This is a genomic window from Ralstonia sp. 24A2 (assembly GCF_051783885.1).
Taxonomy (GTDB): Bacteria; Pseudomonadota; Gammaproteobacteria; order Burkholderiales; family Burkholderiaceae; genus Ralstonia.
In genome coordinates this window covers 794709-907228 of record NZ_JBPVZD010000001.1, presented here as the reverse complement: position 1 = coordinate 907228, position 112520 = coordinate 794709, and the positions used below count along the sequence as shown (strand labels likewise).

Sequence of the window (112520 nt, the reverse complement as noted above, 5' to 3'; positions counted from 1 at the left end):
ACGAACTTAACATCAACGAGTTAGCGCAGCAAGTTCACCCAAAAGGTGAAAAGCTGAAGCATCGAACCGCCGTCGATTTTTATCAAAACGACACAATTGACGAGATTCTGAAGCATTCGACGTACCCCCCGGAATGCGAATGCTTCGACGTGGCACCAACTCTTCCCCGTGCCTGTCCACCCCACGAATGGGTGGCCGGCTGTCTTGCCGCAATTCTGGCCGCTATTGTGTACCAACGTTACAGCCCGTGGGCATTCAGATGGCACAACGCCGCGCAGGCCGCGCGGCGTTGGTGGAAAAAGCGCACTTTCTGTTGTCAGGCCGCAACGACGATCGCCGTAGTCCAACTCGACAACGAATGCAAAGCCGGGGTCACTTGCCCAGCAGGATGCGCAGCGTACGACGTAGTGGCTCTGCGGCACCCCACAGGAGCTGGTCGCCGATCACGAAGGCGCTCACGTATTCCGGCCCCATGTTCAGCTTGCGCACGCGGCCCACACCGATTTCCAGACCGCCGGTAATGGACGCCGGCGTCAGCTCCTTCTCGGTGATACTGCGGTCGTTCGGGACCCACTTCACCCACGGGTTGCCCGAGCGGATGATCTGCTCGATCTCTTCGAGCGGCAGGTCGCGCTTGAGCTTGAGCGTCAAGCCCAGGCTGTGGCAGCGCATCGCGCCAATCCGCACGCACAGGCCGTCGACCGGAATGGTCTGTGCCGTGCCCAGGATTTTGTTGACCTCGGCCTGGCCCTTCCACTCTTCCTTCGACTGGCCGTTGTCGAGCTGCTTGTCGATCCAGGGAATCAGACCGCCAGCCAACGGCGCCGGGAAAAATTCGGTCGGCACGTCTTCGCGGATGGTCTTCGCGACCTTGCGATCGATGTCCAGAATGGCCGATGCCGGGTTGGCCAGCTCATCCGCCACCGCGCCGTGGATCACGCCCATGCCCTTGAGCAGCTCGCGCATGTGGTTCGCGCCGCCGCCCGAAGCCGCCTGGTAGGTCATCGAGCTGACCCATTCGACCAAGCCTTCGCGGAACAGGCCGCCCACGCCCATCAGTAAGATGGAGTTGGTGCAGTTGCCGCCGATGAAATTCTTGGTGCCGGCCGCCACCGCGTTCTTGATCAGGCCCAGGTTGACCGGGTCCAGCACGATCACGGCGTCGTCGTCCATGCGCAGGGTCGACGCAGCGTCGATCCAGTAGCCGTTCCAGCCGGCAGCACGCAGCTTCGGGAAGACTTCGGTGGTGTAGTCACCGCCCTGGCACGTGATGATCGTGTCGCATGCCTTCAGTGCTTCGATGTCGTTGGCGTCAGCCAGCGGCGCATCCGTCTTGGCGAATGCGGGCGCCTTGCCGCCAGCGTTGCTGGTGCTGAAGAACACCGTATCGATCAGGTCGAAATCCTTTTCTTCCTGCATGCGTTGCATCAGCACGCTGCCGACCATGCCGCGCCAACCGACGAGACCTACCTTCATGATGTGGAACCCTTAGTGATTTTCCCCGCCTCGTGCGCCCGGCGGTGACCGCGCGGGGAAGGCGAACGGACACGACCGGACGATCTACGAGATCGTTTTTTTGGTAATGGTTTTGGTGGTCGTGCGAATCTCGACAGTCGCAATGCGTGCGCGTGCGGCGGTGCCCGTAGCTGCGAGAGCCAGGGTACCCAGAATGCCGAAGAGGAGCGCGGTCGAGATCATTCGTAAAAATATACACGATTTGGCGGACGCACAATGCGCTGCAACATGCGTTCGCCGAAAAAAAACGTTGCGGCGCATCATGTGACGACACCGCAACGTGCGCGATGAATTACAGCGCGGCCAACACCGCTTCGCCCATCTCCACCGTGCCGACCTGCTTGCAGCCCGGCGTCAGGATGTCGCCCGTGCGATAGCCCTGGGCCAGCACCTTCTTGACGGCGCTCTCGATGCGATCTGCCTGCTCAGCCTTGCCCAGCGAGTAGCGCAGCATCATCGCCGCCGACAGGATCGTCGCCAGCGGGTTGGCGATGCCCTTGCCTGCGATGTCCGGCGCCGAACCATGCGACGGCTCGTACAGACCCTTGTTGTTCGCATCCAGCGACGCCGATGGCAGCATGCCGATCGAGCCCGTCAGCATGGCAGCCTCGTCCGACAGAATGTCGCCGAACATGTTGCCGGTGACGATCACGTCGAAGTTCTTCGGCGCCTTGACGAGCTGCATGGCCGCGTTGTCGACGTACATGTGCGAGAGCTCGACTTCCGGGTACTCCTTGTGCACGTCGGTGACGATGTCCTTCCAGAACTGGAACGTCTCCAGCACGTTGGCCTTGTCGACGCTGCACAGCTTCTTGCCCCGCTTGGCGGCCGCCTGGAAGGCGACATGCGCGATGCGGCGGATTTCCGGCTCGCTGTAGCGCATGGTGTCGAAGCCTTCGCGCGCACCGGCAAACAGGCCGTCCGGCGCAGCACGCACGCCGCGCGGCTGGCCGAAGTAGATGTCGCCGGTCAGTTCGCGCACGATCAGGATGTCGAGACCGCCCACGATTTCCGGCTTCAGGCTCGATGCGCCGGCCAGTTCCGGATAGCAGATCGCCGGGCGGAAGTTGGCGAACAGCTGCAGATGCTTGCGCAGGCCGAGGATCGCTTGCTCGGGGCGCAGCTCGCGCGCCAGCGTGTCGTACTTCCAGTCGCCCACGGCGCCGAACAGGATGGCGTCAGCCTCCTTGGCGAGCTTGAGCGTGTCTTCCGGCAGCGGATGGCCCTTGGCTTCGTAGCCGGCGCCACCCACGGGCGCGAATTCCATCTCGAACGACTCGCCCAGCGCGTTCAGCACCTTGACGGCCTCGGCCACGATTTCCTTGCCAATGCCGTCGCCCGGCAACACTGCAATCTTGGTCATGCGTATGTCCTTGTTGTTCTGTGGTCAGCTCAGCCGACGAGCTTGTGTGCGAGCCACGGCATCTTCGCCAGGCGCTGCGCTTCGTAGGCCTTGATCTGGTCTGCATAGCGCAGGGTCAGGCCGATGTCGTCGAAACCGTTGAGCAGGCAGTACTTGCGGAATGCCGTGATGTCGAACGGATACGCCGTGCCACCCGGCGTGACGACGACCTGCTTGTCCAGGTCCACCGTCAACTGATAGCCAGGGAATGCCAGCGTCTCGTTGAACAGGTGGTCGACTTGCGACTCCGTCAGCACGATCGGCAACAGGCCGTTCTTGAAGCAGTTGTTGAAGAAGATGTCGGCAAAGCTCGGCGCGATGATGGCGCGGAAGCCGTACTGTTGCAGCGCCCACGGTGCGTGCTCACGCGAGCTGCCGCAGCCAAAGTTCTTGCGCGCCAGCAGCACCGATGCACCCTGGTAGCGCGGCTGGTTCAGCACGAAGTCCGGGTTCAGCGGACGCTTGCTGTTGTCCTGGCCGGGTTCGCCGACGTCCTTGTAGCGCCATTCGTCGAACAGGTTCGGGCCGAAGCCCGTGCGCTTGATCGACTTGAGGAATTGCTTCGGAATGATGGCGTCGGTGTCGACGTTCTCGCGGTCGAGCGGGGCCACGAGGCCGGTGTGGATGGTGAATTGTTCCATGATTGCTCTCTCTATCCTGCCGCTCAAGCGAGCTTGCGCACGTCGACGAAGTGGCCTTCCAGCGCGGCCGCGGCGGCCATCGCCGGGCTCACCAGATGGGTGCGGCCACCCGCGCCCTGACGGCCTTCGAAGTTGCGGTTGGACGTGGATGCGCAACGCTCGCCCGGGTCGAGTCGATCTGCGTTCATTGCCAGGCACATCGAGCAACCCGGCTCGCGCCACTCAAAGCCCGCTGCCTTGAAGATCTTGTCGAGCCCTTCGCGCTCGGCCTGTTCCTTCACGAGGCCCGAGCCCGGCACAACCATCGCCAGCTTCACGTTGGAGGCGATCCGCTTACCTAGCTTCTGCACAACCCACGCCGCAGCACGCATGTCTTCGATACGGCTGTTGGTGCACGAGCCGATGAAGACCTTGTCGATGTTGATGTCGCTGATGGCAACGTTCGGTTGCAGGCCCATGTACTCAAGCGCGCGCTCCATGGCGTTGCGCTTGTTCGGGTCTTTCTCTTTGTCGGGGTCCGGCACGCGGTCTTCAATGCTGACCACCATTTCCGGCGACGTGCCCCAGCTCACTTGCGGGCGAATCTCCTCAGCACGCAGCTCGACCACGTGGTCAAAGTGGGCACCTTCATCCGAATGCAGCGTGCGCCAGTAGGTCACGGCCTGCTCCCACTCCACGCCCTGCGGCGCGAACGGACGGCCCTTGATGTACTCGAGCGTGACGTCATCCACGGCGACCATGCCGGCGCGCGCGCCGCCTTCGATCGCCATGTTGCACACCGTCATGCGGCCTTCCATCGACAGCGCGCGGATGGCCGAGCCGCCGAATTCCATGGCATAGCCCGTACCGCCTGCCGTACCGATCTTGCCGATGATGGCGAGCACGATGTCCTTGGCGGTACAGCCGCGCGGCAGCGTGCCTTCCACCTTCACGAGCATGTTCTTGCTCTTCTTGGCGAGCAGCGTTTGCGTAGCCAGCACGTGCTCGACTTCCGACGTGCCGATACCGTGCGCCAGCGCGCCGAATGCGCCGTGCGTGCTGGTGTGCGAGTCACCGCAGACCACCGTCATGCCCGGCAGCGTCGCGCCCTGCTCCGGCCCGATCACGTGCACGATGCCCTGACGCTTGTCGGTCATCTTGAATTGCGTGATGCCGTAGCTGTCGCAGTTGGCATCGAGCGTGTCGACTTGCAGCTTGGAGACCGGATCAGCAATGCCGTGCGAGCGGTCGGTAGTCGGCACGTTGTGGTCCGACACGGCCAGGTTGGCGCTGATGCGCCAGACCGGACGCTCGGCCATCTTCAGGCCTTCGAACGCCTGCGGGCTCGTCACCTCATGCAGCAGTTGACGATCGATGTAGAGCACGGTCGTGCCGTCGTCTTCGGTATGAACGACGTGGTCGTCCCAGAGTTTGTCGTAGAGCGTCTTGGCCATGATGCGATCCGTGCACAACGCGCCTCAATTTTTGGATTCGAGGCGGCTGTGCGAGCAGTTTCGTGGGGAGTGATCGATTATGCCACCCGGTACATTGCGCACCGGACGTGACTGACGAAAGGGGGTTTCGTCATTTCGCGAAAGCTCGCCCGGGCAATTTCCGGGCAACAAAAAACCCCGCCGGTTTCCCGGGCGGGGCTCTTGCAAAGCAGAAAGCCTGACTTCGGCGTGGCTTAGCGCTTGTCGATCGACGGCACTTCGCGGGTGGCGGCGCCGTTGAACAGTTGGCGCGGACGGCCGATCTTGTATTCCGGATCGGTGATCATCTCTTCCCACTGCGCGATCCAACCCACCGAGCGGGCCAGCGCGAAGATGCAGGTGAACATCGACGACGGGATGCCCAGTGCGCGCTGCACGATACCCGAGTAGAAGTCGACGTTCGGGTACAGCTTGCGGCTGACGAAGTACTCGTCTTCCAGCGCGATCTTTTCCAGCTCCATGGCCAGCTTGAACAGCGGGTCGTTGTGCAGACCCAGCTCTTCCAGCACTTCGTGGCAGGTTTCGCGCATCAGCTTGGCACGCGGGTCGTAGTTCTTGTACACGCGGTGGCCGAAGCCCATCAGGCGCACGCCGCTGTTCTTGTCCTTGACCTGCTTGATGAACTCGGGAACCTTGTCCACCGAGCCGATCTCTTCCAGCATGTTCAGTGCAGCTTCGTTCGCACCACCGTGCGCCGGGCCCCACAGGCAGGCGATACCGGCGGCGATGGCGGCGATCGGGTTGGTGCCCGACGAGCCAGCCAGACGCACCGTCGAGGTCGACGCGTTCTGCTCGTGATCCGCGTGCAGGATGAAGATGCGGTCCAGAGCACGCTCCAGCACCGGGTTCACCTTGTAGTCTTCACACGGGGTGGCAAACATCATGCGCATGAAGTTGCCGGTGTACGACAGGTTGTTCTGCGGGTAGATCAGCGGCTGGCCGATGTTGTACTTGTACGCCATGGCCACCAGCGTCGGCAGCTTGGCGATCAGGCGGATCTGCGAGATCTCGCGCTCACGTGGGTCGTTGATGTTGGCGGCGTCCGGGTAGAACGCGCTCATCGCACCGACCAGGCCCGTCAGCACGGCCATCGGATGGGCGTCGCGGCGGAAACCACGCAGGAAGAACTGCATCTGCTCGTGCACCATGGTGTGATTCGTCACCACATGGTTGAACTCTTCCTTCTGCTTAACGTTCGGCAGTTCGCCCTTCAGCAGCAGGTAGCAGATCTCCATGAAATCGCACTTGCTGGCCAGATCGTCGATGGCGTAGCCGCGGTACAGCAGCTCACCCTTGTCGCCATCGATGTAGGTGATCTTGGAATTGCACGACGCGGTCGACATGAAGCCGGGGTCGTACGTGAACTTGCCCGTCTGGCCGTACAGCTTGCGGATGTCGATCACGTCCGGGCCAACCGTGCCCTTATAGATCGGCAGCTCAACGCTGGGCGAGCCATCGGAAAACGATAGTGTGGCTTTCACATCGGACGGCGTCATGTCGGTTTCCTTCTCTGCTGTTTATAAAAATGAAGTCGGGAGACTCCCGCCAGACGGATCAAGGCATGCCGTGGGGGCGGCAGGTTCGATTCGTCTTGCGGCAACCTCTCGCGCGCCGGTGTTTAGGCCGAGCGCAGCAAGGTCAGGACGTGCTGGATGCGCGGCACGTCGAGTTCACCCTCCGGCTCCTTGCGTGCAAGCAGGAGATCCATCAGGTCGTTGTCGGGCAGCTCGAACAACTGTGAGAGTGCGGCAACGTCGTCATCCGACAGTTCCGTCTCGTAACGGTCAAAGAAGCGCTCGATGATGATGTCGTTCTCAAGCAGGCCGCGCCGGGCACGCCAGCGCAAACGGGCGCGCTTGTGCGGATCGGACTGGTGGGAGAACGTTGGGGTATTCACAGCAATCATGCTCTAAAAAACGCGTCGCCGGAAAAACCGCTCCGGCGACGCTTGTGGCTTGCGGCTTACACCGCGCGGCGCACCATCAATTCTTTGATCTTGCCGATGGCCTTGGTCGGGTTCAGACCCTTCGGGCACACATCGACGCAATTCATGATGGTGTGGCAGCGGAACAGGCGATACGGATCCTCGAGGTTGTCGAGGCGCTCGTTGGTCGCTTGGTCACGGCTGTCGGCGATGAAGCGGTAAGCCTGCAGCAGGCCAGCCGGGCCGACGAACTTGTCCGGGTTCCACCAGAACGACGGGCACGACGTCGAGCAGCTCGCACACAGAATGCACTCGTACAGTCCATCCAGCTCTTCACGCTCTTCCGGCGACTGCAGACGCTCCTTCTCGGGCGGCGGCTCGTCGTTGATCAGGAACGGCTTGATCGAGTGGTACTGGTTGAAGAAGTGCGTCATGTCGACGATCAGGTCGCGCACCACGGGCAGGCCCGGCAGCGGGCGCAGCACGATCTTCTCGGGCAGCTCGCGCATGTTGGTCAGGCAGGCCAGACCGTTCTTGCCATTGATGTTCATGGCGTCCGAGCCGCACACACCTTCACGGCACGAGCGACGGAACGCGATCGACTCGTCCAGCTTCTTCAGCTTGACCAGCGCGTCGAGCAGCATGCGCTCGTGACCGTCGAGTTCCACCTCGTAGGTCTGCATGCGGGGCGCTGCGTCCTTGTCCGGATCGTAGCGATAGACTTCAAAAATACGCTTCATTTTTGTGGGTCCTTCTTGTCCGTTAGAACGTACGCGCCTTGGGCGGCACGCTTTCCACCGTCAACGGCTTCATCGTCACGGGCTTGTACTCCAGGCGATTGCCTTCGCTGTAGTACAGCGTGTGCTTCATCCAGTTTTCGTCGTCGCGGTTCGGGAAATCGCTATGGGCGTGAGCGCCACGCGATTCCTTGCGAGCAGCAGCCGACACCATCGTCGCCTTGGCAACTTCCACCAGGTTGGCCACTTCCAGCGCTTCAACGCGCGCGGTGTTGAACACCTTGGACTTGTCCTTCAGGTGGATGTTGGCACCGCGCTCAGCCACTTCCATGATGCGCTGGACGCCTTCGTCCATCAGCGTCTGCGTGCGGAACACACCAGCATGCGACTGCATGTTGCGACGGATGTCGTTGGCGACGTCCTGTGCGTACTCACCCGAGCTCGACGAATCCAGCTTGGCCAGGCGCGACAGCGCGAGGTCAGCGGCATCAGCCGGCAGCGGCTTGTGTTCGCGGTTCTTCAGGTTCTGCGCAATGATGTGGTTACCCGCCGAACGGCCGAACACCACCAGGTCGAGCAGCGAGTTCGTGCCCAGGCGGTTGGCGCCGTGGACCGACACGCACGAGCATTCGCCGATCGCGTAGAAGCCATTGATGACTTCGTTCGGGTTGCCGTTCTTCGGCACCACGACCTGACCGTGATAGTTCGTCGGAATGCCGCCCATCTGGTAGTGGATGGTCGGCACAACCGGGATCGGTTCCTTGATCGCGTCGACGTTGGCGAATTTCAGGCCGATTTCGCGGATCGACGGCAGACGCTTCATGATGGTCTCGGCACCGACGTGGGTCAGGTCGAGCAGCACGTAGTCGCCGTTCGGGCCGCAGCCACGGCCTTCTTTGATTTCCTGGTCCATCGAGCGCGACACGAAGTCACGCGGTGCCAGATCCTTCAGCGTCGGAGCGTAGCGCTCCATGAAGCGCTCGCCATCCTTGTTACGCAGGATGCCGCCTTCGCCGCGCACGCCTTCCGTGATCAGCACGCCCGCGCCGGCCACGCCGGTCGGGTGAAACTGCCAGAACTCCATGTCTTCCAGCGGCACGCCAGCGCGTGCTGCCATGCCCAGGCCGTCACCGGTGTTGATGAAGGCGTTGGTGGAAGCGGCATAGATACGGCCTGCACCGCCCGTGGCGAACAGCGTCGTCTTGCCTTCGAGGATGTAGACCTCGCCGGTTTCCATTTCCAGCGCGGTCACGCCCAGCACGTCGCCTTCCTGATCGCGGATCAGGTCCAGCGCCATCCACTCGGTGAAGAAGTGGGTCTTGGCCTTGACGTTGCGTTGGTACAGCGTATGCAGCAGCGCGTGGCCAGTACGGTCAGCGGCAGCGCAAGCGCGTTGCACCGGCTTCTCGCCGTAGTTCGACGTGTGGCCACCGAACGGACGCTGATAGATCGTGCCGTCGGCGTTGCGGTCGAACGGCATGCCGAAGTGTTCCAGTTCATAGACCACGTTCGGCGCCTGACGGCACATGAACTCGATCGCATCCTGGTCACCGAGCCAGTCGGAACCCTTGATGGTGTCGTAGAAGTGATAGTGCCAGTTGTCTTCGCTCATATTGCCCAGCGAAGCACCGATACCACCCTGCGCCGCCACGGTGTGCGAGCGGGTGGGGAAAACCTTGGACAGCACGGCCACGGAGAGGCCGGCTTCAGCGAGCTGCAGCGATGCGCGCATGCCCGAACCGCCCGCACCGACGATCACGACGTCGAATTTGCGGCGCGGCAGCCCAGTCTTGACTGCGACCATGTCTTAAACCCTCCAGAGAATCTGAGCTGCGTAGCCCGCACAACCAACGAGCCACAGAATCGTCAACACTTGCAGCGTCAAACGCACTGCCACGGGCTTCACGTAGTCCATCCAGATGTCACGCACGCCAATCCATGCGTGATACGTGAGCGACACGAACGCCAGGAACGTCAACATCTTCATCCACTGGTTGGCGAACAGGCCAGCCCAGCTTTGGTACGACGTGTCTTTCGACAGCAGGAATGCAGCCAGCAGCACGACGGTGTAGACCGCCATGATCACGGCAGTGACGCGCTGCGCGAGGAAATCCTTCAAGCCGTAGTGCGCGCCAACGACGAGGCGCTTGGGACCGATATTGTTATTTGCCATCAGACGCTCCTCAGAACAGGCCGAACAGCTTCGCGCCGAACACGACGGTCAGCAACAGGCTGACGATCAGCACGCTCACAGCCGACTTGGAGGACGTTGCCTTGTCGATACCGACATGCAGGTCGAGGAGCAGATAGCGGATGCCGGCGCAGAAGTGGTGCAGGTACGCCCAGATCAGTGCGAGAACAACAATCTTGGCGAAACCACCGGACAGAAGCGCCGTGAACTTGGCGAAACTGATTTCCGACGTGAGACTTTGCTCGAGCAAGTACAGCACGAACGGAAGAAGAAGGAACATCAGTGCACCGCTGGCACGATGCAGGATGGACACCTTGCCGGCCCAGGGCAACCGATAGCGGGCGAGATCGCCCAAACCGATGTTCCTGAATTCCGGCCTGGCTTTCTTGGCGGCTTCTGCCATGTCAGACCCCATTGGCTAATCAACTAACAAAACTGCTTTGCACAAATCCGCACGATTCTATCGCGCTTTTGTTGCGCAGCGCACCAATAATTCCACGCGGCGCGCTCCACTTTTGTGCTTCCTGCCCTCGCCTGCCAGTGGCGTGATGCGCGGGCAATTATCTGTTCTACACCGCCTTCGTGACGCGCAATACGCTGTTGCACGCTCAACAAATCAAAACGCCACCGGCCCGCATGAACCGGGCTCGGCGGCGCGTCGTCAATTCAATTCGTTCTGATAGTAGTGCCGCGTCGTGACGTACAGGCCACGGCGTATTTCCACCGGCTTGTCGCCGAACGTATGCGACACGCGCTCCACCGACAGTAGCGGCGACCCCGCCTGCACCGACAGCAGCTCAGCCGTCGCCGCGTCCGCCGCCACAGCGCGAATACGCTCCGTAGCACGCAGCATGCGCACACCGAACTCCGCCTCGAAGAACGCGTACATCGGGCCCTTCCACTCGGTCAGCTTTTCAGCCGTCAAGCCTTTGAAACTGGCACCCGGCAGCCAGATCTCTTCAAACACCGTCGGTTCGCTGGAGAAAAACAGCACGCGGCGAATTTGCACAACGCTGTCGCCGGCTTTGAGCTCGAGCAGGCGGGAGATCTCAGCCGGTGCACGCATGCGCTTGCACTCCAGCACGCGACTGCTGGGGTAATGCTGCTCGCCTTGCTCCGGCATCAGGCGCAGGAAGCGAAACTGCACACCCTCTTCGTAATGTGTGGTGACGAATGTCCCCTTACCCTGGCGGCGCGCCACCAGGTTCTCGGCAGCCAGTTCGTCGATCGCCTTGCGCACGGTGCCCTGGCTGACCTTGTAGCGGGCCGCCAATTCCATCTCGCTGGGGATCATTTCGCCCGGTTTCCATTCACCGGTCTGCAGGCTCTGCAGAATCAGCTTCTTGATCTGCTGATACAGCGGGCTGAAGGTGGGTGACCCGCCCCCGGCACCCGCAGATGCGGGCTGCGCGCCGGCCTCACCACCGTTAGACGGCGGCACGACGGCGGGCTGAGGGCTGGATGTACTCGACATAACTGCCGATTTCACCACAAAAGCGACGAACGCGTCCAGCCCGTTTATAGAATGTCTTATGTCTTATATAAGACAGAAGATTGATTGACTTTCGAGCAAGGCCCGCCCTACACTCGCGCCTGTTCCGGACGACGGGCTCCGCACTTGCGCCGGCAGGCTTCAAGGTCAATCGCAAGGGTGTTTCCACTTCGTCATGCGGACGCATTAAACTGCGAGGCTCTTGCTGATTCCGAGCCGACCGCCCACGAGGCGCCGACCGTTGCCGGCAATGCCTGCGAGGCTGCACCGACATCCCGCCTGGATGCCCCGCCGCGCGCAGTGCGATCCGCTTTTCACTACCGTTTGGAGAGTTCTCATGGCAAAAGCACCCATGCGCGTCGCAGTGACCGGCGCTGCTGGTCAGATCGGTTACGCCCTGCTGTTCCGTATCGCCTCCGGCGAAATGCTGGGCAAGGACCAGCCCGTCATCCTGCAACTGCTGGAAATCCCCGATGAGAAGGCCCAGAAGGCACTCAAGGGCGTGATGATGGAGCTCGACGACTGCGCTTTCCCGCTGCTGGCCGGCATGGAAGCCCACTCCGACCCGATGACCGCATTCAAGGACGTGGACGTGGCCCTGCTGGTGGGCGCCCGCCCCCGCGGCCCGGGCATGGAGCGTGCAGACCTGCTGTCGGCCAACGCCCAGATCTTCACGGCACAGGGCAAGGCCCTGAACGCCGTTGCCTCGCGCAACGTCAAGGTGCTGGTGGTCGGCAACCCGGCCAACACCAACGCCTACATCGCCATGAAGTCGGCACCGGACCTGCCGCGCGAGAACTTCACTGCCATGCTGCGCCTGGACCACAACCGTGCCCTGTCGCAGATCGCCGCCAAGACCGGCAAGCCGGTGTCGAGCATCGAGAAGCTGTTCGTCTGGGGCAACCACAGCCCGACGATGTACGCCGACTACCGCTACGCCACGATCGACGGCAAGAGCGTCAAGGACATGATCAACGACCCGGTGTGGAACAACGACGTGTTCCTGCCGACCGTCGGCAAGCGCGGTGCGGCCATCATTGAAGCGCGCGGCCTGTCGTCGGCTGCCTCGGCTGCTGGCGCTGCCATCGACCACGTGCGTGACTGGCTGCTGGGCTCGAATGGCAAGATCGTCACGATGGGCATTCCGTCCAATGGCGATTACGGCATTCCGAAGGACGTGATGTTCGGCTTCCCGGTCACCACGGAAAACGGCAAGTACAAGATCGTCGAAGGCCTGGAGATCGACGAGTACAGCCAAGGCAAGATCAAGATCACGCTCGACGAGCTGGAAGGCGAGCGCGCTGGCGTGCAGCACCTGCTGGGCTGAAGCGCATGATCTGAGGAAAAACCGGAGCGGATCGGCAACGAACCCTCCGGTTTTTTCACATCCGGAACACCGGCGCCCGAGCAGCAAGCGCCACTCATACCGATACGACGCAGTGCATCCCACCGAGGTTTTGTTCCAGGACGACGGCGCTCCGGCCCAACTGCCGGTTTGCGACCACTATGCGGGCGCAGAAAAGCTGATGCGCAAGTCGCTCGCCCTGCAACAAGCCCTTGGCCCCGTCTTCGACATCACGTTCGACTGCGAGGACGGCGCCGCCGTCGGCCAGGAACGTGCGCATGCCGAACTGGCCGCCGCGCTCATCAACAGCGACGACAACCACTTCAACCGCGTCGGCGTACGCATCCACGACCCGAACCACGATGCGTGGACGCAGGACGTCGACATCCTTGTCGGCCAGGCCGGCAGTCGCCTTGCCTATGTGACCGTGCCCAAGGTGCGTGACGTGGTGGAAGTAGCCCGTGTGACGGATCGCGTCAACCAGGCCGCCAGAGCCGCCGGCATCGCGCGGCACCTGCCGATCCACGTGCTGATCGAAACGCACGGCGCGCTGGCGCAAGTGTTCGATATCGCCTCGCTGGTGCAAGTCGAATGCCTGAGCTTCGGGCTGATGGATTTTGTTTCGGCGCACAACGGCGCGATTCCGGGTGCGGCGATGGGCTCGCCGGAACAGTTCGAGCATCCGTTAATCCGCCGCGCGCTGACCGACATCTCCGCCGCGTGCCATGCCCACGGCAAGGTACCGTCGCACAACGTCAGCACCGACATCAAGCACCCGGGCCGCGCCGGCGACGACGCAGCGCGCGCCCGCAATGAATTCGGCTATCTGCGCAAGTGGAGCATCCACCCCGACCAGATCGCACCAATCGTTTCCGCGTTCCGCCCGTCGCACGAAGAAGTGACACAGGCAGCCGCCATTCTTGCGGCGGCGCAGGATGCGTCGTGGGGCCCGATCCAGCATGCTGGGCGCCTGCACGACCGCGCCAGCTACCGCTACTGGTGGGCCGTGCTGCAACGTGCGCACACCACCGGCGTGCCGATGCCGACCGAAGCCGCCTCGCGCTTCTTTGCGTGACGCGTGCCATTGCATTGAGAGGAGATTCGCCATGACCGACACCCCCAAAGCCAGCGCAGGCACCCGCTTCCGCCAGGCCCTGGTCGAAGAATCGCCGCTGCAGGTTGTCGGCACGATCAACGCCAACCATGCCCTGCTGGCCAAGCGTGCCGGCTACCGTGCAATCTATCTGTCGGGGGGCGGCGTGGCAGCAGGGTCGCTGGGCCTGCCTGACCTCGGCATCTCCGGCCTGGACGACGTGCTGACTGACGTGCGCCGCATCACCGATGTGTGCGACGTACCGCTGCTGGTGGACGTCGACACAGGTTTCGGCGCCTCCGCATTCAATGTGGCGCGCACGACCAAGTCGCTGATCAAATTCGGTGCAGCGGCCATGCATATCGAAGACCAGGTCGGCGCCAAGCGCTGCGGTCATCGCCCCAACAAGGAGATCGTCTCGAAGGACGAGATGGTCGACCGCATCAAGGCTGCTGTTGACGCGCGCACCGACGCCAACTTTGTCGTGATGGCCCGCACCGATGCGCTGGCCGTCGAAGGTTTCGAGCGCGCCCTTGAACGCGCCGTGGCCTGCGTGGAAGCCGGCGCGGACGCGATCTTTCCTGAGGCGATGACCGATCTGTCGATGTATCGCAAGTTCGTCGATGCGGTAAAGGTGCCTGTACTCGCCAACATCACTGAATTCGGCCAGACGCCGCTATTTACGCGCGATGAGCTGGCCTCGGTGGGCGTGTCGATGATCCTGTACCCGCTGTCGGCGTTCCGTGCGATGAACAAGTCGGCAGAGAACGTCTACGCCGCCATCCGCCGCGACGGCACACAGAAGAACGTGGTCGACACGATGCAAACGCGCATGGAACTGTATGACAGCATTGGTTATCACGATTACGAAGCCAAGCTGGACGCGCTATTCGCGCAGAACCGCGGCTGAGCATCACGCATCCGCCCCATCCACACCAACCCATCACCAAGGAGAGCGGCCGGGACGAAAAAGCGCGAGGTGACGTGCCCAAAACCGGGCCGTGCATGGCCGACACCCCCCATTTGGGCGAAGGCTTGCGTTGCCATGTCACAGAACGTTGGGCGCCGCGAGCAAATCGGTCAAAATACCGGCCGGTGCGCGCAAAGCCGTGGCATTCTCGCCCACGGCAACCGCCTCCCCACTCCGTCTTACCGAAGGAAATTCTATGAACAAGTTCATCGTGGGCGCCTGCGCCAGCGTTCTTGCCCTGGCTGCGTCGCAATACGCAACCGCACAGACCACTCCGGCCAAGCCGGCCGCCAAGAAGGCCGTGGCCAAGAAGAAGGCCGCCAAGAAGGCTGCCCCCGTGGCCGCGGTCAAGCCGGAAGGCGTGCAATGGAAGTGCGAACTCGGCAACGAGCTGTACATCGCCGGCGACATGACGCGCGACCAGATCATCAAGCTGCACTGGAAGGGCAAGAACTACGATCTGCCCCGCCAACTGACCCACACCGGCGCCGACCGCTACTTCGACCAGAAGACTGGTTTCGACCTAGTGGTGATCCCGGCCAAGGCCATGCTGTTCGACCGCAACGAAGGCCACCGCCTGGCCGACGAGTGCCAGACCGCCGAGATGGCTGCTGGCGGCTCGGCCCCGACCCAAGGCGGCGCCCTGCGTGCCCCGGCCGGCCTGCCGCTGATGCTGCAAGACAATGCTGCCCCGACATCGGCACCCGCAGCCCAGCCTGCCAAGCAATAAGGCGCACTGACGCAAGAGGCCCACAGGAGCCGCCCATGTCCGCACCGGTTGCGTACATCCGCCCGAAACCCGACAAGGTCATCGTCGATATCGTCGACTACGTGACCGAGTCCAAGCTCACCAGCAAGACGGCCTATGAAACGGCCCGTCATTGCCTGCTGGACACCTTGGGCTGCGGGTTGGAGGCGTTGTCGTATCCGGCGTGCACCAAGCTCCTGGGGCCCATCGTGCCGGGAACCGTCGTGCCGAACGGTGCGAAGGTCCCAGGCACACAATTCCAGCTCGATCCGGTACAGGCGGCGTTCAACATCGGCGCCATGATCCGCTGGCTGGATTTCAACGACACGTGGCTGGCTGCCGAATGGGGCCACCCGTCGGACAACCTCGGCGGCATTTTGGCCGTGGCGGATTGGTTGTCCCGCACGAACATCGCCAACGGCAAGAAGCCGTTCGTGATGCGCGACGTGTTGACCGCGATGATCCGCGCCCACGAGATCCAGGGCTGCATCGCGCTCGAAAACGCATTCAACAAGGTGGGTCTGGACCACGTTGTGCTGGTCAAGGTCGCCACCACGGCGGTGGTCGGGCAACTGCTCGGGCTGTCGCACGACGAGCTCATCAACGCCGTGTCGCTGGCGTGGGTCGACGGCCAGGCGCTGCGCGCCTACCGCCATGCACCGAATACCGGCAGCCGCAAATCATGGGCCGCAGGCGATGCGACCAGCCGCGGCGTACGCCTGGCGCTGATGGCCAAGACCGGCGAGATGGGCTACCCCTCCGCCCTCACCGCCAAGGGCTGGGGCTTCTACGATGTGTCCTTCAACGGACAGCCGTTCAAGTTCCAGCGCAAATACGGCACGTACGTGATGGAAAACGTGCTGTTCAAGATCAGCTTCCCGGCCGAGTTCCATGCGCAGACCGCCGCCGAAGCGGCCATGACACTGCACAAGGCGATTGCGAAGGTCGGCAAGACCATCGACGACATCGAAAAGATTACGATCCGCACGCACGAAGCCGCGCTGCGCATCATCGACAAGCAAGGCCCGCTGAACAACCCGGCAGACCGCGACCACTGCATCCAGTACATGGTTGCCGTGCCACTCATCTTCGGCCGGCTGACGGCGGAAGATTACGAAGACACTGTCGCCCGCGACCCGCGCATCGATGCATTGCGCAAGAAGATCGTCTGCGTGGAAGACAAGCAGTTCACCAAGGATTACCACGACCCCGAGAAGCGCTCGATCGCCAATGCGATCACCGTCCAATTCAAGGATGGCCGCGCGCTTAAGGAAGTCGTGGTGGAATACCCGCTTGGCCACAAGCGGCGGCGCAAGGAAGGGATGCCGCTGCTGGTCGAGAAGTTCAGGACCAACCTGGCCCGCCGTTTTCCGGCCAGGCAGCAGGACGCGATCCTGGCGGCATCGCTAGACCAGAAAACGCTGGAAGCGATGCCGGTCAATGCGTATGTCGATTTGTACGTGATTTGAATTTGTCGATTTGAAGTATCCGCAAGGGGTACACCGGTGCCCTGCGCAATCCTCAGCTTGGAGTCATGCCATGCCCCACAACCTGAAAAAAACACTCAAGGAATTCAAGATCAACGGCGGCCAGACCGGCAAGTTCCATTCCCTGCCGCAACTGGGCAAGGAACTGGGCGTGGCGATCGAGCGCCTGCCGGTGTCGATCCGTATCGTGCTGGAATCCGTGCTGCGCAACTGCGACGGCAAGAAGGTGACCGAAGAGCACGTCGAGCAACTGGCCAACTGGAAGCCGAACGCCGACCGCGTTGACGAGATCCCGTTCGTGGTCGCCCGCGTGGTGCTGCAGGATTTTACCGGCGTGCCGCTGCTGGCCGACCTTGCCGCCATGCGCAACGTGGCCGAGCGCATGGGCAAGAACCCCAAGAAGATCGAACCGCTGGTGCCGGTTGATCTGGTGGTGGACCACTCGGTGCAGGTCGACCACTTCCGCGAGAAGAAGGCGCTGGACCTGAACATGCAACTGGAGTTCTCGCGCAACAACGAGCGCTACCAGTTCATGAAGTGGGGCATGCAGGCATTCGACACGTTTGGCGTGGTGCAGCCGGGCTTCGGCATCGTCCACCAGGTCAACCTGGAATACCTGGCACGCGGCGTCCATAAGAAGGACGGCGTGTACTACCCCGACACCCTGGTCGGCACCGACAGCCACACCACCATGATCAACGGGATCGGCGTGGTGGGCTGGGGCGTGGGCGGCATCGAGGCGGAAGCTGGCATGCTGGGCCAGCCGGTGTACTTCCTGACGCCGGACGTGGTGGGCGTGGAGCTGAAGGGCCGCCTGCGCGAAGGCTGCACGGCCACCGACCTAGTGCTCACCATCACCGAGCTGCTGCGCAAGGAAAAGGTGGTCGGCAAGTTCGTCGAGTTCTTCGGCGAAGGCACGGCCAGCCTGTCGCTGCCGGACCGCGCGACCATCGGCAACATGGCGCCGGAATACGGCGCCACGATGGGCTTCTTCCCGGTGGATGGGAAGACCATCGACTACTTCAAGGGCACGGGCCGCACGAAGGAAGAAATCAACGCGTTCGAAGCCTACTTCAAGGCACAGAAGCTGTTTGGCGTGCCGAAGGCCGGCGAGATCGACTACACCAAGACGCTGACGCTGGATCTGGGCACGGTGGCCCCGTCGCTGGCTGGCCCGAAGCGCCCGCAAGACCGTATCGAAATCGGCAACGTGAAGTCGACCTTCTCGTCGCTGTTCTCCAAGCCGGTGGCCGAAAACGGCTTCAACAAGAACGCCGACGATCTCGACAAGGGCTATACGACGGCCGACGGTATCGAAGTGAAGAGCGGCGACGTGCTGATCGCTGCCATCACCTCGTGCACGAACACCTCGAACCCGAGCGTGCTGCTGGCCGCCGGCCTGCTGGCCAAGAAAGCGGTGGAAGCCGGCCTGCAAGTCGCTCCGCACATCAAGACCTCGCTTGCCCCGGGAAGCCGCGTGGTGACCAAGTACCTGGAAGCGGCTGGCCTGCTGCCGTACCTGGAAAAGCTGGGCTTTGGCGTGACGGCGTACGGCTGCACGACGTGTATCGGCAACGCCGGCGACCTCACGCCGGAGCTGAACGAAGCCATCGTCAAGAACGACATCGTTGCTGCCGCTGTGCTGTCGGGCAACCGCAACTTTGAAGCGCGTATCCACCCGAACATCCGCGCCAACTTCCTGGCCTCGCCGCCGCTGGTCGTCGCTTACGCGATTGCCGGCAATGTGACCCGCGACCTGATGACTCAGCCGGTTGGCCAAGGCAACGACGGCCGCGACATCTACCTGGGCGACATCTGGCCGACCTCGGAAGAGATCGCCAAGCTGATGAAGTTCGCCATGAACGCCGACACGTTCCGCACGAACTACGAACAGGTCAAGAAGCCGTCCAAGCTGTGGGCCAACGTCAAGGGCACGAAGGGTCAGGTCTACGACTGGCCGAAGTCGACGTACATTGCCGAGCCTCCGTTCTTCGAAGGCTTCGGCATGACGCCGGCCGCGACTTCGGCATCGGTGTCGGGCGCCCGTGCGCTGGGCGTGTTTGGCGATTCCGTGACGACCGACCACATCTCCCCGGCTGGTTCGATCAAGGAAACGTCGCCGGCAGGTAAGTACCTGCTGGCCAACGGCGTGCTCAAGGCCGACTTCAACAGCTACGGCTCGCGCCGCGGCAACCATGAGGTGATGATGCGCGGCACGTTCGCCAACGTGCGCATCAAGAACCTGATGATCCCGCCGAAGGCCGACGGCTCGCGCGTAGAAGGCGGCGAAACGCTGTTCCAGCCGAGCGGCGAGCAGATGTCGATCTACGACGCCGCCATGAAGTACATCGCCGAAGGCACGCCGACGGTCGTGTTTGGTGGCGAAGAGTACGGCACGGGCAGCTCGCGTGACTGGGCCGCCAAGGGGACGCAGCTGCTGGGCGTGAAGGCCGTGATCGCGCGCAGCTTCGAGCGCATCCACCGCTCGAACCTGGTCGGCATGGGCGTGCTGCCGCTGCAGTTCAAGGGCAACGACTCGGTGCAGTCGCTGGGCATCGTGGGCGACGAGACCTTCGACATCGAAGGCCTGGACGGCGAAATCAAGCCGCAACAGGACGTCACCCTGGTGATCAAGCGCGCCAACGGCGAGACCACGCGTGCGCAAGTGCTGCTGCGCATCGACACGCCGATCGAAGTCGACTACTACAAGCACGGCGGTATCCTGCCGTTCGTGCTGCGTCAGTTGCTGGCCGCCTAAGCCAACGACTGCGTTGTAGCAGATCGGAAGCCGGCTCTTCGGAGCCGGCTTTTTTATTGCCTGCCAAATCAAACAAGGTGACGATGTACCAATCCGTGCGCGGGCTTTGGTAGAGTGTGCCGAATAGGCCGCGTGACGAAATCCCTTCTCTGCCCGGCTATCGCCCGATCGTTTCATCCGCAGGAGCTTCGCACTCATGGCCAAAGTGGTCCTCGCCCTACTCGTCGTGGCGGCCGCCGTGTTCTACATCCTGTTCAAGGCACCGCAGATCGATGCCCAGGCACCGATTGCCGCCGCAGCAACGTCACCTGCCGTGACAGCTGCCCCCGTGCCGCCGCCTCCGCCGATGGAGGCACCCGCCTCAGCTGTGGCGCCCGCCGCCGTGAGTGCGCCTGCAGCATCGGAACCGGTCGCCGCATCCGCCCCGGCTGCTGCCCATGATGTGGCTACCGAAGCATCGGCACCCACCGCCAAGCCTTAGGGGTTTCGCGGACAAAGCATCACGGAGCAGCGACCAAGGGTAAAATAACGCCCCTTCTTTCCAATCGACCGGTACGGCACAGCATGGCAGGATTCCGCTCCAAGGCCCCCCAACGTCTTTCCCCCGATGCCGAACGGCTCGTCGCCGATGCGCTGGCGCTCGATGCGTCAGGTAGTCGCATCGAAGACGTCTACTGGGAACAACGGCTGTCCGAACGCCTTTCCCGGCTGCTCAAGAACGGCAGCCAGACCGCACTCGACGCCGCGCTCGACCATCTGTTCAAGCACAACGAAGAAGCCTCAGACGTGCTGGCCGAGCAGGCCGAGACACTGGCCGAATCGGCGGTGCTCACGTCGGGTGGCGTTGAATACGATGCGCTGCTGATTGCGGCGCCCATCCTCGCGCACACACGCTACATGATTCCGTCGGGCACCATCAAGCCGGAACTCGCGCAGACGCTGCAGGTGCACCTGCAAGCGCACGTGCTGGCCTCCAGCGCCCGCGTAGCGCTCGCGCCGTACCTGTACAGCATCGATCAGCTCCCGCGCACACATTCCGACACCTTTGCGCTCACGCACAAGCTGGCGGCGTATGCATTGTCGGGCCAGCCCCCCAAGGTGGACCTGCGCGACATGCCCGAAACGGCGCCCATCCTGGCCGATCCACGCTACTTGGTGGCCATCGTCGTGGCCCAGCACGGCCAAGCGCTGTTCCGCTGGCAGGAAGACGCCAAGGAGCACCACGCCGAGCGCTCCACTTGCCTGGAGCAATGGCGCGGGCAGGTCACGCCGACCATCTCCACACTGATGCCGGGCTGTGAGTTCGACCTGCTGTTGCCGGATGCCTTCTTCCTGTCCTGCCGCGAGTCCGACAAGCAGATTCGCCCGCTGACCGTGCGTGCCGCTGTCAACTATCTGCAAGGCGCACTGGATCTGCCGGCCAACCGCTTCGGCGCGATCATCGGCGCATTTGGTGAAGAGCAGATCGAGGAATACCGCGTGGCCTTCACCGTGCGCGGCGAGAAAGAACTGATCTACGGCATCGTCTGGCCAGTCTATGGCCGCGACGGCGGCGCTACGGACGTCACCGCCGAAGGTGAACCCGGCAGCCCGCTGGAGCAGATCTGCGACGAGCTGCGCGCCTGCGGCATTGAAGACATCTTCCGCCACGGCCAGCTCTTTGAGCCGGAGTACTGCGAAGACTGCGGTGCCCCGCTCTACGCGGATCGCTCGGCCGAGATCGTCCACGCCGAGATGCCGGAAGACGCACCGACGCAGCAGCCGCTGTTCCACTGACGCACTGACCGGCCGCATAGATCACCAAAGCCACCTTCGGGTGGCTTTTTTTATTGCTGCACCATCGGTCATATTGATTGTCAGTTTGCGTCGCACGCGGTTCGGCAGCCTGCGGCACAATGACGATCTCTCGCCACTTGGCATCACCGCCCGAACTCCAGGAGCCCTCGATGACAACCCGTCCCCTGCTTCGCGCCTTGATCCGCAACCTCGCCGCCTGCGCGCTGGCTGCGGCTGCCGCGGTGCCGCTGGCCGCGCAAGCCGACGACCTGCGTATCGGCCTGTCTGCCGACGTCACGTCGATGGACCCGCAATGGAACAACGCCGGCCCCAACAACGCCATGGCGCTGCACGTCTTCGAGTCGCTGGTCTTCCTCGACAAGAATGGCCGCTACACGCCGGGCCTGGCCACCTCGTGGAAAGCCATCGACGCCAACACGTGGGAAATCAAGCTGCGCCCCAACGTGAAGTGGAGCGATGGCACCCCATTCACCGGCGAAGACGTGAAGGCGTCCATCGAGCGTCCTGCGCGCCTGACCAACAGCCCAGGCCCGTTCACCAGCTACACCAAGTCGATCACCGAGGTGCAGATCGTCGATCCGCTCACGGTACGGCTGAAGGTGTCGATCCCGAACTACGCCAGCATCCCGAACGACCTGAACAGCCTGCCGATCATCCCCAAGAAGGTGGCGGATGCATCGCAGGCAGATTTCGATGCCGGCCGCGCCATGGTCGGCACGGGGCCATTCCTGTTCGACCACTTCACACGCGGGCAGGAAATCGTGCTGAAGAAGAACCCGAACTACTGGGGCCGTGTGCCGCAGTGGGACAAGGTCACCTTCAAGATCATCACCGACAACGCCGCGCGTACGGCCGCCCTGCTCTCCGGCGATGTGGATATCGTGGAGGCGGTGCCCGCCGCCGATGTACCGCGCATCAAGCAGAACCCGAAATTCCACCTGGAGCAGCAGGTATCGTGGCGCACGATCTTCTGGCAGATGGACCAGAGCCGCGATGTGTCGCCGTTCATCACGGACAAGGCCGGCAAGCCGCTCGCCAAGAACCCGTTCAAGGACCACCGCGTTCGTGAAGCTGTCGCACTCGCCATCAATCGTGATGCGATCGTCTCGCGCGTGCTCGAGGGCCAGGGCGTCGTGGCATCGAGCATCGTGTCGCCACAGATCTTCGGGCATCCGGGCGGCAAGCCGATTCCGTACGACGCGGAGCGCGCGAAGAAATTGCTGGCCGAAGCAGGTTACCCGAATGGTTTCGGGCTCACGCTGCACGCCACCAACAACCGCTATCTGAACGACGCGCAGGTTGCGCAAACCACCGCACAACTGCTCACGCGCGTCGGCATCCAGACCAAGGTAGAGACGCTGCCGGTGGCGGCATACTTCACGCGCGCGCGCCAGGGCGAGTTCTCGTTCATGATGCTGGGCTGGGGCTCGGTGGCGGCAGACGTGGCGCTGCGCAGCATCCTCGGCACACCGAATGCACAAACCGGCTATGGCACCTGGAACTGGGGCCGCTACAGCAACCCCGAACTGGACCAGCTGGTGCAAGCTTCGCTCTCGACGGTATCGAGCGAACAAGCCCACGAGCAGGCCGCCAAGACCGCAGCCCGCTTTGCGCAGAACGACTACGCGATCATCCCGTCGCACCATCAGCTCGCCACATGGGCCATGCGCAAGGGCATCCGCTACGAGGCACGCACCGACGAATGGTCGCTCGCCTGGTTGTTCACCAAGCAATGATGATCACTTGGTAACCAACACCGTGCCGTAACGCGCTGTTACAGCAAAATCGCTTGATGTACCGCATTGGGGACGCATTGGGGTAACTAGCAGGAACTTTCAGCGCGAGCTTTCCTCTATCATGGCGATTTCCACGCCGACACCCTGTAACACTCGTGATGTTGCGACCCAAACTACTCTGTCTCGGCGTCGTCGCTTTGCTGGCCGCCTGCTCCAACTTGCAGACTGAACCGACCAACACGTCGGCTCTGTCGGCCCAGGCCACCAACGCCACGCCAAGCACGCAAGCCGCGCAAACCAAGCCGGCCACGCAGCCCGTACCGACCACGCCGCCCATCGTCTTCGGCTCGACCGACGCTAGCGGCACCACCACGGTCAACCTGCCATCCAAGGACAAGATGAGCTTGTCCGAATACCGCGCGCAAACCCGTGACCGCCTGATCCAATCGGAAGGTGCCCGCCCCGACGTGGCCGATTGCGCTGCGCACGCGAGCTGGATCATCCCGCGCTCGACCAACTTCGATCAGTTCCGCCTGCCAACCGGCGCGCTGTCCAATGACCAGGCCAAGGTCGAGCCGTGGGACTCGCGCTTCTCGTCCAGCAAGCAAGGCGCGGTCAAGGTTTCGAGCGTCATCAGTTTCAATGCCGCTGTGCACAAGCGCGGCACGGGCAACGACCAGTGGGAGCCGGTGCGCGTGCGCTGCGGCTATGACGAAGGGATGATGCTCGCGTACGAACTGCTCGACGCCAACGGCCAGCCGTTTGCCGCACCGGCAGCTGCACCATCGTCAACAGCAACCCGCACGCACTGCCGCCGCGGCCATCGCTGCACGACGACCAGCGCTGTGCACGGCAAGAGCACCACCAAGGGCAAGGCCGCGACGAAATCTACGGCCAAGTCTACGAAGAGCAGTGGCACGGCCAAGACCAAGTCGACCTCGACTGGCAAATCCACCGCCAAGTCGACGGCCAAGAAGACGACGAAGAAGTCGACCGGCCAGTAAAGACAAACGCGCCGCCAGATCTCTGGCGGCGCGTTGTCGTTAGGGCTTCGGTCGACGGCTTCGCCGCCGGTCTCTCAATCAGCCGAGATACTCCAGGATCGCCTGCAGCATGGCCGCACCCAATGCGGCGCTGCGGGCGCCGTCCCAGCCCACGCGTGCGTCGGGCAGGTCGGCGTTGTCCTTGAACGGCATTTCCAGCGTCAACGACAGGCATCCGTACGTGTGACCGATGTACTTCGAGGCGAGCTTGAGCGCGTCTTCATTGTACTTGCTGGCCTCGTAGCCGTATTGCGTCTGGAAATCCGGTGAGGCGCGCAGGAAGGCCGCAACAAAGCGGTCCTGATCGGCACGCTGCGCATCGGTAAAACCCGGCAGCATCTCGCTGCCTGCCACGAACACGTAGGGCAGTGCCTCGTCGCCGTGGATATCGAAAAACAGGTCGACGCCGGTCTGCTCGATGGCCTCGCGCACGCACAGCACTTCGGGGCTGCGCTGGGCGTCGGGCTCCATCCATTCACGGTTCAGGTTGGCGCCTGCGGCGTTGGTGCGCAGGTTGCCCAACGACGAGCCATCCGGGTTCATGTTCGGCACGATGTGGAAGACGGCACGCTCGGCCAGCACACGGCCGACCGGATCACCGCTCCACACGCCCTGACGTGTCAGGCGTGCGAGCAGGCCTTCCACAAACCATTCGGCCATCGTTTCGCCCGGATGCTGACGCGCGATGATCCATACGTTCTTCTTGCCGGGACCGGGCTCGCCGACGGTGATGCTCGTCATGTCGCGGCCCTGCACCGTGCTGCCGATGCGCTGCGTGCGCACGCCGGGCCGCGTCTGCACGGCGGCCACCAGCGACAGGTGGCGCTCGTCCGAGTACGGCTCGAAATACGCAAACCAGATGCTGTCGTGCTCGGGCGTGATTTCGATCGTCATCGTCTTGCCGTCATAGCGCGTCGGCACGCGAAACCAGTGCTCACGGTCGTATGAGGCGACGGCATGATAGTCCTTCCAGCCGGCGGCGTACGTGCATTCACCGGCGTTTTCCAGCGCAAGTTTGCACGCCTGGCCTTGCACGCCCTGGAGGCGGAAGTGGAACCACTGCATGAAATCGGCGTGGGAATCGCGGCGGATGCGCAGGCGAATGGCATCCGCGCGTGCAGCATCGACGATCTCGATGGCGCCGCTGTCGAATGTGCTGGAGATATGCAGTTGGGTAGCAGTCATGTCGAATCCTGTCATCAGGTGAGCTTGCGGCGGAAGACCCAGCGCTCGTCGTCGGAATCGGCTGCAGCAAACGCATAGCCATCGACATCGAACGCCTTGAGCTTGCGCGGATCGGTGATGCGGTGCTCGATCGCGTAGCGCGCCATCAGGCCGCGCGCGCGTTTGGCGTAGAACGAGATGATCTTGTACTGGCCGTTCTTCCAGTCTTCAAAGACCGGCGTGACGATGCACGCCTTGAGCACCTTGGGCCGTACCACCTTGAAATACTCTTCCGACGCGAGATTGACGAGGACGGGATCATCGTCCGCCTTCAGTAGCTTGTTAAGCGCCAACGTCACATCGTCGCCCCAGAAGCTGTAGAGGTCTTTGCCATGCGGGTTGGCCAGGCGCGTGCCCATTTCCAGGCGATACGGCTGCATCCAGTCGAGCGGGCGCAGCACGCCATACAGGCCCGACAGAATGCGCAGATGTTTTTGCGCGAATTGCAGATCATCAGCGGCGAGCGAATTGGCATCGAGCCCGCCGTAGACATCGCCGTCGAAGGCCAGTACGGCCTGCTTGCTGTTGTCGGCGGTGAATTCGGTGGACCAATCCCCATAACGCGTGGCATTGAGCACCGCCAACGGGTCGGAGATCTTCATCAGCGTGCCGATCTGGGCCGGCGACAGCTTGCGAAGCACTTCGATGAGTTCTGCGGAACGCGCGATGAAATCGGGCAGCGTATGGGTTTTGGTGCGCGGCGGCGTGTCGTAGTCGAGCGACTTGGCCGGCGAGAGGACGATGATCATGTCAGAATCGCGGTTCACAAGTCTGGAATTGTATCGAATGGCAGACGCTGCTGCCCTCGCCGACCTAACCGCCAGCCCCGCACCGCGTGTGGTGCTGGACTCCAACATCTGGGTCGACATCCTCATCTTCGACGATGCGGTTGCACGCCCGATCCGCGCCGCGCTGGAAGCCGGCCGGCTGGACGCCATCATCAGCCCCGCTTGCCGTGAAGAGCTGCGCCGCGTGCTCGACTATCCGCAGTTCACGCACTACGCCGTCGATGCGCAAGCGGCGCTGGCCTGGGTGGATCGTGTGACCCGCTCGGTGGCCGATCCAGAAGACGCGGCCCGCGTGCAGGGCGAAGCGTTCGTCCCGCGCTGCAAGGACCGCGACGACCAGAAATTCCTGGTATTGGCCGATGCCGCCAACGCCACGTACCTCGTCTCCAAAGACAAGGCCGTGCTCAAGCTGAGACGCCGCATGGCCAAGTACTGCGACGTGACGGTGCTGCCGCCCAAGCAGTTCGTCGCGCAGGTCCAGTTGGAAACCGTTCCCCTCGCAGAAGTCCCAAATTAAGCTTGAAGCTGCCTTGTTATGACCACTGTTGAATCGCTCGCGCCTATCGCTCCGCCGCCCTCGCGGCTGCCGAATGTCGGCACCACCATCTTCACCGTGATGTCGGCGCTGGCCGTGGAGAAGCAAGCCGTCAACCTGGGCCAGGGCTTTCCGGATTTCGACTGCGACCCGCGCATCGTCGATGCGGTGTCCGATGCCATGCGCGCGGGCCTGAACCAATACCCGCCGATGACTGGCGTGCCTGCGTTACGTCAGGCCATCGCAGCGAAAGTCGCCAACCTGTACGGCCACACCTACGACGCCGACCGCGAGATCACCATTACCGCCGGCGCCACACAGGCGCTGCTGACCACGGTGCTGTGCTGCGTGCATCCGGGCGACGAAGTCATCGTCTTCGAGCCGACGTACGACAGCTATATTCCGTCGATCGAACTGGCCGGTGGCAAGGTCGTGCCGATCACGCTGAACGCGCCGGACTTCCGCATCCCGTTCGACACACTGGCCGCCGCCATCACGCCGCGCACGCGCCTGATCATGCTCAACACGCCGCACAACCCGACCGGCACGGTCTGGCACGCAGACGACATGCAGAAGCTGGCCGAGATCCTGGCGCCGACCAACGTGCTGCTACTCTCCGACGAGGTGTACGAGCACATGGTGTATGACGGCGTGCCGCATGCATCAGTCGCACGCATTCCGGAACTGGCTCGCCGCGCCTTCGTGGTGTCGAGCTTCGGCAAGACGTATCACGTGACGGGCTGGAAGGTCGGCTACGTGGCCGCGCCCGCTGCGCTGACGGCGGAGTTCCGCAAGGTACACCAGTTCAATGTGTTCACGGTCAACACGCCGGTGCAGCATGGGCTGGCCAACTACATGGCCGATCCGCGCCCGTATCTGGACCTCTCGGCGTTCTACCAGCGCAAGCGCGATCTGTTCCGCGCGGGGCTGGAGAAGACGCGCTTCAAGCTGCTGCCCTGCCAGGGCACGTACTTCCAGTGCGTGGACTACAGCGCCATCTCCGACCTGCCCGAGGCCGAGTTCGCCAAGTGGCTGACGAGCGAGATCGGCGTGGCGGCGATCCCGGTGTCGGCGTTCTACTCGCAGCCGCACGAATCGGGCGTGGTGCGTTTTTGCTTCGCCAAGAAAGATGAAACGCTCCAGCTGGCGCTGGAGCGTTTGTCGAAGGTGTAAGACCGGAGGCGATCAGCGCTTGCTGGCGTAATGCGCCAGCATCGCCTCCAGGTTCGCCTTGCTGTCCGCTCTCATCTTCTGCACGTTGGGGTTCTCGGCCATCGCGGCCAGGTAAGGCTTCACGCCCTCCACCTGCGCCAGCAGGTCTTCCCCATAGATGATCTTGGTGGCCTGGCTCACCAGCGGGAAGTGCACGATGGCCGCGCAATCCGCAATCGTGAACGTGTCGCCCGCCACATACGGCGCGAACTTGAACAGTTTGGCCGCCGCCGGGATGTTCTTCTGCAACTGCTCGCGCGTCTTCGCCTTCAGGTTGTCACTGATCTTGCCGCCGAAAAACGCTTCGGGAAACAGCTGGCGCGCGACCAGCTCCAGGTGCAGCTCTAGGAAGGTCACGACCTCGCGCACCTTGGCCGCCTGGAACGGGTCGGCCGGAACCAGCGGATGTTCCGGATAGCGCGCCTCCAGATAGTCGACAATGACCTGCGATTCGCACATGCCGCGATCGCCATCCTTCAGATACGGTACCTTGTGCAGCGGCGAGATCTCGCCGTCGGTCTGGTCGGGCCAGCGCAGCGACTCCTCGAACGCAATGCCCTTCTCCATCAGCGCGAGCTTGACCTTGTTGTAGTAGTTGCTCGCGGCAAAACCGTATAGCGTCAGCATGAACCAGTCTCCTTGGGTTGGGCGGCTGCCTGTTATGGTCGGTGCGGATGCCAGAAATCGCACGCTCGTGCTATTTTAGCCAGACTTCTTTCGATCGAAGCGGATTTCATATGCAGATTATCGGGATTGTGGGCACCGGCGCCATGGGGCGCGGCATTGCGCAGATCGCGGCCCAGGCCGGCCTGCGCGTCAAGCTGTTCGATGCCAACCCGCCCGCCGTGGAAGCGGCGCGTACGGCACTGGCCGACACGTTGGCCAAGCTGGCCGCCAAGGGCAAGCTCACGGCGGAGGAAGCCGACGCCACTGTGGCGCGCCTGATCCCTGCCGGCGCCCTCACCGATTTGGCCGACTGCGATCTCGTGGTCGAGGCCATCGTCGAGAAGCTTGAGGTCAAGCGCGACCTCTTCCGCCAGCTCGAAGACATCGTCCGCGCCGATGCGATTCTGGCGTCGAATACGTCGTCGCTGTCGATTACGGCGATTGCCACGGCATGCAAGCACCCCGAGCGCGTGGCCGGCTTCCACTTCTTCAACCCCGTGCCGCTGATGAAGGTGGTCGAGGTGATCGACGGCCTGCGCAGCGCACCGGCCACCGGCGACGCGCTGGCCGCACTCGCCAAGCGCATGGGCCACACGGCCGTGCGCTGCATCGACATGCCGGGCTTCATCGTCAACCACGCCGGACGCGGCATGAACACCGAAGGCTTGCGCGTCGCCCAGGAAAGCGTGGCCGCCTTTGCCGACATCGACGCCATCATGCGCGAGCAGGCGGGCTTCCGCATGGGCCCGTTTGAGTTAATGGATCTGACGGGGCTGGATGTCTCGCACCCGGTGATGGAGTCGGTCTACCGCCAGTTCTATGAGGAGCCGCGCTATCGCCCCTCGCAGATCACCGCCGTGCGCTTTGCCGGCGGCATCCTGGGGCGCAAGACGGGCGAAGGCTTCTATCGCTATCCGGAAGGACAGAAGCAGGTGCCGGCCGAAGCGCCTGTGCCGACTGCGCGCCCATCATCTGTTTGGATCAGCCGCGCACAAGAAGCCGGTCATGCCGCCGCGCAACGCCTGATGCTCGACCTTGGCATCACGCCGGAAGCGGGCTCCAGGCCGTCTGCCGATGCGCTGATCGTCGTCACGCCGCGCGGGCTGGATGCCACCGCTTGCGTGGCCGCCGAAGGGCTCGATGCACGCCGCACCGTGGCACTCGACACGCTCTATCCGTTTGACGCCACCAAGCGCCGCACGCTGATGACCACGCCCGCCACCGACCCCGCCTATCGCGATGCCGCGCATGGCCTGCTCGCTTCCGATGGCGTACCGGTGACGGTGATCCGCGATTCGGGCGGCTTTGTCGCGCAGCGCATCGTCGCGTGCATCGTCAACATCGCATGCGATATCGCACAGCAGCGCATCGCCTCGCCGACGGACATCGACCTGGCCGTCACGCTGGGGCTCGGCTATCCGCAAGGGCCGCTGGCACTGGGTGACACGCTGGGCACCAACGCCGTGCTTGAAGTGCTGCAAAACCTCTACACGCTCTACGGGGACCCGCGTTATCGCCCGAGCCCGTGGCTGCTGCGTCGTGCCCGCCTGGGCATGTCGTTGCTGACACTCGATGCCTGACCCTGATGTCTGACCGCCGCCACTCACTCTGACGAGGCCGCCATGACCGCGCAACTGCTCTCCCAACGCATCGGCTCGACGCTGGTGCTCACGCTGTCCAACCCCGATGCCCGCAACGCGCTGGACCCGGTGATGTACACCGCGTCGATGGAAGCGATGGACCGCGCCGCCAACGACAATGAGATCCGCACCATCATCTTCACCGGCGCTGGCAAGGCGTTCTGTGCCGGTGGCAATCTGAACCGGCTGCTGGAGAACCGCAGCAAACCCAAGAGCGTGCAGGAAGAAGGCATCGACGCGCTCAATCATTGGATCGAGACGATCCGCACCTTCCCCAAACCGGTGATCGCGGCGGTGGAAGGCCCGGCGGCGGGCGCAGGTTTCTCGCTGGTGCTGGCGTGCGACTTTGCGATTGCCGCATCGGATGCGAAGTTCGTGATGGCGTATGTGAACGTTGCGCTCACACCCGACGGCGGCGGCTCGTGGCATATCGCGCGCTTCCTGCCGCGTCCGCTGGCCAGCGAGATCATCATGCTCGGCAAGCCCGTCGGCGCGGAACGGCTTGCGCATTTCGGCCTCATCAACGAAGTCGTCAAACCCGGTGAGGCGCTGGACCACGCGCTGGCACTGGCGGAAAAGCTGGCAGCGCAATCGCCGCATGCGGTGAGCCGCATCAAGGGTCTGATCACCAACGCGGAAGATGCCTCGCTGCACGATCACCTAAGGGCCGAGCAGCACAGCTTTGTCGAAGCGCTGCACCACGCCGATGGCAACGAAGGCATCTCTGCCTTCCTGCAGAAACGCAAACCCCAGTACCGCTGATCCCGCGCTCGCATGATCCCTTTCACACCCCCCAACCGCCGGCGCGTCTACCTGATGCGTCATGGCGCCGTGACGTACTTCGACGAAACCGGCCGCCCCGTCGCCATGCCCGAGGCCGTGCCGCTCAATGAGCTGGGCCGTAGTCAAGCCACCGCTGCCGGCAAGACCTTCGCCGCCGAAAACATTGCCTTCGACCGCGTCATCGTCAGCGGCCTGCCGCGCACGGTGGAAACTGCGCAGCGTGTCCTGGCCGAAATGCCGGCAATGCAGAAACGCGGCATCACGCTTGAACAATGGCCAGAGCTGCAGGAGATTCGCGGCGGCCAGCTGACGGAGATTCCCGAGCAGGACGTCGCGCAAGCCTTCATCGGTGCATTTGAAGGCACGGTGCGGGAAGACCAGCGCTTTCTCAACGGCGAGAGCGTCGGCGAGTTTCTCGACCGTGTCGTTCCGGCCATTGCACGCCTGCGCGCCCTGCCCGACTGGGATACCGTGCTGCTGGTGCTGCACGGCGGCACCAACCGCGCGATCCTCTCGCACGCCATCACCGGTGGCGAGCGCGTGTTCTACGGCAGCCTCGCGCAGACCGCTGGTTGCATCAACGTGCTCGATGTGGGGGATGCGCCGACCGACTGGGTGCTGCGCATGAGCAATTTCTCACCGCCCTCGCCCACGCATCTTGGCTTGCGGCTAACGACGATGGAGGTGCTGCTGCAACAGTACCTCCGGTATCGGCAACCAGCGCACCAGCCTGCCGTCTGACCTTTTCCCACTCAGAACAAGACTCGGAGACACACCCATGGCACAGATGGAGCAGCAGGATTTCTCGGCCTTCGAGGGCACACGCCCGGTAGCAGACCAGCAGAAGTTCGACGTCGGCGCGCTGGAAGCGTGGATGCGCGAACATGTGGCAGGCTTTGCCGGCCCGCTCACCATTGAGCAGTTCAAGGGCGGCCAATCGAACCCGACCTTCAAGCTGATCACGCCGTCGCGCACCTACGTGATGCGTGCCAAGCCGGGCCCGAAGGCGAAACTGCTGCCGTCCGCACACGCCATCGAGCGCGAGTACCGCGTGATGGACGCGCTGGCCAACACCGACGTGCCAGCGCCGAAGATGTTCGCGCTGTGCGAAGACGAAGCCGTGATCGGCCGCGCCTTCTACATCATGGAGTTCGTGCAGGGCCGCGTGCTGTGGGACCAGGCGCTGCCCGGCATGGCACCTGCCGAGCGCACCGCCATCTACGACGAAATGAACCGCGTCATCTCCGCGCTGCATCGCGTGGATTACGCCGCCATCGGCCTCGCGGATTACGGCAAACCCGGCAACTACTTCGCGCGCCAGATCGAGCGCTGGAGCAAGCAATACAAGCTGTCGGAAACCGAGTCGATTCCGGCGATGGACAACCTGATCGAATGGCTGCCCAAACACGTGCCGCAAGAGGCCGAAGAAATCACCAGCATCGTCCACGGCGATTACCGGCTCGACAACCTGATCTTCCACCCGACCGAGCCGCGCGTGCTGGCCATCCTCGATTGGGAGCTGTCGACGCTGGGCCATCCGCTGGCCGACTTCAGCTACCACTGCATGAGCTGGCACATCGAGCCGGGGCAGTTCCGCGGTGTGGCCGGGCTGGACTTTGCGGCGCTGGGCATTCCGTCCGAAGCCGAGTACATCCGCCAATATGAAGAACGTACTGGCCGCCGCATCACCGGCGACTGGAACTTCTACCTCGCCTACAACATGTTCCGCATTGCCGGCATCCTGCAGGGGATCATGAAGCGCGTGGTGGACGGCACGGCATCGTCTGCGCAGGCGCTGGAAGCCGGCAAGCGTGCACGGCCGATGGCCGAACTGGGCTGGAAGTACGCCCAGCAGGCCGGCGCATAAGACCGCGCATCACACGTAGTCGCGCGCCGCTTCCAACGGACCGGACAGCGGCGCCTCCAGCTCCAGCACCACCCCGGGCAACTGCACGAAGATCTGCGCAGCCGGCCGATCGGGGTGCTTGCGCACCTGGTGCGGCATTCCGCTTTCGCGCACCGAGGTCAGTACGTCAGCCGCATCCCGCTGGGTGCGAAAGGCGACGTGCGAGAACACCAACTCCGGAGTTTCCCCCTCCTTTGTTACCAGGTGCACCAGCGCATCGTTGTTCTGATACAGCCATGTGCCGGGAAACGGAAACGCCGGGCGCAGCCCCGGTTTCCAGCCGAGCACATCCGCAAAAAACTCGAGGATGGGCGCGTCACCTGCCACGTGAAAGTTCACGTGGTCGAATGTCCAGTCACTGTCAGGTGTCATAGCAAACCGCCGCCTTCGATGTCGATGATGGTGCCGGTCATGAAGCCGTTGGTCATGGCCAGCAGGTAGCCTTGGGCGAGGTCGTCCGGTGTGCCGACGCGGCCGACCGGCAAGCTGCTGCCAATGCGCGCGAGCATGGCCTCGCGATCCGCCGGCGCGCCCCACACTTCCGTATCCACCACGCCGGGGCTGACCACGTTGACGCGGCGTGGAGCAAGTTCCTTCGCAAGGTTCTTGGCCGCCGCTTCCACCGCTGCGTTGATGGACCCGCGCAGCAGCCCGGTCGCCGTGGCTTTGCGTGAGAGCAGGCCGGAGGTGAGCGTAATCGACGCCCGCTCGGCCAAATGCGGCAGCGCGGCCTGCACCGCCATCAGCGCGGCAAACAGCTTGGTGCCGAAGCCCTGTTCCAGATCGGCGCGTTGCAGCGAGGCAAACGGTGGCGGGCTCGTGCGCGAGCCGATGGTAATGACAAGGTGGTCGATCGTGCCACCAACCGCAGCCCGCGCCAACGCACTGCCCAGCGAAGCCGTGTCATTCGCGTCGACAGCAACCCCATGGATGCCGCCGTCTGTCTTGGCCGAGCGGCCCAGCACCGTCACGCGAGCGCCAGCGGCCGCCGCGGCACGTGCTACCGCCTGCCCGATGCCAGCCGTACCGCCCAACACCACCACCGCCTGGTCCTGCAAGGTCTTCGAAGTCATGCCAACGCTCCTTTGAGAAGAAAGAAAAAACCGTCAATCGACTGAGGCCATTCTTCCATCAAACAAAAGCAAGATAATCCGTCTATGCTTTGATGTTTCTCCAAACACGCTTTGACAATGATCGCCCTCGACGACCTCCGCCTGCTGGTGCGCATTGCTGATGCCGGCAACCTCTCTGCCGCTGCCCGGCAGCTCGGCTGGCTGCCCGCCACCGCCAGCGCAGCACTCAAGCGCGTGGAAACCGAACTGGGCGCCCGCCTGTTCGAGCGCACGACACGCAGCATGCGGCCCACCGAAGCCGGCCAGCGTTATCTAGGGTATGCCAGACAAGCCCTGGAAGCATTGGATGAAGGCGCGGAAAGCCTCGGCCAGGACCGCACCGAACTGGCGGGCACCATCCGCATGGCCGCCACCTCAGACCTGGGGCGGCACATCCTGCGCCCATGGCTCGATGCCTTCTGCGATGAGCACCCCGGTGTGCGCATCACGCTGGTACTGGGCGACCGGCTGGCCGACCTGATGCGCGAGGACCTCGACTTCGCGCTGCGCTATGGGCACCTGCAGGATTCGGCCTTGGTGCGACGGCCGCTGGCATCACATCCGCGCGTGATCGTGGGCGCGCCGTCGTACTTCAAGCAGCACGGTCGCCCCGCCCACCCAAGCGATCTGACCGAGCACCGCTGCCTGATCCTGCTGCGCAACGGCGAGCCCGTCACGCGCTGGCAGCTCACGCATTCCAGCGGCCCCGCCCCGCTGGACGTCCGCGGCGATTTCCAGTGCGATGACGGTGCCGTCGTGCGCGACTGGGCCATCGCCGGGCGTGGACTGGCATTCAAGTCGTGGCTGGATGTCGCGCAGGATGTGTACGCCGGGCGGTTGGAAGTTGCACTGCCGGCGTGGAGCCATGCCCCGACACCGCTGCAGCTCGTGAGCCTCGCGCGCCGTCATCGCCCGGCACGGCTGACGGCCTGCGCAGATTTTCTTGCTGCGCGCTTTGCGGAATTCAGTGCGCGCTATCCGTTCCCCTCCGCAAAGGCTGCCGCAACGTCGTCCAAGGTCGTCGCCGCGAAGCGGTGATCACTCGGCCTGCGGTCACTGGTTGTTGCGGCGACGAATCACCCACCAGGCGATCAGCGCAGTAAATCCCGCGACCAGCCCCACCATCATCCAGAAACCGTGGTGGTTCTCGGCCAGTGGCACACCACCGACGTTCATGCCGAACAGGCCTGCCACGATGTTGATCGGCAGCGCGAGCACGGTCACGAGCGTCAGCGTAAACAGCGTGCGGTTGTTCTGTTCGTCCAGGCGCGCGATCACCTCTTCCTGCAGCAGTTTGATGCGCTCGATCAACCCGCTCATGTCGCGCAGCACGACGGAGAACTCCTCGGTCGATTCACGCAACTGCTGCACATCTTCCGGATGAAGCCACACCGGCGGACGGGAGAGCAGGCGGAACACCGAACCCGGCTCGGGCGCCAGCATGCGCTGCAGGCGCACCAGCACCCGGCGCGTGCCGGCAAGCTCCTGCCGCCCTGACGTGATTTTCGAAGCGAGAAAACGGTCTTCGATGCGGTCGATGTCGATACCGGTGGTGCGTACGATCTGCGTCATCAGGTCCGCTTGATCGCACATCAGGTGGCCCAGCAGGTTGGCCGGCGAGCGAAACGTCTCGCCATTGCGCACGCATTCACGCAGCCTGTCGACCGAATGCAGCGGCTTGCGGCGCAAGGTCACCAGCAGGCGCCGATGCGCATACACCCACTGCGTTGCAACCTGCGTGGGCGTGCGCTCGAAATCGAAGATCACGTCGTTGAAGACTGCAACGAGTGCCCCATCCTGCTGCTCGATGCGCGTGGAATGCGCCTCCTCGCCCAGCATCTCCAGAAACGGTTGCGGCAAGTCGAGATGGCTTTGCAGCCACCGCATGCACCCCGCGCGCGACAGGTTGAAGTGCAGCCAGATGAATGCGTCATCGGCGCTATCCGCGTTGTCGTGCCCGGCACGCTCCAGCACGTCGCCGATCTCCGAAGCGTCCAGTGCAATGCCGGGCTGGCCGGGCTCGAAACGGAAGCCACAAATGAGACCAGTGTTGTCGGATTGAAAACTGATCGCGGACGCTGTCGCAGTCATACACCAGGAAGGAAGACGGTTTGCCGGAAGGCGCGGGCGCTCGACGGTTGAATGCCATCAATCTGTCATAAACCGGCGTGGCTAGGCCATCCGCGCTGCGCAGCCCCGATGATTGCGTCCGGCTTCGGGTTCGTCAACGTCCGTCGGCAAAGGCGGCAGCGGCTTCATCCAGGGCCACCTCGGCCATCGCCGCGAAGATGTGATCGCGCAGCCAGCGGCCGGCGGCATCCTGGTCGCTGTTGGCGTGCCAGTACAGGTACAGCTCCAGCGCCGGCACGTTGAACGGCAATGTCAGCATGACGTTGCCGTACGGCTCGTTGGCGATGCGCGCGTAGCGTATCGGCAGCGTGGCGAGCAAATCCGTGCAGCTCACCACGCGGCAGGCTGCCGGGTAATGCTGGCAGCGCAGCCGCACACGCCGCTCGTGCCCGAGCCGGCGCAACTCCACATCTTCCAGCCCCGCCCCGCGACGCCGTGATGACACATGCACGTGCTCACACGCCAGATAGCGCTCGAGCGTCAGCGGCTCGTGTGCGATGGGGTGGCCGGGGCGCGCCAGCACCACCATCGGGTCGGACAGGATCGGCGCATGGCGGATGGCGGCGGACGCCGGCAGCAGGATGTCCGCCACCGCGTCGATGGTGCCGGCCAGCAGTTCGGCTTCGAGCTGGCGGCGGTCGCCCCGCACCGTGGTCACGTCGATGCGCGGCGCTTCCTTGGCAATCGCCGCCATCAGGGGCGGCAGCAACGTTGCCTCCAATGCATCGCGCATCGAGATCGTGAAGCGGCGTTCGCTCGTGGCCGGATCAAAGCGCGTGCCTTCGCGCAACGTGCGCTCAAAGCCCTGCAACGACGTGCGCACCTCGGCGATCAGCGTGCGCGCCAGCGGCGTCGGCACCATACCCTGCCCGCGCCGTTCGAACAGCGGGTCGTCAAACAGCTCGCGCAGCCGCCCCAGCGCATGGCTGACGGCCGGTTGCGTCAGGTTGAGCGTGCGCGCCGCCGCCGTGATCCCTCCCTCTGTATAGATGGCGTCGAAGACGACGAACAGGTTCAGGTCGACTCGCGATATATGCATAATTTTGATGGACGGCAATCTACGAAATTCATTTCTCTTATTGTAGGCGAAGGCTTAAGCTGCGGGCATTGATGTGCGTGAGGCCATGCGCCATGACCACAGCCACCGACCCGACCGTACTGAGTGTGCCTGCGGGCTTTGACCTGCTGAACAAGCCAAGCCCCTTCCTGACGATGCTGGGGCCGGTGTACGCCCGCGGCATGGGGCCGTCGATGGTGATGGGCTTTCACGTGGGGCATCACCACCTGAACCGGCGCGGCATCCTGCACGGCGGCGTGGTGGCCTCGCTGGCCGATGCGGCGCTCGGCTACTGCCTGGCTGACCCCGCCAGCGGTGACAGCAAGGAAGGCGTACTCGCCATGTCCACCGCCAGCCTGACGGTCGACTTCATCGCTTCCGCCGGTGAAGGCGACTGGATCGAGATCAGCCCAGAAGGTTTGCGCACCGGCAGCAAGCTGGCCTTTGCGCAGGCCTTGTTCCATCGCGGCGACCGGCTCGTCGCGCGCGCCAGTGCCGTGTTTGCGGTGCTGGGCGGGCGAATCAACGCGCCTGTCTAGTTGCTGATTGCCTGTTCGATATGCCTGTTCGATGTATTTGAGGAGACACCATGAATTTCGATTACACGCCCAAGGTCAAGGAGATGCAGGAACGCCTGCTCGCCTTCTTCGACCAGCACATCTACCCGAACGAGCAGCGCTTCTATGAAGAGATTGAAGCCAACCGCCGCGCGGGCAATGCCTGGATTCCGACCAAGGTGATCGAAGAGCTCAAGCCGCTGGCACGCAAGGCCGGGCTGTGGAACCTGTTCCTGCCGCGTTCGCCGCGCGCACCGGAAGGCCTGTCGAACCTGGAATACGCACCGCTGTGCGAAATCATGGGCCGCGTACCCTGGGCGCCGGAAGTATTCAACTGCTCCGCGCCGGACACCGGCAACATGGAGACGCTGGAGCGCTACGCATCTGAAGAGTTGAAGGACCGCTGGCTCGAACCGCTGCTGCGCGGCGAGATCCGCTCCGCCTTCCTGATGACCGAGCCCGCCGTGGCCTCGTCGGATGCCACCAACATCGAATGCCGCATCGAGCGCCAAGGCGACGAGTACGTCATCAACGGCCGCAAGTGGTGGTCGTCGGGTGCCGGCGACCCGCGCTGCGCCGTGTACATCGTCATGGGCAAGACCAATCCGGATGCCGGCCGCCACGAGCAGCAATCGATGATCGTGGTGCCCGCCAACGCACCGGGCATCACCGTCATGCGCCCGCTGACGGTGTTCGGCTACGACGACGCGCCGCACGGCCACATGGAAGTCGACCTCAAGAACGTGCGCGTGCCGGTGGGCAACATCCTGCTGGGCGAAGGCCGTGGCTTCGAGATCGCGCAAGGCCGCCTGGGCCCGGGCCGCATCCACCACTGCATGCGCAGCATCGGCGTGGCCGAGCGCGCGCTGGAACTGATGTGCAAGCGCCTGTCGTCGCGCATCGCGTTCGGCAAGGCCATCGCCCAGCACAGCGTGTGGCACGAGCGCATTGCGGAGGCACGCTGCATGATCGAACAGGCCCGCCTGCTCACGCTCAAGGCCGCGTACATGATGGACACCGTCGGCAACAAGGTCGCCAAGGCCGAGATTGCGATGATCAAGGTCGTGGCCCCGAACATCGCCTGCCAGATCGTCGACTGGGCGATCCAGGCGCATGGCGGCGGCGGCGTGTCGGGCGACTTCCCGCTCGCCTCGGCCTACGCGCACCAGCGCACGCTGCGCCTGGCCGATGGTCCGGACGAAGTGCACCGCGCGGCCATCGCCAAGCTGGAACTGGCCAAGCATCTGCACCTGAAAGACGTTGTCGACATGCCGATCACGCGCGGCGCCTGACCTGCCGCACGGCTGTACCGTTCACTCCTTAACCCCGCCTTGAGCGGGGATTTTTTTTGCCCGTACCCGCCGTCTGCGCGTTTTTCCGTTCTGTGCTGGAATGGAACACTTTGCGGGCTGCTGAAGGCTCGTACGTCTCTTCCCTCCCAGGAGCCAACTCGATGATCGACGTCTATAGCTGGGCCACGCCCAACGGGCACAAAGTGCACATCATGCTGGAGGAATGCGGGCTGCCTTACCGCGTTCACGGCATCAACATCGGCGCCGGCGACCAGTTCAAGCCCGACTTCCTGAAGATCAGCCCGAACAACAAGATCCCGGCCATCGTTGACCAGGAGGGCCCGGACGGCCAGCCCATCTCGCTGTTCGAGTCGGGCGCGATCCTGCTGTACCTCGCCGGCAAGACCGGCAAGTTCATCCCCGAAGACGTGCGTGGCAAGTACGAAGTGCTGCAGTGGCTGATGTTCCAGATGGGCGGCGTTGGCCCGATGCTCGGCCAGGCGCACCACTTCCGCATCTATGCGCCGGAGAAGATCGAGTACGCGGTCAACCGCTACAGCAACGAAGCCAAGCGCCTGTACGGCGTGATCGACAAGCGCTTGTCGGAATCCAAATACCTGGGCGGCGCGGACTACTCCATCGCCGACATCGCCACGTGGCCATGGCTGCGCAGTTGGAAGAACCAGGGGATCGAGCTGTCGGATTACCCCAAGCTGCAGCGCTGGTTTGAAGCCATTGAAGAACGCCCCGCCGTGCAACGCGCGGTGAAGGTGCTGGCCAAGGATCGCCCGGCGCTGCAAGACGACAAGGCGAAGGAGATTCTCTTCGGCGCAACGCAATATCAGCGCCGTTGATTGCCCGTCTTTGCTTCAGGAAACTGGCCGCGCGATGTGTTCTGGCGCGGCCTTTTCTTTTGGGCGCTATCAATGCAACCCACGGGCGCGAGGCCTACACTGGGCGCATTCGGATTCTCTTGAGGCAGTCATGGCGGCATCGGCCAGGCTTGGCTTTGGAGCGGTGATCTCGGTACTCGGCTATCTCGCACTGGCGGCGTGGGGCTGGGGCGGTGTCGGTGCGCTGCTTGCGCACCCGGCACGCGTGGCGCTGGTGGTGGTGGTGGTGACCATCGCGTTGACCATTGCCGCGCTGTTCGCTGGCGGCAACCTCAGTTCCGGCGAACGCGAAGATCGATCCAACCGCTGGGTGCTGCCAGTGTTCGGCCTGATCGGCATCGTCAGTGCCTGGCTGCCGGCCTACACCGATCGACACGACCTGTGGTGCATCGACGGTGATGCCATCCGGTGGCTAGGCGTCGTGCTCTACGCCGCAGGCGGTGCGTTGCGCCTGTGGCCGGTGCACGTACTGGGCAACCGGTTCAGCGGGCTGGTGGCAATCCAGCCGGGCCATACGCTGGTCACCGGCGGGATCTACCACTACGTGCGCAACCCGAGCTACCTCGGGTTGCTGGTGAGCACGCTGGGCTGGGGGCTGGGGTTCCGGGCATTGGCCGGCGTCATACTGACGCTGCTGTTGCTTCCCCCGCTGGTGGCACGCATGCGCGCGGAAGAAGCGCTGCTGCAATCGCAGTTCGGCGCGCAGTACGACGCGTACCGTGCCCGAACCTGGCGCCTGATTCCCGGGTTGTATTGACGATGCGCCAGCATCAGCTCGGCAACGCAAAACACTGCACGTCGGGCGCCGTGTACACCGTCGGATACGGCGACCGCGGCCCTGTCTGCATCCTCAGTGGTTGCGTTGCCAGCACTTCGGCTTCGTTGCGCTCACGGGTGCTCAACGGCGCGGGCTTCGGATCAGGCAGGTGTACCGGCTGATTCACAGCACAGCGCACCGGCTTCCCGTCGGCCAGCCGCACATCCATCGTGTAGTACGGCCCGACGATGGCTGGCGCGCATGCGGCAACGCCCAGCACTGCCAGCATCACCATCACCCCATGCAGCGTCTTCATCACTCACCTCCACGGCGCACATCTCTGCCGGTTTGACCTGCGACGCTGCAAGCGAGTGCCCGCCACATCAGGCCGAGGTTGTTGCAGTCAGCATGCCCTGCCTTTCGATGAATCGGATGACCTCGTCCAGCCCGCCCTGCGCCTTCAGATTGCACATCACAAACGGGCGATCGCCGCGCATCTTGCGCGTGTCGCTTTCCATCACCTCCAAATTGGCCCCGACGTACGGCGCCAGGTCCGTCTTGTTAATGATGAGCAGATCCGACTTGGTGATGCCTGGCCCGCCCTTGCGTGGAATCTTCTCCCCGCCCGCCACGTCGATCACGTAGATCGTCAGGTCCGACAGCTCCGGGCTGAACGTCGCCGCAAGGTTGTCGCCGCCTGACTCGATGAAGACGACATCCGCATCCGGAAACTTGTTCAGCATGCGATCCACCGCTTCCAGGTTGATCGACGCATCTTCGCGGATGGCGGTGTGCGGGCAGCCACCCGTCTCCACGCCCATGATGCGCTCGGCCGGCAACGCACCGGAGATCGTCAGCAAGCGCTGGTCTTCCTTGGTGTAGATATCGTTGGTGATCGCCACGAGGTCGTAGCGCTCGCGCATAGCCTTGCAGAGCATTTCGAGCAGCGTGGTCTTGCCGGAGCCCACCGGGCCGCCCACGCCAACGCGCAGGGCTGGAAGTTTCTTGGTACGCATGATGATCAGGAACGAAAGAGTCTTGAATACTGGGTTTCATGCCGGGCAGACAGCACGCCCAGCCCAGGCGAAAACGTCGACAGTTCTGGTGGATGACAGGTCGCGCGGCGTGTGGCTTCTTCCACCGCGCGAGCCACTGCCGGATGCAGGCCAAAGAGAATGCGTTGCCCCGCTGCTTGCCCCAGCGGTACCGCCTTCACCGCGGCGGCCATCTGGTTCTCCACCCACGCAAAGCAGTACGCCGTCACGCCGTCGTGCGGGTCAACATTCAGTGCAGCAGCTGCTGCCGCAAATGCCGTCGGAAACGTCACCGACGCACGCGCCGACAGCGCTGCGCGCAATGCATCATCGCCCCACCCCATCTGCTGAATCAGGCGGTTGAGCGACCAGCCCATCTGCGAGGTTTCCAGCCGCAGCTCACGCGTTTCGCGCGTGGCAAGGAACCACGCATCGCGCTCGGCCACGGCATCGAAGCGGCCGGCCTGCCAGTCGGCGAATTGCAGCAGCCACAGCGGCGCCTCGCACGCGGCAAGCACGTCGAGCCCTTCTGCAATCCACCTCGCGGCGGAAGCCTCATCGCTCACGTGCCGCACGTCCACCGCCGCCTCCAGCCCCTGCGAATAGCTGAACGCACCCACCGGCAATGCAGGGGACGCGAGATGCAGCAAAGCGGTCAGTTGAGCAACGCTAGTCATGGTGATGGTGGTGATGGCCGCAACCGGGGCCATGCACATGACCATGGTCGTGATTGTGACTGTGGTCATGACCATGCGCATGATCGTGACCATGGTCGTGCGAGTGACTGTGGTCGTGCCCGTGATGCTCGTTGTACAGCGCCTGCGCTGCGGCGTAGTCCTCTTCGAACGTCGCATCGTGACCATGACGATGGCCGCCGCCGTAAGCACCGGCTTCGGGCTCGAACGGCGCTTCCACGTGCGCGACGGTCACGCCCAGGCGCACGAGCATGTCTTCGAGCACGGGATCGGCTTCGAGCTGCAATGCATCCGCACTTACCTGCACCGGCGTGTGGCGATTGCCGAGGTGATACGCGGCGCGCATCAGCGCGAGACGGTTGTCGCTGGTCACGCGCAGCACCTGCTCCGGCGCGGCCTGCACCTCCACCAGCGTGCCGTCTTCAGCGACGAGCACATCGCCGCCTCGCATGACGGTACCGCGCGTCAGCACGACGGCCACCTCACGGCCGTCGTCGAGCGTGGCGCGCAGGCGGCTGCGGCTGCGTTCCAGAAACGGCAGCACCAGCTTGGGTGCGCGCTTGACCAGCACTGAGGCCAGGCCATGCGGCACGGGAAGATGTTTATTGATGGAAAGCATTGTCAGTATCCAGTTGCAACCCGGCTATCGAGCCTGAAAGACCGGGCGTTGAGCCTCGGACGGTCATCATTGGTGCTCAAACACTCACCGTTGGGCCTCAAACTGTCATCGTTGGACCTCAGACACTCAACGTTGAGCCTCAGACTGCCATCGTTGGACCTCAGACACTCAACGTTGGGCCTCAGACCGTCATCGTTGGACCTCAGACACTCAACGTTGGGCCTCAGACCGTCATCGTTGGACCTCAGACACTCAACGTTGGGCCTCAGACTGCCATCGTTGGACCTCAAACACTCAACGTTGAGCCTCAAACTGTCATCGTTGGACCTCAAACACTCAACGTTGAGCCTCAAACTGTCATCGTTGGACCTCAGACACTCAACGTTGAGCCTCAAACTGTCATCGTTGGACCTCAGACACTCGGCGTTGGGCCTCTGTGGCTCGGCGCTCGGCGTGGTGGTCCAACCCTCGTTTCATCCCCTGCCGGGGCTGACTCACTTTCTTTGTCTTGCCAAAGAAAGTAAGCAAAGAAAGGCGCGCCCGAGATGGCGAAACACTCCTTGAATTTATGTCGCAGGGAGGGGAAGGGAAAAACTCGCTGCGCTCAAACAGTTTCCCTTCCTTTTTCCTCCCTGCAACAGAAATTCAAGGCGCCGTCTAGGGCAAGGGTAAAGCACACCATCTCTTGCCCCTGCACCACTCCGTCCGACATCCTGCGTCTTCGCCGCACACCACACACCACACACCACACACAGCGCATCACGCATCACGCATCACGCATCACGCATCACGCATCACGCATCACGCATCACGCATCACGCATCACGCATCACGCATCACGCATCACGCATCACGCATCACGCATCACGCATCACGCATCACGCATCACGCATCACGCAATCAACCGAGCCTTGGCGCTCACTCTTGTTCCCCGTCGGTGTGGCCTTTGACGTTCCTGCCCTTGATGGCGCCTTGAATTTTTGTAAGCGGGCGGAAAAAAGATGGGGAACTGTTTGAGCGCAGCGAGTTTTCCCCATCTCCGCCCGGTTATGAAAATTCAAGGAGGGTGTCGCCATCTCGGGCGCGCCTTTCTTTGCTTACTTTCTTTGGCAAGACAAAGAAAGTGAGTCGGCCCCGGCAGGGGGCGAAAGGGAGGCAAACCACCAACACCCAAACCCAACCAAAAAACCAAAACCTAAAACAAGAAATACCGCTGCGCCATCGGCAACACCTCAGCCGGCTCGCAAGTCAGCACCATCCCATCCGCCACCACCTGATAAGTCTCCGGATCCACGCTGATATCAGGCTGCCAGTCGTTATGAATCATGTCCGCCTTGGTAACGCTGCGCGTGCCCTTGACCACCGCCGTGGTCTTGGCAAGGCCATAGCTTTCCGCCACACCGGCAGCAGCCGCCGATTGCGACAGGAAGCTCAGTGACGTACGCCCCAGCGCCCCACCCGCCGCCCCAAACATCGGCCGATAGTGGACAGGCTGTGGCGTGGGGATCGACGCATTGGCATCGCCCATCGCCGCCGAGGCAATCATGCCGCCCTTCAAGATCAAGCTGGGCTTCACGCCAAAGAACGCGGGCTTCCACAGCACCAAGTCCGCCCACTTGCCAACTTCAACGGAGCCGACTTCATGCGCAATGCCATGCGTAAGCGCCGGGTTGATCGTGTACTTGGCCACGTAGCGCTTCACGCGGAAGTTATCGTGCCCACCACGCGCATCGTTCGGATCCCCTGCCAGCTTGCCGCGCTGCACTTTCATCTTGTGCGCGGTCTGCCAGGTACGCAGCACGACTTCGCCGACGCGGCCCATGGCCTGCGAGTCGCTGGAGATCATCGAGAACGCGCCCAGGTCGTGCAGGATGTCTTCTGCAGCAATGGTCTCGCGGCGGATGCGGCTCTCGGCAAAGGCGATGTCCTCGGCGATGGACGCATCGAGGTGATGGCACACCATCAGCATGTCGAGGTGCTCGTCCAGCGTGTTGACGGTGAACGGCCGCGTCGGATTGGTCGACGACGGCAGCACGTTCGACTCCCCGCACACGCGGATGATGTCGGGCGCATGCCCACCGCCCGCCCCTTCGGTGTGATACGTGTGGATCGTGCGGCCCTTGAACGCTGCGACGGTCGCTTCGACAAAGCCCGATTCGTTCAACGTATCGGTGTGGATGGCGACCTGCGTGTCGGTGTCGTCGGCCACGCCCAGGCAGCAGTCGATGGCGGCGGGCGTGGAGCCCCAGTCCTCGTGCAGCTTCAAGCCGATGGCGCCCGCGTCGATCTGCTCACGTAGGGCGCCCGGCAGGCTGCCGTTGCCCTTGCCCAGGAAGCCGATGTTCATGGGGTAGGCATCGGCCGCCTGCAGCATGCGCTGCATGTACCACGGGCCGGACGTGCAGGTCGTGGCATACGTGCCGGTGGCTGGCCCCGTGCCGCCGCCGATCATCGTCGTCACGCCGCTGTTGAGCGCTTCGTCTATCTGCTGCGGGCAGATGAAGTGGATGTGCGTGTCGACGCCGCCAGCCGTGACGATCATGCCCTCGCCGGCAATGATCTCGGTTCCCGGGCCGATGACAATGGTCACGCCGGGCTGGATGTCCGGGTTCCCCGCCTTACCGATCGCCGCAATGCGGCCGTTCTTCAAGCCGATGTCGGCCTTGACGATGCCCCAGTGGTCGATGATCAGCGCATTGGTGATGACGGTGTCGGCGCAGTCCTTCGACTCGCGCTGGCTCTGGCCCATGCCGTCGCGAATGACCTTGCCGCCGCCGAATTTCACTTCCTCGCCGTAGATGGTGAAGTCGCGCTCGACTTCGATGATGAGGTCGGTGTCGGCCAGTCGCAGGCGGTCACCCGTGGTGGGGCCAAACATTTCCGCATAGGCGCGGCGGGAAATTTTCAGTGTCATGTCCGTGCCTCGCTCAGAGCTTGCCCATCACACGGCCTGCAAAGCCGTAGACCACGCGGTCGCCGGCCAGCGCCACGAGTTCGACCGTGCGTTCCTGCCCCGGCTCAAAGCGCACGGCAGTGCCTGCAGCGATGTTGAGCCGGTAGCCACGCGTGGCGTCGCGGTCAAAGCGCAGCGCGTCGTTGACTTCATAGAAGTGGTAGTGCGAGCCGATCTGCACGGGGCGGTCACCGGTGTTGGCCACCGTGACCGTCAGCGTGGGGCGGCCCACATTCAATTCGAGTTCGCCGTCTTGCGGCAGGAGTTCACCGGGGATCATGGTGTGCCCCTTAGATGGCGGCAGCCAGCAGGCTCGCGCCGTACAGCGCCACACCCACGCCCGACAGACGCGCCAGCCAAGCCAGACGCGGCTTGAGCGCGAAACCGGCACCGATGCCAGCGGTATGCAGCAGCGCCGTCGCCACGGCAAAGCCGCCGACGAAATACGGGAACATGGCCTGTGCGCCAGCCGGGAATTCCGTGCCGTGCGCATAGCCATGGAACAGCGCAAACGCGCCGCACAGCAGCGCACCGCCCCACGTCGGCAGTTGTGCGCGTGCGGCGATCAGCAAACCGAACACCAGCAGGGATGCGGCGATCATCGGCTCGGCCATCGGCAACGCCACGCCGCCTGCGCCCAGCATTGCACCCATGACCATCAGCGCGACGAAGGCGACCGGCGCCCACAGCGCATCGCGCACGGAGCGCGACGCGAGCGCACTCCACACGCCTACGGCCACCATTGCCAGCAGATGGTCCGCACCCGTGAGCGGGTGGAGGAAACCGGCGATCAGGCTGCCCTCCGCGGTATGGCCCGGATGCCCTGGGTGAGCGAAAGCGACGGAGGCGCCCAACGTGAGCGCAATGGCCGCAGCGGGCCGGACGAAGCGAGACAAGAGTTGGGTCATGGCAGGACTCTTCGTAGAGGGCGTTCAAACAATCGGGTGGTGGACGGTGACCAGCTTGGTGCCGTCCGGAAAGGTCGCTTCGACCTGGATGTCGGGAATCATCTCGGCCACGCCGTCCATCACGTCATTGCGGGTGAGAAGCGTGGTGCCGTAATGCATCAACTCGGCCACCGTTCGACCATCGCGCGCGCCTTCCATGATGGCAGCACTGATGAAGGCGACGGCTTCCGGGTAGTTGAGCTTGAGGCCGCGGCCCTTGCGGCGTTCGGCCAGCAAGGCGGCGGTGAAGATCAGCAGCTTGTCTTTTTCGCGCGGGGTCAGTTCCACGAGGGGCTCTCTTCGGTGAGGTTCTTTGGAGATTCAATCAGGCGGCGCATGTCACGTCGCCGTTATGTGGACCACAAGCGCAGCGGACGGCCCGCCACGCCATGCATCGGTTCGCGCAGCGTCAGCCACGTCTGCGACAGCAAGGCACGCGCATCTTCGGGCCGGTGTGCAAGCACGCGCAGCAGCAAAACGTTTGGCAAGCCGGGCATGTCTTGTGTGAGGCAGGTCACGCCAGCACGGAGATTGTCGTTGTACGGCAGGTGCTCGGCCATCGCCTCGGCCAGGGTTTCGGTGGCACCCTCGCCCACCGCCCACAGCGTGCCGACGACGTGGAAACCAGCCATGCCCGTCGTCGCAGTCAACATGGGCGATTGCGCATCGAATGCCGCCGATTCGATCCACAGGGGCTGGTCATTGCATCGCAGCTCCGTATGCATGGCGATGCGGCCCTCGGCCCACGATTCACCGGCGGCATGTCGGCCAAGCATGGTGGTGTCCCAGCCGATGGCGGTGGCGCCGGGCGCCAGATCCAGCGTCAGATCGATGATCGGGCAGGCCTGGTTGAAGACGATATTCTCCTGCGGCAGCCAGTCGAGCCGTGCGCCCTCTTCCACCCGGATGGCAACACGCTGCGTGGCCGTGCGGCCGAGCGACTTGTACCACTTGGTCGCGCCGGGCGTGGTCAGCACGGCATGCGCATCGGCGCCGAGTGCGATGTCGATATCGAGCACATCGCCGCCGGCAATACCTGCGGGCGGATGCAGCATGACCACATGGCACACGCCCTCGCCTTCCGGATACAGCGCTTTCTGCACGCGCAGCGGCCCTTGATGTCGGCACGTTGCCAATACCGTCCGCCCACCACGGCGCGCAAATGCAAGGCGCAGTGAGGCTTCCCAGGACGCGAACGAGGCGGTCTGCGGCGGAACAGGAAAATCGGGATGGCGCATCAGGAGTGCAGCACGGCGGCTAGGAATTTTCTCATCATAGCCAGATGCCACAGATTTGGCATTCGACTTTTTTCCCGGGACGCCGGTGCATCAAACGGCCACCAGATCGCGCACGCCGTCGGCTTCCATGTTGGCGCCGTCGCCCTGGGCGACGACCTCGCCGCGGCTCATGACGACGTAGCGATCGGCGATGCTGCGGGCGAAGTCGTAGTACTGCTCGACCAGCAGCACCGACATGCCGAACTCATCCACCAGCCGACGCAGCGTGCGGCCGATCTCCTGGATGATCGACGGCTGGATGCCCTCGGTCGGCTCGTCCAGGATCAGCAGGCGCGGCTCGCTCATCAACGCGCGGCCGATGGCGAGTTGCTGCTGCTGACCGCCGGACAGATCGCCGCCGCGCCGACCCTTCATCTCCTTGAGCACCGGAAACAGCTCGTAGATCGAATCCGGCACCTTGGACGGCGCACGCTTGGCGGCCGCACCGATCAGCAGGTTCTCTTCCACCGTCAGGCGCGGGAAGATCTCGCGGCCCTGCGGCACATAGGCGAGGCCCTGGGAGACGCGCTCGTAGGCCGGCATTTTCTGGATGCCGCGCCCTTCCCAATCGATCGCGCCGCTGGCGGTCGGCACCACACCCATCAGGCACTTGAGCAGCGTCGTCTTACCGACACCATTGCGGCCGAGCAGCGTGGTCAGCTTGCCTGTGGGCACTTCGAAACTGACATTGCGCAGGATGTGGCTGCCGCCGTAGAACTGGTTCAGTTGCTGGATCTGCAGCATGTCAGCGCCCCAAATACGATTCGATTACACGGTCATCGCGCTTGACGGCATCGAGCGTGCCTTCGGCCAGGACGCTGCCCTCGGCCAGCACGGTCACGCGCCCCGTATCGCCCGCCAGGGCGGCGACAAACTCCATGTCGTGTTCGACCACCATGATCGAGCACGAGCCACGCAGGCCGTTGAGCAGCGTGGCAAGCTGCATCGTCTCTTCATCCGTCATGCCGGCGACAGGCTCATCAAGCAGAAGCAGTTGCGGTTGCTGCATCAGCAGCATGCCGATCTCCAGCCGCTGCTTTTGCCCGTGCGACAGCAAACCGGCGGGCCGATACGCCTCCGCTTCCAAATGGATGCGGCCGAGCGTCTCTTCGATGCGCTGGCGGCCGTCGTTCAGCAACCGCGCACGCAGCGACACCCACCAACGCTTGTCGGCCTTCATCGCGAGTTCGAGGTTTTCCCACACGGTGTGCTGCTCAAACACCGTGGGCTTCTGGAACTTGCGGCCGATGCCGATCTGCGCGATGCGCGGTTCGGTCAAGCGCAGCAGATCGATGCTCTGGCCAAGGAACACGCGGCCCGTGACATCCGCATTGCGCGGGCCGGTCTTCCCTGTGATCACGTCCATCATCGTGGTCTTGCCCGCACCGTTGGGCCCGATGATGCAGCGCAGCTCGCCGTGGTCGATCGACAGCGTGAGCGCGTTCAGCGCACGGAAGCCGCCAAAGCGCACGGTCACATCTTCGAGATACAGGATGGCGCCGTGCGAGACGTCAATCGTGTCCGGTTCGACCAGATGGCCCATGCCGGTGGCGGTGCCGGTCTCCGCACGGTCGGGGAGTTCGGTGAAGGTGCTCATGCGTGGTCTCCGGCGGGCGGTGCGGCGGGCGTGGCTTCAGATGCCGTGATTGGTTTGGGTACGCGCTTGCGCATGCGCAGCTTGCCCATCACGCCCAACACACCATTCGGCAGATACAGCGTCACCAGCACGAAGATCGCGCCCAGCACGAACAGCCAGTACTCGGGCACCCAGGCCGTCAGCAACGTCTTGGCCCCGTTGACGAGGAACGCGCCGATGATCGGGCCGATCAACGTGCCACGCCCGCCCACGGCCACCCACACCGCCATCTCGATCGAGTTGCCCGGCGACATCTCGCCCGGGTTGATGATGCCGACCTGCGGTACGTACAGCGCGCCCGCAATGCCGCACAGCACGGCCGAGAAGGTCCACACGAACAGCTTGTAGCCGAGCGGGTTGTAGCCGGAGAACATCACGCGCGCCTCGGCATCGCGGATGGCCGTGACCACGCGCCCGAACTTGGACGTGACGATCGCGCGGCAAGCGATGAAGGCCAGCACCAGCGCCACGAACGTCGCGACAAACAGCACGGTACGCGTCGACAGTGCAGCAATCGGGAAACCGAGAATGCGCTTGAAATCCGTAAAGCCGTTGTTGCCGCCAAAGCCCGTCTCGTTGCGGAAGAACAGCAGCATGGCCGCGTACGTCATCGCCTGCGTGATGATCGACAGGTACACGCCCTTCACACGCGAGCGGAAGGCAAAGAAGCCGAACAGCCATGCCAGCACACCCGGCACCAGAATCACCAGCAGCATGGCCCAGGCGAAGTGCTCGGTGCCGTGCCAGAACCAGGGCAATTCCTTCCAGTCGAGGAAGACCATGAAATCCGGCAGGTCGCTCTTGTAGACGCCTTCGCGGCCGATGGAGCGCATCAGGTACATGCCCATCGCATAGCCGCCCAGCGCGAAGAATACGCCGTGCCCAAGGCTCAGGATGCCGCAGTAGCCCCACACCAGATCGAGCGCCAATGCCGCCAGCGCGTAGCACATGATCTTGCCGATCAACGTGAGCGCGTACGCCGACAGATGCAGCGGGCTGCCCTCCGGCACCAGCAGCGCACACACCGGCGCGCCGATACAGACGATGAGCGACACCAGCACCAGCGCAGACCACCCGCGTCGCGACAGCAGCGGCATGCGCGCGGGAATATCGAGTTTGAATTGGGTTGTCATGTCAGGCCTCCGCGCTGCGGCCCTTGAGGGCGAACAGGCCCTGCGGACGCTTCTGGATGAACAGCACGATCAGCACCAGCACGATGATCTTCGCCAGCACCGCGCCGTAGAACGGCTCGATGAACTTGTTGATGAGCCCCAGCCCGAACGCACCGATGATGGTGCCGGCCAGTTGCCCCACCCCGCCCAGTACCACGGCCATGAATGAGTCGATGATGTAGCTCTGGCCGAGGTCCGGCCCGACGTTGCCGATCTGTGAAAGTGCGCAGCCACCCAATCCAGCAATCCCCGCACCGAACGCGAAGGCGTAGCTGTCGACCTTCCACGTGCGCACGCCCACGCAGGCGGCCATCGTGCGGTTCTGCGTGGTGGCGCGCACGAACAAGCCCAGGCGCGTGCGGTTGAGTACCGCCCACGCAATCGCCACGACTGCCAGTGCGAACAGCAGAATCACGAGGCGGTTGTACGGCAGGATCAGCCCGGGATACAGCGCAATGCCGCCGCTCATCCAGCTGGGGTTAGCCACCTCCACGTTCTGCGCGCCGAAGATCGAGCGCACGGCCTGCATCAGCAGCAGGCTGATCCCGAAGGTGGCGAGCAGCGTTTCCAGCGGGCGGCCATACAGGTGACGCAGCACCAGCCGCTCCAATGCAAAGCCGACCACTGCCGCCGCTAGGAATGCCGCGGGCAGCGCTGCCGGCAGATACCAGTCGAACGCATTCGGAAAGTAGTTGCGAAAGAGCGTCTGCACCACGTAAGTGGCATACGCGCCGATCATCAGGAACTCGCCGTGCGCCATGTTGATGACGCCGATCAGGCCGTACGTAATTGCCAGCCCCAATGCGGCGAGCAGCAGCACGGAGCCCAGGCTCAGGCCGGCGAACAGGTTGCCGATCAGCTCCGACTTGCGCTCCTGCGCCGACAGGCTATCAAGTGCCTGCTGTGCAGCCGCGCGCAACTCGTCATCCGCTCCACTGTCCTTGGCGAGCAACGGCGCGATGTGCTGGCGTGTCTGCGGATTCGTATCCGAGCCCAGCAGCTTGAGCGCTTCGAGTTTCTCAGCATGCGTGCCGTCGTCGAGTGCGAGACTGGCCCACAGCAGATGCAGCTTGGTGCGCAGTTCGGGATCGGTCTCGTGCTTGCGTGCGGCATCGACGATCGGGCGTGAGGCCGTCTCCGGATGAGCAAGGAGCGTCTCGACGGCCTGCGCACGCACGGCGCGGTCGGGTGACTGCAACACGAAGCCGCTCGCCGCGCTGTCCACTTGCGAGCGCAGCGCGTTGTTCAGCGTGAGGGATTGCAGGTCATCCGCCTTGACCATCACCGATTGGCCAGAGATCGCATCGAGATAGCGATCGCCATCCTGGCGCACCATGCCGGCGGCGGGCGCGAAGAACAGCGCATCGTTCTGCAAGGCCTGCAGGATCGGGCCGGCCTGTTCAGCAGGCGCAGCAGTCAACGCATTGAGCGTCTTCACCTTGGCATCGAAGTCGTCTTCGGCCAGGGGCTTGAGATCAGCCTGGGTCAAAGGTTGTCCGGCAGCCCATGCAGAGACAGCGGGCGTTGCAGCCAGACAAAACGCGCACAACAGCGCGGCAAAGGAATGAGACAACCAGCGGGACAAGCGCATCATGGCAACCCGATGCGTGGCACCCGGCAGATACCGAGCGGGTGCCACGTCGTACAGCGTCATTCGAAAGACCGGCTACAACATCACGTGCAGCCGATCTGCCTGATCACATCACTTGCTTGCAACCATGTCAGGCTTGCCTTCGTTGCCCGGAATGTACGGGCTCCACGGCTTGGCGCGGATCACCGTTGGCGTCTTCCACACGACGTTGAACTGACCATCGCCGCGCACCTCGCCGATCATCACGGGCTTGCTCAGGTGATGGTTGTTGTTCATCACCAGCGTGAAGCCCGACGGCGCCTTGAACTGCTGGCCGTACATCGCTTGGCGCACCTTGTCCACGTCGGTGGTACCGGCCTTCTCGACAGCCTGCTTCCACATCATGATGCCGACATAGGTGGCTTCCATCGGGTCGTTGGTGACGCGCTTGTCGCCGCCCGGCAGGTTGTTGGCCTTCACCCATGCGGCCCACTTCTTCTTGAAGTCGTCGTTGACCGGGTTCTTGACCGACATGAAGTAGTTCCATGCGGCAAGCTGGCCGGCCAGCGGCTTGGTGTCGATGCCGCGCAGTTCTTCCTCACCCACCGAGAACGCCACCACCGGCACGTCCTTGGCCTTCAGGCCGGCGTTGCCGAGTTCCTTGTAGAACGGGACATTCGAATCGCCGTTGATCGTGGAGATCACCGCCGTCTTGCCGCCCTGCGAGAACTTCTTGATGTTGGCAACGATGGTCTGGTAATCCGAGTGGCCGAACGGCGTGTAGACCTCTTCGATGTCGCTGTCCTTCACACCCTTGCTGTGCAGGAACGCGCGCAGGATCTTGTTGGTCGTGCGCGGGTACACGTAGTCGGTACCGAGCAGGAAGAAGCGCTTGGCACCGCCGCCTTCCTTGCTCATCAGGTATTCCACTGCCGGAATGGCTTGCTGGTTAGGGGCGGCGCCCGTGTAGAAGACGTTCTTCGACATCTCTTCGCCTTCGTACTGCACCGGGTAGAACAGCAGGCCATTCAGCTCTTCATACACCGGCAGCACCGACTTGCGCGACACCGACGTCCAGCAGCCGAACGTGACGGCCACCTTGTCCTGCGTCAGCAGCCCGCGCGCTTTCTCGGCAAACAGCGGCCAGTTGGATGCCGGGTCCACCACCACCGGCTGGAGCTGGCGGCCGAGCACGCCGCCGCTCTTGTTGATCTCGTCGATCGTCATCAGCGCCACGTCTTTCAGCGACGTTTCGGAGATGGCCATGGTGCCCGACAGCGAATGCAGGATGCCAACCTTGATCGGCTCTTTTGCCTGAGCAAACGCGAAGTTCGACACGGACAACAGTGCTGCAGCACCAACGGCTGACAGCTTCAACAGCGCACGACGTTTCATTGCGGCTCCTTCGGTTTTGTTGGTGGCGAGAACGACTCCCGGGAGCCAAAAGTGCAACTACCGTGCCACCGTGTTTGGCTCATTTGATGGGAAATTCGCGCCAAAACGGTGCCAAAATGGGCCTAGGCGCGCGCCAAATCCGCGCATTCAGCAGTGGTCATGCGCACGCGTGGGGCACGCGCAGACAAGCACAGAACTGGTGGAGTGCAAGGAAAAAACCACGCGCAAAAAGAAAGGCCGGCATTGCGCCGGCCTCAGAGCTTGCGAAGAAACGCCGTTCAGGAATACCGGCGCGAGATCGATTCCGCCACGCAGACCGGGCGCTCCTGCCCTTCGCGCTCGATGGTCACCGCCCAGGTCATCTGCGCACCCGTGAGCGTCGGCGCATTGGGCAGCGGCGGCAGCGCTTCCATCTCCACTAGGCTCACGCGCGCGCGCACGCGGGTGCCCACCGGCACCGGCGCCGTAAAGCGCACCTTGTTCAGGCCGTAGTTCACGCCCATCTTCACGTCCCGCATGTCGATCGCGTTCGCCATCAGCATTGGCAGCAGCGAGAGCGTCAGGAAGCCGTGCGCCACCGGTGCCCCAAACGGCGACTCACGCCTGGCGCGTTCCACATCCACGTGAATCCACTGATGATCGCCCGTGGCCTCGGCAAACAGGTTGACCTGCTGCTGCGTGATCTCAGTCCAATCGCTCACCGCGACTTCCTGGCCGATCAATCCTTTCAGCTCGTCGAGCGACTCGATGATGCGCATCTCGGTTGTCTCCTTGTTGTTCGATCGCAAACGATTCAGTTCTTCGGACGCCGGCCAAACAGACCCATGCCCGTGACGGTGCAAACCAGTTCACCACGCTGATTGCGCGCCTCCCAGCGATTGACCGCCACGCCACGGTCCGGCTTCGATTGTGACGGCCGCACCTCCATGCACGTGCTCGACACCGACAGCGTGTCGCCCGGATACACCGGCTTCATCCAGCGGATCTCGTCCACGCCCGGCGAGCCCATGCTGGCGGCCTTGCCGACAAAGCCCTGCACGATCAGCCGCATCATCACGGCACAGGTCATCCAACCGCTGGAGATGATGCCGCCGTAGATGCTGTGCTTGGCCGCTTCCGCATCAACGTGGAACGGCTGCGGATCGTACTGTCGCGCGAAGGTCAGGATCTCTTCTTCTGTGACGGTATACGTGCCCATTTCCAGCGTACGGCCGACCACGAAGTCATCGAAGTAGAACTCGTACGGTAGCGTTGCCTCTGCCATGTCGTGTCTCCAAAATGACAACGCCCCGCAGACCGCGGGGCGCTGAAGGTTGCCGTTACGCTGCTTGCTGGAAGCCCGGCAGCGAAGCAAAGCGTGCCAGATGATGGTCCACGTCGCCGAGCGTTGTATTGATCATCGTGAGCCGCTTGAACATGTGCGCGGCCGGCAGTTCGTTGGTCACGCCCATACCGCCGTGCAACTGCACGGCTTCCTGACCGACATCACGCGCAGCCTGCCCGACACGTGCCTTGGCAGCCGACACATAGCGGCGGCGTGCCTCGACATCGCCATCTTCAAAATGCGCAGCGGCCAGGTACGTGATCGAACGCGCCTGCTCAGCATGGATGAACATGTCGACCATGCGATGTTGCAGCGCCTGGAAACGCGCAATGGGCACGCCAAACTGCTGACGCGTCTTCGTGTATTCCAGCGTGGCGGCGTTCAGCGCGTCGATCAGGCCGACGGCCTCGGCGCACAGCAGTACACAACCCAGATCGGCCACTGCGTCGATGGTTTCCCACGCGTCGCCAGCCTTGCCCAGCAGCGTGGCGGGTGCGTTGTCGAAGCGGATGTCCGCAGCGTGCAGGTTGTCGATCGTGCGGTAGTCCTTGACCGTCACGCCTGCGGCATCGCGATCGACCACGAACAGCGACAGGCCGGCGGTATCGCGAGCCTCACCGGCCGTACGTGCGGAGACGATCAGCTTGTCGGCCTGTGCGCCGTGCACGACCACGGCCTTCTCGCCGGTGATCGTCCAGCCGCTGCCCTGCTGCGCTGCGCGCGTGGTGACGTTGAAAAGTTCGTAGCGCGATTGGCGCTCGCCAAAGGCAATGGCCAGCTTGACGGCACCACCAGCCACTTGCTCCAGCAGCGCATCCTGCCCCCCCGCCAGCTTGAGCGCCTGTGCACCCAGCACGGTGGCCTGATACGGCTCCACTACCAAGCCACGGCCCAGCTGCTGCATCACCACCAGCAGGTCCATCGCACGACCATCAAAACCGCCTTGTGCTTCCGGCACCGGCAGTGCGGTCAGGCCCAGTTCAGCGATGCTGTCCCATGCGCTCTGCGACACGCCCTCGGGCGAGTACACGATCTTGTTGCGCGCCTCGAAGCCGTAGTCCTTGTCGACAAAGCGGCGCACCGCATCGGCCAGTTGCTTCTGTTCGTCGGTGAACGAGAAATCCATGGTTGTCTCCGTTATCCGTTCTGATCAGACGCCGAGGATCATCTGCGAGATGATGTTGCGCTGGATCTCGTTCGACCCGCCGTAGATGGAGGTCTTGCGATAGTTGAAGTAGTACGGCGCGAGCGGTGCGGCATCGTTGTCGCCGGTCACAGCCTGCTGGTGTTCGCCTTCCAGATAGCTCGGGTCGAACGGTTGGGCGTATGGGCCCACAGCCTCGACCATCAGCTCGGTCAGCATCTGCTGGATCTGCGTGCCCTTGATCTTCAGCAGCGATGCCTCAGGGCCAGGGCCCTTGCCGGCGTTCTCGCTCGACACCACGCGCAGCACGGTGATCTCCAGCGCCAGCAGTTCGATCTCCAGCGCCGCCACCTTGGCGCCGAACACCGGGTCCTGCAGCAGCGGTTTGCCGTTCTTCTGGTGCTGCAACGCGACGCGCTTGAGGAATGCCAACTCACGCTTGGAATTGCCCACGCGTGCAATGCCCGTACGCTCATGGCCGAGCAGATACTTGGCGTACGTCCAGCCGCGGTTTTCTTCGCCGATGAGGTTGTCGACCGGTACCTTCACGTTGTCGAAAAACACCTCGTTCACTTCATGCTCTTCGTCCAACATGATGATCGGGCGCACAGTGATGCCCGGCGTCTTCATGTCGATCAGCAGGAACGAGATGCCTTCCTGCTTCTTGGCATCCGGGTCAGTACGGACCAGGCAGAAGATCATGTCGGCGTGCTGACCGAGCGTTGTCCAGGTCTTCTGACCGTTGACGATGTAGTGGTCACCCTCACGCACGGCGCGGGTCTTGACCGAGGCCAGATCGGAGCCGGAGCCCGGCTCGGAATAGCCCTGGCACCACCAGTCGGTGCAATCGACGATGCGCGGCAGGAAATAGCGCTTCTGCGCTTCGTTGCCGTACTTCATGATCACGGGCGCGACCATGCTGACGCCGAACGGCAGCACGCCGGGTGCGCCAACCTCTGCGCACTCTTCGTCCCAGATATGTTTTTGGATGGGGGACCAGCCGGTACCGCCCCACTCGACCGGCCAGTGCGGTACCGACCAGCCCTTGCCAGCGAGCGCCTTGTGCCAGCGGACGAAGTCTTCGCGCTGCAAGCGGCGGTGGTTCAGCACCTTGTCTTGGATGTCCTTGGGCAGATTGGCTTGCAGCCAGCTGCGGACTTCCTGGCGGAACGCGTCATCGGCCGCCGAGTAGTTCAGATCCATGCCTGTCTCCTGTGGTTGGCGCTCCACCGTGGCAAATCGGTGAAGCACGTTCTGTCGGACCGGCGCGGACCTGAATCGGGGCGACTAGTGCACGGGCTGCTTAAGCGCGTCGGGCACCAGCAGCGGCATCACTTCGATGCCCTCCTCTGCCAGCTCCTGCGCTTCCTCCCGAGACGTCGTCCCGCGAATGCCCCGCTCCGGCGCTTCGTCGTAATGCATGCGGCGCGCCTCTTCTGCAAACCGGTCACCGACGTCCTCGGTATTGGCCAGGACATGGCGCACGGCCTTCAGGTAGAGCTGTTGCAGGGTTGCAGGCACGCCGCCCTCGCCTTCGACCGCCTTGGTGGCGGCATCCTTCCGGACAGCATCCACACGTGACGACGATAGATTCAGGCGCGGCGCACTCGGCAAGCGCTCAACTTCGTTGTGACCGCAAACCGGACACGTCAACAGCCCGCGTTCCTGCTGCGACTGCAGGTCGGCATCGGAGCCGAACCAGCCTTCGAAGCGGTGGTCATTGGCACAGCGGAGGTCCAGCACTTTCATGATCGGTCCAGCGCATGGGGATGAGTGTATCCCCGATTCGAAAATTTGTGAACGGTCGTGCTAATTTTTTCGCACGATCGTTCGCTATGGTAACGACAGCAGAAAAAGAAGGGAGTCAGACGGATACGCAAGCGGCTCAGGCAGCACCTGGCGTCCACGCACCCGACAGAATCTTCTCGAGCCAGAACGTACCGATGATGGTCTTCACGTCAGAAATCTTGCCCGCGCGTACCCAGTCGATCAACTGGCCGGCCGGCGCAATGAACGTCTCGAGGAACTCGCCTTCATCGAGCTTCGCCTCACCCTGCTTGAGATCGCGCGCGAGGTAGATGTCGATGAACTCGGTGGAGTACGAGATGACGGGATGGATGCGGGTCAGGTAGTCCCAGCGTTCAGCCGTGTAGCCAGTTTCTTCAATCAACTCACGCTTACCACATGCCAGCGCTCCCTCTTGCGGGTCGAGCTTGCCGGCGGGGAATTCAATCATCACCTTGCCAACCGGATAACGGAACTGGCGCTCCATCAGCACCGTGCCGTCATCGAACAGCGGAATCATCATGACCGCGCCCGGGTGAATCAGGTACTCACGGCTGGCGTTACGGCCGTCCGGCAGGCGGACGATGTCTTGCTTGAGCGTGAGGAACTTGCCCTGGTGCATCAACGCTGAGGCGACCTGGGTCTCGCGCAGGCCAGCGTCCAGATCGTCCTGATTGGACGTCGTGTCAGCCGATGCAGGGATCGTAGATGCGGGATTGGTGTCGGACATGGCGCTCTCTCATGCCGAGACAGCGGGTGCCTGCCCGGCGGGTGATCAACGGGAGTGGCGAACCAGGTATTGCCACGTAAAGCCGGGAAACGCGAACACCAACATCAGACAAGCGGTGATTGCGTAGAACTGCCAGCCTTGCGGGAAGGCATTGCCCTGGCTCGATTCAATGCCGAAGCCAATCAGCCCCACCACAACATACATGGCGATCAGCTCGGTACCGCGCAGCCAGAACGGCTTGCGCGGCCAGCGTGCCGGCACCAGGGCCAGCACGCGTTGATTGACGAACGGCAGGTTGGCACAGAGGAGTGCCAACACGATGACAAACAGGCCGCCCGTCGATGCGTTCATTACTTGCGCCTGGTGATTAGGAAGCCAGCGTCAGGCGGATTGCCTGGTAGCACAGTGCCATCAGGCTGGCCGGGAAGATACCCAGCAGCAACACCAGCACACCGTTGACCGACAGCACCGAGCGCAGGCCGAAAGTGGCTTCCACCGGACCTTCGTCAGCCGGAGCGTCGAAGTACATGACCTTGATGACGCGCAGGTAGTAGAACGCCCCCACCAGCGAGAACAGCACGGCCACGATAGCCAACCAAGGCATACCGGCGTCGACCACCGCACCCAGCACCGACAGCTTGGCGTAAAAGCCGACCGTCGGCGGCAGGCCTGCCAGCGACATCATCATGAACAGCGTCAGCAGTGCGAACCACGGGCTCTTCTTCGACAAGCCCTTCAGGTCAGCAATCTCTTCCGCCTCATAGCCTTTGCGCGACAGCAGCAAGATGATGCCGAAGGCACCCAGCGTGGTCAGCACGTAGGTCACTGCATAGAACATCGAGGCGCTATAGGCCTGAGCGGTCAGGTCCGGCTTGCCGGCGCTCACGCCCGACAGCAGGCCCAACAGCAGGAAGCCCATGTGCGAAACCGTCGAGTAGGCCAGCAGACGCTTGAAATTCGTCTGCACCACACCGGTGATGTTACCGATGGCCAGCGAAAGGACAGCCAACACGATCAGCATGTTCTGCCAGTCGAATGCCAGCGGCAGCAGGCCTTCAACCAGGATACGCAACGTCATCGCAAATGCGGCCAGCTTCGGCGCACCGGCAATCAGTAGCGTCACGGCAGTCGGCGAGCCTTGATACACGTCCGGCACCCACATGTGGAACGGCGCAACACCCAGCTTGAATGCCAAACCTGCTACTAGGAACACCACGCCGAACACCAGAATCGTCTTGTTGATATTGCCGGTGTTGATCTGGCGGAACACTTCACCCAGATCGAGTGAACCCGTCGCGCCGTAGATCATCGACATGCCGTACAGCAGCAGGCCCGACGCCAACGCACCGAGGATGAAGTACTTCATCGCCGATTCCGACGAGACATTCGCGCCGCGGCGCAACGCCACCAGTGTGTACGAAGCCAGCGACAGCAGTTCCAGACCCAGATACAGCGTCAGGAAGTTGTTGCCGGTGATCATCACCACCTGACCGCCGAGCGTGAACAGCGCAAACATGTAGAACTCGCCGTTGTACATGCCTCGATCGTCAAGGTACTTGCGCGTGTAGACCAGCGTCACGAACACGGCCAGCGCTGCCACGGACGACAGCACATTGGCCATCGGGTCAATCACAGCCAGGTTGCTGAACACGTAGTGTGTTTCGCCGGTGGCTGCGTTGAGCGCAAACCAGACGGTCAGTACCAGCGTAATGACCAGCGCCACCGGATAGGCGACGCTGCTGCGGTTCTGACCGCGCGCCAGGTCGATCCAGTTGACGGCACCAATGCCGAGCGCGAGGAAGATGATCGGGGCGATAGCCGCCATGGATGAGGACAATTGCATGGTTTCTTCTCCCCGCTTACAGCTTGCTCTGAGCCACGTGGGTGAGGAGATTCACCACGGACGCATGCATGACATCGGTGAAGGGCTTCGGATACAGGCCCATATAAAGCGTCGCGATCGCCAGCACGCCGAGCATGAAGAATTCACGGCAGCTCAGGTCTTTCAGCTCAGCCACGTGCTTGTGCGTCACGTCGCCAAAGATCACGCGTTTGACCATCCACAGCGAATAGGCAGCGCCGAAGATCAGTGCGGTAGCCGCGAGCAGGCCGATCCAGAAGTTGTACTTGACCGAGCCCAGGATGACCATGAATTCGCCGACGAAACCGGAGGTCGCAGGCAGGCCGCAGTTGGCCATCGCGAAGAATACCGACAGCGCGGCAAACTTCGGCATCGTGTTCACCACACCGCCGTAATCAGCGATCTGGCGCGAGTGCACGCGGTCATACAGCACACCGATACACAGGAACATCGCGCCCGAGATGAAGCCGTGCGAGATCATCTGGACGATACCGCCCTCGATACCGATCTCGTTAAAGATGAAGAAGCCCAGCGTGACGAAGCCCATGTGCGCGATCGACGAATACGCGACCAGCTTCTTCATATCGGCCTGCACCAGCGCCACCAGACCGATGTAGATCACCGCGATCAGCGAGATCGTGATGATGAACGCCGACAGACTATGGCTGGCATCCGGCGCGATCGGCAGCGAGAACCGCAGGAAACCATAGGCGCCCAGCTTCAACATGATGGCGGCCAGCACCACGGAACCGCCGGTCGGCGCTTCCACGTGGGCATCCGGCAGCCAGGTGTGCACCGGCCACATCGGCACCTTCACGGCAAAGGCCATGAAGAACGCGATGAAGATCAGGATCTGCTCGTTCATCGACAGCTTGACCTGATGCCACTGCAGGATCTCGAACGTACCGCTGTGGAAGTACAGGTACAGCAGCGCAACCAGCGTCAGCAGCGAGCCCAGCAGCGTGTACAGGAAGAATTTGAACGCTGCGTACACGCGATTCGGGCCGCCCCACACGCCGATGATGATGTACATCGGGATCAGCGTGGCCTCGAAGAACACGTAGAACAGCATGCCGTCGAGCGAGGCGAACACGCCGATCATCAGACCAGACAGGATCAGGAACGCGGCCATGTACTGCGCGACGCGTTCGGTAATCACTTCCCATGCTGCAATCACCACGATCACCGTGATGAACGCGGTCAACACCACAAACCACATCGAGATGCCGTCGACACCCAGGTAGTAGTTGATGTGGAAGCGCTCGATCCAGCTCGACTTCTCGACGAACTGCATCGCAGCCGTCGTCTTATCGAAACGTGTGATCAGCGGCAGCGTGATCACGAAGCTGATCAGCGAGCCAATCAGCGACATCCAGCGGACATAACCGGGATTGCGGTCTGAGCCCGAGGCCAGCACCAGCACGCCGAAGAAGATCGGCAGCCAGATCGCAAAAGACAGAACCATTTTTGTTATCCCTTATTTGCCCGCCAGGAACACGAAGTACGTCAGCAGGCCAACCGTGCCGACAATCATCGCGAACGCATAGTCATAGATGTAGCCGGACTGGAGCAGGCGCACGACGCTCGCGAACCAACCCACCAGACGCGCGCTGCCGTTCACGACCACGCCGTCGATCACGCCCTGATCGCCGCCCTTCCACAGGCCACGGCCAAACTTGACCGCACCGTTGGCGAAGACGATCTCGTTGATCTTGTCCATGTAGTACTTGTTGTCCAGCAGCTTGTAGATGCCAGAGAAACGCTTGGCGATTGCAGCCGGAATATCCGGGCGCTTCAGGTAGAAGAACCACGACAGCACCACACCGGACACCAGCAGGATGAACGGAACAGACGTGAAGCCGTGCACCGCCATCTCAACCCAGCCGTGGAAATCTTCGCCCAGCACCTTCATGGCTTCGTGGTTCTCGCCGTTGAAGATCACCTGTGCAAACGCCACGCCGTGCTTGAAGAACTCGCCGAACAGCATCGGCTGGATCGCCCATGCGCCGATCACCACGGACGGGATCGCCAGCAACACCAGCGGCAGCGTCACCACCCACGGCGACTCGTGCGGCTTCTCGCCGGGTGCCAGACCATGATGCTCGTGGCCACCGTCTTCCTCTTCGTGGTGCTCGTCATGGTGTGTGTCGGCCTTGCCGAAACGCTCTTCACCGTGGAACACCAGGAAGTACATGCGAAACGAATAGAACGCCGTCACGAACACGCCGCCCAGCACAGCCCAGTACGCAAACTGAGCACCTGGCAGGTGCGATTCCGCCACCGCTTCGATGATCGAATCCTTCGAGTAGAAGCCCGAGAAGAACGGCGTACCGATCAGCGCTAGCGAGCCCACCAGCGACGTCAGCCACGTGATCGGCATGTACTTGCGCAGGCCGCCCATGTTGCGCATGTCCTGATCGTGGTGCATGCCGATGATGACCGAGCCGGCGCCGAGGAACAGCAGCGCCTTGAAGAACGCGTGCGTCATCAGGTGAAACACGGCCACTTGATAAGCCGAGGCACCTAGCGCAACGGTCATGTAACCGAGCTGCGACAGCGTCGAATACGCCACCACACGCTTGATGTCGGTCTGGATGATGCCCAGAAAACCCATGAACAGCGCGGTGATAGCACCGATGACCAGCACGAACGACAGCGCGGCGTCCGACAGCTCGAACAGCGGCGACATGCGCGCAACCATGAAGATACCGGCGGTCACCATGGTGGCCGCGTGGATCAGTGCGGAAATCGGGGTCGGACCTTCCATCGAGTCCGGCAGCCACACGTGCAGCGGGAACTGTGCCGACTTACCCATCGCGCCGATGAACAGGCAGATACAGGCGACCGTCAGCATGTGCCAGTCGGTGCCCGGGAAGCCGATGGTCGCCAGGTTATCGCGGGCGGCAAACACGTCGGCGTAGCTCAGGCTGCCGCTGTACGCCAGCAGCAGACCGATGCCGAGCACGAAGCCGAAGTCACCCACGCGGTTGACCAGGAACGCCTTCATGTTGGCGTAGATGGCCGTCGGGCGCTTGAACCAGAAGCCGATCAGCAGGTACGACACCAGGCCTACTGCCTCCCAGCCGAAGAACAGCTGCAGGAAGTTGTTGCTCATCACGAGCATCAACATCGAGAAGGTGAACAGCGAGATGTAGGCGAAGAAACGGTTGTAGCCGTCGTCTTCCGCCATGTAGCCGATGGTGTAGATGTGCACCATCAGCGAGACGAAGGTCACCACGCACATCATCATCGCCGTGAGCGAATCGATGAGGAAGCCGACTTCCATCTTCAGCGAGCCGACCGTCATCCATTCGTAGACGGTGGCGTTGTAGCCGGCGCCGTTGATGACATCGAGCAGCACTGACACCGACAGGATGAAGGCGATCGCCACACAGAGAATAGTGACGCTGTGGGACGTCTTGCGGCCGATCTTCTCGCCGAAGAACTTGGTACCGAACAGCCCGGCGATCACTGAGCCGGCCAGCGGCGCAAGCGGGATCGCCAGCAGCAGGTTGGGATTGAGCGTAGTAGCCATTAGGAGCTTCTTATCAGTGGATACGCCGATCAGCCCTTGAGGCTGTCCAGATCGTCAACGTTGATGGTGTCCAGGTTACGGAACAGCACCACCAGGATGGCGAGACCGATCGCGGATTCCGCCGCGGCCACCGTCAGGATGAAAAACACGAACACCTGCCCCGCCAGGTCACCCAGGTAATGGGAGAACGCGACGAAGTTCATATTGACCGCAAGCAGCATCAATTCGATCGCCATCAGCAGCACGATGACGTTCTTGCGGTTCAGGAAAATGCCGACGATGCTGATGGCAAACAGCACCGCGCCGAGCACGAGGTAATGGGCGAGGGATAGCGAAGACATATGGATACTCCCGGGGCTCAGCTCTTGGAATCAGCCGAAGCTGCGCCTGCTGCCTTTTCGGCCGGCATCGAAACCAGGCGCACGCGGTCCTTGCGCTGTACGCGCAGCTGATCGGCCACCTTCTGGGTCTTGGTGTCCTTACGGCGACGGGCCGTCAGCGCCACGGCAGCGACGATCGCCAGCAGCAGCACAATGCCCGCAACTTCGAAGGCGTAGATGTAATCGGTATAGATCAGCTTGCCGAGCGCCTGCGTATTCGGGCCGTTGAAGCCCTTGGGCAATTCCTGCACAGGCTGCACGCGCCCCATGAAGGTCTTGGTCAGCACCACAGCCATTTCCAGGATGATGACCACACCCACGAACGCCGCCAGGGGCACGTACGTCCAGAAGTCTCGTCGCAAGTGCTCGATGTCGATGTCGATCATCATCACCACGAACAGGAACAGCACCATCACTGCCCCCACGTAGACCAGCACCAGCGTGATGGCGAGGAATTCCGCCTTGAGCAGCATCCAGATCGCCGCTGCGGTGAAGAACGACAGCACGAGGAACAGCGCCGCGTGCACCGGGTTCTTCGCGGTGATGACCTTCAGCGCTGAGAGCACCAGCACCAGCGCGAAAGAGTAGAAGATGATCGTCGTGATTTCCATGATCCTGGCGCGGGCCGTTTTGCGGCACGCGCTTGTCCAAAGCCGCGGCGGCATGATGCCGCCGTAGCTGGTTGGCTCACGAGGAGCCGTTGTCCTTCCGGAATTTCAACTGCACCACTCGCCGCTTGCACAGCGAGTGTCTTGAATCAGCGGTACTTCGCGTCGGCAGCCTTGTTCGCCGCGATTTCCGGCTCGAAGCGGTCGCCCACGGCCAGCAGCATATCCTTGGTGAAGTACAGGTCGCCGCGCTTCTCACCGTGGTATTCCAGGATGTGCGTCTCGACGATGGCATCCACCGGGCAAGCTTCTTCGCAGAAGCCGCAGAAAATGCACTTGGTCAGGTCGATGTCGTAGCGCGTGGTGCGGCGGGTGCCGTCGTCACGCTGGTCCGACTCGATCGTGATGGCTAGGGCCGGGCACACGGCTTCGCACAGCTTGCATGCGATGCAGCGCTCTTCCCCGTTCGGATAGCGACGCAGCGCGTGCAGACCGCGGAAACGCGGCGACAGCGGCGTCTTCTCTTCCGGGAAGAGCACAGTGATCTTGCGCGCAAACAGATAGCGCCCGGTCAACGCCAGGCCCTTGAAGAGTTCCTTCAGGAGCAGGCTGTTAAAGAATTCCTTGATGGCAAGCAACATGGTGCCTTCCTATTGTCCCGTTACTTCCAGATGTTCCACGGCGACACCAGCCAGATGGCAACGATGATCAGCCAACCCACGGTGAGCGGAATAAAGATCTTCCAGCCCAAACGCATGATCTGGTCATAGCGATAACGCGGGAACGATGCGCGCAGCCAGATGAAGACCGACAGCAGCAGGAAAACCTTGATCAGCAGCCAGAAGAAGCCCGGAATCCAGTTGAACACCGGTGCATCGATCGGCGGCGCCCAGCCACCCAGGAACATGGTTGCCGTCATCGCCGAAATGACAATCATGTTGATGTACTCGGCCAGGAAGAACAGCGCGAACGCCATGCCCGAGTACTCGATCATGTGGCCGGCCACGATTTCCGACTCGCCTTCCACCACGTCAAACGGGTGACGGTTGGTTTCAGCCACGCCCGAGATGAAGTACACGCCGAACATCGGCAGCAGCGACAGCCAGTTCCACGACAGAATGTTCACGCCGTGGTCCGCAAAGAAACCGCGGTTCTGCGAGTTGACGATGTCCGACAGGTTCAGGCTGCCCGTCACCATCAGCACCGTCACCAGCGCGAAGCCCATGGCGATTTCGTACGAAATCATCTGTGCCGAAGCGCGCATCGCACCGAGGAACGCGTACTTGGAGTTCGAGGCCCAGCCGGCCAGGATCACGCCATACACACCCACCGAGCTGATCGCCATCACATACAGCAGACCGGCGTTGATGTTCGATACCACAGCTTCAGCCTGGAACGGCACCACCGCCCAGATCGCCACAGCCGGCATCAGCACCATCAGCGGCGCAATGATGTACAGGCCACGGCTGACCTGGCTCGGCACCATGACTTCCTTGAGCAGCAGCTTGAGCACGTCGGCGATCGGCTGCAGCAGGCCCATCGGACCAACGCGGTTCGGGCCCAGACGCACGTGCATCCAGCCAATCAGCTTGCGCTCCCACAAGATCAGGTAAGCCACGCACAGCAGCAGCGGCAGGATGATGCAGACCGCACGCACCAGCGTCCAGATCAGCGGCCACCAGCCGCCGAAGGTCGCCGTGCCGAAAGAAGTAATCGACTCGATCATGTTGACCCTTACACCGTAGCCGCCAGCGCGGACGATTCAACCTTTTCAACGCTCACCGCGCCGAACATCGCACCCAACTTGGACGATGCCTCGGTAGCAGCCGGCACGCGGATTACACCGGAAGCCAGCGACTTGTCCAGCACCGCCGGCAACACCACGCTGCCCTGCCCTTGCGTTACGCGAACGGCATCGCCGTTGGCCAGACCCAGTTGCGCGAACAGATCGGCCGGCAGACCAGCGCGAACCGCAGCGCGGGCAGCGGCCGTCAGCTGCAGCGAACCGGCACGACGCACGATCGGATCGGCATGATAGATGGGCACGTCCGCCAGACGCTCGATACCAGCAGCAACTGCAGCCGAAGCGGTAATTTGTGCCGTTGTCACGTTCGACAGACGATCGGTCACCGGCTTGGCCAACACGTCGTTACGCACGGCTTCCGAGGTGTCGTAGTCGAAGCCCGACAGGTTCAGCAGGTTACCCAGCACGCGCAGCACCTTCCAGGCCGGACGCGAATCGCCCAGGCTGCGCACAACGCCGCTGAAGCTCTGCGGCAGGCCTTCGCAGTTGACGAAGGTGCCCGAGGTTTCGGTGAACGGCGCGGTCGGCAGCAGCACATCGGCGTATTCCAGCGCGGCCCGCGAGGCGAACGGTGCCAGCACGATCACGGTGTCAGCCTGGTCCAGTGCGGCACGTGCCTGTGTCGGATCGGCCGTATCGAATTCCGGCTCGGCGCCCAGCAGCACGTAGGCGCGGCGCGGCTGTGCCAGCATGGCGGCAGCATCCAGGCCGTTGCCTTGCGGCAGTGCGCCGGCGACGTAACCGCCGACCGTGTTGGCCGCTTCCGTCAGGAAGCCCAGCGTGGCGCCGGTCTGCTGCGCGACCCATTGGGCCAGTGCGTGCAGTTGCGAGAATTGCGGGTGTGCCACCGCTGCGTTACCGAGGAACACCGCCTTGCGCTCACCCGAAGCCAGGCTTTCGGCGATGCGCTTGGCAACGTCACTTGCTTCGATACCGTCCGTACCGGCCGGACGCGCAACGCTCTTAGCGGCAGCAACCGTCACCGCCACTTGCGACAGCAGCGACAGCCATTGCGACGGCGCGCCCAGCAGTTGCGTGGCGGGCATCAGCAGGTCTTCACCACCGGCGCCGATCACATTCAGCTGCGAACCCTTCTTGCCGGCCTGACGCAGACGCGCAGCCAGCAGCGGATGATCCTTGCGCAGGAACGCACCCACCACCAGCGTGCGCTGGAGCAGCGACACATCGGCGATCGGCATACCGAGCCACGGCGCACCCGTCGGCCTGGCCGAGAAATCGGACTGACGCAGACGGAAGTCGACGTTGTCGCTGCCAATGCCGCGCACCAGCTTCTGCAGCAGGAACAGTTCTTCCAGCGTGCTGTGCGGGCTGGCCAGCGCGCCGATCTGCTCGGCGCCGTGGTCACGCTTGATTTCGTTCAGGCCGTTGGCGACGTATTCCAGCGCCGTTGTCCAGTCGACCGCCTTCCACTGGCCGCCTTGCTTGAGCATCGGCTGGGTCAGGCGGTCGTCGCTGTTGACGCCTTCATAGGCGAAGCGGTCCTTGTCGGACAGCCAGCATTCGTTGATCGCTTCGTTGTCCAGCGGCAGCACGCGCATCACGCGCTGGTTCTTCGTCTGGACGATCACGTTAGCGCCCAGGCCGTCGTGCGGCGACACCGACTTGCGGCGGGCCAGTTCCCACGTACGGGCCGAGTAACGGAACGGCTTGCTGGTCAGCGCGCCGACCGGGCACAGGTCGATCATGTTGCCCGACAGTTCCGAGTCAACGGTCTGACCAACGAACGTAGTGATCTCGGAATGCTCACCGCGGTTGAGCATGCCCAGTTCCATCACGCCAGCCACTTCCTGGCCAAAGCGGACGCAGCGCGTGCAATGGATGCAACGCGTCATCTCTTCCATGGAGATCAGCGGGCCCACGTTCTTGTGGAACACCACACGCTTCTCTTCCTTGTAGCGCGATTCGGACTTGCCATAGCCGACGGCCAGATCCTGCAGTTGGCACTCGCCGCCCTGATCGCAGATCGGGCAATCCAGCGGGTGGTTGATCAGCAGGAATTCCATCACGGACTTCTGCGCCTTCACCGCCTTCTCGGAGTTGGTGAAGACCTTCATGCCTGCAGTGACGGGCGTGGCGCAGGCCGGCAGCGCCTTGGGCGCCTTCTCGACCTCGACCAAGCACATCCGGCAGTTGGCCGCGACCGACAGTTTGCGGTGATAGCAGAAGTGAGGAATGTAGGTGCCCGCCTGGCGAGCCGCCTCCATCACCAGGCTGCCTTCGGCAACCTCGACCTTCTTGCCATCGATTTCGATTTCAACCATGTTCTGCCACGCTTAAATGTAGGTGGGCACCATGCACTGCTTGTGTTCGACGTGATACGCGAACTCATCCCAGTAGTGCTTGAGCATGCCGCGGACCGGCATCGCGGCGGCATCGCCGAGCGCGCAGATGGTCCGGCCCATGATGTTTTCGGCCACGTTGTTGAGCAGGTCCAGGTCTTCCTGGCGGCCCTTGCCGTGCTCGATGCGATCGACCACGCGGTACAGCCAGCCGGTGCCCTCACGGCACGGCGTGCACTGGCCGCACGACTCTTCGAAGTAGAAGTACGACAGGCGCAGCAGCGACTTCACCATGCAGCGCGTTTCGTCCATCACGATCACGGCACCCGAGCCCAGCATCGAGCCGGCCTTGGCGATCGAGTCGTAGTCCATGTCGGAGGCCATCATCAGGTCGGCCGGCACAACGGGCGCCGACGAACCACCAGGGATGACCGCCTTGAGCTTCTTGCCACCGCGCATGCCACCGGCCAGCTCCAGCAGCTTGGAGAACGGCGTGCCCAGCGGAATCTCGTAGTTGCCCGGACGCTCCACGTCACCAGACACCGAGAAGATCTTCGAGCCGCCGTTGTTCGGCTTGCCCATCTTCAGGTAGTTGTCCGGACCGATGGACAGCAGGAACGGCACCGCGGCAAACGTCTCGGTGTTGTTGATCGTGGTCGGCTTGCCGTACAGGCCGAAGCTCGCCGGGAACGGCGGCTTGAAGCGCGGCTGGCCCTTCTTGCCTTCCAGCGATTCGAGCAGCGCGGTTTCTTCGCCGCAGATGTATGCGCCGTAACCATGGTGCGCGTGCAGCTGGAAGTTGAAACCAGAGCCGAGGATGTTGTCGCCCAGGAAGCCCGCAGCACGCGCCTCTTCAAGCGCCTGCTCGAAAATCTTGTACTCGTTCCAGATCTCGCCGTGGATGTAGTTGTAGCCCACGGTGATACCCATCGCGTAGCCGCCGATGGCCATGCCCTCGATCAGTGCGTGCGGGTTGTAGCGAATGATGTCGCGATCTTTAAACGTGCCCGGCTCGCCCTCGTCCGTGTTGCAGACCAGGTACTTCTGGCCCGGGAACTGGCGCGGCATGAAGCTCCACTTCAAGCCGGTCGGGAAGCCCGCACCGCCACGACCGCGCAGGCCCGAGGCCTTCACGTCGGCGATGACTTGTTCGGGAGTAATCTTTTCCGTCAGGATGCGCTTGAGCTGCTGATAGCCACCGCGCTTGACGTAGTCTTCAAGGTGCCAGTTGTCGCCGTTCAGGCCAGCGAGAATCAACGGCTGGATGTGTCGATCGTGCAGGGAGGTCATTTACTTGCCTGCTCCATTGGCCGCCTTCGCTTGCAGATCAGCGATCAGCGCGTCGAGCTTCTCGTTGCTCATGAAGCTGCACATATTGGTGTTGTTGACGATCATGACCGGTGCGTCACCGCACGCGCCCATGCACTCGCCTTCCTTCAGCGTGAAGTTGCCGTCGGCAGTGGTCTCGTTGAAACCGATGCCCAGCTTCTTCTTCAGGTAGTCAGCAGCGCGCTCGCCGCCCGACAGTGCGCACGGCAGGTTCGTGCACACCGACAGCTTGAAGCGGCCTACCGGCTTGGTGTCGTACATGTTGTAGAACGTCGCCACTTCCTCGACCCACACCGGCGGCATGTCGAGGTACTCGGCCACGAACTGCATGACTTCGGGCGAGACCCAGCCTTTCTCGCTCTGCGCAACCGCCAGCGCCGCCATCACGGCGGACTGCTTCTGGTCGGCGGGATATTTCGCGACCGCCCGGTCGATTTCCTTGAGAGCTTCTGCTGATAGCATGTTCGTTGCGATTGGTGCGGGACGCGGGGCTTTCACCCCGGCGTGCGTCCTCGTTTCACAGCCGCGCTTGCCTGCGCGTCAAACCGTTGTTTCTTGCCGGCCTAGCGATCGATCTCGCCAAACACGATGTCTTGCGTACCGATGATCGTCACAGCGTCGGCGATCATGTGACCTCGGGCCATCTCGTCGAGCGCCGCGAGGTGCACGAAGCCCGGCGCGCGGATCTTCAGGCGGTACGGCTTGTTTGCGCCATCCGAGATCGCGTAGATACCGAACTCGCCCTTCGGATGCTCGACGGCGGCATACGCTTCGCCTTCGGGCACGTGCATGCCTTCGGTGAAGAGCTTGAAGTGGTGAATCAGCTCTTCCATGTTCGTCTTCATCTCGACGCGCGACGGCGGAGCCACCTTGTGGTTATCGGTGATCACCGGACCCTGGTTCTTGCGCAGCCATTCGATGCATTGGCGGATGATGCGATTGCTCTGGCGCATTTCTTCAACGCGTACCAGATAGCGGTCGTAGCAATCGCCGTTCACGCCAACCGGAATATCGAAGTCGATGCGGTCGTAGACCTCATACGGTTGCTTCTTGCGCACGTCCCAGGCGATACCCGAGCCGCGCAGCATGGCGCCAGAAAAGCCCTTGTTGAGCGCACGCTCCGGGCTCACCACACCAATGCCAACCAGACGCTGCTTCCAGATCCGGTTGTCGGTCAGCAGCGTTTCGTATTCGTCGACGTACTTCGGGAAACGATTGGTGAAATCTTCGATGAAGTCCAGCAGAGAACCCGAACGCGTTTCGTTCAGGGCGGCCAGGGCCTTCTCGTTGCGCACCTTGGATGCCTTGTATTGCGGCATCGTGTCAGGCAGATCGCGGTAGACGCCGCCCGGACGGTAGTACGCCGCGTGCATACGCGCACCCGACACCGCCTCATACATGTCGAACAGGTCTTCGCGCTCACGGAAGGCGTACAGGAACACCGCCATGGCGCCCACGTCCAGCGCATGCGAGCCGATCCACATCAGGTGGTTCATGATCCGCGTGATCTCGTCAAACATAACGCGGATGTACTGCGCGCGCAGCGGCACTTCGAGGCCCAGCAGACGCTCGATGGCCATCACGTAGGCGTGTTCGTTGACCATCATCGACACGTAGTCGAGGCGGTCCATGTACGGCACGCTCTGGATCCAGGTCTTCTGCTCAGCGAGCTTTTCAGTCGCGCGGTGCAGCAGACCGATGTGCGGATCAGCGCGCTGGATGACTTCGCCGTCCAGCTCGAGCACAAGGCGCAGCACGCCGTGTGCGGCCGGGTGCTGCGGGCCGAAGTTCAGGGTGTAGTTCTTGATATCTGCCATGATCGGGCGCCCTTCAGTGCTTCAGACCACCGTATTGATCCTCGCGGATCACACGCGGCGTAATCTCGCGCGGCTCGATGGTTACCGGCTGGTAGACCACGCGACGCTGCACCGGGTCATAACGCATTTCAACGTAGCCCGAGACGGGGAAATCTTTGCGGAATGGGTGGCCAATGAAGCCGTAGTCGGTCAGGATGCGGCGCAGGTCCGGGTGACCTTCGAAAACCAAGCCGTACAGGTCAAACGCTTCGCGCTCGAACCAGTCGGCCGAACTCCAGATGGTGGTGACGGACGGCACGACAGGGAAGTCATCTTCCGGTGCGAACACACGCACGCGCACGCGCCAGTTGTTCGTGATCGACAGCAGATGCGACACGGCAGCAAAACGCGGGCCATTCCAGGCACCGTTGCCGTAGTCTGCATAGTCGACACCACAGAGGTCCATCAATTGCTCAAACTTGAGCGCCGTGTCATCGCGCAGCGTATGCATGACCTCAAGATAGTCGGCAGCCTTCACCACGAGAGTGAGTTCACCAACTGATTCAGTCAGGCTTTGAACGCGACTGCCGAGCGACTTTTCGAGCGCGGCCTTCAGGGTGGCAAGCTTTTCGGTCATGTCAGCTCTTGCGCGCAATGGTGTTGGTGCGACGGATCTTGGCCTGCAGCTGGATGATGCCGTAGATCAGCGCTTCAGCAGTCGGCGGGCAACCCGGCACGTACACGTCGACCGGCACGATGCGGTCGCAACCACGCACGACGGAATACGAATAGTGGTAGTAGCCGCCGCCGTTGGCGCACGAGCCCATCGAGATGACCCAGCGCGGCTCGGCCATCTGGTCGTACACCTTGCGCAGAGCGGGTGCCATCTTGTTGCACAGCGTGCCGGCCACGATCATCACGTCGGACTGGCGCGGCGACGGGCGGAACACCACACCGAAGCGGTCCAAGTCATAACGCGATGCACCCGCGTGCATCATTTCCACAGCACAGCAGGCCAGGCCGAACGTCATCGGCCAGAGCGACCCGGTGCGGGTCCAGTTGATCAGCTTGTCAGCGGTGGTCGTGACAAAGCCTTCGTTGAGTACGCCTTCGATCGCCATTTCACATCACTCCCAATCGAGCGCGCCTTTTTTCCAGATGTAGACGAAGCCCACGAGAAACTCGAGAAGAAACACGCCCATCGCGAAAAACCCCGGCCAGCCGATCTCACGCAGCGCCACGCCCCACGGGAAGAGGAACGCAGTCTCCAGATCGAACAGGATGAACAGGATGGCGATGAGGTAATAGCGCACGTCGAACTTCATGCGCGCGTCTTCGAAGGCTTCGAAGCCGCACTCGTACGGCGAGAGCTTTTGAGGATCGGGATTGTTCGGACCGAGAATTCGACCGATGGTCATAAGTGCAAGGCCAAGGCCAACACCGACGACGATGAACAACAGTACGGGGAAATAGGCTTCGAGGTTCAAGGGACGCCCGCCTTTTTGAATGGTTGCAACAGCACTGCCCGCAGGCGGCGCCTTGTCGCCCCATCGAAGGCGCCGGGTCCGCAGCCTCACGACGCCTCAACTGAACGTCGTTTTGCGGATGGGGCCCGAACGGAACATCCCGTTGACCAGACCCCGAATTTGATTGGTGCCGACGGCGAGACTCGAACTCGCACAGCTTTCGCCACTACCCCCTCAAGATAGCGTGTCTACCAATTTCACCACGTCGGCTGGGGGAAGAAACTCTACCAGGAACCCAGATCAGGCTTAGCGCCTTCGCTGTTCCCCGTGTTGTTTCAAGCCTCACATTCTACCGCAAAGCGAAGCTTTTGTTCAATGCACAAACAAAAATCTTATGCATCGCGGCGCACCGAAAAACCCGACAGCGCGCTCGCGATCGTTACAACGAATTACTTCGGTACGGCCGGCGCGGAGGCTGCCGCCGGAGCCGATGCCGCGGGCGCCGAAGCTGCCGGCCCAACCGGTGCCACCGAACCCATCACGCCCGCCGATACGCTGCCCTTGTTGGTGCCGATCAACGTCAGCGCCAGCGTGGCCACAAAGAACACGGTGGCCAGCACGGCCGTCGTGCGCGACAGGAAGTTGGCCGAACCGGTCGCACCAAACAGGCTGCCCGATGCACCCGAGCCAAAGGCAGCACCCACATCAGCGCCCTTGCCGTGCTGCAGCAGCACTAGGCCGATCACACCAAGCGCGCTCAGGATTTGCGCCACCAGCAGCAGAGTCTTCAGAATTGCCATTTCATTTCTCTCAATAATATGTTGCAGTCGCACATGCCCAACATGTGCGCCCCGAACGGTCGCCTATGCGCGACCGATCGCCAGGAAATCTTCTGCCTTCAGCGATGCGCCGCCAATCAAGCCACCATCGATGTCCGCCATCGCAAACAACTCACCTGCGTTGTCCGGCTTGACGCTGCCGCCGTACAGAATCGCCAGGCGCTGCGCCACACCCGCATCGCGGGCAGCAACGCGTGCGCGCAGGAACGCGTGCACAGCCTGCGCCTGCTCGCTGGTCGCGGTCTTGCCGGTGCCAATCGCCCAGACCGGCTCGTAGGCGACGACGATGCGACCGAGCTGCTCGACCGACAGCGCTTCCAGTACCGCATCCAGTTGACGGCCGACCACCTGCTCCGTCTCACCGGCTTCGCGCTGAGCCAGCGTTTCGCCCACGCAGACGATCGGGATGATGCCGTGCTCCAGCGCACGCAGCGCCTTGGTCGCCACTTGCGCATCGGTTTCACCGTGGTACGTGCGGCGCTCGGAGTGGCCGACAATCGCGTAGCCGCAACCGAATTCCGACAGCATCGATGCCGCCACTTCGCCGGTGAAGGCACCACGCGTTTCGGCGGACACGTCCTGTGCACCCCAACCCACTGACGAACCAGCCAGCAGCGACTGACACTGGGCCAAATAGGGGAACGGCGCGCACACCGCCAGCGTGGCGTTGGTCTTGCCCGCGGCCTTGATCTGCTCAAGCAGCGCGGCGTTGGTGTTCAGGCTGCCATGCAGCTTCCAGTTGCCTACCACCAGCTTCGGTCTTGCGTTCACGTTCTTGTTCCGCCCGGTCGACTGTCAAATAAACCCGGCATTCTACCGTGACGGCAAAAACAGGGTCAATTTTGACGTCTTGAACTCAATCCCAAACCAACATGATCTTGCCGATATGCGCGCTCGATTCCATCAGGGCATGCGCCTGTGCGGCCTGCGCAGCGGGCATAACTTCATGAATGACCGGCTTGATGCGGCCTGACGCCAGCAACGGCCAGACCTTTTCATGCAGCTTGGCCGCAATGGCCGCCTTGAACGCGATCGGGCGCGGGCGCAGCGTTGAACCCGTCAGCGTAATGCGCCTGCGCAGGATGTCGCCCAGCGGCACTTCGGCTTTGGCGCCACCCAGCAATGCGATCAGCACGATGCGGCCATCGTCGGCCGTACAGGCGATCTCGCGCGCGACGTAACTGCCACCGACCATGTCGAGCACCACATCAGCGCCTCGGCCCGTCTCGGCCTTGACGATTTCGACGAAATCTTCGGTCTTGTAGTTGATGCCGCGCGTCGCGCCCAACTCGACGCAGGCATCGCACTTGTCGGCGCTGCCTGCGGTGGCGAACACGCGATGCCCCAACGCGGAAGCGATCTGGATGGCCGTCGTGCCGATGCCGCTGGAGCCGCCCTGCACAAGCAGCGTTTCATCCGCACCATGCGCGCCCTGCCCCAGCAAGCCGCGGTCAAACACGTTCGACCAGACAGTGAAGTAGTTTTCCGGCAGCGCCGCGGCGTCGATATCGGACAGGCCCGCCGGCGCCGGCAGCACCTGCCCCAGCGGGGCGGTACAGAATTCGGCATAACCGCCGCCCTGCACGAGCGCGCAAACGCGATCGCCCACTTTCAGGCCGAAGCGATTGTCGGCATGCGCCAGATCGCCACTGACGATCTCGCCCGCCACCTCCAACCCCGGAATGTCCGACGCACCCGGCGGCACGGGATAGTTGCCCGTGCGCTGGAACACATCCGGCCGGTTCACGCCGGCTGCACGCACGCGGATCAGCACTTCGCCAGCCTTCGCCTCGGGCATCGGGCGCTCGCCAAGCTTCAGGACTTCCGGGCCACCGTACTGGGTGATTTCAATCGCTTTCATGGGAATCGGATCGATGAGGGTTACAGCGCGCTGCGCTTCGGTTCGACAAAGTGCTGCGGGATGCCACGCGTGGTTTCGCGCATGATTTCCTGCTTGCCGTGGACGATGCCGTCGGCGATCTTGCCGATATGCAATTTGAGCCACATCTCGGTGGGCGAGCCTGCGCGGTAGTCCGCCGGGCCGAGCATGTCGACGCGGTCATCGGCACGCAAATTGTCGGCCTGCTCGAACGAGCGCGGGCTCTCGGGGTTGTAGACCGCATACGTGCGCCCGCCGCCCTTGCGCGCCACCGAAAACGCGGGAATATCGCTCGGACCATCGGCCACGTAGATCATGTTGGCGAACGGCACGCGGCGCTCGTCTTCGGCAATCGACGAGTTCACATTGACCGCTTCGGGGTGCTTGTTGACGCCCTTGTTGATCTCGAACAGCGCACGCGTCTTGGTGGTGTTGTCGATGGCGTAGATGACTTCTGAGATGACCTGGCGGCCATTCGCATCAGGCGCTTCCAGGAATTCACAGCCCCACACGCCGTCGATATATGGGGCGATGGGCGAGCCCTTGATCATCTCCGTCAGACCGGTGCTGACGATGTAGTGCTCGAGCTTGATGTCGAAGGCTTGGTAGGCCGCGTTGTCACGCACCCACGCCTTGCTGCGCTCAAAAAAGTCCGTCACGCCCGGGAAAAATTCGAGTTCAGCACCGAGTTCGCGCAACGCCGCGTTATTGAGGCCGGCCATTCGACCATCGCGCACATAGCGGAGCAGCACGTTCAAGTAGAACGTTTCGCGGTTGACCTTCTGGCCACGCGATTCGATTTCTTTTGAACCCGCCTCGACTTCATCCCAGAAGCCCTGTTCGGCGATGTTGAAGCGCTCGAACAGCGGCACTTGCATGTAACGCGGGATCAGCGTCTTGTCGAAATCCCAGACGACGGCGATGCGGTTTTGCTCGAACAGGCGGCTCATGATGGGGCGCAAAGGGCAACGGGAGGAACTCGCGACGCAGTGTAAACAAAAAAACGGCTGGACATCGTCCAGCCGTTTTCGTAGCGAGAGACCCCGCGCTTACTGCTGTTGTTGCTGCTGCTGTTGCGACACAGCTTCGCCTGCGCCCGGCGCTTGCGGCGCAGCGGCCGGCACGTCGCCTTCCTCAGCCTTGGCGGCCTTGATCGACAGACGCATACGGCCCTTCTCGTCGGTGCTCAGCAGCTTCACGCGCACAGCCTGGCCTTCCTTCACGTAGTCGGAGACCTGGTTCACGCGCTCGTTGGCGATTTCCGAGATGTGCAGCAGACCGTCCTTGCCCGGCAGGATGTTCACGATCGCGCCGAAGTCCAGCAGCTTGAGCACGGTGCCGTTGTAGATCTTGCCCACTTCGGCTTCGGCCGTAATGCCTTCGATGCGGCGCTTGGCTTCTGCCATGCCTTCCGACGAGGTCGACGCGATGGTGATCGTGCCGTCTTCGCCGATATCGATCGTGCAGCCGGTTTCCTTGGTCAGCGCCTGGATGGTCGAGCCGCCCTTGCCGATCACGTCGCGGATCTTCTCCGGATTGATCTTGACCGTGATCATGCGCGGTGCGTGTTCCGACAACTCGGCGCGGGCGCCGCCCATGGCAGCCTGCATCTTGCCCAGGATATGCAGACGGCCTTCCTTGGCTTGCGCCAGTGCGACCTGCATGATTTCCTTGGTGATGCCCTGCACCTTGATGTCCATCTGCAGCGCAGTGATACCAGCGTCGGTACCCGCCACCTTGAAGTCCATGTCACCCAGGTGATCTTCGTCACCCAGGATGTCGGTCAGCACGGCGAACTTGTTGTCTTCCAGGATCAGACCCATGGCCACGCCAGCCACGTGCGCCTTGAGGGGCACGCCAGCGTCCATCAGTGCCAGCGAGCCGCCGCACACCGAAGCCATCGACGACGAACCGTTCGACTCGGTGATTTCCGACACCAGGCGGATCGTGTAACCGAATTCGTCAGCGGCCGGCAGCACCGGAATCAGTGCACGCTTGGCCAGACGGCCGTGGCCGATTTCGCGACGCTTCGGGCTGCCCACGCGGCCGGTTTCGCCCGTGGCGAACGGCGGCATGTTGTAGTGGAGCATGAAGCGGTCACGGTACTCGCCTTGCAGCGCGTCAATGATCTGCTCGTCGCTCTTGGTGCCCAGGGCGGCCACCACCAGCGCTTGCGTTTCACCACGCGTGAACAGGGCCGAGCCGTGCGCACGCGGCAGCACCGACGAGCGGATTTCGATCGGGCGCACCGTGCGGGTGTCGCGGCCGTCGATACGCGGTTCGCCGTTCAGGATCTGGCCGCGCACGATCTTCGATTCGAGCTCGAACAGGATGTTGTCGACTTCCACGCCGTCGGCTTCCACACCGGCTTCGGCCAGCTTGGCCGCGACCGACTTGCAGACTTCCCTCAGCTTCTGGCTGCGCGCCGACTTCTGGCGCAGCTGGTAAGCGGCTTGCAGATCGGCCAGGCCCAGCTCGGACACCTTAGCGGTCAGCACTTCGTTCTTCGGAGCTGCTTGCCAGTCCCACTCCGGCTTGCCACCTTCGCGCACCAGATCGTGGATCGCGTTGATGGCGATCTGCGACTGCTCATGGCCGTACACCACGGCACCCAGCATGATCTCTTCCGACAGCTGGTTGGCTTCGGACTCGACCATCAGCACGGCACGCTCGGTACCGGCCATGACCAGGTCCAGCTCCGAATGCGCCAGTTGCGCGCGATTCGGGTTCAGCAGATATTGGCCATCCTTGTAACCCACGCGGGCAGCGCCCACCGGGCCGTTGAACGGCAGACCCGACACAGCCAGTGCAGCCGAAGCAGCCACCAGCGCCGGGATGTCGGCCGGCACTTCCGGGTTGATCGACAGCACGTGGATGACGACCTGGACTTCGTTGTAGAAGCCTTCCGGGAACAGCGGACGCAGCGGACGATCGATCAGGCGCGAGGTCAGCGTTTCGTTTTCCGACGGACGGCCTTCACGCTTGAAGAAGCCACCCGGGATCTTGCCGGCAGCGTAGGTCTTCTCGAGATAGTCGACGGTCAGCGGGAAGAAGTCTTGACCCGGCTTCGGGTTCTTGGCGCCCACCACGGTGGCGAGCACGACGGTGTCGTCCATGTCGAGCAGCACAGCGCCGCTCGCCTGACGGGCGATCTCACCCGTTTCCATGCGGACTTTATGGCCGCCCCATTGGAATTCTTTGACGACCTTATTGAACATGGTCATAGCATCTCCTGTTCGGTATTCGCGGCGCCGAGGATTCAAGCTCGTTTTCATTGCGCCACGACAAACACGTTCCGGAAGACGGTGCGGTTGCAGAGGTGTGTTTTATGCCATTCCAGCGCGGCGCTGACATGCAACGCCGCACTGGAATGACACAAGACTCTGCTTCCTGCCGCCCCCGGTCCCTGGCAGCCGATTCATCCATTGAACTGGTCGACTGCCATCACTTGCCGGTTGCCCGGCGCGACCACAAACGCGGCCGCCAAAAACAAAATGCCTGCATCAGCACGCTGACGCAGGCACTTTTCATCACGCGCAGTGCGTGAGACCCACCATTACTTACGCAGACCCAGCTTCGCAACCAGCGCGGTGTAGCGGTCAGCGTCCTTGCCCTTGAGGTAGTCCAGCAGACGGCGGCGACGGCTCACCATCTTGAGCAGACCGCGACGGCTGTGGTGGTCCTTCATGTGCGCCTTGAAGTGCGGCTGCAGTTCATTGATGCGAGCGGTCAGCAGTGCAACTTGCACTTCCGGGCTACCCGTATCGTTGGCGCTGCGGCCGTTATCCTTGACGATTTCTTGCTTGTTGATGTTAGCAACGGACATTTCGATTCCTTTGACTTGCGGACACTGCAGCGCTTGAAAATCACCGCCGCCGGTGCCGTGTTGAACGTTATCTTGCCAGCCCCATTCCGAACCCGGCCTGGATAGCAAGACCGCGATTATAGCTCAAAAGCCCCCACAGACGACAGTTCCGTGTCAGGTCAGTCAGTAGCGCGCCATCTTGCAGGCAGTGGGCAGAGCTGTTTGCGGCGCAGGAATCACTTTCAACGTACGGAAGCCGTAACCTGAGCCCTCGATATCGAACGGCGTGCCAGGCGTACCCACACGCTCCATTTGCGTGACGACCAGCGGCTGAATGGCTTGGTGATCCTCGGCGCGCAGCGTCATGCGGTGGAAACCGTTGTCCAGCGAAGCGCCTTCCAGCGCACGTGCCACCGCGCTCGCCTCCGTCGTGCCGGCGCGCTCGATGGCGGCGGCCAGCATGTCAATCATCATCTGATCGCGCAGCAGCGGGTAGTCGTCACCCGACGCCGGATAGCGCGCGCGAAAGGTCTTATAGATGGCATCGGACTTGGCACCGCCGAGGTTCGGGTGCCACTCCGCCACCGCCACCACGCGGCCGACACCCGCCTCGCCCATCGCCCCTGGCGCGCCCAGCGAGTTGCCGTAGAACGTGAAGAAGCGCGCCGTGAGCCCCGCGTCGCGCGCCGCCTTGACCAGCAGCGTCAGGTCATTCCCCCAATTGCCGGTGATGACGGTGTCCGCGCCCGAGGCCGCAATGCGTGCCACGTATGGCGCAAAGTCCTTCACCTTGCCGATCGGGTGCAGCACCTCACCAACGATGGCCACATCCGGCCGTTTCTCACCCAATTGCTGACGCGCCGATTGCGCCACCTGACGACCGAACGTGTAGTCCTGCCCAATCAGGTAGACCTTCTTGATGGCCTTGTCGGCGCGGATCACCTCGGTCAGCGCATGCATGCGCATGTCGGCCGATGCATCAAAGCGGAAATGCCAGAAGCTGCAGGCCTCGTTGGTCAGGGCCGGATCAACGGCGGCGTAGTTCAGGTACAGCACACGCGCGTCCGGATGGCGTTCGTTGTAGCGCGAGATCGACGTCAACAGCGCGGCTGCAGCCGCCGAGCTATTGCCCTGCAGAATGAAGCGGATTCCCGCGTCGGTGGCGGCTTGCAACTGCAGCAAGGATTCGTCGACCGTGTTCTTGCTATCCATGCGCACGAGCACAAGCGGATGGCGCCCATCGGGCAGCTTCACGCCGCCACGCGCATTCACGCCTTCGATGGCGAAGCGCAGATTACGATCCACCGCCTCCCCCGCGTTGGCGAACGGGCCGGACAAGCCCTCGATCAACGCCAGCCGGATCGGCGCGGCTTCGGGTTGCGCGACGGCAGCGCTGCACAATCCAACGGCCGCCAATGCGGCCACGAACAAGCGAAACATCATGACAACTCCCCGTGAAGCGCGGATGGTAAAGCGCGCAGCCTTGCCGGCACAAGCAGCCAGCCGACATGAGGCCCTACACTGAAGGCATTCAGGAGAACCATCGTGGGCATGGGCACCCCAACTTGGCAGCGCGTCGCACTGCTCGCCATCGCGCCGGCATTGATGAGCGCATGCACCGTGCTGGCGCCCGCGCAGACGGGCGAAGCACTGATCGGCCAGCCAGCTTCCGCCGTGGAAGCGCGTTTTGGCAAACCACCCGAGCAATACCCCCGAGCAGGCGGTGGCACGCGTTGGCTATATCCCACCCAGCCCTACGGGCAATTCACCTATGCGGCTGACTTTGACGCGAGTGGAAAGCTCGCCTCGTTTCGGCAGATTCTGACGACGATGGAGTTTGCGCAGATCCGCGTCGGCACCGCGACGCAGAACGATGTGCTGCAGACATTCGGCAAACCCGAGGAAACCGCCTATTTCCGGCTGATGGATCGGCAGGTGTGGTCCTACCGCTTCAGGCACGAAGGCGTGTGGCCGTCGCTGATGAATTTCTATTTCGACCGCGACGGCATCGTGCGGCTCACGCAGGTCAGCCCTGACCCGATGTATGACCACGATCACGATTCCAGCCGCTAAGCGTCGAAACGGCAACATCCACGCGAGGCGCATCACCTGGCGTGGATGTTCGGGTCGGCCATGTCGTGGATCGCACAGACATCGCTCTCAAAGACGGTCGGCACGGAAATCACGCTTCTGACGTGTCCGGTGCCGCCGCACCCGCTTCGCGTTCCGGTGGGTAACCGGGTGCGCGCTCTGTAGTGATCGTGTTGGGGTCTGGGCTGACTCCTGCGTGTGTTTGTTGAAACCCGCGATCAGATCTGCGGATTGAGTTTCTCGCTGCTCTTGTCCTGCAGCTTGTTCAGTGCGGCGAGGTAGGCCTTGGCCGATGCGGCAACGATGTCCGGATCCGTCCCCACGCCATTGACGATGCGGCCCGACTTGGACAGACGCACCGTCACCTCACCCTGCGCCTGCGTGCCGGTTGTGATGGCATTGACCGAGTACAGCAGTTGCTCGGCGCCACTGGCGACCTTGCTTTCGATAGCGTTGAGCGTGGCATCGACCGGGCCGTTGCCTTCAGCCTCGCCGGTCACTTCCTTGCCATCGGCAACGAAGACGATGCGTGCGTGCGGGCGCTCACCCGTTTCCGAGCGCTGCGCCAGCGAGACGAAGCGGAAGTGTTCACCCTCGCTGTGCTGCGCTTCGTTGGAAACGATGGCAACGATGTCCTCATCGAAGATCTCGGCTTTCTGGTCGGCCAGTTCCTTGAAGCGCGTGAAGGCAGCGTTCAATTCGGCTTCCGAGTCCAGCTCAATGCCCAATTCCTGCAGGCGCTGCTTGAATGCGTTGCGGCCCGAAAGCTTGCCGAGAACGATCTTGTTGGCCGTCCAGCCCACGTCTTCGGCACGCATGATTTCGTAGGTGTCACGCGCCTTGAGCACGCCATCCTGGTGGATGCCCGACGCGTGTGCGAAGGCGTTGGCGCCCACCACAGCCTTGTTCGGCTGCACGACGAAACCGGTGATCTGCGAGACCAGCTTGGAGGCCGGCACGATCTGCGAGGTATCAACACCGACGTCGAGGTTGAAGTAGTCGCGGCGCGTCTTGACGGCCATCACCACCTCTTCAAGGCTGGTGTTGCCGGCGCGCTCGCCCAGGCCGTTGATCGTGCATTCGATCTGGCGCGCGCCACCCAACTGGACAGCGGTCAGCGAGTTGGCAACGGCCATGCCCAGATCGTCATGGCAATGCACGGACCAGATCGCCTTGTCGGAATTCGGAATGCGCTCGCGCACCGAGCGAATCAGCGCGGCATAGCCTTCCGGCACCGCGTAGCCCACCGTATCGGGCAGGTTGATGGTGGTCGCGCCTTCGGCGATCACGCCTTCCAGCACGCGGCACAGGAAGTCCATGTCCGAGCGGCTGCCGTCTTCCGGCGAGAACTCGATGTCGTCCGTGAACTGGCGGGCGAAGCGCACAGCCAGGCGGGCTTGTTCGTACACCTGATCCGGCGACATGCGCAGCTTCTTCTCCATGTGCAGCGCCGACGTGGCGATGAACGTGTGGATACGGAACTGGCCGGCCGGCTTGAGCGCCTCGGCAGCGCGGGAGATGTCGCGGTCGTTCGCTCGCGCCAGCGAGCAAATGCGCGAATCCTTGACCGACTGGGCAATCGCACGGATTGCCTCGAAGTCACCATTGGAGCTGGCCGCAAAGCCGGCTTCGATCACGTCCACCTTGAGCCGCTCGAGCTGCTTGGCGATGCGGATCTTCTCTTCCTTGGTCATCGACGCCCCGGGGGACTGCTCGCCGTCGCGCAAAGTGGTATCGAAAATAATGAGTTTGTCGCTCATGGCGGCTCCTTGGTGGGGGTGACGTTTTTGACGTCGGTCTTAGGTGGTGTCTCGAATAATTTCTTGCGGAGCAGAACGCAAAACGCCCCGGCGTGCATGGTTGCAGGCCGGGGCGCTGTGAATTCTGGTTCGCGAAAAACTTGGCGGTTTCTGCTTGCCTTGTCTTGCGATTTCCTATGCGCGTGTCCCGACCTGACGACCTAGTAGGCCATCAATCGAGACTAGCGTAATCAGAATGGAAATCGGGTGCGAAAGCATGCGAACGACTATAGACGAATTCAAAAATTGACGCAAGCGCACAATGGTGCCGCGCATTGATCACTCATGCGCTTCGTCGGATGTCGGTTTCGGCACCCGCGGACTGCCCTGCTGGCCATGCAGCGTACGCCAGCCCCAGAGCAGATAGCCCGACACCGCATAGCCGACAAACAGGCCAAACAGCGCCACCGGCGGATCGCTCGACACAACCACAAACAGCACGAGCACCAGCACCATCACACCGAACGGCACGCGGTGACGCACATCGAGTGCCTTGCCGCTGTAGAACGGCGCGTTCGACACCATCGACAGGCCCGCATACAGCGTCAACCCGAAAGCGACCCACGGCATCCACAGCTCTTTCACCGGCAGCTTGTTGTCGATTGCCAGCCAGACGAAACCGGCAATCAACGCTGCAGCAGCCGGGCTCGGCATGCCCTGGAAGAAACGCTTATCGACCGAGCCGATGTTGGTGTTGAAGCGTGCCAGACGCAGCGCTGCACCCGCGCAGTAGACGAACGCCGCGAGCCAGCCCCACTTGCCCAGGTCACGCAGAATCCACTCGTACATGACCAGCGCAGGCGCGACACCGAACGACACCATGTCCGACAGCGAGTCGAATTGCTCGCCAAACGCACTTTGCGTATTGGTGATGCGAGCTACGCGGCCGTCCATGCCATCAAGCACCATCGCCGCAAAGATGGCGATCGCCGCCGTCTCGAAGTTCAGGTTCATCGCCTGCACGATGGCGAAAAACCCCGCGAACAGCGCCGCCGTCGTGAAAGCGTTGGGCAGCAAGTAAATGCCACGGCGGCGCGGGCGGATGACTTCGAGATCATCGTCCTCCGAGCGCGGCTGGTTGTGACGCAGCGGACGCAAATGCGTGACGTTGCTGGCGGTAAAACGTTTCTTGCGTCGGTTGAACGCGGGCATGGCGGCCTCCGGATCAGTCCAGCTCGGCGAGCACCGTCAGCGTGGCGGACACCTTCTCGCCGATCGTCACGCGTGGGCGTGCCGTCAGCGGCAGGTACACGTCGACGCGCGAGCCGAAGCGGATGAAACCGTAACGCTGGCCGCGGGTAAGCGCCTCGCCTGCCTTGGTGTAGCAAAGGATACGTCGCGCGATCAACCCGGCCACCTGCACCGAGGTGACGATCTGGCCATCAGCGCGACGCAGCACGATGGCATTGCGCTCGTTCTCGAGCGACGCCTTGTCCAGGTCGGCATTGACGAACTTGCCCGGGAAGTACTGCACTTGCTGCACTGTGCCATCGACCGGCGCGCGATTCGAGTGCACGTTGAACACGTTCATGAACACGCTGATCTTCAGCGAGTCGCGATCGGCAAACGGGTCGCGCACTTGCTCGACGGCAACGATGCGGCCATCGGCCGGCGAGAGGATCGCATTCGCCTGCGTCGGCACGGCGCGCGCCGGATCGCGGAAAAACTGCAGCACGAACAGCGTCAGCACCCAGAACGGCCAAGCCCAGCCAAAGCCGGCGGCAGCCTGCACGATAAGCGAGACGATGAAAATCCCGCCCAGGTACGGCCAGCCCTCGCGGGCGATGATGGGATGCGGATACGTGTTGTTCAAAATCAGACCTCGACAGCGTCTTGAAGGAAATGCGGCATTCTAGCCGACACAGGGCTGCGCCAGCACTTGAAACGGCACATCCTCCCTTGGATTCAGCATAAAAAAAAACCAGCCCGAAGGCTGGCTTTCCTGTTTCACGCTCAAGGCGTGATCGATCAGTTCTTCGACTGGTCGACCAGCTTGTTCTTGGCGATCCACGGCATCATCGCGCGCAGCTTGGCGCCGACTTGCTCGATCTGGTGCTCTTCGGTCAGGCGGCGGCGCGAGATCAGCGTCGGTTGGCCTGCCTTGTACTCCAGCAGGAAGCTCTTGGCGTATTCGCCGGTCTGGATGTCCTTCAGGCATTGCTTCATGGCCTTCTTGGTCTCTTCCGTCACGACACGCGGGCCGGTGACGTATTCGCCGTATTCGGCGTTGTTCGAGATCGAGTAGTTCATGTTGGCGATGCCGCCTTCGTAGATCAGGTCGACGATCAGCTTCAGCTCGTGCAGGCACTCGAAGTAGGCCATTTCCGGCGCGTAGCCGGCTTCCACCAGCGTCTCGAAACCGGCCTTGATCAGCTCGACGGTACCGCCGCACAGCACGGCTTGTTCGCCGAACAGGTCGGTTTCGGTTTCTTCGCGGAAGTTGGTTTCGATGATGCCGGCACGGCCGCCGCCGTTGGCGGTGGCGTACGACAGGGCGATGTCACGTGCGGCGCCCGACTTGTCCTGGTGCACAGCGATCAAGTGCGGCACGCCGCCACCTTGGCTGTACGTGCCACGCACGGTATGGCCCGGAGCCTTCGGGGCGATCATGATGACGTCCAGGTCAGCGCGCGGGATCACGGCACCGTAGTGCACGTTGAAGCCGTGAGCGAACGCCAGTGCGGCACCTTGCTTGATGTTGCCGTGCACTTCGTTCTTGTACACGTCGGCGATCTGCTCGTCCGGCAGCAGGATCATGACGACATCGGCTTCCTTCACCGCCTCGGCCACTTCCTTGACCTGCAGGCCGGCGTTGACGGCCTTGTTCCACGACGCGCCGCCCTTGCGCAGACCGACCGTGACCTTCACGCCCGAGTCGTTCAGATTCAGGGCGTGGGCGTGGCCTTGCGAGCCGTAGCCGATGATGGTGACGTTCTTGCCCTTGATCAGGGAGAGGTCGGCGTCTTTGTCGTAAAACACTTTCATGGTGATGTCCTAATTTTCAAATACTTCAATATCGATGGGGTCCGGCTGCAGTTACACGCTGGTGCACGCGCCGGTTCAAACCTTCAGAATGCGCTCGCCGCGGCCGATGCCCGAGCCGCCCGTGCGGACGGTCTCCAGAATGGCAGTGCGATCGATGGCATCGAGAAACGCGTCAAGCTTGCTGCCGTTGCCGGTCAGCTCGATCGTGTAGGTCTTCTCAGTCACGTCGATGACGCGGCCGCGGAAGATGTCGGCCGTACGCTTCATCTCCTCGCGCTCCTTGCCGACCGCGCGCACCTTCACGAGCATCAGCTCGCGCTCGATGTGCGCACCTTCGGTCAGGTCGACGACCTTGACGACTTCCACCAGGCGGTTCAGGTGCTTGGTGATCTGCTCGATGATGTCGTCCGAACCGGTCGTGACGATCGTCATGCGCGACAGCGAAGCGTCTTCGGTCGGAGCGACCGTCAGCGTCTCGATGTTGTAGCCACGCGCCGAGAACAGGCCCACCACGCGCGACAGCGCGCCGGCTTCGTTTTCCAGCAGGACGGAAATGATGTGACGCATTACAGGTCCTCCGCGCCGAGCAGCATTTCAGAGATGCCCTTGCCTGCCTGGACCATCGGCCAGACGTTTTCGGTCGGGTCGGTCTGGAAGTCGAGGAACACGGTGCGATCCTTGAGTCGGAAGGCTTCGCGCAGCGCGGGTTCGACGTCGGACGTCTTCTCGATGCGCATGCCCACGTGGCCATACGCTTCGGCCAGCTTCACGAAGTCGGGCAGCGCCTGCATGTAGGAGTGCGAGTAGCGGTTGTCATACTCGATTTCCTGCCACTGACGCACCATGCCCAGGTAGCCGTTGTTGAGCGAGCAGATCTTCACCGGCGTGTCGTACTGCAGGCAGGTCGACAGTTCCTGGATACACATCTGGATCGAGCCTTCACCGGTGATGGTGACGACCTCCTTGTCCGGGAACGCCTTCTTGATACCCATCGCGTACGGCAGGCCCACGCCCATCGTGCCCAGGCCACCGGAGTTGATCCAGCGGCGCGGCTCGTTGAACTTGTAGAACTGCGCAGCCCACATCTGGTGCTGGCCGACGTCGGAGCAGACGAAGGCGTCGCCGTTGGTCAGTTCCCAGATCTTCTCGACCACATACTGCGGCTTGATGATTTCGGAGGTGCGGTCGTACTTCAGGCAATCGACGCTGCGCCACTGCTCGATCTGTTCCCACCACTTGGCCAGCGCCGTCTTGTTCGGCTTGGCTTCGCCCGACTGGATCTGGGCGATCATCTCCTGCAGCACGTCCTTGACGTTGCCGACAATGGGGATGTCGACCTTCACCCGCTTGGAGATGGAGGACGGGTCGATGTCGATGTGGATGATCTTGCGCGGCTGCGACGTGAAGTGCGCCGGGCTGCCAATCACGCGATCGTCAAAGCGCGCGCCGATGGCAATCAGCACGTCGCAGTTCTGCATCGCCATGTTGGCTTCGTACGTGCCGTGCATGCCCAGCATGCCCACGAACTGCTTGCTGGTGCCGGGGAATGCACCCAGGCCCATCAGCGTGTTCGTGACCGGGTAACCCGTCAGTGCAGCCAGTTGGCGCAGCTCTTCGCTGGCCTCGGCAAGCACCACGCCGCCGCCCGAATAGATGTAAGGACGTTCAGCCTGCAGCAGCAAGCTCACAGCCTTGCGAATCTGACCGGAGTGCCCCTTGTTGACGGGGTTGTACGAGCGCATCTCGATGGTCTTCGGATACTCGTACTTGCACATCTCGCGCGAGACATCCTTCGGGATGTCCACCACCACCGGGCCCGGACGGCCGGTCGAGGCGATGTAGAACGCCTTCTTGATGGTCGAAGCGAGATTGCGCACATCCTTGACCAGGAAGTTGTGCTTGACGATCGGGCGGGTGATACCGACGGTGTCGCATTCCTGGAAGGCGTCTTGGCCGATGGCGTGCGTCGGCACGTTGCCGGTGATGATCACCATCGGAATCGAATCCAGGTAGGCGGTGGCGATGCCGGTCACGGCATTGGTCACGCCCGGGCCGGAGGTCACCAGGGCGACACCGACCTTGCCCGTGGCACGCGCATAGCCGTCAGCCGCATGGACTGCCGCCTGTTCGTGGCGCACCAGGATGTGTTCGATCTTGTTTTGCTTGTAGAACGCGTCGTAGATATAGAGCACCGCGCCGCCGGGGTAACCCCAGACGAACTCGACGCCCTCTGCCGCGAGCGCATTGACGAGGATGTCAGACCCCATCATGTCGGCAGATGAACCGCTATTGGCGTGGGAAAATTCCGCGCTTGGCATATTCATGTCAGTCCTTTGCAATTTTCGGCAAAAAATTGTTTGGATGCTCTCTACCGGGCTTGTGGCGCGGATTTGAGCGGTGCGCGTCTGCATGGATGGTCCGCCTGTTGAGCGGCCAGATGAGACAACCACAGATGTTGTGAACCAACGATGATACTGCAATGCCGCATGGCGGTCCAGCGGCGGTGCGAATCACTACACTGCGGCCACACCGGGTGGTCCGCCAGACGGCCAGACTGTCCGCCGACCCGCATTTTTGCTAGCATCGCAGCATTTTTGACGGTCCAGACCGTCGCTGCTGCGCGGCGTCATGTTCACATCGCATCACTTCATGACAATGTGAAATTTCGCCAACCCGCCCCACAGGATTCGCACCCGCTGTTGTATGGCCTCTGAACAGGAACTGTCGGCCTTCCTCATAAGCGTCGAAAAACGCGCCTTCAAACAGGCAGTATTCGCGGTCCGCGACGACGACGCTGCGCTCGACATCGTGCAAGACGCGATGATCAAGCTGGCCGAAAAATACGGCGACAAACCCGAGGCTGAACTGCCTCTGTTGTTCCAGCGCATTCTGCAGAACACGATCCACGACTGGTTCCGCCGCTCCAAGGTGCGTAACACGTGGGTCAGCCTGTTCTCCAGCTTCCGCACGGATGCAGAAGGCGACGATACCGACCCGCTGGAGCTGATCGAAAGTGAAGCCGGCTCCACAGCGGCAGAAAGCAGCGCCGACAAGGTCGAGCGCTCGCAGATGTTAGAAATTCTGGAACGCGAAATCGAGAAGCTCCCCACACGTCAACGGGAAGCCTTTCTGATGCGTTACTGGGAAGACATGGATGTTGCCGAAACCGCCCAGGCGATGGGCTGTTCCGAGGGGAGCGTGAAAACGCACTGCTCGCGGGCAACGCACGCCCTGGCCCAAGCGCTACGGGCGCGAGGGATCCGACTATGAACAAGGTAGAACTTCGAGAACGCCGCTTTGTGCACGCTGTCCGTACCGCTCTGAACGAGTCGGCCGGACAGTTGCCGCCCGACGTACGTGACCGCCTTTCCGCGGCACGCCGGACGGCGCTCGCGCATAAAAAAGCGGAAGCGCCGAGCACGGTGCGCTCGCCTACCCTGGTCATGCCGGGTGTAGGTCAGGTGTCCTTCGACCTGGAAAACGACGCTGCGTCGCCAATGCACCGTATCGGCGCGTTCCTGCGTCGATTCGGTCTGCTCTGGCCGACCATTGCACTGATTGCGGGGCTTGCCGGTATCTATCACTGGCAGCAACAGCAACGCGTGGACGAACTCGCCGAGGTTGATGCCGCCATGCTGCTCGACGACCTGCCACTGGCCGCCTACGCCGATCAAGGCTTCCATCAGTATCTCGATAAACGCGATCAGTGAAAGGCTGATCGATGAGCAACTTCCACCGCACCCACGGCCAACCACCGCGAGGCGAACGGACCTTGCGCTTGCGCGCCGCCCTGATCTCGTTGATCGGCGCTGCGGGGCTGTCCGCTGGATTGGCAATCGCACAGGCACCGGCAGCATCAGCACCGTCCGCCGCGCCGGATGCCTCCGCCAGCACACCGCTGGCGTTGCCGACGCCACCTGCCACCAATCCGCAACCATCCATTCATCCGAACTGGTCTGAACTGACCGTCGTGCAGCAGCGCATCCTGGCGCCGTTCGCGCCGGAATGGAACGGCATGCCCGAGCTGGCCCGCAAGAAGTGGCTGCAGATTGCCCAGGCATATCCGAAGTACACGCCGGCACAGCAGCAGCGCTTGCAGACACGCATGGCTGACTGGGTCAAGCTGACGCCGGAACAGCGGCACCGTGCCCGCGAGAATTTCCAGACCACCAAGTCGGTTCCCGTCCAGAAGAAGAGCGAAGCCTGGCAGCGCTATCAGCAGTTGCCTGACGAGCAGAAGAAAGAGCTTGCTGCGGCTGCCAAGGCGCAGAAGCGTCCGTCAGCAGTCACAGCATTGCCGGGCAGCACGAGCCTGGCCAAGGATGCAGCCAAGGCACTGCATCATGGTGCGCGCACCAAGCCGGGCACGACCAAGTCGGCACCGAATCCGTTGGCGCCGGCCAAGCCGACCGCAACGGCCGCGGCATCTGCGCCGGCGGCAACCACGCCTGCTCCCGCCGCAACGGCCCCAACACCGGCAAGTGCACCGGTCACACCTGTGCATCCGGTGGCTCCTGCCACCAGCCCGGATGGAGATTCGGGCAATCCGCCGCCGTCGACCGTACTGGGCGGCTAAGCCCAGCATTCCCTTTGGCATAATCCGATCACGCGCCGCACACACGTTGTATCGGCGCATGATCGATTACGCCCAGCCTGCGCTTACCCGGTTCGATGGCCACTACTGCTTCCCCTTCCTCGCCCGTCATGGCGTCTGATCCACTCGCCGCGCCTACGCTGCGCCGCCGACTGGCTGCCATGCTCTACGAGGGCTTGCTGCTGTTTGGCGTGATGTTTGGCGCGACGGCGATCTTTCTGCTGCTGCGGGCGATCATTCCGCCACTGGCACGCACCGGTGATATCGGCCTGCAGGTGTGGGGCTTCTTCGCGCTCGGCCTGTATTTCGTGGGCTTCTGGCGCAAGCGCGGCCAGACGCTCGCCATGCAGACGTGGCGCATGCGCGTCGTGAACGCAGACGGCTCCCCCATTTCACTCGGCCGTGCCATTGCGCGTTATGCGCTGGCCTGGATCTGGGTAGTCGTTGCCGTCGGCATCATCCATGTGAGCGGGGTTGGGGTTTCCCGCTGGACCGGTGCGGGCGTCGCACTGGCCTGCGTGCTGGCGTGGGGCGCGCTTGCGTGGCTGGATCCACAGCGCCAGTTCCTGCACGACCGCCTGGCCGGCACGCGGCTGATACGCGGCTGATCGATCGCGTCTTCGGCGACAGCACATTCCATGACACGCGCCGATCTGCCCACCTCCCCCACGCCCCTAGCTTCGCTGACAGCAGCCAACGCGCGTCGCATTGCAGTGGCCCTGCAATGCGCGGCGACGCTGGCGGTCGCGTGGACAGCGCATCGCTGGGGTGATCTGACCTGGTGGGGCGCAGCTGCCGTTGCCGCAGCAGCACTGGTGCTCGGCTATCTCATCTCGGTTGGCTGGGCATTCCTCATTGCATCCACAAGCCTGGGCACGGCCATTCCGGATGACCCGGTGTGGGACCGCATGCCTGTGCCGCGCGAGCAGCGCATCGGCGTGGCCGGTTTCATCGCGTGCTGGCTGCGCGAATGCGTGTCGGTGGCATGGATGTTCAACGTACTGCAGCCGTTTCGCGCGCGGGCTGCGCTCGATAAGGCAACGGGTGATGGCACGCGCGTGCCTGTGCTGATGATCCACGGGTACGGTTGCAACCGCGCGGTATGGTTGCCGATGCAACAACATCTGGCCGCCGCCGGTCACCCGATCGAAGCCATCGATCTGATGCCGTTGCTGGGCGACATCGACGACTACGCCCACGACATCGCAACCGTTGCCTCTCGGATGACACATGCGTACGGCCGTGCGCCCGTACTGCTTTGCCACAGCATGGGCGGGCTGGCTGCGCGTGCATTGCTGCGGCAAGCATCGGACGCTTGCCCGGTCGCCCATGTCATCACGCTTGGCACGCCACATCGGGGCACGGCGATAGCGCGCAGCGCACGCGGGCGCAATGTGCGGCAGATGGCCTGGGCCAGCGCCTGGCTACGCCACCTTGCTGCATCCGAAACGCCAGCCGTGCGGGCGCGCATTACGTCGATCTTCTCGTGGCACGACTCCATCGTCGGGCCTGCTGGTGCGTCATGGCTGGACGGCGCGCGACACGTGCCGTTCTCCGGCATCGGCCATGTGTCGCTGCTATGCGACGCACGCGTGCGCGATGCCGTGCTGGCTGAGCTGACGCGCATCGAAGGCACTCCGCCCGCCCCATCTGCCTGAAACGCACGCTGGGCAAAGGTCTCCGGCGCCCACCCTGGTGTTCACGGCAACCCCGTCATGTGACGGTCATGTTTCTGACACGGCTTATTCACGCAGCGATGGCGAAATCCGTCCAACGCAGCCTCTGTTGCCGACATGGTCCTGCCAAATCTGCCCAGCCCTGGTTTCCTCCGCCGCCTCGCGCAACGCTTTCGCGCCGCTCCCCTCACCGGTTCCGACTGGAACGCTCCACCGCCTCTGATGCAAATGGCAGCCGGACTTGCCGCCGCCGGCGCGCTGGGTTCAGCCGTGCCGGCTGGCCGCGGCGATGTCCGCGATCACGAGGCGCCCGCCTCCGCACCAGTCCCGACCCTGGCACCCGACCAACTTGCCGACAAGGACACCGACCCGCCTGCCGAGAAAGTCCACCGCTACCGCACGATCTGGCTGTCGGACATCCACCTCGGCACGCCGGGCTGCCAGGCAGACTACCTGCTCGACTTCCTCAAGCACAACGACTCCGACACGCTGTACCTCGTCGGCGACATCGTCGACGGCTGGCAACTGCGCAAGGGCTGGTACTGGCCGCAGGCGCACAACGACGTGGTGCAGAAGGTGCTGCGCCGCGCGCGCAAGGGCACCCGCGTGGTGTTCATCCCCGGCAACCACGACGAGATGGTGCGCCAATTCCACGGTCTGAATTTTGGCGATATCGAAGTCGCTGAAGACGCTGTGCACGTCACGGCCACCGGCAAGCGCCTGTGGGTCGTGCACGGCGATCTATTCGACGGTGTGATGCAGCACGCGCGCTGGCTCGCCTACGTGGGCGACTCGCTCTACACCTTCATCCTGGCGATGAACCGGCACTTCAACAGCATTCGCGTGCGGTTGGGGTTCCCGTACTGGTCGCTGTCGCAATACCTCAAGCATCAGGTCAAGAACGCGGTCAACTTCATCAACTCGTTCGAGCGCGTGATGACCGACGAAGCACGCCGCCGCGGCTGCGACGGCGTGGTCTGCGGGCACATCCACAAGGCCGAGATCCGCGAGATCGACGGCCAGCTTTACTGCAACGACGGCGACTGGGTGGAGAGCCTCTCCGCCCTGGTCGAAACCATGGAAGGCGAACTGCAGATCGTCTACTGGACGCATCTGCTCGATGCGCCGCGCACCTCCCGCCGCGCACGCCGTGCCGCAGCGGCCGCCGCCTGATGGAAGCCCTAGCCCACATGACGAATACCAACATCGACCTCGTACAGCCCGCCGCCGCGCAATCGACACCCGCCACCCTCCAAGGAGAGCCCGTGAAAGTCATGATCGTCACCGATGCCTGGGAACCGCAGGTCAACGGCGTCGTCCGTACCCTCACCCAGACGCGCCGTGAGCTTGAGGCCATGGGCCATATCGTCGACATGATCACGCCGCTCGAATTCAAGACGGTGCCGTGCCCGACATATCCGGAAATCCGCCTGTCGATCCTGCCGGCCAAGCGCGTACGCGAGCGCATCGAGAAGTTCGCCCCGCAGGCCCTGCATATCGCCACCGAAGGCCCGCTGGGCCTGGCCGCACGCGCCTACGCGCTGCGCCACAAGCTGCCCTACACGACGGCGTATCACACACGCTTTCCGGAGTACGTGCAGGCACGCTTCGGCATCCCGCTGGCGTGGACGTATCGCTTCCTGCGCTGGTTCCACAGCCCGGCCCAGGCCGTGATGGCACCGACGCCCGTGGTGTTGAAAGACCTCGCCGACTACGGCATCACCAACGGCGTGCTGTGGACGCGCGGCGTGGATCTGGACGTCTTCACCTCGCAGCGCGGCAACGTGCTCAACACAGCGCACCCGATCTTCCTGTACGTCGGCCGCGTGGCTGTTGAGAAGAACGTAGAAGCCTTCCTGGAACTGGACCTGCCCGGCTCCAAGTGGGTGGTGGGCGAAGGCCCTGCGCTGGCGGGCCTGAAGGCGAAGTATCCGAACGCCAACTACCTCGGCGTGCTCAAGCAGCCGGAACTGGCCAAGGTGTACGCTTCGGCTGATGTGTTCGTCTTCCCGAGCCGCACGGATACGTTTGGCCTGGTGTTGCTCGAAGCGCTGGCCAGCGGGTTGCCGGTGGCGGCCTACCCGGTAACGGGCCCGATCGACGTGCTGGGCGACTCGCCGGCCGGCGCGCTGCGCGAAGACCTGCGCGAGGCCTGCCTCGAAGCGCTGCGCATCGACCGCCCGACGGCCCGCGCACATGCAGAGAAATTCTCATGGCGTGCGGCTTCCGAGCAATTCCTGGCGCACTTGCGCCCAATGCCCGCCGTACAATCCGGCGATGCCAAAACCGCACAACCCTCGACCGCCACGGGCGCTTAAGCCTTGCGTTCCATGAAGCCGACCACGCCGCCCGATCGGCCACTAGCGGACCCTGCCCCGCCGCCCACGGCGGGCGCCTATTCGCCAGCCGACAACCCGCACAAGGGCAATCGCGGCATCACACGAGCGTGGTTCGCGCTCAAGAACTCCATCAGCGGCATCCGCTTCGCCATCGATGAGGAAAGCGCGTTCCGCCAGGAGTTGACGCTGTGCGCGATCCTGTTGCCGTGCGCGTTCGTCATTCCCGCCACGGTAGTGGAGCGCATCCTGATGATCGGCACGCTGGTGCTGGTGCTGATTGTCGAGCTGCTCAATTCGAGCGTGGAAGCGGCGGTCGATCGCATCTCGCTGGAGCAGCACGGGCTGTCCAAGCGCGCCAAGGATTTCGGCAGTGCGGCGGTCATGCTGGCCCTGCTGCTGTGCGCGGGGACGTGGGTGGCGATCGCCTGGCCGTGGGTGGCGTCACTGCTGCATTAGGATGGTAGGGGCTTACCCGCGCACACGCGGCGATAACGTTTGGCAATGTCTGCCCCACTGCATGTGGGGAGTCTTTGCACAAGCACGATCTTTTATAATCCGGGCACACACACGCCACGGAGACAGGGCCACCGGCCTTGGCAGTTCAATGGAAACCAAGCAGCATTCCACCGGCCCACGCCGCACGCGCGACCGCATCCTCGAAGTATCGCTGCGCCTGTTCAACGAACTGGGCGAGCCCAATGTCACCACCACGACGATTGCCGAAGAGTTGGAGATCAGCCCGGGCAACCTGTACTACCACTTCCGCAACAAAGACGACATCATCAACTCGATCTTCGTGCAGTTCGAGCAGGAGATCGCGCGTCGCCTGAAGCTGCCGGACGACCACAAGGCCACGCTGGACGAGACCTGGGGTTACCTGCAGTACATGTCGGAGTTCCTGTGGAACTACCGTTTCCTGTACCGCGACATCAACGATCTGCTGGCACGCAACCGCATGCTGGAGCTGAACTTCAAGCGCATCGTCGAGCAGAAGCGCCACTTCGCCATGGACATCTGCCACCAGTTCATTGAAGACGGCGAGATGGAAGCCACGCCTGTCCAAGTCGATGCGATCTGCACCAACATCGTGGTGATCGCAACCTATTGGCTGTCGTTCCAGTTCGTGCAGCACCCGCGTCAGTACAACGATCAGAACGCGATCCGTGACCACCTGCACGGCGCGAGTTACCACATCCTGTCGATCCTCGCGCCCTACCTGCGCGGCAAGCCGCGGCGGGCCTTCGACTTGCTCGCGGTCAGCCGCAGCAACGATCCGCCGATTGGCGCACCAGGCGCCTCCAGCCCCACCACCCCTGCCAAATGAAATCGATCTGCGTCTATTGCGGTTCCAGCCCGGGCGAACGCCCGGACTACAAGGCCGGCGCCATTGCGCTGGGCAACGAGATGGTCAAGCGCGGCCTCACGCTCGTCTACGGCGGCGGCAACGTCGGCCTGATGGGTATCGTGGCGGACGCGGTACTGCATGGCGGCAGCCCGGTCATCGGCATCATCCCCAAGTCGCTGGTGCGCAAGGAAGTCGGCCATAAGGAGCTGACCGAGCTGCACGTCGTCGACAGCATGCACCAGCGCAAGCAGATGATGGCCGACCGTGCGGATGCCTTCATCGCCATGCCTGGCGGCGTGGGCACCTACGAAGAACTGTTCGAGACCTTCACGTGGCTGCAGCTCGGCTATCACAACAAGCCGATCGGCCTGCTGAACGTGGCAGGCTTCTATGACAAGCTGCTGGCCTTCATCGACCACGCCGTGCAAGAAGGTTTCCTCAAGCGCCACCACGCCGACCTGCTGCACGTGAGCGACAACCCCGCCGAGCTGATCGACATGCTTTCGCGTGCACCGCGCGAGACCGTCGACAAGTGGTCGGAGCGCCGCGAGCGCACCTGAGCCACTTCCAGCCCAGCGTCTAGAACGACGACCCAGGCTGGGCCAGAAACTGCACCTCCTCGGGCGTGGACACGCGCCCGAGCACCGCATTGCGATGCGGAAAACGCCCGAAGCGAGCAATGATCTCCCGATGTTTCTCCGCCCAGATGAGCGAGTCCGCATCGTTCTCCTGGTCACGCAAGCGCGTGTAGAGGCGAATCGACTCGTCCTGTGCAGCCAGCGCCTCGCTGTGCTCGAACGGCAAGTAGCAGAATGCGCGGTGAAAGCGCGTTGGCAGTTGGACATCCCAACCGGCAGCCACGACGATCCGCGCGGTATGCAGCGCTGCAGCGTCGCTGGCGAAGGCACGCGGGTTGTTGCGGAACATGTTGCGGGAGAACTGATCCAGCACCACGATGCGCGCAATCGCCTCCAGCGGGGTGTCCATCCACGTGTCGGCCTCGCCGGTCGACAGCGCTTCCCACAATGGCAGGAAACGCGCGCGGATTTCCGCATCGAACGCATCTGACTTGGTGAACCACTCGGGCCGATCAACGGTAAGCGGTGCGGGACCGAACCAGAACGCGAGCACGTCGTCGGCAGTGGGCAAACCGATCATGCGGGTGTCTCCTCAGGGTGTTCTTGTCTTGTGACGTGCGCTTAGTACAGCACCTCAGCGCGGCACATTACGCATCCAGTCGGCGGTCTGCCAGAAGGCTTGCATGAGGCGCATCTGTAGCGCTTCATCCAGACCGACGTCTTGCATCGCGAGTGCCATGCAGCGCATCCATTGGTCACGCTCCTGCGAGCCGATCTCGAATGGCAGATGGCGTGCGCGCAGACGCGGGTGGCCAAAGCGCTCGATGTAGTGGTTCGGGCCGCCGAGCCAGCCGCACAGGAACCAGAACAGCTTGTCCCGCGCGCTATCCAGGCTGGGCGGATGCACCCCACGCAGCACGGCAAACTCGGGATCGAGGTCCATCAGGTCGTAGAAGCGATCGACCAGCTCGCGCACGCGCGCCTCGCCGCCAATCAAGTCGAAGGCCAGGGTTTCCTGGCCGGAAGTTGCGTCAGTCATACAGCGTCAATCACATCAAAAAAACGATCAGGCATCCCGCAGCGTTGCCATGGCTGGGCGGCGCAACACATCGCGCAAACCCAGCCAGCCACCGGCAAAGGCGCACAGCATGCCGCCCACGATGCCGACCGGCAAGATCGCCGGGTTGAATCGATACGGAAAGTCGAACACATGTGCCGACAGCACCCAGCCGATGGCGATGGCACCCACACCCGCCATCAACCCGGCCAGGCCACCCACGATCAGCACCTCGGCGTATTGCGTCTGACGCACAATGCCGGAGCCCGCGCCCAGCGCGCGCAGCACGCCGGCATCGCGCAAGCGCTCGTCGCGAGAGCCAGACAGCGCGGCATACAGCACCAGCACACCCGCCGCCAGCGTGAAGACAAACAGGAACTCCACCGCTACCGTCACCTGGTCGAGCACGCCTTGCACCTGCTGAAGGATCAGCTCGGTATCCACCACGGTCAGGTTCGGAAACTCACGCACCAGCCTGGACGGCAGATCGGCCTGCCCTACCGGAATACGGAATGCCGTCACGTACGTCTGCGGCATATCACGCAACGCCACGGGCGGCAGGATCACGAAGAAGTTCACGCGCATCGAGCTCCAGTCGAGCTTGCGCAATGACGTGATGGGCGCATCCACCGTCTGCCCGGCGACATCGAAACGCAGCACGTCGCCCAGATGCAGATTGAGCGTCTTGGCAATGCCCTCCTCCACCGACGCCTCGGGCTTCTGCCCACCAAACCACTGGCCGGCGATGATGCGGTTTTCGGGCGGCTGCACCGTCGCGTAGGACAGGTTGAACTCGCGCTCGATCAGGTTGCGAGCACGGGACTCGGCATACGTCTCGCGGCCGATGATCTGACCGTTCACCTGCGTCAGGCGCCCGCGCACCATCGGGTAGAGCTTCGGATCGACCACACCCGCACGCGACAGCGCCTGCGAAACCGCCTCCATCTGATCCGGCTGAATGTTGATGATGAAGCGGTTGGGCGCATCGGCCGGCGTGGCGTTGTGCCACGAGCGGATCAGGTCATTGCGCGTCATGGCGAGCAACAGCAGCGCCATCAACCCGACAGCCAGGGCAACGGTTTGCAGCACGCTCACGCCGCGACGGCGCTCCAGCACGGCCAGCGCAAAACGCCAGCCCACACTCAGCGCGCGCCCGCGCCCGAGCGACACGGCCAGCGCGCGCAGCCCACCGGCTGCCAGCAACGCGAAAACCAGAATGGCGCCGGCAAACCCGCCTGCCGTCAACGCTCCCAGCTTCACATCGCGCGCAGACACCACCAGCAGCGCAAAGAACGCCGCCGCCCCTAGGGCATAGCCAACCCACGCGGCAATCGCACGTTCGTCCACATCCCGCCGCAGCACGCGTAGCGGTGGCACGCGCACAAGGCTCAGCAGCGGCGGCACAGCAAAGCCGACCAGCAGCACCAGCCCTGCCGTCACGCCCACCACAGCCGGCCACACAGACGGCGCCGGCAACGAGACCGTCACCAGATCACCCAACGACGCCAGTAGCAACCAGTGCGCGCCATAGCCCAGCGCCACGCCCACCAGCGAACCCAGCACGCCAATGAGCAAAAACTCCAGCGCAAACGTCCCGAGAATCTGCCCCTGCCGCAGCCCGAGGCACTTGATGATGGCTACCGCATCGGTGTGGCGTGCGGTGTAGCGACGCGCCGCCATCGTGATGGCCACCGCCGCGATCATTGCCGCGAGCAAGGCGACGAGCGAGAGGAAGCGCTCGGCACGATCCAGTGTTTCGCGCATCTGCGGCTGGCCGTTCTGCAAGGACTCGATGCGCACGCCGCGCACCTGACGCGTCTTCAGTTCGCTTTCAGCCCAATCGCGGAAGGTGGTGGTGGCCACATCGGGCCCAGCCACCAGCAGGCGGTACGTGACGCGGCTGCCGTACGTGACGAGGCCAGTAGAGGCCAGATCGGCCATCGGCAGCATCACGCGCGGGGCAAAGTTCATGAAGCCGGCGCCGCGGTCCAACTCTTGCGTGATGACGTGGGCGATCTTGAAGGTGCGTGTGCCCAGGCGAACGGCGTCCCCCACACGCAGGCCCAGTGCGTCGAGCAACGGTGCATCAACCCACACCGTGCCCGCAGAAGGAATCGCGCGGATAGGCGCACCAACGGTATCGCGCCCATCACCGCTCACCTTGAGCGTGCCGCGCAGCGGGTATCCCGCATCCACGGCCTTGATGGCCGTCAACTGCGATGCCGGCTCACCAGATGAACCGTTGGTGAGCGTGCTGGCCATGCTGGGGAAGGTCGCGGTATGCGTCACCTCCAGGCCGCTGGCGCGCGCATGTGCCTCAATGTCGGCCGGCAACGGCTGATCAGACACCACGAGCACATCTGCGCCGATCAACTGGCGGGCATCACGCTCCAGACCAGCGTGCATGCGGTCAGCCAGAAAGCTGACAGACGCCAGCGCAGCCACGGCCAGCACCAGCGCAACGAGCAGCAGATTCAGCTCGCCAGCGCGCCAGTCGCGGCGCAGCATGCGCAAGGCTTGGGTCCAGACGGAAAAACGTGACATGGGCGGAACAAGGGCGGGAGCAAACCCCGTCATGTTCGCACGACTTCAGTGGGCCAGCGCGCGGGCGTCCTCAGCGTGCCAGGGCAATGCCTGATCGGCGGTGAGCAGCGCGACCTGCTCGGTGGCGCGATAGCCCGCCAGATGGCTCAGCCCTTCGCGAAACGCCGGCTGACCAATGCGCTCGATCAGCTCGCGCACCCACGAGGCAAGCGCGTCATTGCGGCGCACCGCCAGGTAGTACGTTTCACGCGTAAGCGGCACGAAATGCAGGCCATGGGCCTCAGCCCCGGGGCGCAGGCCGAAACCGACATCCGCCCGCCCTTCCTGCACGGCCACGGCGATCTTGTCGCTGGAGAACTCCTGCTCGTCATAACCGTTGATCTGATCCGGGTACAGCCCTGCAGCCACCAGCAACTGATCGAACAGCAGGCGCGTACCCGAACTGCGCTGGCGGTTGACGAACCGTGCCTGCGTGCGCGCCAGGTCCTGCAGCGACTGCACGCGCCCCGCCCATTCCGGCGACATCATCAACCCCTGCTCCCGATCGGCCAGGGCGATCAGGCGCACGGCGGTCGGACGCAGCCACTTGCGCAATGTTTGGTGAGCGATCGAACCGGCGCCCTGTTGCGGCGCCACATAGAAGCCGGCCACCTCGCACTGTTTCTCCTGCAGGCAGATCAGCCCCTCAACGGCGCTGCAGAACACGGTATCGAGGTGCGAGCCATGACTTGCATGCGCAAATGTCTCGGCCAGCACTTCCACCGCAGGATCATGGCTGCCCGAAAAGCGAATGCGCGTTTGAGACTGCGAGGCGTCTTCCAGCTCCGCCATGAACTGGCCCATGGCCTGGCGCACGGCCGGATCAAGCTGCTCGCGCAGGCGCATTTCGGCACGTAGCATGCGCTCGCCGAACAGCGTGAGCGATGCACCGCGGCCACGCTCCATATCCAGCAGCGCCCGCCCGAGCATCTCTTCCCACGAGCGCATCACGCCCCATGCGTGCCGGTACGACAACCCCACCTGCTTGGCTGCCCGGTGCAGCGACCCCGTTTCGCGCACCGCCCGCAGCAATTGAAAGACCTTGCCGTTGGCGCGCGGATTGTCATCCGGCCCCACCACCGGGAAAACCTCGAACTGGAACGTCATTATGTTTGTGATTTCCTATTTACTTGGCTCGTGCTCCCGGAGAACAATTCCCGTCATCTCCCAGGGGCGGGCGCATCGTGGCTGCCGACCGCCTCAATGTTGCCGACATCATGCAACATCCAACATAAAGCGTCCACGTCTCTTATATCCTGCTCACGACATGCCCGGATTGCTCCAAACCCTTCGGTTGTCTGCCATCGCCTGCCTAGTTCTGACTTTTGCCAGTGCTACATATGCAGGCGATCTCCGCATGGCCACCACGACCAGTACAGAAAATTCCGGTTTGCTCAAGGTGCTGCTGCCCAAGTTCGAAGCCGCCACCGGCATCCATGTGCAAGTGATTGCCGTTGGCACTGGCAAGGCCGTCAAGCTAGGGGAGTCGGGTGATGTGGACGTGGTGCTCGTGCACGCCCGGCAACTCGAAGATGCGTTCGTCGCCTCGGGTGGCGGCATCGACCGCCGTGACGTGATGTACAACGACTTCATCCTCGTCGGCCCGACGGCGGACCCGGCAGGCATCCGTGGTCAGAAGAACGTCATCCAAAGCATGGAGACCATCGCCACTGCCGGTGAGAAATCGGGTGCCAAGTTCATTTCGCGCGGCGATAACTCCGGCACCGACGTGATGGAAAAAGCTTACTGGAAGACCGCCAACGTCGACCCGAAGGGCAAGCCCTGGTACGTGAGCGCGGGCCTGGGGATGGGCGAAGTGCTGAACATGGCCGCCCAGATGAACGCGTACACGTTATCCGACCGCGCCACCTACGGCGCCTATCGCGCCAAGACGGGCCTGGACATCGTACTGGCAGGCGACCCGCGCATGTTCAACCCGTACGGCATCATCGCCGTGAACCCGAAGAAGTATCCAAGCACGAACTACACGGACGCGACCAAGCTGATCGAGTGGATCACCTCCCCCGCCGGCCAGCAGGCGATTGCCGATTTCAAGGTGAACGGGGAGCAGGTGTTCTTCCCGAACTACGGGAAAACGGTCGCAAGCGGGAAGTAATCCCGCTGCTTGCTGAGAAGATGTCGGATCGGCAGCTCAGGCTGCCGTTTCCAATTGCGGATGCTGCGGCAACTCTGCGGCCACTTCGCCGATCATCCGGCGCAGCCACATCACATCGGGCGCAGCGTGGCTGCGCTCGTGCCAGAGCTGGTAGAAGCGCATCTTCGGGAACGCCATGGGCGTCGGCAGGATGCGGATCGGCAGATACTGCGCACAATGCGCCGCAAACTGGCGGCCAGTCGTGAAGACCAGATCCGTACGCATCAGCACATACGGCACCAGCCCGAAATATGGCAGCGACACCTGGATCTGGCGCTTGAGCCCTTGCTCCGCAAGTGCCTGATCAATCATGCTGCGCTGCATGACGGCGTACGGTGCGGGTGCCAGGTGCGGCATCTCCACGTAATGCTTGAGCGAGATCCCCTTGCGCGCCAGCGGGTGCTGGGCGCCCAGCATGCAGACGACTTCATCGTCGAACAGCGGCGAAATGTGCAGATGCTCGGGCGGCGACAGCCAGTTGCCGATCACCAGGTCCATGCCGCCCTGCTCCAGCGCGGCCAGATAATCGACGCCGGCATTGAGCGGATGCACCACCAGCTTGGCCTGCGGCGCTTGCTTGCGCAGGCGCTCAACAATGTTGGGCAGGAAAAATGCATCCAGATAATCCGGCGCGCCCAGGTGGAAGGTGCGCGTGGTGCTACCGGGGTCGAACTCCTGTGACGGGCGGGCGATGCGCTCCATCGCCTCCAGACTCTGCTGGGCCAGGGTCAGCAACTCATGGCCGCGCTCGGTCGGCACCATGCCGTTCTTGCCGCGCACGAGGATGGCGTCGCCGGTGATCTCGCGCAGGCGCTTGAGCGTGTTGCTGATGGCCGGCTGCGACTGGCCGAGCTTGACCGCCGTACGCGTCACGCTCTGCTCGGTGAGCAGCGTGTAGAGAACGCGCAGGAGGTAGGTGTCGAGGTGATCTTTGCCGTGCATCTGGATGCCGAGCACGGGCGACGCCGTGCGGTCTAAAAACGTGCTGAGGGGACGCTGTCAGTGTATGTCACTTGCACGTCGCGCCGCCAGACCGCTACCGGCGGGTATACCCCGGATTTTGGCTTTCCGATGCGGGTTATCACATGGGCCAAATATTGCATTCCTGGCCCGGTGCTATGGTTCCACTACACACACAAACAGGCGTAAAACCCCATGGAGACTCAGCCCATCCGTTTCTTCCACCGCGGCCAGGTGCGCACCGTTACGGACGCGCCGATCACCCGGACGGTGCTTCAATACCTGCGTGAAGACGCGCACTGTACAGGCACCAAGGAAGGGTGCGCCGAAGGCGATTGCGGTGCATGTACCGTCGTGCTCGGCGAACTGCAGGCGGACGGCAGCGTTGGCCTGAAGGCGGTCAACGCGTGTATCCAGTTTCTGCCCACGCTGGACGGCAAGGCGCTGTTCACCGTGGAAGACGTGCGCGGCAAGGATGGCACGCTGCACCCGGCGCAGGAAGCCATGGTGGAGTGCCACGGCTCGCAGTGCGGCTTCTGCACGCCGGGCTTCGTGATGTCGCTCTACGCGCTGTATGAGAACACCGGCAGCGAGGCGCCGATCCCCTCGCGCCAGGCCATCTGCGATTCGCTCACCGGCAACCTGTGCCGCTGCACCGGCTACCGTCCCATCATCGATGCAGGCGAACGCATGTTCGAGTTGCCCTCGCCGGCTGGCATTGATCGCACGCAACTGGCAGAAACGCTGCGCAAGCTGCAGCGCCCGGACACCTTCAGCTACGCACCGGTCGGTACCGAAAAGGCGCCGCGCTTCTACGCACCGCGCACGGCATCCGCATTTGCCGCCATCAAGGCTGCGCACCCGAACATCCGCATCCTGGCCGGCAGCACCGACGTCGGGCTGTGGGTCACCAAGCAGTTCCGCGACCTGGGCGACATCCTGTACATCGGCCAAGTGGCGGACCTGTATGCCCTGGAAAAGCGCGACGGCTGGATCGAAATCGGCGCCGCCGTCTCGTTGGAGCAAGCCTACGAATTCCTCGCCGAGGACTACCCCGAGCTGACCGAGCTGTGGAAGCGCTTCGCCTCGCTGCCGATCCGCAATGCCGGCACGCTGGGCGGCAACATCGCCAACGGTTCGCCGATTGGTGACTCGGCCCCGGCACTCATCGCCATCGGCACGCGCGTCGTGTTGCAACGTGGCGAAGTGCGCCGCGAACTGCCGCTCGAAGACCTCTATCTCGCTTACCAGAAGAACGCGATGGAAGAAGGCGAATTCGTGGCCGGCCTGCGTATTCCGGTGCGTGAGGGCCGCGACGCCATGCGCTTCCGCACGTACAAGCTGTCCAAGCGCTTTGACGAAGACATTTCGGCCGTGTGCGCCGCACTTGCCATCGAACTGGACGGTGACATTGTGCGCAGTGCGCGCATCGCTTACGGCGGCATGGCCGCCACGTCCAAGCGGGCCACCGAAACCGAAGCCGCCATCACCGGCCAGCCGTGGAACGAAGCGACCGTGCGTGCTGCCATGGCAGCCATGTCGCGCGACTACACCCCGCTGTCCGACATGCGCGCCACCGACAACTACCGCCGCATCTCGGCCGCCAACACGGTGTACCGCTTCTGGCTGGAAACCCGCACCGACGCGCCGCTCACGCCCGAACAGATCAATGTGCGCGCGGTCGAATTGAATACCCTCACGGCAGCCTGAGAACATGAACAAGCAAACCGAAGCCTTCCTGCTGGCGGAAGCCGATATTGCAGCGGCCATGCCTGACCAGCGCGGTGCCGTGGTTGGCATCTCACGCCCGCACGAGTCTGCACATCTGCATGTGGCGGGCACTGCCACGTACACCGACGACATCCCCGAGCTGGCCGGCACGCTGCATGCCGCGCTGGGCATGAGCACACAAGCGCATGCGCGCATCGTCAATCTGGGCCTGGACCGCGTGAAGGCAGCACCGGGCGTGGTGGCCGTGTTCACGTCTGCGGATATTCCGGGCACCAATGATTGCGGCCCGATCATCCACGACGATCCGATCCTGGCGACCGACACGGTGCACTTCATCGGCCAGCCGATGTTCATCGTGGTGGCCACGTCGCACGACGCGGCACGCCGCGCCGCACGTTTGGGTGACGTCGAATACGAAGTGCTGCCCCCGCTACTGACGCCTGAAGACGCACGCGCCGCCGGCAAGTCCGTGCTGCCGCCGATGCATCTGAAGCGTGGCGAACCGGCCGAGCGCATTGCCGCTGCACCGCATTCGGAAGCCGGTCAGATGTCGCTGGGCGGCCAGGAGCAGTTCTATCTGGAAAGCCAGATCTCGTACGCGGTGCCGAAGGAAGACAACGGCATGCACGTGTGGTGCTCGACACAGCACCCGACCGAGATGCAGCACATGGTGTCGCACATGCTGGGCTGGCACGCCAACCAAGTGCTGGTGGAATGCCGCCGCATGGGCGGTGGCTTCGGCGGCAAGGAATCGCAATCGGGCCTGTTTGCTTGCTGCGCTTCGCTGGCGGCATGGAAGCTCGCCTGCCCGGTCAAGCTGCGTCCGGACCGCGACGACGACATGATGATCACCGGCAAGCGTCACGACTTCCGCTTCGGTTACGAAGCTGGTTACGACGATAACGGCCGCATCCTGGGCGTGAAGTGCGACATGACCTCGCGCGCCGGTTTCTCGGCCGACCTGTCCGGCCCGGTGATGACGCGCGCCATCTGCCACTTCGACAACGCCTATTGGCTGCCCGAAGTGGAGATCGACGGCTTCTGCGCCCGCACCAACACGCAGTCGAACACCGCATTCCGCGGCTTCGGCGGCCCGCAGGGCGCGTTTGCCATCGAGTACATCATGGACAACATCGCGCGCTCAGTCGGCAAGGACGCGCTCGATGTGCGCCGCGCCAACCTGTACGGCAAGGACAAGAACAACATCACGCCGTACGGCCAGACCGTGGAAGACAACGTCATCCACGAACTGCTCAACGAACTGGAAGCAACGTCCGACTACCGCGCCCGCCGCGAGGCCATCCGCGCGTTCAACGCGACGAGCCCGGTGCTCAAGCGTGGCCTGGCGCTGACGCCCGTGAAGTTCGGCATCTCGTTCAACGTGAAGCACTTCAACCAGGCCGGCGCACTTGTGCACGTGTACAACGATGGCTCGATCCTCGTGAACCACGGCGGCACCGAAATGGGCCAGGGCCTGAACACGAAGGTCGCGCAGGTTGTCGCGCACGAACTGGGCGTGTCGTTCACGCGCATTCGTGTGACCGCGACCGATACCAGCAAGGTGGCCAACACGTCCGCCACCGCAGCCTCGACCGGCAGCGACCTGAACGGCAAGGCCGCGCAGGACGCCGCACGCCAGATCCGCGCCCGCCTGATCGCGTTTGCCGCAGAACACTACGAAGTGCCCGCCGAAACCGTGACCATCGTGGGCGATCATCTGGAAATCGGCGCGCGCCAAGTGCCGTTCGACGAGCTGATCAGCAAGGCCTACGTGGCGCGCGTGCAGCTGTGGTCCGACGGCTTCTACGCCACGCCCAAGCTCCACTGGGATCAGTCCAAGCTCAAGGGCCGTCCGTTTTACTACTACGCGTACGGTGCCGCGGTGTCGGAAGTGGTGGTCGACACGCTCACCGGCGAATGGCGCCTGCTGCGCGCCGACGTGCTGCACGACGCCGGCCGCTCGATCAACCCGGCCATCGACATCGGCCAGGTGGAAGGCGCGTTCATCCAGGGCATGGGTTGGCTGACCACGGAAGAACTCTGGTGGAACAAGAACGGCAAGCTGATGACGCACGCGCCGTCCACCTACAAGATCCCGACGGTCAACGACTGCCCGACGGACTTCCGCGTGCACCTGTTCAACAACGCCAACGTGGAAGACAGCATCCACCGCTCCAAGGCGCTGGGTGAGCCGCCGCTGCTGTTGCCGTTCTCGGTGTTCTTTGCCATCCGCGATGCGGTGGCCGCCGTGGGCGATGGCCGCACCAGCCCGCCGCTGAACGCACCGGCCACCAGCGAGGAAATCCTCAAGGCCGTGGACGCCATCCGCAGCGCCCCGCTATCCGCCTGACCTGAAGTACGGAGACCGTCATGGACCACACGCAATTGCGCCCGTTCCGCTTCGCCGACGTGCTTGCCACTGTGCAAGCGGGGCAGCCGTGCGTGCTGGTCACGGTGACGGACGTACAGGGCTCCGCCCCGCGCGAGCCTGGCACGCTGATGCTCGTGTGCGGCGATGGCTTCTTCGGCACCATCGGTGGTGGTCATCTGGAATGGCGCGCGATGGAAATCGCCCAGGCGATGATGGACGCGCCCGAAGCCAGCGGCGACGCACGCCGCCAGTTCGTGCGCATTCCGCTCGGGCCTGCGCTGGGCCAGTGCTGCGGCGGCGTGGTGCGCCTGTCGCTGGAACGACTCGACGCTCGCGATGCAGAATGGATCGCCCTGGCCGACGACGCCATGCGCCAACGCCGCAGCCTGCGCCGCGTTGTCTCCGCAGATGCGGCCGTGAACGTTGAAGCAACCATCGGCGATGCGGCTGCAGCCGGCGTGCAGTTCGACGCCAGTGGCTTCACCCAAACCGTACTGCCGCCCGACATGTCGATCGTGCTGTGCGGCGCCGGCCATGTCGGCCACGCCATCGTGCGCGCACTCGCTCACCTGCCCTGCCGCGTGACATGGGTGGACGAGCGCGATGCGATGTTCCCGTTCCCCACCGAGGTGCCGCCGAACGTCACCATCGAATCCACCGATACGCCGGAAGCCGTGATCGACCACGCGCCCGCCGGCAGCTACTTCCTGGTCATGACGCACAACCATGCGTTAGACCTTGCACTGTGCGAACGCATCATGCGGCGCACGGACTTTGCGTACTTCGGCCTGATCGGTTCCAAAACCAAGCGCGCGCGCTTCGAGCACCGCATGGTGGAGCACGGTGTGGACCCGGCACGTCTGCCGGAAATGGTGTGCCCGATTGGTGTGGCGGGCATCGTGGACAAGGCGCCGGATATCATTGCGGTATCCGTCGTCGCCCAACTCCTGCAAGTGCGTGAGCTCCAGCAGCACGCGCTCACCACGGCCAGTGGCGGGGCGACGGTTCCTTACCGCGTCCCCACACCTGTCTGATCATGCCGATCTCCGCCGCTCTTGCAGAACGCATCGCCACCAGCCCGAAAGCCGAACTGCACATCCACATCGAAGGCTCGCTCGAACCCGAACTGATGTTCGCGCTGGCCGAGCGCAACGGCGTCAAGCTGCCGTATGCCTCCGTTGAGGAAGTGCGCGCGGCTTACGCCTTCGACGATCTGCAATCGTTTCTCGACCTGTACTACGCCGGCGCCAGCGTGCTGCTCACCGAGCAGGATTTCTACGACATGACTGCCGCGTATGTAGCGCGCGCGCTGGCGGATAACGTCCACCACGCCGAGATCTTCTTCGACCCGCAGACGCACACCGCGCGCAACGTGCCAATGCACGTGGTCATCAACGGCATCGTCCGCGCGCTCGATGATGCCGAACGCGAGCATGGGTTCTCCAGCCTGCTGATCCTCTGCTTCCTGCGCCATCTGAGCGAGGAAGACGCCTTCGCCACGCTCGAAGCCGCCCTGCCCTACATCCAGGACCCGGCCAACCGCATCATCGGCGTGGGGTTGGATTCGTCCGAGCGCGGCAACCCGCCGGAGAAATTCGCGCGCGTGTTCGCCCGCTGCAAGGAACTGGGCTTGCGCCTGGTCGCCCACGCCGGTGAAGAGGGCCCTGCGCAATACGTGATCGACGCGCTCGACATCCTCAAGGTGGAGCGCGTTGACCACGGCGTGCGCGCCATCGACGATGCCGCGCTCGTCAAGCGCCTGGCTGCCGAGCGCATCGCGCTGACGGTGTGCCCGCTGTCGAACGAAAAGCTGAAGGTCTACCCCGACTTGCGCGATCACTCGCTCAAGCAACTGCTGGATGCCGGCTGCGCAGTGACCCTGCATTCCGATGATCCGGCCTACTTTGGCGGCTACATGAACACCAACTGGCTCGCCACCTTCCACGCCCTCGACCTGTCTGCCGCCGATGCCCACACGCTCGCGCGCAACAGCTTCGAGGCGTCCTTCCTGCCCGAGCAGGACAAAACGATGTGGCTTGCCAAGGTCGACGACCACTGGAAGCACACACACTGAAAGTCGCTAACACAGCCTGCCTGGCTAGGCGCGTCGACGCAGACAGTACTGAAGTACCGAGTGCTGGCAACTTCGGGCGGCGCAACGACGCCAGGCAGGTTGTGTTAGCGACGTAAAAACCCACGAGACGACGATGACCACCATGCCTCCGACTTCCAACAACGTTCACGCCTACCGCGGCCGCGTGCTGCATTTCCTGCACGATCCGCAGTATCGCGAGCGCGATGCCTATGAGTATTGGGAGGACGGCCTGCTCGTGGTCATGGGCGGCAAGGTCGTGCAGGCTGGTGACTACGTCGCGCTGCGCGAAAACCTGCCCGCCGGCACGCAACTGCACGACTACAGCGGCAAGCTGATCGTCCCTGGCTTCATCGACACGCACATCCACTTCCCGCAGACGGACATGATCGCCTCGCCGTCGCCGGGCCTGCTGCACTGGCTGGAGACGTACACCTTCCCGGAAGAGCGCCGTTTCGAAAGCGAGCAATACGCCGCCGGCGTCGCCTCGTTCTTCCTTGACGAACTGCTGCGCAACGGCACGACCAGCGCGATGGTGTGGAGCACCGTACATCGCGGCTCGGCCGAGACGCTGTTCACGCAAGCGCAGCAACGCGGCATGCGCCTCATTACCGGCAAGGTGATGATGGATCGCAACTGCCCCGAGTACCTGCGCGACACGGCGGAATCCGGCGCACGCGACACGGCCGACCTGATCTCGCGCTGGCACGGCAAGGACCGCCTGGGCTACGCCATCACCCCACGCTTTGCACCCACCTCGAGCGAAGCGCAACTGCAAGCCTGCGCAGAACTCGCCAAGCAATACAAGGACGTCTTCATCCAGACGCACGTCGCCGAAAACCCCGACGAAGTGAAATGGGTGGCCGACCTGTTCCCCAACGCGCGCAGCTACCTGGACGTGTATGACAAGTACGGCCTGCTGCGCAAGGGCGCCTTCTACGGCCACGCCATCTGGCTGGACGACGGCGACCGTCAGCGCATGGCCGAATCCGGCGCGGCTGTGGCGCACTGCCCCACGTCCAACCTGTTCCTGGGCAGCGGCCTGTACAACTTCCACAAGAACGACGCGCACCGGCTGGCGCTCACGCTAGCCACCGACGTGGGCGGCGGCAGCTCGTTCTCGATGCTGCGCACGATGGGCACGGCGCACAAGGTCGCCCGCATGGGCGGCTATCACCTGACCGCACTGCGCATGTTCTATCTGGCCACGCGCGGTGCTGCTGAGGCACTCGGCTGGGAAGACCGCATCGGCAGCTTCGTGCCGGGCGCGGAAGCCGACTTCATCGTGCTGGACCCGGCCGCCACGCCGCTGCTGGCGCGCCGCAACGCGCGCTCGGAAACGCTGGAAGAGCTGCTGTTCTCGCTGGCGCTACTGGGC

At 63.1% G+C, this 112520-nt stretch carries 110 protein-coding genes and 1 tRNA gene (1 of these 111 only partly in view); 39 read left to right on the top strand and 72 right to left on the bottom strand.

Annotation, left to right across the window (positions count from 1 at the left end; all coding sequences use genetic code 11):
- Positions 1-372 precede the first annotated feature (372 nt).
- The 11 genes from asd to ACS13N_RS04185 form a co-directional block, all read right to left on the bottom strand.
- Positions 373-1476, bottom strand: coding sequence for an aspartate-semialdehyde dehydrogenase (asd, locus tag ACS13N_RS04235; RefSeq protein ID WP_438930491.1), 1104 nt, complete (start codon positions 1474-1476; stop codon positions 373-375).
- 331 nt (positions 1477-1807) lie between these two features.
- Complete coding sequence (gene leuB / locus ACS13N_RS04230) at positions 1808-2878, bottom strand: 3-isopropylmalate dehydrogenase (protein WP_438930490.1); 1071 nt, start codon at positions 2876-2878, stop codon at positions 1808-1810.
- Positions 2879-2907: 29 nt separating this feature from the next.
- A complete protein-coding gene (leuD, locus tag ACS13N_RS04225) occupies positions 2908-3558 on the bottom strand; it encodes a 3-isopropylmalate dehydratase small subunit (RefSeq protein ID WP_048932749.1) in 651 nt (216 codons plus the stop codon).
- 23 nt (positions 3559-3581) lie between these two features.
- Positions 3582-4991, bottom strand: coding sequence for a 3-isopropylmalate dehydratase large subunit (gene leuC / locus ACS13N_RS04220; RefSeq protein WP_438930489.1), 1410 nt, complete (start codon positions 4989-4991; stop codon positions 3582-3584).
- A gap of 233 nt (positions 4992-5224) precedes the next feature.
- Complete coding sequence (gltA, locus tag ACS13N_RS04215; protein WP_438930488.1) at positions 5225-6526, bottom strand: citrate synthase; 1302 nt, start codon at positions 6524-6526, stop codon at positions 5225-5227.
- A 122-nt stretch (positions 6527-6648) separates the two neighbouring features.
- Positions 6649-6936 (bottom strand): succinate dehydrogenase assembly factor 2, encoded by a 288-nt coding sequence (locus ACS13N_RS04210; protein WP_438930487.1) that lies wholly within the window; start codon positions 6934-6936, stop codon positions 6649-6651.
- A 56-nt stretch (positions 6937-6992) separates the two neighbouring features.
- On the bottom strand, positions 6993-7694 hold the full coding sequence (locus ACS13N_RS04205; protein ID WP_021194920.1) for a succinate dehydrogenase iron-sulfur subunit: 702 nt from the start codon (positions 7692-7694) through the stop codon (positions 6993-6995).
- Positions 7695-7716: 22 nt separating this feature from the next.
- Positions 7717-9495 (bottom strand): succinate dehydrogenase flavoprotein subunit, encoded by a 1779-nt coding sequence (gene sdhA, locus ACS13N_RS04200; RefSeq protein WP_438930486.1) that lies wholly within the window; start codon positions 9493-9495, stop codon positions 7717-7719.
- A gap of 3 nt (positions 9496-9498) precedes the next feature.
- Positions 9499-9864 carry a succinate dehydrogenase, hydrophobic membrane anchor protein gene (sdhD, locus tag ACS13N_RS04195; protein WP_438930485.1) on the bottom strand — a complete coding sequence of 122 codons (366 nt, stop codon included), beginning with the start codon at positions 9862-9864 and terminating at the stop codon, positions 9499-9501.
- Between the two features lie 10 nt (positions 9865-9874).
- Positions 9875-10285, bottom strand: coding sequence for a succinate dehydrogenase, cytochrome b556 subunit (sdhC, locus tag ACS13N_RS04190; protein ID WP_438930484.1), 411 nt, complete (start codon positions 10283-10285; stop codon positions 9875-9877).
- Positions 10286-10543: 258 nt separating this feature from the next.
- Positions 10544-11356, bottom strand: a complete 813-nt coding sequence (locus ACS13N_RS04185) for a GntR family transcriptional regulator (RefSeq protein WP_438930483.1) — start codon at positions 11354-11356, stop codon at positions 10544-10546.
- Positions 11357-11711: 355 nt separating this feature from the next.
- Here ACS13N_RS04185 and ACS13N_RS04180 point away from each other — a divergent pair, with 355 nt between their 5' ends.
- The 10 genes from ACS13N_RS04180 to ACS13N_RS04135 all read left to right on the top strand — a co-directional run bounded on the left by ACS13N_RS04180 (position 11712) and on the right by ACS13N_RS04135 (position 24312).
- Positions 11712-12701, top strand: a complete 990-nt coding sequence (locus ACS13N_RS04180) for a malate dehydrogenase (protein WP_438930482.1) — start codon at positions 11712-11714, stop codon at positions 12699-12701.
- 112 nt (positions 12702-12813) lie between these two features.
- Positions 12814-13794, top strand: a complete 981-nt coding sequence (locus ACS13N_RS04175) for an HpcH/HpaI aldolase/citrate lyase family protein (protein ID WP_438930481.1) — start codon at positions 12814-12816, stop codon at positions 13792-13794.
- A 31-nt stretch (positions 13795-13825) separates the two neighbouring features.
- The gene (prpB, locus tag ACS13N_RS04170) at positions 13826-14722 is read left to right on the top strand and encodes a methylisocitrate lyase (RefSeq protein ID WP_438930480.1); all 897 of its coding nucleotides are present in this window, start codon (positions 13826-13828) and stop codon (positions 14720-14722) included.
- Between the two features lie 256 nt (positions 14723-14978).
- Positions 14979-15512 (top strand): hypothetical protein, encoded by a 534-nt coding sequence (locus ACS13N_RS04165; protein ID WP_438930479.1) that lies wholly within the window; start codon positions 14979-14981, stop codon positions 15510-15512.
- A 35-nt stretch (positions 15513-15547) separates the two neighbouring features.
- Entirely contained in the window at positions 15548-16999 is a 1452-nt protein-coding gene (locus ACS13N_RS04160; RefSeq protein ID WP_438930478.1) for a bifunctional 2-methylcitrate dehydratase/aconitate hydratase, read from the top strand.
- A gap of 70 nt (positions 17000-17069) precedes the next feature.
- The gene (acnA, locus tag ACS13N_RS04155) at positions 17070-19775 is read left to right on the top strand and encodes an aconitate hydratase AcnA (RefSeq protein WP_438930477.1); all 2706 of its coding nucleotides are present in this window, start codon (positions 17070-17072) and stop codon (positions 19773-19775) included.
- Positions 19776-19971: 196 nt separating this feature from the next.
- A complete protein-coding gene (locus ACS13N_RS04150; protein WP_438930476.1) occupies positions 19972-20256 on the top strand; it encodes a hypothetical protein in 285 nt (94 codons plus the stop codon).
- An 83-nt stretch (positions 20257-20339) separates the two neighbouring features.
- Positions 20340-21551, top strand: a complete 1212-nt coding sequence (locus ACS13N_RS04145; RefSeq protein ID WP_438930475.1) for a DUF2863 family protein — start codon at positions 20340-20342, stop codon at positions 21549-21551.
- 170 nt (positions 21552-21721) lie between these two features.
- Positions 21722-23308: an ABC transporter substrate-binding protein gene (locus ACS13N_RS04140; RefSeq protein WP_438930474.1), complete on the top strand. Its 1587-nt coding sequence runs from the start codon at positions 21722-21724 to the stop codon at positions 23306-23308.
- Between the two features lie 158 nt (positions 23309-23466).
- Positions 23467-24312: a BspC domain-containing protein gene (locus tag ACS13N_RS04135; protein ID WP_438930473.1), complete on the top strand. Its 846-nt coding sequence runs from the start codon at positions 23467-23469 to the stop codon at positions 24310-24312.
- A 78-nt stretch (positions 24313-24390) separates the two neighbouring features.
- On the opposite strand, the gene ACS13N_RS04130 is transcribed toward ACS13N_RS04135, so the two are convergent.
- Together ACS13N_RS04130 and yaaA are read right to left on the bottom strand one after the other, a co-directional pair.
- Positions 24391-25536, bottom strand: a complete 1146-nt coding sequence (locus ACS13N_RS04130; protein ID WP_438930472.1) for a M14 family metallopeptidase — start codon at positions 25534-25536, stop codon at positions 24391-24393.
- Between the two features lie 14 nt (positions 25537-25550).
- Positions 25551-26324 (bottom strand): peroxide stress protein YaaA, encoded by a 774-nt coding sequence (gene yaaA, locus ACS13N_RS04125; RefSeq protein WP_438930471.1) that lies wholly within the window; start codon positions 26322-26324, stop codon positions 25551-25553.
- A gap of 37 nt (positions 26325-26361) precedes the next feature.
- Between yaaA and ACS13N_RS04120 the strand changes: the two genes are divergently transcribed.
- Together ACS13N_RS04120 and ACS13N_RS04115 are read left to right on the top strand one after the other, a co-directional pair.
- Complete coding sequence (locus ACS13N_RS04120) at positions 26362-26880, top strand: putative toxin-antitoxin system toxin component, PIN family (protein ID WP_438930470.1); 519 nt, start codon at positions 26362-26364, stop codon at positions 26878-26880.
- An 18-nt stretch (positions 26881-26898) separates the two neighbouring features.
- Entirely contained in the window at positions 26899-28071 is a 1173-nt protein-coding gene (locus ACS13N_RS04115) for a pyridoxal phosphate-dependent aminotransferase (RefSeq protein ID WP_438930469.1), read from the top strand.
- Between the two features lie 12 nt (positions 28072-28083).
- On the opposite strand, the gene ACS13N_RS04110 is transcribed toward ACS13N_RS04115, so the two are convergent.
- Positions 28084-28737 (bottom strand): glutathione S-transferase, encoded by a 654-nt coding sequence (locus ACS13N_RS04110; protein ID WP_438930468.1) that lies wholly within the window; start codon positions 28735-28737, stop codon positions 28084-28086.
- A gap of 110 nt (positions 28738-28847) precedes the next feature.
- Here ACS13N_RS04110 and ACS13N_RS04105 point away from each other — a divergent pair, with 110 nt between their 5' ends.
- The 4 genes from ACS13N_RS04105 to ACS13N_RS04090 are packed head-to-tail and all read left to right on the top strand — an operon-like array spanning position 28848 to position 33066.
- On the top strand, positions 28848-30356 hold the full coding sequence (locus ACS13N_RS04105; RefSeq protein WP_438930467.1) for a 3-hydroxyacyl-CoA dehydrogenase: 1509 nt from the start codon (positions 28848-28850) through the stop codon (positions 30354-30356).
- A 42-nt stretch (positions 30357-30398) separates the two neighbouring features.
- Positions 30399-31178, top strand: a complete 780-nt coding sequence (locus tag ACS13N_RS04100; protein ID WP_438930466.1) for an oxepin-CoA hydrolase, alternative type — start codon at positions 30399-30401, stop codon at positions 31176-31178.
- Between the two features lie 12 nt (positions 31179-31190).
- Positions 31191-31940 (top strand): histidine phosphatase family protein, encoded by a 750-nt coding sequence (locus ACS13N_RS04095; protein ID WP_438930465.1) that lies wholly within the window; start codon positions 31191-31193, stop codon positions 31938-31940.
- 46 nt (positions 31941-31986) lie between these two features.
- Complete coding sequence (locus tag ACS13N_RS04090) at positions 31987-33066, top strand: phosphotransferase (protein WP_438930615.1); 1080 nt, start codon at positions 31987-31989, stop codon at positions 33064-33066.
- A gap of 9 nt (positions 33067-33075) precedes the next feature.
- Here ACS13N_RS04090 and ACS13N_RS04085 read toward each other — a convergent pair whose 3' ends face one another.
- Positions 33076-33477 (bottom strand): glyoxalase, encoded by a 402-nt coding sequence (locus ACS13N_RS04085; RefSeq protein ID WP_438930464.1) that lies wholly within the window; start codon positions 33475-33477, stop codon positions 33076-33078.
- Complete coding sequence (locus tag ACS13N_RS04080; RefSeq protein WP_438930463.1) at positions 33474-34178, bottom strand: SDR family oxidoreductase; 705 nt, start codon at positions 34176-34178, stop codon at positions 33474-33476. The genes ACS13N_RS04085 and ACS13N_RS04080 overlap by 4 nt, the downstream gene beginning before the upstream one ends.
- 117 nt (positions 34179-34295) lie before the next feature.
- Between ACS13N_RS04080 and ACS13N_RS04075 the strand changes: the two genes are divergently transcribed.
- Positions 34296-35255: a LysR family transcriptional regulator gene (locus tag ACS13N_RS04075; RefSeq protein ID WP_438930462.1), complete on the top strand. Its 960-nt coding sequence runs from the start codon at positions 34296-34298 to the stop codon at positions 35253-35255.
- A 15-nt stretch (positions 35256-35270) separates the two neighbouring features.
- Here the strand turns inward: ACS13N_RS04075 and ACS13N_RS04070 are convergent, their stop codons facing one another.
- Together ACS13N_RS04070 and ACS13N_RS04065 are read right to left on the bottom strand one after the other, a co-directional pair.
- Positions 35271-36308, bottom strand: coding sequence for a transporter (locus ACS13N_RS04070; RefSeq protein ID WP_438930461.1), 1038 nt, complete (start codon positions 36306-36308; stop codon positions 35271-35273).
- Between the two features lie 133 nt (positions 36309-36441).
- Positions 36442-37386, bottom strand: coding sequence for a LysR family transcriptional regulator (locus tag ACS13N_RS04065; protein ID WP_438930460.1), 945 nt, complete (start codon positions 37384-37386; stop codon positions 36442-36444).
- Between the two features lie 92 nt (positions 37387-37478).
- Between ACS13N_RS04065 and ACS13N_RS04060 the strand changes: the two genes are divergently transcribed.
- The 4 genes from ACS13N_RS04060 (at position 37479) to ACS13N_RS04045 (ending at position 40903) form a co-directional block, all read left to right on the top strand.
- Positions 37479-37943, top strand: coding sequence for a PaaI family thioesterase (locus ACS13N_RS04060; protein WP_438930459.1), 465 nt, complete (start codon positions 37479-37481; stop codon positions 37941-37943).
- A gap of 50 nt (positions 37944-37993) precedes the next feature.
- Positions 37994-39253 (top strand): acyl-CoA dehydrogenase family protein, encoded by a 1260-nt coding sequence (locus tag ACS13N_RS04055; RefSeq protein ID WP_438930458.1) that lies wholly within the window; start codon positions 37994-37996, stop codon positions 39251-39253.
- Positions 39254-39414: 161 nt separating this feature from the next.
- The gene (locus ACS13N_RS04050; protein WP_438930457.1) at positions 39415-40107 is read left to right on the top strand and encodes a glutathione binding-like protein; all 693 of its coding nucleotides are present in this window, start codon (positions 39415-39417) and stop codon (positions 40105-40107) included.
- Between the two features lie 130 nt (positions 40108-40237).
- Positions 40238-40903: a methyltransferase family protein gene (locus tag ACS13N_RS04045; RefSeq protein WP_438930456.1), complete on the top strand. Its 666-nt coding sequence runs from the start codon at positions 40238-40240 to the stop codon at positions 40901-40903.
- A 13-nt stretch (positions 40904-40916) separates the two neighbouring features.
- Here ACS13N_RS04045 and ACS13N_RS04040 read toward each other — a convergent pair whose 3' ends face one another.
- The 41 genes from ACS13N_RS04040 to pnp all read right to left on the bottom strand — a co-directional run bounded on the left by ACS13N_RS04040 (position 40917) and on the right by pnp (position 80205).
- On the bottom strand, positions 40917-41219 hold the full coding sequence (locus ACS13N_RS04040) for a hypothetical protein (protein WP_438930455.1): 303 nt from the start codon (positions 41217-41219) through the stop codon (positions 40917-40919).
- A gap of 67 nt (positions 41220-41286) precedes the next feature.
- Entirely contained in the window at positions 41287-41919 is a 633-nt protein-coding gene (ureG, locus tag ACS13N_RS04035; protein ID WP_438930454.1) for an urease accessory protein UreG, read from the bottom strand.
- A 5-nt stretch (positions 41920-41924) separates the two neighbouring features.
- A complete protein-coding gene (locus tag ACS13N_RS04030; RefSeq protein WP_438930614.1) occupies positions 41925-42614 on the bottom strand; it encodes an urease accessory protein UreF in 690 nt (229 codons plus the stop codon).
- Positions 42607-43251 carry an urease accessory protein UreE gene (gene ureE / locus ACS13N_RS04025; protein ID WP_438930453.1) on the bottom strand — a complete coding sequence of 215 codons (645 nt, stop codon included), beginning with the start codon at positions 43249-43251 and terminating at the stop codon, positions 42607-42609. The genes ACS13N_RS04030 and ureE overlap by 8 nt, the downstream gene beginning before the upstream one ends.
- A gap of 1195 nt (positions 43252-44446) precedes the next feature.
- Positions 44447-46165 (bottom strand): urease subunit alpha, encoded by a 1719-nt coding sequence (gene ureC / locus ACS13N_RS04020; RefSeq protein WP_438930452.1) that lies wholly within the window; start codon positions 46163-46165, stop codon positions 44447-44449.
- Between the two features lie 13 nt (positions 46166-46178).
- Complete coding sequence (locus tag ACS13N_RS04015) at positions 46179-46484, bottom strand: urease subunit beta (protein WP_048932785.1); 306 nt, start codon at positions 46482-46484, stop codon at positions 46179-46181.
- 10 nt (positions 46485-46494) lie between these two features.
- Positions 46495-47112, bottom strand: a complete 618-nt coding sequence (locus ACS13N_RS04010) for a HupE/UreJ family protein (protein ID WP_438930451.1) — start codon at positions 47110-47112, stop codon at positions 46495-46497.
- 24 nt (positions 47113-47136) lie between these two features.
- Positions 47137-47439: an urease subunit gamma gene (gene ureA, locus ACS13N_RS04005; RefSeq protein WP_045787191.1), complete on the bottom strand. Its 303-nt coding sequence runs from the start codon at positions 47437-47439 to the stop codon at positions 47137-47139.
- A gap of 62 nt (positions 47440-47501) precedes the next feature.
- A complete protein-coding gene (locus ACS13N_RS04000) occupies positions 47502-48389 on the bottom strand; it encodes an urease accessory protein UreD (RefSeq protein ID WP_438930450.1) in 888 nt (295 codons plus the stop codon).
- Between the two features lie 90 nt (positions 48390-48479).
- Positions 48480-49172 (bottom strand): urea ABC transporter ATP-binding subunit UrtE, encoded by a 693-nt coding sequence (gene urtE, locus ACS13N_RS03995; protein ID WP_438930449.1) that lies wholly within the window; start codon positions 49170-49172, stop codon positions 48480-48482.
- A gap of 1 nt (position 49173) precedes the next feature.
- Complete coding sequence (gene urtD / locus ACS13N_RS03990) at positions 49174-50025, bottom strand: urea ABC transporter ATP-binding protein UrtD (protein WP_438930448.1); 852 nt, start codon at positions 50023-50025, stop codon at positions 49174-49176.
- Positions 50022-51197, bottom strand: a complete 1176-nt coding sequence (urtC, locus tag ACS13N_RS03985; protein ID WP_438930447.1) for an urea ABC transporter permease subunit UrtC — start codon at positions 51195-51197, stop codon at positions 50022-50024. Before urtC ends, urtD begins: the two co-directional genes overlap by 4 nt.
- Before the next feature lies 1 nt (position 51198).
- Positions 51199-52830, bottom strand: a complete 1632-nt coding sequence (gene urtB, locus ACS13N_RS03980; protein WP_438930613.1) for an urea ABC transporter permease subunit UrtB — start codon at positions 52828-52830, stop codon at positions 51199-51201.
- Between the two features lie 108 nt (positions 52831-52938).
- Entirely contained in the window at positions 52939-54201 is a 1263-nt protein-coding gene (gene urtA, locus ACS13N_RS03975) for an urea ABC transporter substrate-binding protein (protein WP_438930446.1), read from the bottom strand.
- Between the two features lie 278 nt (positions 54202-54479).
- Positions 54480-54959, bottom strand: a complete 480-nt coding sequence (locus tag ACS13N_RS03970; RefSeq protein WP_438930445.1) for a MaoC family dehydratase — start codon at positions 54957-54959, stop codon at positions 54480-54482.
- Positions 54960-54994: 35 nt separating this feature from the next.
- On the bottom strand, positions 54995-55465 hold the full coding sequence (locus ACS13N_RS03965) for a MaoC family dehydratase (protein ID WP_438930444.1): 471 nt from the start codon (positions 55463-55465) through the stop codon (positions 54995-54997).
- A gap of 55 nt (positions 55466-55520) precedes the next feature.
- Entirely contained in the window at positions 55521-56651 is a 1131-nt protein-coding gene (locus tag ACS13N_RS03960; protein ID WP_438930443.1) for an acyl-CoA dehydrogenase family protein, read from the bottom strand.
- A 24-nt stretch (positions 56652-56675) separates the two neighbouring features.
- Positions 56676-57872, bottom strand: a complete 1197-nt coding sequence (locus tag ACS13N_RS03955; RefSeq protein ID WP_438930442.1) for an acyl-CoA dehydrogenase family protein — start codon at positions 57870-57872, stop codon at positions 56676-56678.
- Between the two features lie 84 nt (positions 57873-57956).
- Positions 57957-58418 (bottom strand): DUF1178 family protein, encoded by a 462-nt coding sequence (locus ACS13N_RS03950; protein ID WP_438930441.1) that lies wholly within the window; start codon positions 58416-58418, stop codon positions 57957-57959.
- Between the two features lie 136 nt (positions 58419-58554).
- On the bottom strand, positions 58555-59184 hold the full coding sequence (locus ACS13N_RS03945; protein WP_438930440.1) for an NUDIX domain-containing protein: 630 nt from the start codon (positions 59182-59184) through the stop codon (positions 58555-58557).
- Between the two features lie 45 nt (positions 59185-59229).
- On the bottom strand, positions 59230-59535 hold the full coding sequence (locus ACS13N_RS03940) for a DUF2818 family protein (protein WP_438930439.1): 306 nt from the start codon (positions 59533-59535) through the stop codon (positions 59230-59232).
- A 16-nt stretch (positions 59536-59551) separates the two neighbouring features.
- On the bottom strand, positions 59552-61027 hold the full coding sequence (gene nuoN, locus ACS13N_RS03935; protein ID WP_438930438.1) for an NADH-quinone oxidoreductase subunit NuoN: 1476 nt from the start codon (positions 61025-61027) through the stop codon (positions 59552-59554).
- 16 nt (positions 61028-61043) lie between these two features.
- The gene (locus ACS13N_RS03930) at positions 61044-62510 is read right to left on the bottom strand and encodes an NADH-quinone oxidoreductase subunit M (protein ID WP_438930437.1); all 1467 of its coding nucleotides are present in this window, start codon (positions 62508-62510) and stop codon (positions 61044-61046) included.
- Between the two features lie 12 nt (positions 62511-62522).
- The gene (nuoL, locus tag ACS13N_RS03925; RefSeq protein WP_438930436.1) at positions 62523-64580 is read right to left on the bottom strand and encodes an NADH-quinone oxidoreductase subunit L; all 2058 of its coding nucleotides are present in this window, start codon (positions 64578-64580) and stop codon (positions 62523-62525) included.
- 29 nt (positions 64581-64609) lie between these two features.
- On the bottom strand, positions 64610-64921 hold the full coding sequence (gene nuoK / locus ACS13N_RS03920; RefSeq protein ID WP_021194982.1) for an NADH-quinone oxidoreductase subunit NuoK: 312 nt from the start codon (positions 64919-64921) through the stop codon (positions 64610-64612).
- A 17-nt stretch (positions 64922-64938) separates the two neighbouring features.
- Positions 64939-65571, bottom strand: a complete 633-nt coding sequence (locus ACS13N_RS03915; RefSeq protein WP_438930435.1) for an NADH-quinone oxidoreductase subunit J — start codon at positions 65569-65571, stop codon at positions 64939-64941.
- 146 nt (positions 65572-65717) lie between these two features.
- Positions 65718-66209, bottom strand: a complete 492-nt coding sequence (gene nuoI, locus ACS13N_RS03910) for an NADH-quinone oxidoreductase subunit NuoI (RefSeq protein WP_003261939.1) — start codon at positions 66207-66209, stop codon at positions 65718-65720.
- A gap of 20 nt (positions 66210-66229) precedes the next feature.
- Entirely contained in the window at positions 66230-67294 is a 1065-nt protein-coding gene (gene nuoH, locus ACS13N_RS03905; protein ID WP_021194984.1) for an NADH-quinone oxidoreductase subunit NuoH, read from the bottom strand.
- 8 nt (positions 67295-67302) lie between these two features.
- Complete coding sequence (gene nuoG / locus ACS13N_RS03900; protein WP_438930434.1) at positions 67303-69654, bottom strand: NADH-quinone oxidoreductase subunit NuoG; 2352 nt, start codon at positions 69652-69654, stop codon at positions 67303-67305.
- A 12-nt stretch (positions 69655-69666) separates the two neighbouring features.
- The gene (gene nuoF, locus ACS13N_RS03895; RefSeq protein ID WP_021194986.1) at positions 69667-70962 is read right to left on the bottom strand and encodes an NADH-quinone oxidoreductase subunit NuoF; all 1296 of its coding nucleotides are present in this window, start codon (positions 70960-70962) and stop codon (positions 69667-69669) included.
- Positions 70963-71463 carry an NADH-quinone oxidoreductase subunit NuoE gene (gene nuoE, locus ACS13N_RS03890; protein WP_438930433.1) on the bottom strand — a complete coding sequence of 167 codons (501 nt, stop codon included), beginning with the start codon at positions 71461-71463 and terminating at the stop codon, positions 70963-70965.
- 101 nt (positions 71464-71564) lie between these two features.
- Positions 71565-72818 (bottom strand): NADH-quinone oxidoreductase subunit D, encoded by a 1254-nt coding sequence (locus ACS13N_RS03885; protein WP_438930432.1) that lies wholly within the window; start codon positions 72816-72818, stop codon positions 71565-71567.
- 13 nt (positions 72819-72831) lie between these two features.
- Positions 72832-73434, bottom strand: coding sequence for an NADH-quinone oxidoreductase subunit C (locus ACS13N_RS03880; protein ID WP_438930431.1), 603 nt, complete (start codon positions 73432-73434; stop codon positions 72832-72834).
- A gap of 1 nt (position 73435) precedes the next feature.
- The gene (locus tag ACS13N_RS03875) at positions 73436-73918 is read right to left on the bottom strand and encodes a NuoB/complex I 20 kDa subunit family protein (protein WP_438930430.1); all 483 of its coding nucleotides are present in this window, start codon (positions 73916-73918) and stop codon (positions 73436-73438) included.
- 6 nt (positions 73919-73924) lie between these two features.
- Positions 73925-74284 carry an NADH-quinone oxidoreductase subunit A gene (locus ACS13N_RS03870; protein ID WP_021194990.1) on the bottom strand — a complete coding sequence of 120 codons (360 nt, stop codon included), beginning with the start codon at positions 74282-74284 and terminating at the stop codon, positions 73925-73927.
- A gap of 164 nt (positions 74285-74448) precedes the next feature.
- A tRNA-Leu gene (locus ACS13N_RS03865) sits at positions 74449-74533 on the bottom strand.
- A gap of 179 nt (positions 74534-74712) precedes the next feature.
- Positions 74713-75063: a preprotein translocase subunit SecG gene (secG, locus tag ACS13N_RS03860; protein ID WP_438930429.1), complete on the bottom strand. Its 351-nt coding sequence runs from the start codon at positions 75061-75063 to the stop codon at positions 74713-74715.
- 63 nt (positions 75064-75126) lie between these two features.
- Positions 75127-75873 carry a triose-phosphate isomerase gene (tpiA, locus tag ACS13N_RS03855; protein WP_438930428.1) on the bottom strand — a complete coding sequence of 249 codons (747 nt, stop codon included), beginning with the start codon at positions 75871-75873 and terminating at the stop codon, positions 75127-75129.
- Positions 75874-75958: 85 nt separating this feature from the next.
- Complete coding sequence (locus tag ACS13N_RS03850; protein ID WP_438930427.1) at positions 75959-76963, bottom strand: NAD(P)H-quinone oxidoreductase; 1005 nt, start codon at positions 76961-76963, stop codon at positions 75959-75961.
- Positions 76964-76983: 20 nt separating this feature from the next.
- Positions 76984-77931, bottom strand: coding sequence for an HAD family hydrolase (locus ACS13N_RS03845; RefSeq protein WP_438930426.1), 948 nt, complete (start codon positions 77929-77931; stop codon positions 76984-76986).
- Positions 77932-78030: 99 nt separating this feature from the next.
- Positions 78031-80205, bottom strand: a complete 2175-nt coding sequence (pnp, locus tag ACS13N_RS03840; RefSeq protein WP_438930425.1) for a polyribonucleotide nucleotidyltransferase — start codon at positions 80203-80205, stop codon at positions 78031-78033.
- A gap of 128 nt (positions 80206-80333) precedes the next feature.
- Here pnp and ACS13N_RS03835 point away from each other — a divergent pair, with 128 nt between their 5' ends.
- The gene (locus ACS13N_RS03835; RefSeq protein ID WP_438930424.1) at positions 80334-80528 is read left to right on the top strand and encodes a hypothetical protein; all 195 of its coding nucleotides are present in this window, start codon (positions 80334-80336) and stop codon (positions 80526-80528) included.
- 9 nt (positions 80529-80537) lie between these two features.
- Here ACS13N_RS03835 and rpsO read toward each other — a convergent pair whose 3' ends face one another.
- Positions 80538-80807 (bottom strand): 30S ribosomal protein S15, encoded by a 270-nt coding sequence (rpsO, locus tag ACS13N_RS03830; RefSeq protein WP_021194996.1) that lies wholly within the window; start codon positions 80805-80807, stop codon positions 80538-80540.
- Between the two features lie 162 nt (positions 80808-80969).
- Positions 80970-82226 carry a branched-chain amino acid ABC transporter substrate-binding protein gene (locus ACS13N_RS03825; protein ID WP_438930612.1) on the bottom strand — a complete coding sequence of 419 codons (1257 nt, stop codon included), beginning with the start codon at positions 82224-82226 and terminating at the stop codon, positions 80970-80972.
- Between the two features lie 165 nt (positions 82227-82391).
- Between ACS13N_RS03825 and ACS13N_RS03820 the strand changes: the two genes are divergently transcribed.
- On the top strand, positions 82392-82859 hold the full coding sequence (locus ACS13N_RS03820; RefSeq protein WP_438930611.1) for a hypothetical protein: 468 nt from the start codon (positions 82392-82394) through the stop codon (positions 82857-82859).
- Positions 82860-83095: 236 nt separating this feature from the next.
- Here the strand turns inward: ACS13N_RS03820 and ACS13N_RS03815 are convergent, their stop codons facing one another.
- From ACS13N_RS03815 to ACS13N_RS03790, 6 genes are all read right to left on the bottom strand, one after another.
- Positions 83096-84637, bottom strand: a complete 1542-nt coding sequence (locus ACS13N_RS03815) for a 2-isopropylmalate synthase (RefSeq protein WP_027681024.1) — start codon at positions 84635-84637, stop codon at positions 83096-83098.
- Positions 84638-84955: 318 nt separating this feature from the next.
- Positions 84956-85828, bottom strand: a complete 873-nt coding sequence (gene pssA, locus ACS13N_RS03810; RefSeq protein WP_438930423.1) for a CDP-diacylglycerol--serine O-phosphatidyltransferase — start codon at positions 85826-85828, stop codon at positions 84956-84958.
- Between the two features lie 13 nt (positions 85829-85841).
- Positions 85842-86489, bottom strand: coding sequence for a phosphatidylserine decarboxylase (locus tag ACS13N_RS03805; protein ID WP_438930422.1), 648 nt, complete (start codon positions 86487-86489; stop codon positions 85842-85844).
- Between the two features lie 155 nt (positions 86490-86644).
- Positions 86645-87661 (bottom strand): ketol-acid reductoisomerase, encoded by a 1017-nt coding sequence (ilvC, locus tag ACS13N_RS03800; protein WP_021195002.1) that lies wholly within the window; start codon positions 87659-87661, stop codon positions 86645-86647.
- 75 nt (positions 87662-87736) lie between these two features.
- Positions 87737-88228 (bottom strand): acetolactate synthase small subunit, encoded by a 492-nt coding sequence (gene ilvN, locus ACS13N_RS03795; protein ID WP_021195003.1) that lies wholly within the window; start codon positions 88226-88228, stop codon positions 87737-87739.
- Entirely contained in the window at positions 88228-89985 is a 1758-nt protein-coding gene (locus ACS13N_RS03790; protein WP_199031629.1) for an acetolactate synthase 3 catalytic subunit, read from the bottom strand. Before ACS13N_RS03790 ends, ilvN begins: the two co-directional genes overlap by 1 nt.
- A 379-nt stretch (positions 89986-90364) precedes the next feature.
- Here ACS13N_RS03790 and ACS13N_RS03785 point away from each other — a divergent pair, with 379 nt between their 5' ends.
- The 10 genes from ACS13N_RS03785 to ACS13N_RS03740 all read left to right on the top strand — a co-directional run bounded on the left by ACS13N_RS03785 (position 90365) and on the right by ACS13N_RS03740 (position 98175).
- On the top strand, positions 90365-90931 hold the full coding sequence (locus ACS13N_RS03785; protein ID WP_021195005.1) for an RNA polymerase sigma factor: 567 nt from the start codon (positions 90365-90367) through the stop codon (positions 90929-90931).
- Positions 90928-91371: a DUF3619 family protein gene (locus ACS13N_RS03780; protein ID WP_438930421.1), complete on the top strand. Its 444-nt coding sequence runs from the start codon at positions 90928-90930 to the stop codon at positions 91369-91371. Before ACS13N_RS03785 ends, ACS13N_RS03780 begins: the two co-directional genes overlap by 4 nt.
- 11 nt (positions 91372-91382) lie before the next feature.
- Complete coding sequence (locus ACS13N_RS03775; RefSeq protein WP_438930420.1) at positions 91383-92237, top strand: DUF3106 domain-containing protein; 855 nt, start codon at positions 91383-91385, stop codon at positions 92235-92237.
- A gap of 95 nt (positions 92238-92332) precedes the next feature.
- Positions 92333-92863, top strand: a complete 531-nt coding sequence (locus ACS13N_RS03770; protein WP_438930419.1) for an RDD family protein — start codon at positions 92333-92335, stop codon at positions 92861-92863.
- A gap of 30 nt (positions 92864-92893) precedes the next feature.
- A complete protein-coding gene (locus tag ACS13N_RS03765; protein ID WP_438930418.1) occupies positions 92894-93913 on the top strand; it encodes an esterase/lipase family protein in 1020 nt (339 codons plus the stop codon).
- 240 nt (positions 93914-94153) lie between these two features.
- Entirely contained in the window at positions 94154-95104 is a 951-nt protein-coding gene (locus ACS13N_RS03760) for a UDP-2,3-diacylglucosamine diphosphatase (RefSeq protein ID WP_438930417.1), read from the top strand.
- A 101-nt stretch (positions 95105-95205) separates the two neighbouring features.
- Positions 95206-96249, top strand: coding sequence for a glycosyltransferase family 4 protein (locus tag ACS13N_RS03755; RefSeq protein ID WP_438930610.1), 1044 nt, complete (start codon positions 95206-95208; stop codon positions 96247-96249).
- Between the two features lie 12 nt (positions 96250-96261).
- A complete protein-coding gene (locus ACS13N_RS03750; protein ID WP_438930416.1) occupies positions 96262-96726 on the top strand; it encodes a diacylglycerol kinase in 465 nt (154 codons plus the stop codon).
- A gap of 148 nt (positions 96727-96874) precedes the next feature.
- Complete coding sequence (locus ACS13N_RS03745) at positions 96875-97594, top strand: TetR/AcrR family transcriptional regulator (protein WP_438930415.1); 720 nt, start codon at positions 96875-96877, stop codon at positions 97592-97594.
- Positions 97591-98175, top strand: coding sequence for a TIGR00730 family Rossman fold protein (locus ACS13N_RS03740; RefSeq protein ID WP_438930414.1), 585 nt, complete (start codon positions 97591-97593; stop codon positions 98173-98175). Before ACS13N_RS03745 ends, ACS13N_RS03740 begins: the two co-directional genes overlap by 4 nt.
- A 19-nt stretch (positions 98176-98194) precedes the next feature.
- On the opposite strand, the gene ACS13N_RS03735 is transcribed toward ACS13N_RS03740, so the two are convergent.
- From ACS13N_RS03735 to ACS13N_RS03720, 4 genes are read right to left on the bottom strand one after another with little or no spacing between them, the layout of a single operon-like run.
- Positions 98195-98773, bottom strand: a complete 579-nt coding sequence (locus ACS13N_RS03735; protein ID WP_438930413.1) for a DUF924 family protein — start codon at positions 98771-98773, stop codon at positions 98195-98197.
- Positions 98774-98827: 54 nt separating this feature from the next.
- Positions 98828-99232: a group II truncated hemoglobin gene (locus ACS13N_RS03730; protein ID WP_438930412.1), complete on the bottom strand. Its 405-nt coding sequence runs from the start codon at positions 99230-99232 to the stop codon at positions 98828-98830.
- A 27-nt stretch (positions 99233-99259) separates the two neighbouring features.
- Complete coding sequence (locus ACS13N_RS03725) at positions 99260-101794, bottom strand: ABC transporter permease (RefSeq protein WP_438930411.1); 2535 nt, start codon at positions 101792-101794, stop codon at positions 99260-99262.
- 45 nt (positions 101795-101839) lie between these two features.
- A complete protein-coding gene (locus ACS13N_RS03720) occupies positions 101840-102940 on the bottom strand; it encodes a substrate-binding domain-containing protein (RefSeq protein ID WP_438930410.1) in 1101 nt (366 codons plus the stop codon).
- Positions 102941-103100: 160 nt separating this feature from the next.
- Here ACS13N_RS03720 and ACS13N_RS03715 point away from each other — a divergent pair, with 160 nt between their 5' ends.
- Positions 103101-103949, top strand: coding sequence for a substrate-binding domain-containing protein (locus tag ACS13N_RS03715; protein WP_438930409.1), 849 nt, complete (start codon positions 103101-103103; stop codon positions 103947-103949).
- Between the two features lie 36 nt (positions 103950-103985).
- Here ACS13N_RS03715 and ACS13N_RS03710 read toward each other — a convergent pair whose 3' ends face one another.
- Positions 103986-104930, bottom strand: a complete 945-nt coding sequence (locus ACS13N_RS03710; RefSeq protein WP_438930609.1) for a LysR substrate-binding domain-containing protein — start codon at positions 104928-104930, stop codon at positions 103986-103988.
- Between the two features lie 213 nt (positions 104931-105143).
- On the opposite strand from ACS13N_RS03710, the gene xdhA reads away from it, so the two are divergent.
- The 5 genes from xdhA to guaD all read left to right on the top strand — a co-directional run.
- Positions 105144-106658 (top strand): xanthine dehydrogenase small subunit, encoded by a 1515-nt coding sequence (gene xdhA / locus ACS13N_RS03705; protein WP_438930408.1) that lies wholly within the window; start codon positions 105144-105146, stop codon positions 106656-106658.
- Between the two features lie 4 nt (positions 106659-106662).
- Positions 106663-109029 carry a xanthine dehydrogenase molybdopterin binding subunit gene (xdhB, locus tag ACS13N_RS03700; protein ID WP_438930407.1) on the top strand — a complete coding sequence of 789 codons (2367 nt, stop codon included), beginning with the start codon at positions 106663-106665 and terminating at the stop codon, positions 109027-109029.
- A gap of 20 nt (positions 109030-109049) precedes the next feature.
- Positions 109050-110084, top strand: a complete 1035-nt coding sequence (xdhC, locus tag ACS13N_RS03695) for a xanthine dehydrogenase accessory protein XdhC (RefSeq protein WP_438930406.1) — start codon at positions 109050-109052, stop codon at positions 110082-110084.
- A 2-nt stretch (positions 110085-110086) separates the two neighbouring features.
- Positions 110087-111124 carry an adenosine deaminase gene (locus ACS13N_RS03690; RefSeq protein ID WP_438930405.1) on the top strand — a complete coding sequence of 346 codons (1038 nt, stop codon included), beginning with the start codon at positions 110087-110089 and terminating at the stop codon, positions 111122-111124.
- Positions 111125-111257: 133 nt separating this feature from the next.
- Positions 111258-112520, top strand: partial view of a guanine deaminase gene (guaD, locus tag ACS13N_RS03685; RefSeq protein ID WP_438930404.1) — the 5' portion only. The gene runs 72 nt beyond the window's last position; 1263 of the gene's 1335 nt are visible here — the first part of the coding sequence; its start codon is at positions 111258-111260; the stop codon falls past the right edge of the window.

Excerpts from the sequence above, each read along its gene's own strand:
- asd (WP_438930491.1), bottom strand. The coding sequence starts at position 1,476 with ATGAAGGTAGGTCTCGTCGGTTGGCGCGGCATGGTCGGCAGCGTGCTG.
- leuB (WP_438930490.1), bottom strand. The coding sequence starts at position 2,878 with ATGACCAAGATTGCAGTGTTGCCGGGCGACGGCATTGGCAAGGAAATC.
- leuD (WP_048932749.1), bottom strand. The coding sequence starts at position 3,558 with ATGGAACAATTCACCATCCACACCGGCCTCGTGGCCCCGCTCGACCGC.
- leuC (WP_438930489.1), bottom strand. The coding sequence starts at position 4,991 with ATGGCCAAGACGCTCTACGACAAACTCTGGGACGACCACGTCGTTCAT.
- gltA (WP_438930488.1), bottom strand. The coding sequence starts at position 6,526 with ATGACGCCGTCCGATGTGAAAGCCACACTATCGTTTTCCGATGGCTCG.
- ACS13N_RS04210 (WP_438930487.1), bottom strand. The coding sequence starts at position 6,936 with ATGATTGCTGTGAATACCCCAACGTTCTCCCACCAGTCCGATCCGCAC.
- ACS13N_RS04205 (WP_021194920.1), bottom strand. The coding sequence starts at position 7,694 with ATGAAGCGTATTTTTGAAGTCTATCGCTACGATCCGGACAAGGACGCA.
- sdhA (WP_438930486.1), bottom strand. The coding sequence starts at position 9,495 with ATGGTCGCAGTCAAGACTGGGCTGCCGCGCCGCAAATTCGACGTCGTG.
- sdhD (WP_438930485.1), bottom strand. The coding sequence starts at position 9,864 with ATGGCAAATAACAATATCGGTCCCAAGCGCCTCGTCGTTGGCGCGCAC.
- sdhC (WP_438930484.1), bottom strand. The coding sequence starts at position 10,285 with ATGGCAGAAGCCGCCAAGAAAGCCAGGCCGGAATTCAGGAACATCGGT.
- ACS13N_RS04185 (WP_438930483.1), bottom strand. The coding sequence starts at position 11,356 with ATGTCGAGTACATCCAGCCCTCAGCCCGCCGTCGTGCCGCCGTCTAAC.
- ACS13N_RS04180 (WP_438930482.1), top strand. The coding sequence starts at position 11,712 with ATGGCAAAAGCACCCATGCGCGTCGCAGTGACCGGCGCTGCTGGTCAG.
- prpB (WP_438930480.1), top strand. The coding sequence starts at position 13,826 with ATGACCGACACCCCCAAAGCCAGCGCAGGCACCCGCTTCCGCCAGGCC.
- ACS13N_RS04165 (WP_438930479.1), top strand. The coding sequence starts at position 14,979 with ATGAACAAGTTCATCGTGGGCGCCTGCGCCAGCGTTCTTGCCCTGGCT.
- ACS13N_RS04160 (WP_438930478.1), top strand. The coding sequence starts at position 15,548 with ATGTCCGCACCGGTTGCGTACATCCGCCCGAAACCCGACAAGGTCATC.
- acnA (WP_438930477.1), top strand. The coding sequence starts at position 17,070 with ATGCCCCACAACCTGAAAAAAACACTCAAGGAATTCAAGATCAACGGC.
- ACS13N_RS04150 (WP_438930476.1), top strand. The coding sequence starts at position 19,972 with ATGGCCAAAGTGGTCCTCGCCCTACTCGTCGTGGCGGCCGCCGTGTTC.
- ACS13N_RS04145 (WP_438930475.1), top strand. The coding sequence starts at position 20,340 with ATGGCAGGATTCCGCTCCAAGGCCCCCCAACGTCTTTCCCCCGATGCC.
- ACS13N_RS04140 (WP_438930474.1), top strand. The coding sequence starts at position 21,722 with ATGACAACCCGTCCCCTGCTTCGCGCCTTGATCCGCAACCTCGCCGCC.
- ACS13N_RS04135 (WP_438930473.1), top strand. The coding sequence starts at position 23,467 with ATGTTGCGACCCAAACTACTCTGTCTCGGCGTCGTCGCTTTGCTGGCC.
- ACS13N_RS04130 (WP_438930472.1), bottom strand. The coding sequence starts at position 25,536 with ATGACTGCTACCCAACTGCATATCTCCAGCACATTCGACAGCGGCGCC.
- yaaA (WP_438930471.1), bottom strand. The coding sequence starts at position 26,324 with ATGATCATCGTCCTCTCGCCGGCCAAGTCGCTCGACTACGACACGCCG.
- ACS13N_RS04120 (WP_438930470.1), top strand. The coding sequence starts at position 26,362 with ATGGCAGACGCTGCTGCCCTCGCCGACCTAACCGCCAGCCCCGCACCG.
- ACS13N_RS04115 (WP_438930469.1), top strand. The coding sequence starts at position 26,899 with ATGACCACTGTTGAATCGCTCGCGCCTATCGCTCCGCCGCCCTCGCGG.
- ACS13N_RS04110 (WP_438930468.1), bottom strand. The coding sequence starts at position 28,737 with ATGCTGACGCTATACGGTTTTGCCGCGAGCAACTACTACAACAAGGTC.
- ACS13N_RS04105 (WP_438930467.1), top strand. The coding sequence starts at position 28,848 with ATGCAGATTATCGGGATTGTGGGCACCGGCGCCATGGGGCGCGGCATT.
- ACS13N_RS04100 (WP_438930466.1), top strand. The coding sequence starts at position 30,399 with ATGACCGCGCAACTGCTCTCCCAACGCATCGGCTCGACGCTGGTGCTC.
- ACS13N_RS04095 (WP_438930465.1), top strand. The coding sequence starts at position 31,191 with ATGATCCCTTTCACACCCCCCAACCGCCGGCGCGTCTACCTGATGCGT.
- ACS13N_RS04090 (WP_438930615.1), top strand. The coding sequence starts at position 31,987 with ATGGAGCAGCAGGATTTCTCGGCCTTCGAGGGCACACGCCCGGTAGCA.
- ACS13N_RS04085 (WP_438930464.1), bottom strand. The coding sequence starts at position 33,477 with ATGACACCTGACAGTGACTGGACATTCGACCACGTGAACTTTCACGTG.
- ACS13N_RS04080 (WP_438930463.1), bottom strand. The coding sequence starts at position 34,178 with ATGACTTCGAAGACCTTGCAGGACCAGGCGGTGGTGGTGTTGGGCGGT.
- ACS13N_RS04075 (WP_438930462.1), top strand. The coding sequence starts at position 34,296 with ATGATCGCCCTCGACGACCTCCGCCTGCTGGTGCGCATTGCTGATGCC.
- ACS13N_RS04070 (WP_438930461.1), bottom strand. The coding sequence starts at position 36,308 with ATGACTGCGACAGCGTCCGCGATCAGTTTTCAATCCGACAACACTGGT.
- ACS13N_RS04065 (WP_438930460.1), bottom strand. The coding sequence starts at position 37,386 with ATGCATATATCGCGAGTCGACCTGAACCTGTTCGTCGTCTTCGACGCC.
- ACS13N_RS04060 (WP_438930459.1), top strand. The coding sequence starts at position 37,479 with ATGACCACAGCCACCGACCCGACCGTACTGAGTGTGCCTGCGGGCTTT.
- ACS13N_RS04055 (WP_438930458.1), top strand. The coding sequence starts at position 37,994 with ATGAATTTCGATTACACGCCCAAGGTCAAGGAGATGCAGGAACGCCTG.
- ACS13N_RS04050 (WP_438930457.1), top strand. The coding sequence starts at position 39,415 with ATGATCGACGTCTATAGCTGGGCCACGCCCAACGGGCACAAAGTGCAC.
- ACS13N_RS04045 (WP_438930456.1), top strand. The coding sequence starts at position 40,238 with ATGGCGGCATCGGCCAGGCTTGGCTTTGGAGCGGTGATCTCGGTACTC.
- ACS13N_RS04040 (WP_438930455.1), bottom strand. The coding sequence starts at position 41,219 with ATGAAGACGCTGCATGGGGTGATGGTGATGCTGGCAGTGCTGGGCGTT.
- ureG (WP_438930454.1), bottom strand. The coding sequence starts at position 41,919 with ATGCGTACCAAGAAACTTCCAGCCCTGCGCGTTGGCGTGGGCGGCCCG.
- ACS13N_RS04030 (WP_438930614.1), bottom strand. The coding sequence starts at position 42,614 with ATGACTAGCGTTGCTCAACTGACCGCTTTGCTGCATCTCGCGTCCCCT.
- ureE (WP_438930453.1), bottom strand. The coding sequence starts at position 43,251 with ATGCTTTCCATCAATAAACATCTTCCCGTGCCGCATGGCCTGGCCTCA.
- ureC (WP_438930452.1), bottom strand. The coding sequence starts at position 46,165 with ATGACACTGAAAATTTCCCGCCGCGCCTATGCGGAAATGTTTGGCCCC.
- ACS13N_RS04015 (WP_048932785.1), bottom strand. The coding sequence starts at position 46,484 with ATGATCCCCGGTGAACTCCTGCCGCAAGACGGCGAACTCGAATTGAAT.
- ACS13N_RS04010 (WP_438930451.1), bottom strand. The coding sequence starts at position 47,112 with ATGACCCAACTCTTGTCTCGCTTCGTCCGGCCCGCTGCGGCCATTGCG.
- ACS13N_RS04000 (WP_438930450.1), bottom strand. The coding sequence starts at position 48,389 with ATGCGCCATCCCGATTTTCCTGTTCCGCCGCAGACCGCCTCGTTCGCG.
- urtE (WP_438930449.1), bottom strand. The coding sequence starts at position 49,172 with ATGCTGCAGATCCAGCAACTGAACCAGTTCTACGGCGGCAGCCACATC.
- urtD (WP_438930448.1), bottom strand. The coding sequence starts at position 50,025 with ATGAGCACCTTCACCGAACTCCCCGACCGTGCGGAGACCGGCACCGCC.
- urtC (WP_438930447.1), bottom strand. The coding sequence starts at position 51,197 with ATGACAACCCAATTCAAACTCGATATTCCCGCGCGCATGCCGCTGCTG.
- urtB (WP_438930613.1), bottom strand. The coding sequence starts at position 52,830 with ATGATGCGCTTGTCCCGCTGGTTGTCTCATTCCTTTGCCGCGCTGTTG.
- urtA (WP_438930446.1), bottom strand. The coding sequence starts at position 54,201 with ATGAAACGTCGTGCGCTGTTGAAGCTGTCAGCCGTTGGTGCTGCAGCA.
- ACS13N_RS03970 (WP_438930445.1), bottom strand. The coding sequence starts at position 54,959 with ATGCGCATCATCGAGTCGCTCGACGAGCTGAAAGGATTGATCGGCCAG.
- ACS13N_RS03965 (WP_438930444.1), bottom strand. The coding sequence starts at position 55,465 with ATGGCAGAGGCAACGCTACCGTACGAGTTCTACTTCGATGACTTCGTG.
- ACS13N_RS03960 (WP_438930443.1), bottom strand. The coding sequence starts at position 56,651 with ATGGATTTCTCGTTCACCGACGAACAGAAGCAACTGGCCGATGCGGTG.
- ACS13N_RS03955 (WP_438930442.1), bottom strand. The coding sequence starts at position 57,872 with ATGGATCTGAACTACTCGGCGGCCGATGACGCGTTCCGCCAGGAAGTC.
- ACS13N_RS03950 (WP_438930441.1), bottom strand. The coding sequence starts at position 58,418 with ATGAAAGTGCTGGACCTCCGCTGTGCCAATGACCACCGCTTCGAAGGC.
- ACS13N_RS03945 (WP_438930440.1), bottom strand. The coding sequence starts at position 59,184 with ATGTCCGACACCAATCCCGCATCTACGATCCCTGCATCGGCTGACACG.
- ACS13N_RS03940 (WP_438930439.1), bottom strand. The coding sequence starts at position 59,535 with ATGAACGCATCGACGGGCGGCCTGTTTGTCATCGTGTTGGCACTCCTC.
- nuoN (WP_438930438.1), bottom strand. The coding sequence starts at position 61,027 with ATGCAATTGTCCTCATCCATGGCGGCTATCGCCCCGATCATCTTCCTC.
- ACS13N_RS03930 (WP_438930437.1), bottom strand. The coding sequence starts at position 62,510 with ATGGTTCTGTCTTTTGCGATCTGGCTGCCGATCTTCTTCGGCGTGCTG.
- nuoL (WP_438930436.1), bottom strand. The coding sequence starts at position 64,580 with ATGGCTACTACGCTCAATCCCAACCTGCTGCTGGCGATCCCGCTTGCG.
- nuoK (WP_021194982.1), bottom strand. The coding sequence starts at position 64,921 with ATGTCTTCGCTATCCCTCGCCCATTACCTCGTGCTCGGCGCGGTGCTG.
- ACS13N_RS03915 (WP_438930435.1), bottom strand. The coding sequence starts at position 65,571 with ATGGAAATCACGACGATCATCTTCTACTCTTTCGCGCTGGTGCTGGTG.
- nuoI (WP_003261939.1), bottom strand. The coding sequence starts at position 66,209 with ATGTTGCTTGCCATCAAGGAATTCTTTAACAGCCTGCTCCTGAAGGAA.
- nuoH (WP_021194984.1), bottom strand. The coding sequence starts at position 67,294 with ATGATCGAGTCGATTACTTCTTTCGGCACGGCGACCTTCGGCGGCTGG.
- nuoG (WP_438930434.1), bottom strand. The coding sequence starts at position 69,654 with ATGGTTGAAATCGAAATCGATGGCAAGAAGGTCGAGGTTGCCGAAGGC.
- nuoF (WP_021194986.1), bottom strand. The coding sequence starts at position 70,962 with ATGACCTCCCTGCACGATCGACACATCCAGCCGTTGATTCTCGCTGGC.
- nuoE (WP_438930433.1), bottom strand. The coding sequence starts at position 71,463 with ATGCTATCAGCAGAAGCTCTCAAGGAAATCGACCGGGCGGTCGCGAAA.
- ACS13N_RS03885 (WP_438930432.1), bottom strand. The coding sequence starts at position 72,818 with ATGGCAGATATCAAGAACTACACCCTGAACTTCGGCCCGCAGCACCCG.
- ACS13N_RS03880 (WP_438930431.1), bottom strand. The coding sequence starts at position 73,434 with ATGACCGAAAAGCTTGCCACCCTGAAGGCCGCGCTCGAAAAGTCGCTC.
- ACS13N_RS03875 (WP_438930430.1), bottom strand. The coding sequence starts at position 73,918 with ATGGCGATCGAAGGCGTACTCAACGAAGGCTTTGTCACGACCACCGCT.
- secG (WP_438930429.1), bottom strand. The coding sequence starts at position 75,063 with ATGGCAATTCTGAAGACTCTGCTGCTGGTGGCGCAAATCCTGAGCGCG.
- ACS13N_RS03850 (WP_438930427.1), bottom strand. The coding sequence starts at position 76,963 with ATGAAAGCGATTGAAATCACCCAGTACGGTGGCCCGGAAGTCCTGAAG.
- ACS13N_RS03845 (WP_438930426.1), bottom strand. The coding sequence starts at position 77,931 with ATGAGCCGCCTGTTCGAGCAAAACCGCATCGCCGTCGTCTGGGATTTC.
- pnp (WP_438930425.1), bottom strand. The coding sequence starts at position 80,205 with ATGACCATGTTCAATAAGGTCGTCAAAGAATTCCAATGGGGCGGCCAT.
- ACS13N_RS03835 (WP_438930424.1), top strand. The coding sequence starts at position 80,334 with ATGCAACGCCGCACTGGAATGACACAAGACTCTGCTTCCTGCCGCCCC.
- rpsO (WP_021194996.1), bottom strand. The coding sequence starts at position 80,807 with ATGTCCGTTGCTAACATCAACAAGCAAGAAATCGTCAAGGATAACGGC.
- ACS13N_RS03825 (WP_438930612.1), bottom strand. The coding sequence starts at position 82,226 with ATGTTTCGCTTGTTCGTGGCCGCATTGGCGGCCGTTGGATTGTGCAGC.
- ACS13N_RS03820 (WP_438930611.1), top strand. The coding sequence starts at position 82,392 with ATGAGCGCATGCACCGTGCTGGCGCCCGCGCAGACGGGCGAAGCACTG.
- ACS13N_RS03815 (WP_027681024.1), bottom strand. The coding sequence starts at position 84,637 with ATGAGCGACAAACTCATTATTTTCGATACCACTTTGCGCGACGGCGAG.
- pssA (WP_438930423.1), bottom strand. The coding sequence starts at position 85,828 with ATGCCCGCGTTCAACCGACGCAAGAAACGTTTTACCGCCAGCAACGTC.
- ilvC (WP_021195002.1), bottom strand. The coding sequence starts at position 87,661 with ATGAAAGTGTTTTACGACAAAGACGCCGACCTCTCCCTGATCAAGGGC.
- ilvN (WP_021195003.1), bottom strand. The coding sequence starts at position 88,228 with ATGCGTCACATCATTTCCGTCCTGCTGGAAAACGAAGCCGGCGCGCTG.
- ACS13N_RS03790 (WP_199031629.1), bottom strand. The coding sequence starts at position 89,985 with ATGAATATGCCAAGCGCGGAATTTTCCCACGCCAATAGCGGTTCATCT.
- ACS13N_RS03785 (WP_021195005.1), top strand. The coding sequence starts at position 90,365 with ATGGCCTCTGAACAGGAACTGTCGGCCTTCCTCATAAGCGTCGAAAAA.
- ACS13N_RS03780 (WP_438930421.1), top strand. The coding sequence starts at position 90,928 with ATGAACAAGGTAGAACTTCGAGAACGCCGCTTTGTGCACGCTGTCCGT.
- ACS13N_RS03775 (WP_438930420.1), top strand. The coding sequence starts at position 91,383 with ATGAGCAACTTCCACCGCACCCACGGCCAACCACCGCGAGGCGAACGG.
- ACS13N_RS03770 (WP_438930419.1), top strand. The coding sequence starts at position 92,333 with ATGGCCACTACTGCTTCCCCTTCCTCGCCCGTCATGGCGTCTGATCCA.
- ACS13N_RS03765 (WP_438930418.1), top strand. The coding sequence starts at position 92,894 with ATGACACGCGCCGATCTGCCCACCTCCCCCACGCCCCTAGCTTCGCTG.
- ACS13N_RS03760 (WP_438930417.1), top strand. The coding sequence starts at position 94,154 with ATGCAAATGGCAGCCGGACTTGCCGCCGCCGGCGCGCTGGGTTCAGCC.
- ACS13N_RS03755 (WP_438930610.1), top strand. The coding sequence starts at position 95,206 with ATGATCGTCACCGATGCCTGGGAACCGCAGGTCAACGGCGTCGTCCGT.
- ACS13N_RS03750 (WP_438930416.1), top strand. The coding sequence starts at position 96,262 with ATGAAGCCGACCACGCCGCCCGATCGGCCACTAGCGGACCCTGCCCCG.
- ACS13N_RS03745 (WP_438930415.1), top strand. The coding sequence starts at position 96,875 with ATGGAAACCAAGCAGCATTCCACCGGCCCACGCCGCACGCGCGACCGC.
- ACS13N_RS03740 (WP_438930414.1), top strand. The coding sequence starts at position 97,591 with ATGAAATCGATCTGCGTCTATTGCGGTTCCAGCCCGGGCGAACGCCCG.
- ACS13N_RS03735 (WP_438930413.1), bottom strand. The coding sequence starts at position 98,773 with ATGATCGGTTTGCCCACTGCCGACGACGTGCTCGCGTTCTGGTTCGGT.
- ACS13N_RS03730 (WP_438930412.1), bottom strand. The coding sequence starts at position 99,232 with ATGACTGACGCAACTTCCGGCCAGGAAACCCTGGCCTTCGACTTGATT.
- ACS13N_RS03725 (WP_438930411.1), bottom strand. The coding sequence starts at position 101,794 with ATGTCACGTTTTTCCGTCTGGACCCAAGCCTTGCGCATGCTGCGCCGC.
- ACS13N_RS03720 (WP_438930410.1), bottom strand. The coding sequence starts at position 102,940 with ATGACGTTCCAGTTCGAGGTTTTCCCGGTGGTGGGGCCGGATGACAAT.
- ACS13N_RS03715 (WP_438930409.1), top strand. The coding sequence starts at position 103,101 with ATGCCCGGATTGCTCCAAACCCTTCGGTTGTCTGCCATCGCCTGCCTA.
- ACS13N_RS03710 (WP_438930609.1), bottom strand. The coding sequence starts at position 104,930 with ATGCACGGCAAAGATCACCTCGACACCTACCTCCTGCGCGTTCTCTAC.
- xdhA (WP_438930408.1), top strand. The coding sequence starts at position 105,144 with ATGGAGACTCAGCCCATCCGTTTCTTCCACCGCGGCCAGGTGCGCACC.
- xdhB (WP_438930407.1), top strand. The coding sequence starts at position 106,663 with ATGAACAAGCAAACCGAAGCCTTCCTGCTGGCGGAAGCCGATATTGCA.
- xdhC (WP_438930406.1), top strand. The coding sequence starts at position 109,050 with ATGGACCACACGCAATTGCGCCCGTTCCGCTTCGCCGACGTGCTTGCC.
- ACS13N_RS03690 (WP_438930405.1), top strand. The coding sequence starts at position 110,087 with ATGCCGATCTCCGCCGCTCTTGCAGAACGCATCGCCACCAGCCCGAAA.